The following is a 96,504-nucleotide window of genomic DNA, read 5'->3' as shown; positions in this document are numbered from 1 at the left end:
CCCCCCCCCCCCCCCCCCCCCCCCCCCCCCCCCCCCCCGCCCCCCCCCCCCCCCCCCCCCCCCCCCCCCGGGGAGTCCGGGCCGCCGCCGTCGTCGTCGCCCTTGCCGGACGGGGGAGGCGGGGGAGCGCCGCCGTCGCCGGGGCCGTCCGGGGGAGGGGGCGGGTCGTCGTCGGGGCGGCTGTCCTCGAGCGCCTGCTCGAGGGTGTCGTCGTCGAGGCCGGGAGCGTCGAACGGGTTGCGGCGCCGGCGGTGGGGGAGGGCCAGCCGGGCGGCGACGCGGACGTCGTCCTCGGTGACGGCGTCGCGGCCGGACCAGGCGGCGTGCGCGATTGCGGTGCGCGCGGTGACCAGGTCGGCGCGCAGCCCGTCGACGTCGAAGGCGGCGCACACCGCGGTCACCTGGCGCAGCGCGTCGTCGGAGAGGACGACGTGCGGCAGGCGGGCGCGGGCGCCGGCGATCCGCGCGGCCAGCTCGGCCTCCTCCACCTCCCACGCGGCCGCGAACCCGGCCGGGTCGGCGTCGTACGCGAACCGGCGGCGGACCACCTCGGCGCGCTCGGCCGGGTCCCGCGGGGCGGCGACCTCCACGGTGAGCCCGAACCGGTCGAGCAGCTGCGGGCGGAGCTCGCCCTCCTCGGGGTTCATGGTCCCGACCAGCAGGAACCGCGCCGCGTGCCGCACCGAGACACCCTCGCGCTCGACGTAGGCGGTGCCCAGGGCGGCGGCGTCGAGCAACAGGTCGACGAGGTGGTCGTGCAGCAGGTTGACCTCGTCGACGTAGAGCACGCCCCGGTGCGCGGCGGCCAGCAGGCCGGGCTCGAAGGCCTTCACGCCCTCGGTGAGCGCCCGCTCGAGGTCCAGCGACCCGACGACGCGGTCCTCCGACGCGCCCACCGGCAGCTCCACAAGCCGGGCCGGGCGGGTGGCGCCGGGCACGCCGAGGTCGTGCGGCCCGTCGGGGCAGGCCGGGTCGGGGGCGGCGGGGTCGCAGGCGAAGCGGCAGCCGGGCACGACGGCGACCGGCGGGAGGACGGCGGCCAGCGCGCGCACCGTCGTCGACTTGGCCGTGCCCTTCTCGCCGCGCACGAGCACGCCGCCGATGGCGGGGGAGACGGCGTTGAGCAGCAGGGCCAGCCGCATGTTGTCCATGCCGACGACGGCACCGAAGGGATACGTCATGCGGGTGCACGGGTCCTCTCCCCGGGTGTCCACGCCCGGAGGTGGCAGGAGGCGACGGCGGGAGTTCCTGACTCCCCGGCACCTCGCGGTCGAGGTCTCCGGGTCACAGTGGCGGGACCGCGCCGGAGTCGCACCGGGCTTCCTCCACTGCCGTCGCTGTGGCCCGGTCATGGAACCACGCGATCCGGCGGACCGGGAGGCCGGGCGGTGACTTGACGGATCGGAAAGAGACCGTCCACACTTTCCGACGTGGAAAACGACGCGATCGACCGCGACACCGCCGCCGCACAGCTCGCCGCGCTGCAGGCCGACCGGGAGGCGCTGGCCGACCGGGTCCTGCAGCCGTGGTGGTACGACGTCGCGCTCGGCCTGCTGCTGTTCGCCTTCCTGGCCAGCTACGCCCTCGACTCGCTGTGGGTGACCTTCCCGGCGCTCGTCCTGTTCGCCGCCGGCCTGGGCGCGCTGGTGGCGGCCTACCGGCGGACCACCGGGGTGTGGGTGAGCACGCCGCCGCGGGTGGCGGCGGCCTGGGGCGCGTTCGTCCTGGTGGTCCTCGTGCCGGCGTTCGTCCTGGCGGAGGGGTACGGCCGGCACTGGGTGATGGTGGTGGCCGGCGCGGTGCTCGGCGTCGCGGCCGGCGTGCTCAGCCGGGTGTGGGGCCGCCGGTGGGTGGCCGCGCTCCGGAGCGGGCTGTGACCGCGGTCGCGCCGCACTTCGACGCCGTCATCCACCCGCCGCCGCGGCTGCAGATCTGCGGGCTGCTGGCCGCCGTCGACACGATGGAGTTCGCCACCGTGCGCGACCGGGTCGGCGTGAGCGACTCGGTGCTGTCCAAGCACGTCAAGCAGCTGGAGGAGGCCGGGTACGTGGGGGTCAGCAAGGCGACCGTCGCGTCCCGCCAGCGCACCAGCCTGTCGCTGACCCGGGACGGGCGCCGGGCCTTCGAGGCGCACGTCGCCGAGCTGCGCCGCATCGCCGGTCTGTGAGGGCGCCCCGCCCCGACCCGCGCGGACTCGCCGACGCCGCCCTCGTCCTCGCCGGAGCCGCGGTCGCCGGGTGGCTGCTCGGCCGCGTCGGCGTCCCCTCGGCCGCGCTGTTCGGCGGGCTGCTCGCCGGCCTGGTGCGCGGCCTGGCCGGGCGCGTGCCGCTCGACGTGCCGCGGCCCGCGGCGGCCGCGGCGCAGGCCGTCGTCGGCGTCTCGATCGGCGCGCTGGTCGACCCCGACACCCTGGCCGCGATCGGCGAGGAGTGGGCGCCGGTCCTCCTGGTCACCGTCGCCACGCTGCTGCTCACCGTCGGCGCCGGGCTGCTGCTGCGCCGCCAGCCCGGGATCAGCCCGGTGACCGGGGCGTTCGCGATGATCGCCGGCGGCGCGTCGGGCATCACCGCCATGGCCCGCGACCTCGGCGCCGACGACCGCATGGTCGCCGTCCTGCAGTACCTGCGGGTGCTGCTCATCGTCGTCGCGATGCCGGTCGTGGCGACGACGGTCTACGGCGCGGACCCCGGCGCCGGGGGCGCGGTCGCGGTGGAGGCCGGGCCCGGCTGGCCCGCCGGCCTGCTGTTCACCGCCGCCTGCGGCGTGGCGGGCGCGGTGCTGGCCCGGCTGGTGCACCTGCCGGTGCCGGCGCTGCTCGGGCCGCTGCTGGTGGCCGCCGCGGCCGACCTCGGCGGGCTCTCCGGCGGCGCCACCGTGCCCGGCCCGGTCGAGGCGGCGGCGTTCGTGCTCATCGGCCTGCAGGTGGGGCTGCGGTTCACCGTCGCGAGCCTGCGCACCGTGGGCCGGGCGCTGCTGCCGGCGCTGGCGGTGATCGTCGGCCTCGTCGTCGCGTGCGCCGGGCTGGGTGTCGTCCTCTCGGCGGCCACCGGCGTCAGCGAGCTCGACGCCTACCTCGCGACGACGCCCGGCGGCCTCTACGCCGTCCTCGCCACGGCCACCGGCACCGGCGCGGACGCGACCTTCGTGCTCGCCGTCCAGGTGCTGCGGCTGTTCGTGATGCTGCTCGCGGCGCCGCTCATCGCCCGCAGGCTGCGCCGCCGGCCGTCCTGACCGGTGGCACCGGGCGCCTACCCTCGACCGGGTGAGCCGTGCGCCGGAGGAGGAGACCGAGCTGTCCGACGTGGAGACTGCGGTCGTGGACGCCACCGCCGACGAGCAGGACGCCGTCCTGCTGTTCGTGGGCGGCCCGCTCGACGGGCGGGTGGAGATCCGCGCCGCCCGGCACGGCGCACCGCTGCCCACGGTCACCCACGTGCACCTGCACGGCGGGCCGAAGGTGGTCTCGCGCTACGACCTGCAGCCGCTGCCCGGCCAGGCCGGCGTCTACCACCTGCGGCAGCCACGGCCCCAGCCGCGCCACAGCGACTGAGCCGCGCTCACCAGCCCTGCGTGCGCCGGGCGGCGTCGACCACCCGGTCGAACAGCGCCCGGTCCAGCGCCGCGCCCTCCCGCCGCACCCGCGCGGGGTCCAGGGTCAGCAGCCGGTCCAGCCGCACCTCGCTCGGCCGGCCCCGGCCGTCCCAGGCGCCGGTGCCGACGTCCATCCAGCTGCGCCCGTACCGGGCCTCGTCGGCGGCGTCGCGGTCGTGGTCCTTGCTCGTCAGCATGAGGCCGAGCAGGTCCTCGCCGCGGCGGCCGACGACCAGCACCGGGCGGTCCTTGCCCCGGCCGTCGCCCTCGTCGAAGGGCACCCAGGCCCAGACGACCTCGCCCGGGTCGGGCCGGCCGTCGGCCCGCGGCCGGTAGCCGACGTCGATCCCCGCCGGCCGGGCGGCGGGCGGCGGCGCCGGGGCCGGGCGGCGCGCGGCGCGGCGGGCGGACGGCGTGGCGACGGTGCGCACGAGCGAGCGGACGGCGGCCACGAGGCGGCGCGGGCGGTCCATGGACAGGAACCGTACGGAGGCGCCAGCGGACACGCCGTCCCGTCTGCCTCGTTCGTCACACCGGTACCAATCCGCCCCGGTTCCGGTTACAGCGGGTCGATCGCGGGCACCATTGCGTCACGGGACGCCAGCACCGCGTCCCGGGAGAGGGGGCTCCCATGACCTCGGCCCAGCCTGTGATCCCCGCAGTCCCGCTGTCGCGGGAACCGCGCGCCAGCGTGCTCGCCGCGTTCCAGCTCGTCGAGGACGCCCGGTACCTCGGCACCGAGCGCCGGCCCCGGCGCAACCGGGTCCGCCGCGTGGCCCGGCGCGCCGTCGCCAGCCGGCGCCTGGCGCGGGACCTGCCCGTCTAGGCCCTCAGGCGACGCAGAACTCGTTGCCCTCCGGGTCGGCCATGGTCACCCAGGAGAACGGGCCCTGCGACGCCCGCCAGAGCTCGGTGGCGCCCATCCCGAGCAGTCGCGCCACCTCGGCCTCGCGCCGCTCGTCACCCACCCGCAGGTCCAGGTGCACGCGGTTCTTGGCCGACTTCGCCTCCGGCACGGCCTGGAACAGCACCCGCGGCCGGCCGGGGTCCGGCGAGGTGACGGCCGCGCCGGCGGCCCACACCAGGGCGCCGCGGTGCGTCGTCGTCTGGTCCTCGCGCGCGTGCCCGGCCTCGACCGTGCGCCGGATGAACGCCTCGTCCTGCGGCTCCACCTGCCAGCCCAGCGCCTCGGCCCACCAGTCGGCGAGCACGTGCGGCTCGGCGGCGTCGATCGTCACCTGGAAGTCGGTCGCCATGGCCGCAGCCTGGCAGGACGCGGTGACAGGACGGTCAGAGCTCCTGCGCCAGCCCCGCGCGGATGGTGGCGTCGTCGGGCAGCGGGGTCTCCAGCCCGCAGTGGTCGCGGATCATCGTGCCGAACGGCGGCAGGGCGCCGCGGTCGACCCGGCGGGCCGGGTCCCACAGGCCCGAGCGCATGACCGCCTTGGCGCAGTGCAGGTAGGCCCGCTGCACGGTCACCACCATCACCGAGCGCGGCTCCCGGCCGAACTCGGTGAGCTCGAGGTCGAGCGCGTCGGCGGGCAGCAGCTCGGCGGTGCCGAACACCTTGAGCGTCTCCTCGACGCCGGGGACGAAGAACAGCAGCGCCACCCGCGGGTTGACCGCCACCTTGCGCAGGCTGTCGAGCCGGTTGTTGCCCGGCCGGTCGGGCAGCACCAGCCGGTGCTCGTCGAGCACCTTGACGAAGCCCGGGTCGCCGCCGCGCGGGGAGACCTCCGGCCAGCCGTCGGCGTCGGCGGTCGAGAGGGTGAGGAACGGCGACAGACCGATCAGGGCCTGGCAGTGCACGTCGAGGTGGTCGATCTCCTTGTCCCGCACCAGCTGCGAGGGCGGGCGGTAGGAGGCGAGGACCGGGTCGGGCTGCACCCGTCGACGGTAGCCCCCGCTAGCGTCGCGCCGTGCCGGTCACGTGGAGCTCCCCGGTCCGTTTCGTCGAGTGCGACCAGCAGGGCGTCGTCTTCAACGCGCACTACCTCGTCTGGGCCGACGAGGCGTCGACCGCGTGGTGGGCGTCGGTCGGGCTGCCGTGGGAGGAGATCGCCCCGCGGGTGGACCCGGTGGTCAAGGCCAGCGCGCTGGAGTGGTCGTCGTCGGCCCGCTGGGGCGACACGGTCGAGGTCGACGCGCAGGCCGAGCGGCTCGGGCGCACCAGCGTGACGGTGCGGTTCACCGTCCGCGTGGGGGAGCGGGTGTGCTGCGTCGTCCGCAACACCTACGTCGGCACCGCCGGCGGGGCGTCGACGCCGTGGCCCGACGACGTCCGCGAGCGCCTCGAGGCGGCGCTCGCCGGGGGCTGAGCCCACCGCCGGCCCGGGGCGTCGGTCAGCCGAGCTCCTCGACCAGCCCGACGACGACGCCGGCGGGCCCGCGGACGTAGCAGTACCGGTAGGCGTCCCCGAACCGCGCCACCTCGCCGACGAGCTCGGCGCCGTGGGGGCGCAGGCGGTCGAGCACGTCGTCGACGGCGTCGACGGCGGAGGTCAGGCGGGGGATGCCCGGGGTGTTGACCGGCTCCCTCGGCGCGGTGCCGGTCGCCACCGGCGTGTGGAACGCCGACAGCTCGAGCCGGCCGTGCCCGTCGGGGGTCCGCAGGACGACCATGTCCGCCCGCACGCCGTCGAGCCCGACGAGCCGGTCACCGACTCACCCTCGACCGTCGCGTCGCCCTCGCGCTCCGGGCCCAACTCGGCGAAGGACGCGACGGCGGCCGCGAGGTCCTCGACCACGAAGCCCACGTGGTCCATCCGGCGGATCGTGATGCGCCGGAACGCAGGGGACCGGGGGTCGTCCTGCCGGGGTCAGCGCGGGGTGAGCGCGTCCCCCGGCGGGAGCAGCGGCAGGCCGGCCGGTGGGCCCTCCTCCAGCAGCCGCCACAGCGCCCCGGTGTCGGCGTGCTCGGCCACCAGGTCGCCGAGGGCGTCGAGGCGCCGCTCTCGCACCGCGGCGAACGAGGTCTCCGGGGCCGGGACGAACCGACGGCCCGCCGCCCGCGCCACCTCGGTGAGGAACGCGCGGCGGAACCCGTCGTTCTCCAGCGCCCCGTGCCAGGTGGTGCCCCACACCGACCCGGCCCGGCCGCCGTCGAGGAACGGCTCGGCGTCGCCGGAGTAGGTCACGACGCCGTGGTGGATCTCGTAGCCGCGCACCGGGTGGCCCAGGGCCTCCCCGGACGGGCGGCCGAGCGTCTTCTCGCGCGCGAACCGGACGTCGGCCGGCAGCAGCCCCAGCCCGGGGACGGTGCCCGCCCGCGACTCGACGTCGTCGGTGATGGTGCGGGCGAGCATCTGGTGCCCGCCGCAGATGCCGAGCACCGGCCGGCCCTCGGCGGCGCGGCGGGCCACCGCGTCGGCCAGCCCGGTCGCGCGCAGCCAGCCGAGGTCGGACACCGTCGCGCGGCTGCCGGGCAGCACCAGCAGGTCGGCGTCGGCGGCCTCCTCGGGGCGGGTGACGAACCGGACGAGCACGCCGGGCTCGGTGGCCAGCGCGTCGACGTCGGTGGAGTTGGACAGCCGGGGCAGCCGGGCCACGGCCACCCGCAGCACCTCCTCGCCGTGCGGCGGGCCGGCGGTGAGGACGCCGGTGGGGATGCCGAGGGAGTCCTCGACGTCGAGCGCCGCGCCGGGCAGCCAGGGCAGGACGCCGAGCGTCGGCCGGCCGGTGAGCGCGGTGAGCTGCTCGAGGCCGGGCCGCAGCAGCCGGACGTCGCCGCGGAACTTGTTGACCAGGAACCCGGCCACCAGCCGCTGGTCGGCCGGCGGCATGAGCGCGACGGTGCCGTAGAGGGAGGGGAAGACCCCGCCGCGGTCGATGTCGCCGACGACGACCACCGGCAACCCCGCGGCGGTGGCCAGGCCCATGTTGGCGATGTCGTCGGCGCGCAGGTTGATCTCGGTGGGGGAGCCGGCGCCCTCGCAGACGACGACGTCGAAGCGGTCGCGCAGGTCGGCCAGGCAGGCCAGCGCCTGCTCCAGCAGCGCCGCCTTCATCAGCCGGTAGGACAGCGCCGTGACGTCGGCGACCGGCCGGCCGAGCACCACCACCTGGCTGGCGTCCTCGCCGCCGGGCTTGAGCAGCACCGGGTTCATCGCCGCCTCGGGCTCGACCCGCGCCGCCGCGGCCTGCATGACCTGCGCCCGCCCGATCTCGGCGCCGTCGGCGGTGACCACCGAGTTGTTGCTCATGTTCTGCGCCTTGAACGGCGCGACCCGCACGTCCTGGCGGGCCAGCCAGCGGCAGATGCCCGCCGTGACGACGGACTTGCCGGCGTCCGACGTCGTCCCGGCGACCAGCAGCGCCCCGCTCACGCGGCCGGGCGCGGGCTGCCCCAGCCCGCCTTCTCCTGCCCGGACATCCCGGCGATCGTCTCCATGATCCGATCGGTGACCTCGCGGCGGGCCCGGCCGTTGCGCGCCTGGCCGGCGTACTCGGGGAAGGTCATCGGCTCGCCGAACTCGATCGAGAAGCGGTGCGGCCGCGGCCAGCGGGCGCCGACCGGCTGGACCCGGTCGGTGCCGACGACGGCGACGGGCACCACCGGGCAGTCGGCGGTGAGGGCGAGCCACGCGACGCCGGTCTTGCCGCGCGCGAGCCGGCCGTCGCGGGAGCGGGTGCCCTCGGGGTAGATGCCGAAGCCCTCGCCGGCACGCAGCACGCCGAGGGCGGTGTCGAGCGCCTCCTGCGCCGCGCGGGAGGCCTTGCGCTCCACGGGCATCGCGCCCAGCGCCGTGAACAGGGTGCGGGTGAACCAGCCACCCGGACCGCGGCCGGTGAAGTACTCGTCCTTGGCCAGGTAGCGGACCCGGCGCGGTGCGGACAGCGGGATGACCATGCTGTCGATGAACGACAGGTGGTTGCTGGCGATGATGAACGCGCCGGTGGCCGGCACGTGCTGCCGCCCGGTGACCCGCGGCCGGAACACGACCCGGAACAGCGGCCGCAGCAGGAACCGCGCGAGCAGGTAGAACACGCCGTCCGCCCCCTCCCAGGACCGGGGCCGGCGTCTGCCCGCCGGCCCGGACCCCGGGCATCCTCCCCTGTCGCCCGCGCGGTCCGGGAGGCAGGGCCGCGCGGGCGGGGGTCAGCGCTCGACGTGTCCCGGGGGCGGGCAGGCGTCGCGCAGGATCGCGCGCACCTCGGGCGCCAGGGGGCGTGCTCCCGAGGCGGAGGCGACGAGGTCGAGGGCGACGTCGCGGACCTTGCGGTGGACGTGGCTGGAGATGTGCGCCAGCAGGTCGAAGGCCACCTGGTCGCCGCACCCGGTGAGGAGCATGAGCACGCCCTTGGCCTGCTCGATCGGCGCCCGGCTGGCCATCGCGGTGCGCAGCTGGGCCACCTCGGTCTCCAGCGCCGCGACGCGTTCCTCGGCCGACGGCACCGCCGGCTGCGGGGCCTCGACCATCAGGCCCTCGACCGCGATCACCCGGCCGTCGTCGTCCGTCCGCGGCTCGCCGAGGAAGACCACGGGCCGGTGGCTGTCGCCGGACCGCAGCCGCACCTGCAGGCAGAAGGCCTGCGCCCCGGTGACCGCCGCGGAGAGCGCGTCGATGGTCCGCGCCCGGTCGTCGGGGTGCTGGGCGGCGACGAGCACCTCGGTGGAGGGGCCGGGGCCGCCGTCGGCGAGGCCGTGCAGGGCGGCCATCTCCGCCGACCACCACCAGTCCCCGCTGGCGCGCTCGTAGCGCCACCGGCCGGCGACGGCGGGGCGCCGCCGGGGGAGCGGCGGCGGGGGGGCCGGCCGGGCGGCCGGTGGGTGGTGTCTGGGGGCGACACGCGACTGGGTCGACGTCATGGCGGGCTCCGGGGGAGACACGCGCCGGGCGTGGCCCGGCAAGAGCGCCGCGCAGCCGGCTGTTCGACCATCTGCGGAACGCCGGGGGACATCCCGGCCGCTCGGGGACCTCCATGACGGTAGTCCCCCGGAGCCGGGGGCGCACGGTCACCGGACGGCCGGGATCTGGTATGTGTCACACCACCGTGAGGGGCCGCGCCGGATGGCGCACCACCGGATCGCTGCGCAGCGCGCCGTCCACGGCGGCGAGGGTGGCGACGGCGCTGCGCAGGTCCGCGGCGGGCAGGGTGAACGGCACCCGCAGGCGGTCGTCGAAGGCGGTGCCGGTGCCGAACGCGCGGCCCTCGGCGAGCAGCAGCCCGAGCGGGGCGGCGGCCGCCGCCAGCGCGGCGGAGCTGCTGCCCGGCGGCAGCGCGCACCAGACCGACAGGCCGCCGCGCGGGGGCGTCGCGGTCCAGGCCGGGAGGCGGCCCGCCAGCTCGGCCAGCAGCACCTGCCGGCGCTCGCGCAGCAGCGCCCGCCGCTGCTCGAGGACGGCGTCGAGGTCGCGCACCAGGGCCGCCGCGGCCAGCTGGTCGAGCAGGCCCACCGAGAGCTGGCGGCGGCCCAGCGCGGCGCCGAGCGACGCGGCGAGGGCGGCGTCGGTCCGCAGCCAGCCGACCCGCAGGCCGCCCCACACCGCCTTGGACAGCCCGCCGACGGTGATCGTCGCGGCGTCGGGCAGGCCTGCGGCGTACGGGGGCAGCGGCCCGTCGTCGAGGTGCAGCTCCGCGGTGACCTCGTCGACGACGGTCAGCACGCACTGCTGCCACAGCGTCGCGGCCAGGCGGCGGCGCCCGGCGGCGGACAGGCGGGCGCCGCTGGGGTTGGAGAAGTCGGGCATGAGGAAGGCCATCCGCGGGCTGCTCTGCCGGACGGCGATGTGCGCGGCGCCGACGACCGCGTCGGGGTCGGCGGCGTCCACGGCCACCGGGACGCACCGGCCGCCGGCGGTGGTGACCAGGCCCAGGGCCCCCGGGTAGGTGGGGTGCTCGACCAGCACCCGGTCGCCGGGCTGCAGCAGCGTCTCGAACACCAGCGCGGTCGCGTCGCCGGTGCCCGCGGTGACCACCACCTGGTCGGGGTCGGTGGGCAGGCCGCGGGCGGTGTACCGGTCGGCGACCGCCGCCCGCAGCTCCAGGAGCCCGCCCGGCGCGTAGCCGTGACCGGCGGCGACGGCGGGCAGCCGCTCGAGCGCCTGCCGGTAGGCGGGCAGCAGCTGGGGTGCCGCCTCGGGCGCGGCGTGGGCGAGGTCGAGCAGGGCCGGATCGGTGGTCGGGGCGGTCCACACCGGGTCGGCCGGGGGTGCCTCGACGACGGTGCCCGCGCCGTGCCGGGTGCTCGCGTGCCCCTCCTCGCGCAGCAGCCGGTAGGCCGAGGCGACGGTCACCCGGCTGACCGCCAGCGCCGCCGCGAGGTCGCGCTCGGCCGGCAGGCGGGTACCCGGCGCGAGCTGCCCGAGCGCGGCCAGCTCGCGGATGCGACGGGCCAGCGCGGCGTACCGCGGGCCCGCCAGGTCGCCGAGTGGCCCGACCAGTCCGGCCAGCTCGGGAGCGGTGGACTGCTCGATGCTCGGTGGCATGCAGGCCACCATGCCGGATTGGACCGCTTCCGTCCAGGCCGGATGGTGCCACTGTCCTGTGCATGACTCCTGGTGCCGTCCTCGTCCTGCTGTTCCTGCTGGCCCTGGCCGCCCTGGCGGTGGCCACGCTGGTGGTCGCCGTCCGCGGCGGCCGCGGCCCGGCCGACCCGCCGGCCAGCCACCCCCGGGTGGACCCGTCCGGCTTCCCCGTGCCGTCGGCGCCGCGCGGTGCGCTCCACGGGCGCGGGCCGCGGACCCGGGCCCCTCAGCGGCCGCGGGCCGTCCTGCTCAGCGCCGCGAGGGCCGCGGCGGCCAGCCACACCGCGCGCGACAGGCGCACCGCCCGGGTGACGTCCCTGCCGGCCGGCGCCGTCCCGTCGCCGAGCACCGGCCGGTCCTCCACCCGGCTGCCGTAGACGTTGCGCCCGCCCAGCCGCAGTCCCAGGGCGCCGGCCGCCGCGGCCTCGCAGCGGCCGGCGTTGGGGCTCGGGTGGGCGGCGCCGTCGCGGCGCCACACCCGCAGCGCCCCGCGCGCCGACCCGCCGGCCGACCGGGCGCAGGCCACGGTCAGCGCCGCGGTGAGCCGGGCGGGCAGCCAGTTGGCGGCGTCGTCGGCGCGGGCGGCGGCCCAGCCGAACCGGGCGTACCGCGGGGAGCGGTGGCCGACCATCGCGTCGAGGGTGTTGACCGCGCGGTAGCCGAGCAGCCCGGGCAGCCCGGCCAGCGCGCCCCACACCAGCGGCGCGACGGCGGCGTCGGAGGTGTTCTCCGCGACCGACTCGACCGTGGCCCGGGCCAGCTCCGCCTCGTCGAGGGCCGAGGGGTCCCGCCCGGCGAGCGTGGGCAGCAGCGCCCGGGCCGCGGGCAGGTCGCCCGCCTCCAGCGCGCCGGCCATCGCCGTCGCCGCCCGGCCCAGCGAGGTGCCGCCCAGCACCGCCCACGTGGCGGCGGCGACGGCGGCCGTGCGCACCGCCGGCCGGCCGCGGGTGGCGTGGTCGACGGCCGCCCCCAGCCCCGCCGCGCCCGCGACGAGGACCGCCGCGTACCCCGCACCCGCCGCGCGGGAGTCCCGCCAGGCCCGCCGCTCCAGCGCCGCGGCGACCGTGCCGAACCCGGCCACCGGGTGACGTCGCGCGGGATCGGCCAGCAGCAGGTCGGCGGCCGCGCCGAGCGCCAGGCCGACGGCGGTGGGGAGGTCTCGGCGGCTGCGGCCTCGGCGGTGGAGCACGGCGCCCATCCTGCCGAGGGCGCTTCCTAGGATCGCGGCCATGCGCCTGCCCGGCCGTTACGACGGCGTCGCCCGGCCGATCGTCACCTACGGCAGCAACGAGGTGCTGCACCGCCCGACCGCCCCGGTCACCGAGTTCGACGAGCGGCTGCGCCGGCTGGTCCTCGACATGTTCGCCTCGATGCGCGAGGCCGACGGGGTGGGGCTGGCGGCCAACCAGATCGGCGTCGACGCGCGGGTGTTCGTCATCGACTGCCCCGACGCCGACGGGGAGGACGTCGTCGGCTACGCGGTGAACCCGCGGCTCACGCTGCTCGAGCCGGTCGGCGACGAGCCGGCCGAGGAGGTCACCGAGGAGGGCTGCCTGTCGGTGCCCGGCCCCTACGCCGAGCTCGCCCGCGCCTTCCGCGCCCGGGTGGACGGCGTCGACGTGAAGGGGGCGCCGGTCTCCATCGAGGCCACCGGCATGGCCGCGCGCTGCCTGCAGCACGAGGTGGACCACCTCGACGGCGTCGTCTACGTGGACCGGCTGCCCGAGGAGCTGCGCGAGCGGCTGCTCGCCGAGGCCGCCGGCCCCGAGGGCGAGCTGCCGGCGTGAGCGGGGTCGCGGAGGCGGTGGAGGAGGCCGGGACGACCCCGATCGTCGTCGTGGGGATCGGCGCGGACGGCTGGGACGGGCTGGCCCCGACCTCGCGGGCGGAGGTCGAGCGGGCCGAGGTGCTGCTCGGCAGCTCCCGCCAGCTCGACCTGGTCCCGCCGGAGGTGGCCGCCCAACGGGTGCCCTGGCCCTCGCCGCTCACCGAGGCGCTGCCCGGGCTGGTCGAGGCGCATGCCGGCCGCGCACTGGTGGTCCTGGCCAGCGGTGACCCGATGCTGTCGGGCATCGGCACCACGCTGACCCGCCTGCTGGGCGCCGGGCGGGTGCGGGTGCTGCCGGCGCCGTCGTCGGTGTCGCTGGCCTGCGCCCGGCTGGGCTGGGCGGTCGAGGACACCGAGGTGGTCACGCTGGTCGGCCGGCCGATCGAGCTGCTGCACCCGCACGTGCAGCCCGGCCGGCGGCTGCTGGTGCTCGGGTCCGACGGCGAGACGCCGGCGCAGGTGGCGCGGCTGCTGTCCGATCGCGGCTACGGGCAGAGCCTGGTCACCGTGCTCGGCGGGCTGGGCGGCCCGGACGAGGAGGTGCGCACGGGTACCGCGGCCACCTGGTCGCAGCCGGCGCCGGCGCTGGTCGTCACCGCCGTCGAGTGCCGGGCCGACCGCGGCACCGCGCCGCTGCCGACCACCCCCGGCCTGCCCGACGGCGCCTACGAGTCCGACGGGCAGCTGACCAGGTCCGAGGTCCGGGCGGTCACCCTCGCCCGGCTGGCCGCCGTCCCCGGTCAGCTGCTGTGGGACGTCGGGGCCGGCGCCGGGTCGATCGGCATCGAGTGGATGCGCGCCCACCCGACCTGCCGCGCCGTCGCGGTGGAGGCCTCGGCCGAGCGGGCCGAGCGGATCGCCCGCAACGCCGGCCGCCTCGGCGTCCCGTACCTCCGGGTGGTGCACGGGCACGCGCCGGACGTCCTCTCCCGGCTGGGCGCCCCCGACGCGGTGTTCATCGGCGGCGGCCTCACCACGCCGCTGCTGGTGGAGACCTGCTGGGACGCGCTGCCGGTCGGCGGCCGCCTGGTGGCCAACGCGGTCACGGTGGAGAGCGAGGCGGTGCTCGCCCAGTGGCACGCGCGGGTCGGCGGGGAGCTGGTGCGGGTGGAGGTGCAGCGCGCCGAGCCGGTCGGGTCGTTCACCGGCTGGAAGCCCGCGATGCCCGTGACGATCTGGTCGGTGACCCGGTGGTGAGCAGCCATTAGCGCTACGAAGGACCTCCCGTGACGGTGCACTTCATCGGGGCCGGGCCCGGGGCCGCGGACCTCGTCACCCTCCGGGCGGCGCGGATCATCGCCAGCGCCCCGGTCTGCCTGTACGCCGGCGCGCTGGTGCCCCGCGAGCTGCTCGACACCGCCCCGCCCGGCGCCCGGCTGGTCGACACCGCCGACCTCGACCTCGACCGGATCACCGCCGAGCTGGTCGCCGCCCACGAGGCCGGCCACGACGTCGCCCGGCTGCACTCCGGTGACCCGTCGGTCTACAGCGCCGTGGCCGAGCAGATGCGCCGGCTCGACGCCGCGGGGGTGCCCTACGACGTCGTCCCGGGGGTGCCCGCCTTCGCCGCCGCGGCGGCCGCGCTCAAGCGGGAGCTGACCGTGCCCGGCGTCGGGCAGACCGTCGTGCTGACCCGCACCAGCGCCCGGTCCACGCCGATGCCGCCGGGGGAGGAGCTCGCCGCCTACGCCGCCACCGGCGCCACGCTCGTGCTGCACCTGGCCGTGCAGCGGATGGCCGAGCTCGCGCCGCAGCTGGCCGAGCACTACGGCCCCGACGGCCCGGTCGCCGTCGTCGCCCGGGCCAGCCGCGACGACGAGCTGGTGCTGCGCGGCACGCTCGCCGACATCGCCGGGCAGGTCGAGGCCGCGGGCGTGAAGCGGACGGCGGTCGTCGTCGTGGGCCCGGTGCTCACCGCGGAGCAGTTCCCCGACAGCCACCTCTACTCGACGACGAGATGTCGCTCCTAGGTGCGCCCGACGATCGCCCCCGCCCGGTCGATCACCACGACGTCGACCTCGACCGGGGCTCCCCGCAGCACGCCGAGCGCGGTCTCCCGGGCGCCGGCGGCCACCAGGTCGCCCAGCGGGAGCCCGGCCGCCTGGCACTGCCGCAGCGCGTCGAGCGCGGTGTTGGCGCCGCGCACGCCCTCGACGAGCGCCGGGGAGCCCCCCGCGGACGCCACCCGGGCGGCGAGGGAGTCGAAGGACACCTGGGAGCGGCCCGAGTGCAGGTCGAGGTGACCGTCGGCGAGCTTGGCCAGCTTGCCGATGCCGCCGGCCACGGTCAGCCGCGGCACCGGGTGGCGGCGCAGGTACTTGAGCACCGCGCCGGCGAAGTCGCCCATGTCGAGCAGGGCGTCCTCGGGCAGGCCGTGGAGCTCCTGGACCGTCTTCTCGCTGGTCGACCCGGTGCACCCGGCCACGTGGGTGTGCCCGGCCGCGCGGGCGACGTCGATGCCGCGGCGGATCGAGTCGATCCACGACGAGCACGAGTACGGGACGACGACGCCGGTCGTGCCGAGCACCGACAGCCCGCCGAGGATGCCCAACCGCGGGTTCCACGTCCTCCGCGCGAGCTCCGCGCCGTTCTCGATGGACACCTCGACGACGACGTCGCCGCTGCCGCCGTGCCGTGCCGCCACCGCCGCGACGTGCTCGCGGATGAACTGCCGCGGCATCGGGTTGATCGCCGGCTCGCCGACCGCCAGCGGCAAGCCCGGCTTGGTCACGGTGCCCACGCCCTCGCCGGCGCGGAAGACGACGCCGCTGCCCGGCTCGCCGTGCGTCACCCGCACGCCGACCAGCGCGCCGTGGGTGACGTCGGGGTCGTCGCCGGCGTCCTTCACGATCGCGGCGCTGGCCGCCTCGGGCTCCAGCGACTCGCGGGCCAGCGCGAACGACGGGTGCCGGTCGTTGGGCAGGTCGATGGTCACCGGGTCGGGGAACTCGCCGGTGAGCAGCGCCGTGTAGGCCGCGGTGGTGGCCGCCGTCGCGCACGCGCCGGTGGTCCAGCCGTGCCGCAGCCCGGAGGCGCCGTCCCTGCTCACCGGCCCATGATCCCCGGGCGGGCACCGTGAGCGGGCAGGTGCTGGTCCTCGGCGGCACCGGGGAGGCGCGGCGGCTGGCCGCGGCGCTGGTCGCCCGCGGGGTGGACGTGCTCTCCAGCCTCGCCGGGCGGGTGACCGACCCGGTGCTGCCCGAGGGCGGCGTGCGGGTCGGCGGGTTCGGCGGCGCCGACGGGCTGGCCGGCTGGCTGGCCACCCACCGGCCGCGGGCCGTCGTCGACGCGACCCACCCGTTCGCCGCCCGGATCACCGCGAACGCGGCGGCCGCGGCGCGGCGGCAGGGCGTGCCGCTGCTGCGGCTGCAGCGGCCGGGCTGGACGCCGGGGCCGGGGGACCGGTGGACGTACGTGGACTCGCTGGCCGAGGCGGCCGCGGCGGTCCGGGACGCCGGCACGGTCTTCCTCACCACCGGCCGGCAGGGCGTCGGCGCGTTCGCGGCGCTGCCCGGGCGGGTGCTGGTGCGCTCGGTCGACCCGCCGGACGAGCCGCTGCCCGCGGGCGCGGTGCTGCTGCTCGCGCGGGGACCGTTCACGGTCGAGGAGGAGGTCGCGCTGCTGCGGGAGCACGGCGTCGACGTCGTCGTGACCAAGGACTCCGGCGGGCACATGACCGAGGCCAAGCTGGTCGCCGCCCGGCAGCTCCGGCTGCCCGTGGTGCTGGTCCGCAGGCCGCCGCTGCCGGCGGGCGTCGACGTGGTGCGCACGGTGGACGAGGCGGTGGCCTGGATAACCCGTTGAGACGCGACGGTGCCGGAACGCAGGATGGCCCCTCGTGGAACCGATGACCGAGCAGCAGGTGCGGCGCTCCTTCGTCAACTGCTCGAAGGGCGAGGCGAACTCCGCCACGCTGCCGCGCGACCTCGCCGACCTGCCGTGGGACGAGCTCGAGGTGCTCGGCTGGCGCGACCCGAAGGCGCCGCTGCGCGGCTACCTCGTCGTCCAGCGGGAGGGGGAGCCGGTCGGGATCGCGCTGCGGGCGGCCGACACCCGGATGTCGGTGCGCCGCACCGTCATGTGCCTGCTGTGCCGGTCGACGCACTCCGGCGACGCCGTCTCGCTGTTCACCGCGCGCCGCGCCGGGGAGGCCGGCCGCAACGGCAACACGGTCGGCACCTACGTCTGCGCCGACCTCGGCTGCGCCGCCCGCGCGCGCGCCGAGATCCCGCCGTGGCTGCGCGACCGCGACCCGGTGGAGGTGGGCGAGGAGCGGGCCGCCGAGCTGCGGGGGCGCGTGGAGGAGTTCCTCGACGCCGTGCTGCGGTGACCCCGCCGGTCCCGGCAGCGGGAGGACACTGCCTGCCCTGACCGCTCGTGAGGGGAGGACGCCGCCCCGTGCCGCCCGGACGCCCTCCCGGCCTCGTGGCGCTCGCCGTCGCCGCCCTCCTGAGCGGAACGGCCTGCGACGGGTCGCCGCCGGACGGCCCGGCGGCCGGGACGGTGACGATCTCGATCGGTGAGCCGGTCGCCCCGTTGGTGCCCGGGGCGACCACCGAGGAGTCCGGCGGGCAGGTCCTCGAGTCGCTGTGGACGGGGCTGGTCGAGTACGGCCCGGACGGCGGGATCCGGTGGACCGGCGTCGCCGAGTCGGTCGAGTCCGCGGACGACACCACCTGGACGATCCGGCTGCACGACGGCTGGACCTTCCACGACGGCTCGCCGGTCACCGCGTCGTCGTTCGTCGACGCCTGGAACGCCACCGCCTGGGCGCCGAACGCGATGGGCGGGTCCTACGCCCTGGCCGACGTCGTCGGCTACACGGACCTGCAGGGCACCGACGGCGGGGAACCGGCCGCGCGGGAGATGAGCGGGCTGCGCGTCGTCGACGACCGGACGTTCACCGTGACGCTGACCGCGCCCTTCGCCTCCTTCCCCGTCACCCTCGGGCAGCGGGTGCTGTTCCCGCTCCCGGAGGCCTGGTTCGAGGACCCGGCCGGCTTCGGCCGCCGGCCGGTCGGCAACGGGCCGTTCCGGGCGGAGGGGGAGTTCGTCCCCGGCCGGGGCATCACGCTGCGGCGGTACGAGGACTACGCGGGCCCGCGCCCGGCCGCGGCCGAGGCGGTCGAGTACCGGGTCCACGTCGGCGAGGACACCGGGTACACCGAGCCGCTGGCGGGGGACCTCGACGTCCTGCCGGGCGCCTCGCCCGACGTGGCCGCCCGGGTGCGGAGCGACGACGGCGTCCGCGTCGTCGGCACCCCGACCGCGGGCCTCACCCACCTGGCGCTGCCGCTGTACGACGAGCGCTGGGCCGACCCCCGGGTCCGCCGGGCGCTGTCGCTGGCGATCGACCGCGCGGCCATCGCCGAGGCGCTGTTCGCGGGCACCCGGCGCCCGGCGGACGCGCTGGTCGCACCGGGGGTGCCCGGGCACCGGGACGGCGCCTGCGGGTACTGCGTCCTGGACGTCGACCGCGCGAACGCGCTGCTGGACGAGGCGGGCTTCGACCGCGGGCGGCCGGTGGAGCTGTGGTTCAACGCGGGCGCGGGCAACGACGCCTGGATCGAGGCCGTGGGCAACCAGCTGCGCAGCCACCTCGGGGTCGAGTTCCTCCTGCACGGGACGCTCGCCCCCGCGGAGTACCTCGGTCTGGTCGCCGAGCGGGGGATGACCGGCCCCTTCCGCCACGGCTGGGCCGCGGACTACCCGAGCCCGCGGAGCTTCCTCGAGCCGCTGTTCGCGTCCCGGGCGCACCCGCCGGCCGGGGCGAACCTGGCGTTCTACGCCGACCCGGCCTTCGACGCGCTGCTCGCCGAGGCCAACGCCGCCCCCACCGAGGAGGAGGCGCTCGCCGCCTACGACCGGGCGGAGGACGTCGTGCTGGAGGCCATGCCGGTCGTCCCGCTGTTCGTCGACGTGACGCAGACGCTGTACTCCGAGGACGTCGAGGACGTCGTGGTGGAGCCGTTCGGAGGGGTGGACACCAGCGCGATCAGACTGGCGCGGTGACCCCGCTCGTCCTGTTCGACCTCGACGGCACGCTGGTCGACTCGACGCCGGGCATCGCCGCCTCGGTGCGGGTCGCCGCGGCCGAGCTCGGCCTGCCCGAGCCGACGCCCGCGCAGCTGCGCGACATGGTCGGCCCGCCGCTGCAGGACGGCTTCGCCACGGTGCTCGGGGTCCCGCCGGCCGACGTCGGCCGGGCGGTGGCCGCCTACCGGGCGCACTACGCGGCCGGCGCGCTGCTCGACGTCGCCGTGTACGAGGGCATCCCCGGGCTGCTGGCCACCCTCCGCGACGGCGGGACGACGCTGGCCGTGGCGACCAGCAAGCCCGAGGTGTTCGCCGTCCGGGTGCTCGAGGCCACCGGCCTGCGGGCCGCGTTCAGCAGCGTGCACGGCGCCACCCTCGACGGCGCGGTGCGGCACAAGGACCAGGTCGTGGCCGCCGCGCTCGCCGCGCACCCCGCCCACCGGCCGGCCGCGCTCGTCGGCGACCGCGCGCAGGACGTGCTCGGCGCGGCGGCGCACGGGCTGGCGTGCGTGGGCGCGGGCTGGGGACCGGGCGGCCCGGGCGAGCTGGAGGGGGCCGGCGCGGCGGTCGTCGTCGCGACGCCGGGGGAGGTGCCGGCCGCGCTCGCGGCGCTCGACGGGTAGCGGACCGCCGTCCTGGCTAGTTACCCCATGTGACCGGGCCCGTTCCGCTGACCGATGCGCTGCAGGAGCTGCGCGACGCCGTCGCCGCGGCGCCGCTCGGCCTGGCCACCCCCGCGCGGGACGCGACCGCGCGGACCGCCCGGGCGGTGGTCGACCAGGTCGACGACTACCTGCTGCCCCGCCTGCGCGACCTCGACGCCCCGCTGCTCGCCGTCGTCGGCGGCTCGACCGGCGCGGGCAAGTCCACGCTGGTCAACAGCGTGCTGGGGGCGCGGGTGACCACGCCCGGGGTGCTCCGGCCGACCACCCGCGCCCCCGTGCTCGTCTGCTCGCCGGCCGACCTGCCGGCGTTCTCCGGCGACCGCGTGCTGCCCGGGCTGCCGCGCACGACCGGCGAGGGCGACGTCACCGGCGGCCTGCGGCTGGTGCCCAGCGGGGCGCTGCCGGCCGGGCTCGCGCTCGTCGACGCCCCCGACGTCGACTCGGTGGTCGAGGCCAACCGCGACCTCGCCGGACAGCTGCTGTCGGCGGCGGACCTGTGGGTCTTCGTGACGACGGCGGCCCGCTACGCCGACGCCGTCCCGTGGGACCTGCTGCGCACGGCGCAGGAGCGGGGCACCGCGCTGGCCGTCGTGCTGGACCGGGTGCCGCCCGAGGCGGTGACCGAGGTGGCCGCCGACCTCGCCGGGATGCTGCAGCGCGGCGGGCTGGCGTCGGCGCGGCTGTTCGTGGTCGAGGAGCGGCCGCTGCGCGACGGCTTCCTGCCCGAGGAGCAGGTGGCGCCGCTGCGCGACTGGCTGCGCGGGCTGGCCGCCGACCAGGAGCAGCGCGCCGCCGTCGTCCGGCAGACGCTGGCCGGGGCGCTGGAGAGCCTGGACGGGCGGGTGGCCGCGGTCGCGGACGGGGTGGACGAGCAGGCCGCGGCGGCGACCGCCCTCGGGAACGCCGCCGACGCCGCCTACGACGCGGCGCGGGACGCGGTCGGCGAGGGCGTGGGCAACGGCAGCCTGCTGCGCGGCGAGGTGCTGGCCCGCTGGCAGGACTTCGTGGGCACCGGCGAGTGGATGCGCTCGCTGCAGAACCGGGTGGGCCGGCTGCGCGACCGGCTGGGCGCCGCGCTCACCGGCCGCCCGACGTCGGCGGACTCGCTGCACGGCGCGCTGGAGTCGGGGGTGGAGACGCTGCTGCACGCCGAGGCCGGCCGCGCCGCCGACCGCACGGTGACGGCGTGGCGCGCCCTGCCCGGCGGTCCGGCTCTGGTCGCCGGGCGCGAGGAGGACCTCGGGTCGGTGTCGCCGGACTTCGCGCCCGCGGCCGCCGACGAGGTGCGCGACTGGCAGGGCCACGTGCTCGACCTGGTGCGCGAGGAGGGCGCGGGCAAGCGCTCGCAGGCGCGACTGCTGTCGTGGGGCGTCAACGGGGCCGGCGCGGTGGTGATGGTGGCCGTCTTCGCGTCCACCGCGGGCCTGTCGGGTGCCGAGCTCGCCGTCGCCGGCGGGACGACGGCGCTCGGGCAGCGGGTGCTCGAGGCGGTGTTCGGTGACGCCGCGGTGCGCTCGCTGGCCGCCCGGGCCCGCGCCGACCTCGACGCCCGCGCCGACCGGCTGCTGGCCGCCGAGCAGGACCGCTTCGACGAGCTGCTCGCCGTCGCCGCGGACGCCCCCGCCGCGGCGGAGGGGCTGCGCTCCGCCGTCGCCACGCTGGCGGCGGCCCGGGGGGCCGCCGCGTGAGGGGCCGCGGGCTGTCGCTGGCCGACCGGCTGGCCGCGCTGCGCGAGGCGGTCGAGGTCGCCGACGGGCGGCTGGAGGTGCCCGAGGTGGGCACCGCGCGGTCGCTGTTGGCCAAGGCCGGGGCCCGGGAGGCGCTGGGCGACGCGACCGTCGTCGCGCTGGCGGGGGCCACCGGCAGCGGCAAGTCCACGCTGTTCAACGCGCTGTCGGGGGCGGAGGTGAGCACGCCCGGCGTGCGGCGGCCGACCACCGGTGTCGCGCACGCGAGCGTGTGGGGCGACCCCTCCGCCGGAGCGCACGGCGCCGACCGGCTGCTCGACTGGCTGGAGGTGCCGCGGCGGCACCGGGTCGCCGACCCCGACCCCGCGCTCGACGGCCTGGTGCTGCTGGACCTGCCCGACCACGACAGCGTGCGGCTGGAGAACCGGCTGGAGGTCGACCGGCTGGTGCAGCTGGTCGACGTCCTGGTCTGGGTGCTGGACCCGCAGAAGTACGCCGACGACGCCGTCCACTCCCGCTACCTCGCGCCGCTGGCCGGGCACTCGGGCGTGCTGCTGGTGGTGCTCAACCAGGTCGACCGGCTCGACGAGGCGGCGGTCGCCGCGTGCCTGGCCGACCTGCGCCGGCTGCTCGACGAGGAGGGCCTGTCCGGGGTGCCGGTGCTGCCGACCGCGGCGTCCAGCGGCCTGGGCCTGCCGCAGCTGCGCGCCGAGCTGGGCCGCCGGGTGGGCGCGCGGAAGGCCGCCACCGACCGGCTGACCGCGGACGCCCGGGGCGCCGCCGCGGCCCTGGCCGCCCACTGCGCTCCCGACGCCGGCCGCGACCGCGGGCCGGACCGGGCGGCGCGGGAGGAGCTCGCCGGGGCGCTCGCCGACGCCGCGGGGGTGCCGGCCGTGGTCGGCGCGGTCGAGCGCTCGGCGGTCCGCAGCGGCGTGGCGCACACCGGCTGGCCGGTGCTGCGGTGGACGTCGAAGCTGCGAGCCGACCCGCTGGGCCGGCTCAACCTGGGCGACGAGCGCTCCCGGACCTCGCTGCCGCCGGCCGGGGCGGTGCAGCGGGCCGGGATGGACGCCGCGCTGCGCCGGGCCCGCGACGACGCCGGCCGCGGGCTGCCGCCGGCCTGGCGCGACGAGCTGCGCCGCACGTCGGAGGACACCGAGGATCGGCTGCCCGACCGGCTCGACCGCGCCGTCGCCGGCACCGACCTCGGCCGCGACCGGACGCCGCTGTGGCAGCGCGCGGTCGGGGGCCTGCAGTGGCTCCTGGCGCTGACCGCGCTGGTCGGCGCGCTCTGGCTGCTCGCGCTGGCCGGGCTCGGGCTGCTGCAGCTCGACGACGTCCTCCCGCTGCCGCGGGTCCAGGGCATCCCGCTGCCCACGCTGCTGCTGGCCGGCGGCCTGCTCGCCGGGCTGCTGCTGGCGCTGCTGTGCCGGCCGCTGGTGGCCGCGGGCGCCCGGCGCAAGGCGCGGACGGCGCGGCGCCGGCTCACCGCCCGGGTGGCGGAGGTGGCCGACGAGGAGGTGCTGGCGCCGCTGTCGGAGGCGCGCGCCGACCACGACCGGTTCTGCGCCGCGGTGGGTCGCGCACGATCCTGACGTGGCGGGCGCGTGCTCCGCGTCGTCGCCGAGCGGTCCGACGTGGCGACGTCGCCTGTCACGGCCGTCGCCTGTCACGGCCGTCGGGTGTCACGGCCGTCGGTTGTCGGAAGCGGCCTGTCTCGAGACACCTGCCCGTCGGAGCCGGGCGCCATCAGGCCCGGACGTGGCGACGGCCCGGCCCGCGGGTGCGGGCCGGGCCGGGAGTCCGAGGATCAGCCGTTCGGGTCGATTCGTGCCTCGCACTCGGCGCCACCGGTCAGCGGGTTCGCACAGAGCGGGTCCCGGGAGTTGATCCACACTCCGCCGGCCTGTGCAGCCACCCGCATCAGCGGGGCGACGCGATCCTGCCGAGAGGTGAACATCAGCCACTGCTGCTCCGCGTCCGCGGCGCTGCCGTAAGCGTGACCGTAGATCCCGAAGTAGTCGTCCACGACCGGCGCGGCAGCCTCGAACTGGGCCCGGTCCTCGAACTCGAGCACCAGGGTGTCCCAGTGATCGTCGCCGAACTCGTCGGCGCACCACAGGAGATCCGTGTGCGCGGGCATCAGGACCTGCTCGTAGCTGTGGATGTACGTGAGATCGTCGCCGCCCTTCGTGGTGGCCAAGGCCTCGTCGAACGGCTCCTCGCAGAACCCCTCCGCAGCCAGCCCGCCCTGGAGCACCAGCAGGGCGTCCGGCTGCACGACCGGCGCGGACGACGGGGCGGTGGTCTGCTGGGCCGCTCCACCTGTCACGGACTCCGAGGCGGGCTCCTGCTGCGGGGAGCTGCACGCAGTGAGGAGCAGGCCCGCGGCGACAGGGAGGAGAACGGTGGATCTGATGCGGCTCAATGCACTCTCCTGGTGTTACAGACGCGACCGGGGATCAACGGGTTCACCAGCTGCATGCGCAGGCGATCCTCGAACCGACTACGCGAGATGGTGAGGACTCCGCGGGCGCGCTACTGAACGTAGCCGAAAGATAACTTGCTGCTATGCAACTCACTGCGTCGGAGCTCTGCGCCTCACCCCATGGGGTTCTGCTTCGGGACTGCAGCACCCCCGTCCACGCGGTGGTGGATGAACACGCTGCTGATTCGCGTCCTCATGACGCGGCCGTGGTGGTCGGAACCCTCAGGGCAACAGGGGACGGGCTGTGGTGCGGCGGTGCCGGACGTCGGCTCGCCGTAGGTGTGACGAGCCGACGTCGGGACGATCACCGTCAGAACGGTGGCGGGTCGTCGTCCGGGTCAGTCGAGGTGTCCGGTTCGGCTGACGGTCGTGGCTCCGGTGTCGCCGGAGGTGGCCTCATGCCCGGCAGCCACGTGGTGCGGGTGATCCCGGAGGGCGTGGTGACGGTCAGCGTGCCGTCGGCGCTCATCTGGAAGCGCCAGCCGCGGGCGAAGGTCTTGAGCCGGTGGTGGGAGCGGCACAGGCAGCACAGGTTCCCGCAGTCGGTCTGGCCGCCGCAGGCGTGGGGGATGACGTGGTCGGCGTCGGCCCACCCGACGCGCTGGCCGCAGGTGGGGAAGCGGCAGGTGCGGTCGCGGGTGTTCACGAACCGCTGCTGCGCCGCAGACGGCGCGTAGGCGTCGGTCGGTTCGGGCCGGTCCAGGACCGCGCACTCGCAGTCCTCGGCGCGGCCTTCGTCAGCTAGGGCGGCCGCGTCGGCGAGGTGGTCGGCCTCGGCGGGGTGGTCGGGGCAACCTCGCCGGGCGAGGCGGCGGAACTGGTCGAGGGTGGTGGTGGCCCGCAGCGTGCCGTCGTCCTCGACCAGGGCCAGGGTGACCGAGCCGCCTTCGGGAGCCCGGATGCCGAGCCCGTCCAGTTGCTGCAGCAGTTCGCGCAGGTGGGCGGCGGTGATCGGAAACCCGTTGACCTGGCCGGCCTCGGTGCTGCGGCCGGCGAGGGCGCTGAGGGGGGCGATGACCTGCAGGTGCGCGGTGACCGGCGGGCGGCCGATCTCCCACGGCCGCTGCAGCAGGTCGGCGTACACCAGGGTGCGCAGCTGCCCGATGGGGCGGGGATCGCCGTCGGCCTTGCGCATCCGGGCGAGTGCGTCGACGACGGCGTGGCAGGCGGCGGCGACGTCGGCGGGGAGGTCGGCGGCGAGGGTGGCCGTGCCGTCGAACGGGCAGTCGTGGAGCCGCACGTCGGCGTGCCGCTGCGCGGTCTCCCGGCGCTGGTCGATGGCGTTGGCGTCGGCCTCCTGCAGCAGCGCCAGGGCGCGGTGCTTGAGCTTGCGCACCGTCAGCGACGTGGCCTCCGGCAGCAGCGCCGCCTCGATGCTGCGGGCGGTGACTGCGCTGGTGTGTTCGAGGACGTCGACCAGGGCCTTGGCGCGGGCTTCGTCCAGGGTGCCGGTGGCCAGTGCGGCCCAGGTGGCGGGCAGCTTCTCCCGGTAGGTCCACGCCCGGTGCGCCAGGTGGGCGGCGGTACCGCGGCCGACGTCGAGCACCACCGCGAGTTCGGCGGTGAAGAACTCCGACACCCCGGGCAGCTCGGTGTCCGGCGCCCACGACCCCCGCCTCGCCCCGGGGGTGCCCGGCGCCGGATCGAGATCGGCGGGGGAGTCGTCGGCCAGGCCGAGGACCAGTTCGGCCTCGTAGGCGGCGTCCGTCGCCTTGCGCAACTGGACCCGCTGCAGCTCGGCCGCCTTCTGCTCCCGCGAGAGGAGGGAGACCGGCAGCCGGGGGATCGTGACCGGCCGCTCGAGCAGCCAGCCGGCGAGCGTCCGCTCCACCGGCGAGACATGGTCGTCGACCTCCTGCACACCCCGAACCTACGGCCGGGGTACGACAGTTCCCGCAGGTCAGCGGCCTGAGAACCCGACCGCAGGGCGCGAAGGCGGTGCTGATCCCCGGGGACACCGGAGGGGCAGCCGGCCTGGGGCCTCAGGCGGCGAGCGGCTCCGACGGCTCGTCGGCGGGCACGGTGGCGGGAGCGCTCCGGTGCGACAGCCGCAGGCCCGCCGCCGCGCCCAACGCGAGCAGGATCACCACGGCGCCGTAGACCTCCGCGGTCAGCCGCAGCCCGACCGCGCCCGAGGCGATGCCCGCGGCGATCGCCGGGATGCTGAAGGCCAGGTAGCCGACGACGAAGACGCTCGACAGCAGGCCCGCGCGGTGGCCGGGCGCGACGCCCGCCGTCACCGTGGCCACCGTGCCGAGGAAGGCGGCCCCGAAGCCCAGGCCGGCCAGCCCGGAGGTCGCGAAGAACAGCCACAGCGTCCCGGTGGCCAGCGCGACCAGCAGGCCCGCGACGGCGACCGCGAAGACGACGCAGCCCCCGCCCATCGCCCGGCGGGGCGGCAGGTCACGGGCCAGCAGGCCGCCGAGGGCGGCCGCGCCCTGCATGCAGAGGATGAGCAGGCTGCCGACGAGGTGGTCCTGCACGCCGAAGACGCCGGCGGTCAGCGACGGCCCCAGGGACAGCACCAGCCCGCCCATCGCCCAGAGTGCGACCAGACACGGGACCCCGACGGCGAAGGCACGCCGCTGCGGCCGCGGCACCTCGACCCGTGGGCGCAGCGAGGCCAGCGCCCCGGGCACCCGCGGGGAGGTCTCCGGCAGCAGCAGCGCCAGTCCGGCGCCCAGAACGAAGGCCACGGTCAGCACCCCGAACACCCACGGCGTGGGCTCCGCGACGCCCTCGATCGCCAGGCCCGCGCCCACCGCGCCCAGGGAGAGCCCCAGGCCCGGCGACACGCTGTTGAGCAGCGCGCCCAGCGGGCGCGCCGAGGGGCGCTGCAGGTCGAGCAGCGCCGCGCCGAGCGACCCGGTCAGCGCGCCGGTCGACAGCCCCTGCAGCGTGCGCGCGGCCAGCAGCCAGCCCACGCCGTCGGCGGCGAGGAAGACCGCCATCGCGACCGCCTGCAGCAGCAGCCCGGCGACGAGCACCGGCCGCCGGCCGACGTGGTCGGACAGGCTGCCGACCACCAGCAGCGCGGCGAGCAGCGCGAAGGCGTAGATGCCGAACACCAGCGTCAGGACGCCGGCGCCGAAGCCGAACTGCTCCTGGTAGACGCGGTACAGCGGGGACGGGACGCCGGAGGCGGCCAGCACCAGCACGAGGAGTCCGGCCACCGACCAGAACGCGACCGGGCGGGGGAGGCGGGGCACGACAGTTGCCAAGGCCACCGACCCGGCCGGCATTCCCGTCAGGACGGGTAGCGGCGCGGCGTGTAGACCTGCCCGGCCGGCGTCACCCGCGTCTGCGAGGACCCGACCAGCAGCAGGCAGCGCATGTCGACCGTCTCCGGGTCGAGGTCGCGCAGCGTCGTCACCCGGACCTCCTCCTCCGGCCCGCCGACGTCCCGGCCGACGACGACCACCGTCTCCGGCTCGCGCACCTCGCGCAGGGCGTCGAGCGCCTTGGCCAGCTGGTGCGGGCGCGCCCGCGACCGCGGGTTGTACAGCGCGAGCACCAGGTCGGCGGCCGCCGCGGAGCGCAACCGGTCCAGGACGACGTCGAGCGGCTTGAGCACGTCGGAGAGGCTGATGACGGCGAAGTCGTGGCCGAGCGGTGCGCCGACCCGCGACGCCACCGCCTGCGCGGCGGTCAGCCCGGGCAGCACCCGCACGCGGACGCCGGCGTGCTCCGGCTGTGCGGCCACCTCGAGCACCGCCGCGGCCATGGCGAACACGCCCGGGTCGCCGCTGGAGACCACCGCGACCCGCCGTCCGGACCGGGCCAGCTCCAGCGCGTGCGCGGCCCGCTCGGCCTCCACCCGGTTGTCACTGGGGTGGCGGGTCTGCCGCGGGTTGGCCGGCACCCGGTCCAGGTAGGGGCCGTAGCCGACCAGGTCGTCCGCGGCGGCGAGCGCGTCGGCGACCTCGGGGGTGGTCCAGCCGCGGGCGCCGGGGCCGAGGCCGATGACGACGACCTCGCCGGTGCGCGGCGCGTCGTCCGGACGCTCCGGCGCGTTCCCCGGCCCGGTGAGCGGCGAGGGCAGCAGCGCCAGGGAGAAGTAGGGGACGGTCGCGGGGTCGACGTCGGCCAGCGGCAGCGTGCGCTGGCGGTCGGTGGTGGCCCGCTCGACGTAGAGCGCGCGGTCGAGCACGCCGGCGGCCTCGAACGCCTCGCGGACCTGCGGGAACGTGCGGCCGAGCTTCACCACCGCGGCGGAGTCGGTGGTGGCCAGCCACTCGGCGAGCTCGTCGGCGGGCAGCGTGCCGGGCAGCACGGTGAGCACCTCGTCCCGCTCCACCAGCGGCCGCCCGACGACCGCCGCGGCGCCGCTGACGCTGGTCACGCCGGGCACCACCTCGGTCGGGTACCGGTGCGCGAGCCGCTTGTGCATGTGCATATAGGACCCGTAGAAGAACGGGTCCCCCTCGGCGAGCACGACGACGTCGCGGCCGGCGTCCAGGTGCGCGGCCAGCCGGGCGGCGGCGGCCTCGTAGAACTCGTCGATCGCGCCCTGGTAGCCGCCGGGGTGGTCGGTGCCCTCGGTGGTGACCGGGTAGACCAGCAGCTCCTCGACCTGCCCCTCGCGCAGGTAGGGCGCGGCCAGCGCGCGGGCGACCGAGCGGCCGTGCCGCGCGGCGTGGAAGGCGACGACGTCGGCGGCGGCGATCAGCCGGGCGGCCTTGACGGTGACCAGCTCGGGGTCGCCGGGCCCCAGCCCGACGCCGTACAGGCGCCCGGTCACCCGGCGCTCCCGGCGGCAGGAACGGCCGTCTCCGACATCCCGGCGCTCACTCGACGTCGCTCGCGATCGCGTTCACCGCGGCCGCGGTCATGGCGCTGCCGCCCCGCCGGCCGCGGACCACGAGGAACGGCAGGTCGGAGGCGGCCAGGGCCTCCTTGGACTCGGCCGCGCCGATGAAGCCGACCGGGATGCCGACGACGGCGGCCGGGCGCGGCGCGCCCGCGGCGACCATCTCCAGCAGGTGGAACAGCGCGGTGGGCGCGTTGCCCACGGCGACGACCGCGCCGTCGAGCCGGTCGCCCCACAGCTCCAGCGCGGCGGCGGTGCGGGTGGTGCCGAGCGCGGCGGCCAGCGCCGGCACGCGCGGGTCGCCCAGGGCGCAGACGACGTCGTTGTCCTTCGGCAGCCGCCGGCGGGTGACGCCGGAGGCGACCATCTGCGCGTCGCACAGGACGGGCGCGCCGGCGTCGAGGGCCTCGCGGGCGAGCCGGACGACGTCGGGGCTCGCGGCGACGTCGCCGACCAGGTCGACCTGGCCGCAGGCGTGGATCATCCGGACGACGACCCGCGCGAGGTCCTCGGGCAGCCCGGCCAGGTCCGCCTCGGCGCGGATGGTCGCGAACGACTGCCGGTAGATCTCGGCGCCGTCCTTCTCGTACTCGTACATCGCCGAGGAGGCTACGGGGCCGGTCCGCGGGGGTAGCGCGGGCGCATCGGCGGGTAGCCGGACGGCATGGCCCTTCCCCGCCTGCTCGTCCTCGTCCTCGCCGGTGGTGCCGGTGGGCGCCTGCAGCTGCTCACCGAGCACCGCGCCAAGCCCGCCGTGCCGTTCGCCGGGGTCTACCGGTTGATCGACTTCCCGCTGAGCAACTGCCAGCACTCGGGGATCCCCGACGTGTGGGTGTCGATCCAGCAGCACCCGGCGTCGCTGGCCGACCACCTGGCCAACGGCCGGCCCTGGGACCTCGACCGCACCACCGGCGGGCTGATGACCCTCCCGCCGTTCCAGGGCACCGAGCGCGGCGGGTGGAACACCGGGACGGCCAACTCGCTGTGGCGGCAGGCCGAGCTCATCCGCCAGTTCGGACCGGAGGCGCTGGTCGTGGTCAGCGCGGACGCCGTCTACGAGCTCGACTACCGCGAGGTCGCCGAGGCGCACCTGCAGGCGGGCGCGGAGGTGACGATGGTGACCACCGAGGTCGCCGCCGACGACGCCTCGCGCTACGGCATCGTCGAGGTCGACGGCGACCGGGTGACCGGCTACGCCTACAAGCCCGACGAGCCGGCCACGACCACCGCCACCAACGAGGTGTTCGTCTTCGACCCGGGGCCGACGCTGGACCGGCTGGAGCAGCTGCGGTCGGAGGTGGGCGAGGAGGGGCTGGAGGACCTGGGCACCCACCTGCTCCCGGCGCAGACCCGCGACGGCGGCGCGCGGGCGTACCCGCTCAAGGGCTACTGGCGGGACGTCGGCACGGTCCCGGCGTACTGGGAGGCGCACCAGGAGTTCCTGTCGGAGGAGCCGCCGATCGACCTCGACGCCCCCGGCTGGCCGATCCACACCCGCGGCGGCCGGCACAGCGCGGCGCGGGTGCTCGACGACGGCCAGATCGAGAACAGCCTGCTGTCCGGCGGCACCCGGGTCTCCGGGAACGTCCGCGGCTCGGTGCTGTCCCCGGGCGTGGTGGTGGAGGCCGGTGCGACCGTCGTCGACTCGGTGCTGCTGCCCGGCGTGCGGGTGCGCTCCGGTGCGACGGTGACCCGCGCGGTGGTCGACGACGGGGTGGACGTCGGCCGCGGCGCCACGATCGGCGGCGACGGCGACGTCACGCTGGTCGGCCGTGCGGTGTCCGTCCCCGAGGGCACGGAGGTCGCCGCCGGCGCCCGCTACCCGGACCCCGACGAGAGCCGTTAGCGCTACGAAGGCGCGGACTCAGCCGACCCGGTACCCCGCGGGCGTCGCGACGACGTCGAGGACCTCGCCGCGGGGGCGGCCGCAGCGGCGCTCGCAGCCGGCCCAGTGCACGCGGACGCCATCCGGCACGGTCCCGGAGGCGACGGCCGCGGCGGCGTCGGCCCGGACGTCGGCCAGCGACCTCGCGCACCCCGGCCGGCCGGCGCACGCGGTGACCCGCGCCCACGGGCTCTCGGCGTCGAACACCACGCCGGTCCGGTACAGGTCGACGGCGGCGTCGTCCACGCGGTCCTCGGCCAGGTCGGGCACCACGACGCTGCGCCACGGGGTCAGCTGTACCTCGCCGGCCAGGGAGGCCAGCAGGTCGGCCTGGTCGGCGGAGAGCCGGCCCAGGGGGACGACCCCGATGAGCGCCGTGCGCCCGTCGGCCTGGGTCTCCGCGCCCACGGGGCCGGTCTCCGGTGCGGCGGGGACGGCGACCGGCGCGACCGGGGTGCCGCCCAGCCGCGCCGCCACCCGGGCCGGCCCGTCGTCGAGCTCGGTCAGCCGCCAGGCGGTGCCGCCCTGGGCGGCGCGCTCGGCGAGGAAGGCGCGGGTGGCGGTGAGCAGCAGGCCGACGGCGTCCTCCGGTGCGGCGCGCAGCCCGCTGTCCGCCCCGCCCAGCAGCAGCGCCACCGAGGACGACGACAGCGCGAGCAGGCCGACGTCGCCGCCGAGCCCGGACACGTCCCCGCGGCCGTCGTCCAGCGTGGCCAGGTAGCGGCCCGGCAGCGCGGCGAGGGCGGGGTCGGCGCACAGGCCGGCGTCGAGCGCGGCCACCCACGGCCGGGCGTCGAGCAGCCCGCCGGCGCGGCCGGTCAGCGCGCTGGCCAGCACGTTGCGCACCCGCTCGTGCGTCTCGCTGGGCAGCAGGCCGGCGCCGGCGAGCCGGTCGCCGAGCTCCCGGGCGGCGCCGGCGGCCAGCCCGCGCAGCTGCAGGTTGCCCCGGCTGGTCATCTCGAGGACGCCGTCGCCGAGGTCGCGCGCGGCGGCGGCGAGCACCCGCAGCTGGGCGGCGGTGAGCAGGCCGCCGGGCACCCGCACGCGGGCGAGCTCGCCGTCGGCGGCGGGGTGCGTCTGCAGCGCGCCGGGGCAGGCGTCGGCGCGGGGTCGGGGCGTCGTCATCGCGCCCGCGAGGCTACGTCGCTCCCGGGTCAGGACACCCCGAGCACCTCACCGGCCAGCTCGGCGGCCACCGGGTGCCCGAACAGCCCCGGCAGCCCGCCGGTGTGCACGAACACGGTCCGCTCGCCGGGCCGGACCGAGCCGTCGGCCACCGCGGCGGCCGGCCCGGCCAGCGCCTTGGCCGTGTAGACGGGGTCGAGCAGCAGCCCCTCCGTGCGGGCCGCCGTCCGCAGCGCGGTGACCGCCGCGTCGGTGCGGGCGCCGTAGCCGTCGCCCACCTGGTCGCGGCGCAGCCGCAGCCCCGCGGCCGCGCCGCCGAGCGCCGTCACCAGGGCCGCCACCCACTCCGCCGGGTCGGGCACCGCCCCGGTGTCGACGCCGAGCACCCGCTCGGCGCCGAGCCCGGCCACCAGGCCGGCCATCGTGCCGCCCGAGCCGCCCGCGACGACGACGTGCCGGGCGTCGGGCGCCTGCTCCCGCAGCTCGTCCGCGCAGGCCAGGTAGCCCCGCGCGCCGGTGGGCGAGGAGCCGCCCAGCGGCAGCACCGCCGGCACCTCGCCGGCGTCCCGCAGCTCCGCGGCCACCTCCGCCACCCGGGCGTCGACGTCGTCCGGGTCGCCGACCACCACGAGCCGGGCGCCGAGCGCGCCCTCCAGCGCCAGGTTCCCGGGACAGGCAGCCGACGGCGTCCCGTGCAGCACCAGCACGGCGCGCAGCCCCAGCCGCGCGGCGGCCGCGGCGGTCGTCCGCGCGTGGTTGCTCTGCACGCCGCCGCTGGTGACCAGGACGGTCGCGCCGTCCCCGGCCGCCTCGGCGACGAGGTGCTCGAGCTTGCGCACCTCGTTGCCGCCACCGAGGTCGGTCAGGTCGTCCCGCTTCACCGCCAGGTCCCCCGGCCCCAGGCCGAGGGCGGCGGCGAGCCGCGGTGCCGGGTCGAGCGGGGTGGGCCAGTGCGCCAGGCGGACGGTCACCCCGCATCGTGCCGGGGTCAGGCGTCGCGGCGGGCCCGGTCGAAGGACATCCACACCTCGCGGCGCTCCTTGCGGCTGGTCACCTGCGCCATGGCGGCGACCCGGCGGCACTGGTCGAAGGAGGCCACGTGCTGCACGACGGCGACCTCGGCGTCCCGCATGGCCCGCTCGGCGGCGAACTCGGCCGGCGTCGACGGGTACTCGTCGGCCGGGACCGGCGGCACCTCGTCCCGCTCGCGGGCGTACGGGCTGTCGGGCGGCAGGTTGCCGCTGACCCGGCCGTAGGCGCCGAGCAGGAGCAGCACCAGGCCCGCGGCGACGGAGAAGCCGACGTTGCTCAGCCGGAACGCCAGGAAGTTCAGCCCGGTGTTGAGCACCGCGAGGTTGGCCAGCGCCGACACCAGGAACAGCACCCCGATGACGATCATGACCGTCGAGGCGGTGCGGGGGCTGCGGAAGGCGGCGACGACCAGCACGGCGGCGGTGACCAGCGAGATCACCGACAGCAGGCCGTTGGACGACATGCCGAGGACGCGCTGGCCCTCGGTGGAGAAGAAGGCCAGGCCGTTGGCCAGGCCCAGGACGCCGAAGACGGCGATGATCCCGGCGACGACGAACGCGCCGGTGCGCTGGACGGCGTAGACGCGGTTGCCGTGCGCGGTGCCGGCAGAGGTGGACTCGGCGGGGGCGCTCTCGGTGGCAGCGGTCCCGGCTGGGGCCGGCGCGGCGCCGGTGGGTGCGGTGTCAGCGGCGGGCGGGGCCGCGGCGGTGCGTGTGCGGTCGGCCGTCCGGTGGCGGTGCAGCGACAGGGCCATGGTCGTGCTCCTCGGGTCGGTGGTGCTGACATCCGTTGTTCCCAATCCGGTCGTGTCCGGATGCAGTTGGTTCCGGACCTTCTCGTCCCGGGCGTGTCGCGATCTCGGGAAGAGCGGGCGCCGCGCCGCCGTTCCGTCGGCGTGACCCAGCCGTTCAGCCCCGACCTGCACTCGGAGTTCCTCCGCGCCGACCTCTACCTCTCCATGGGGCAGCCCATCGAGGCCGCCCGCCTGCTCGAGCCGCTGGTCGAGGCCGAGCCCGGCAACGAGGCCGCCCTCGAGCTGCTGGCCCGCAGCTACTTCGGCTCGGCCCAGCTGCAGCGCGCGGAGACGGCGCTGCGCCGGCTGGTCGACCTCGCGCCGGCCAACGGGTGGGCCCGCCGCGCGCTGGCCCGCACGCTGGAGCGGCAGAGCCGCCGCGACGAGGCCGTCGCCCACCACCGCGTCGCCGACGCCCTGGGCGCCGCCTGACCGTTCCTGCTCGATCGCCGGCGGACGCTTGACCTCCAGTCGACTGGAGGTCCTAGCGTCCGCCGCGTGAGCATGGAGATGACGGCGTGGTCGGCGCTGTCCCGCGCGACGCACGCCCGGCCCGACCGCCGTGCCGTCACCCGGGCGACGCTGCGGCGGGTGCTCGCCTTCGCCCGCCCGCACCGGGCGCGGATCACCGGCTACGTCGCCGTCGGCGTCGTCGAGGCGGTGCTGACGGTGGCCTCGCCGCTGCTGGCCGGCCGGGTCGTCGACGCGATCGTCGACGGCGCCGCCACCTCGGTCGTCGTCGGCTTCGCGGTCACGATCGCCGCGCTCGCCGTCCTCGCCACCGCGCTCGGGCTGGTCGGCCGGTACCTGTCGGCGAGCCTCGGCGAGGGGCTGATCCTCGACCTGCGCACCGCCGTGTTCGACCACGTGCAGCGGATGCCGGTCGCCTTCTTCACCCGGACCCGCACCGGCGCGCTGGTGTCCCGCCTGGACAACGACGTCCTCGGCGCGCAGCGGGCGTTCAGCGACACCCTCTCCGGGATCGTCAGCAACACCGTCACGCTCGTCCTCGCGCTCGTGGCGATGCTGACCCTGTCCTGGCAGGTGACCGTGCTGGCGCTGCTCCTGCTGCCGGTGTTCCTGCTCCCGGCCCGCCGGATCGGCCGCCGCCTGGCCGCGCTGAGCCGGACCGCCGCCGTGGCCAACGCGGCGATGACCGGCCAGACGACCGAGCGGTTCTCCGCCCCCGGCGCGACGCTGGTCAAGCTGCTCGGCGACCCCGGCCGCGAGTCGGCCCGCTTCGCCGGCCGGGCACGGGCGGTCCGCGACGTCGGGGTGCGCACGGCGATGGTGCAGTGGGCGTTCATCAGCGCGCTCACCCTGGTCTCGGCGCTGGCGCTCGCCCTGGTCTACGGCCTCGGCGGCACGTACGCGCTGGCCGGCGCGCTCGACCCGGGCTCGGTGGTGGCGCTGGCGCTGCTGCTCACCCGGCTCTACGCGCCGCTGACCGCGCTGGCGAGCGCCCGGGTCGACGTCTCCTCGGCGCTGGTCAGCTTCGAGCGGGTCTTCGAGGTGCTCGACCTGGTGCCGCTGGTCCGCGAGCGCCCCGGCGCCGTCGACGTCCCCGACGGGCCGGTGTCGGTGGAGCTGGACGGCGTCACCTTCGCCTACCCGGCGGCCGACCGGGTGTCGCTCGCCTCGCTGGAGGACGTCGCCCCGGCTCGACGGCCGCGGCGGCGTCGACGTGCTGCACGACGTCTCGTTCACCGTGCGGCCGGGGCAGGTGGTCGCGCTGGTCGGGTCCTCGGGCGCGGGCAAGTCGACGATCGCCTCGCTGGTGCCGCGCCTGTACGACGTCGACGCCGGCGCCGTCCGGCTGGGCGGCGTCGACGTCCGTGACCTGACCGCCGCCTCGATCCGGCGCACGGTCGGGGTGGTGACCCAGGACGGGCACCTGTTCCACGAGTCGCTGCGGGACAACCTGCTGCTGGCCGCGCCGGACGCCGGCGACGACGACCTGTGGGACGCCCTCGCCCGCGCCCGGCTGGCCGACCTGGTCCGCGCGCTGCCCGACGGCCTGGACACCGTCGTCGGCGAGCGCGGCTACCGGTTCTCCGGCGGCGAGCGTCAGCGGCTGACCATCGCCCGGCTGCTGCTCGCCCGCCCGCGCGTGGTGCTGCTCGACGAGGCGACCGCCCACCTCGACGCCACGTCGGAGGCCGCGGTGCAGGCGGCCCTCGACGAGGCGCTCGAGGGGCGGACGGCGATCGTCATCGCGCACCGGCTGTCCACCGTGCGCGCGGCCGACTGCATCCTCGTGCTGGAGGGCGGCCGGGTCGTCGAGCGCGGCCGGCACGAGGACCTGCTCGCCCTCGGCGGCCGCTACGCCGAGCTGTACCGCACCCAGTTCGGCCGGCCACTGGCCGCCTGAGGCTCAGCCCGCCGGGGACAGGCGCACCAGCGCGATCCGGCGGGACACCCTCGCCTGGTAGGCGTCGTAGGTGCCGCAGTTCGCCATGAGCGCGGCCCACAGCTGCGGCCGGTCGGCGTCGCCGACCTCGCTCGCGGTCACCGCCCACCGCCGGCCGCGCACCTCCACCTCGCCGCGCGGGTCGGCCTGCAGGTTCAGCCACCACTGCGGCTCGGCGTCGATGCCGCCGTTGGACGCCGCCACCACGAGGTCCCGGCCGTCGCGCACGTGCAGCAGCGGCGTCGTGCGCGGCTGCCCGGTGCGCCGGCCCCGGCAGGTCACCAGGACGACGTCGCCGCCGCGGAAGCGGTTGCCGACCCGGCCGCCGGTGCGGCGCAGCAGCGCGGTGTGCAGGGCCGCCACGTGCCGGGACAGCACCGTGGCGGCGCGGTCGGCGCGGGACAGGGCGGTGCTCGTCGTCGCGGTCACCGGGCGGTCCCGAACAACCGCGCGTCCCGCAGGGCGGCGCGCCGGCCGAGGAACCGGGCGACGGCGAGCAGCGCCGGGTGCGGCACCGGCAGGCGGTCGACCGCCTCGTCCGGGATGGCCGACACCGTCCAGCCCAGCGCGCCGACGATCTCGGTCGGGCGGTACTCCTTCGCGAAGACCTCGCGGTCCAGGCGGTCCCAGTCGGCCGGCGTCAGGTGCCGCTGCACCCGGGTCATCCCGTCGCTCTCCTCGTGGGCGAGGTGCGCGCCCAGCCCGTCGCGCAGCGCCACCGTCCGCCGGGCGAGCTCGTCCCGGGTGGCGGCGTCGCCGCGGCCGGCGGCCAGGGCCTGCAGCCCCGCGGTGACCGCGGCCAGCGCCGGGTCGATGCCCGCGTGCTCGGCCTCCAGGGCGTCGAGGACGGCGCGGTCGGCGCCGCGCTCGGCCAGCAGCGGCCACAGCCCCACGTCCTCGCCGGAGTGGTGCCTGTGCAGGTAGGAGCCGAACTGCGCGAAGCGGCGGGCCAGCCGCCGCCACCGCCGCCGGTCGGCGACGGCCACCGTGGGGACGACGGCGGCGAACGCGTCGAGGTCCCGGCGGAAGGCGCGGTGCACGACGTACATGGCGGCCAGGTCGACCGGGCCGTCGAGCGCGGCTACGCGGCGACGACGATGCGCGACGTCGCCGCGGCCGCCAGGGTCTCGGTGCCGACCGTGTTCGCGCAGGGCGGGAAGGCGGCGGTGCTGCTCGCGTGCGTCGACCGGGCGCTCGTCGGCTCCGACGACGAGCGCCCCGTCCGCGAGCTGGGCCCGTTCGCCGAGCTGCTCGCCGCGCCCGACCGGGCCGGCTGGCTGGCGGCGCTGCACCGGCTGGCGCTGCGGACGACCGCCGCCACGCTCCCGATGCAGGACGTCTTCGCCGCCGCGGCCGCGGTCGACCCGGAGGTCGGGGCGGCGTACGCCGACTACGAGCGCCGGCGGCGCGCGGACACGACCGCGCTGGTCGAGGCGTTCGCCGGCGACCTGCGGGCCGACCTCGACGTCGAGGCCGCCGTCGACGTCGCCTGGTCGGTGTTCTCCCCATAGACGCAGTCCCGGCTGGTCCGCGGCTGCGGCTGGCCACCGGAGCGCTACGCCGACTGGGTGCCCGGCGCGCTGGAGCGGCTGCTGCTGCGCTGACGGTGTCGGTGCTCCGTGCCAGGGTGCCGCCCGTGCCCACGCTCGACGAGGTGACCGCCGCCGTGCGCGCGGCCTGGTGCCGGGAGACCTGCGACGACAGCGACCTCGCCGACTGGACGCCGGGCAACCCCGCGCGCGGCCAGTGCGGCGCCACCGCGCTCACCGTGCACGACCTGCTCGGCGGCGAGCTGCTGCTGGCCGAGGTGCGCCGGACCGACGGCTCCCGGCAGGGCGTGCACTGGTGGAACCGGCTGCCCGGCGGCCGCGAGGTCGACCTCACCCGCGGGCAGTTCGCCCCGCACGAGGTCGTGGGTGAGCCGCGGGTCGTCGTCCGCCCGCCCGGCCTGCCCGGCTACAACCGGGCGCAGTACCTCCGGCTGCGCGGGGCGGTGCTCGACGCCCTCGGTCGGACGACCGGCGACCAGCAGCCCCCCGACCGGGCCGACGATGCAGGCGGCCGCCGACCGGCACCGGACGCGACCGGACGGGAACCGGGCTCCGGGATGGAGTAAGGGCAGGCTAACCTGACCACGAGTTGATCACCGAGGTCAGGAGCCGACCGTGCTGCCCCACCCCCTCCGGAACCGCGTGCGGCGTGTGTCGCTGACCGCGGCCGCCGCCCTCCTCGTCACCGGGCTCGCCGCCTGCGGCGGGACCGCCGGCGACGAGCCCGCGGCCCCGGCCGCCGACGGCGGCGACGGCGCCTGGCCGGTCACCATCGAGAACAGGTTCGGCACCACCGAGATCCCCGCCGAGCCGCAGCGCGTGGTCACCGTCGGCTTCAACGACCAGGACTTCGTGCTGGCCCTGGGCGTCACCCCGGTCGGCGAGCGCGAGCTCCTGGGCGACTACGACGCCACGACCCGTCCCTGGGCGCAGGAGCAGCTGCCGGACGAGGAGATCCCGACCGTGGGCGGCGAGGAGATCGACCTCGAGGCCGTCGCCGCGCTCGAGCCCGACCTGATCGTCGGCGTGTACTCCTTCATGGACGAGGCGGACTACGAGCAGCTGTCGGGCATCGCGCCGACGCTCGCGCAGACCGGCGAGTACGCCGACGGCGCCACCCCGTGGCAGGAGCAGACCCTCCTCGTCGGTCGGGCGCTCGGCCGCGAGGACGAGGCGCAGCAGCTCGTCGACGACGTCGAGGGCCGGTTCCGGCAGGCGGTCGAGGAGAACCCGGACTTCGCCGGCAGCTCGCTCGCCGTGGACCTGACCGGCGTCGGCTCGGGCCACTACCTCCTCGGCGCTGACGACCTGCGCACCCAGTTCTTCACCGACCTCGGCTTCACCGTCCCGGAGACCAGCACCGACGTCAGCCAGGAGCGGCTGGACCTGCTCGACGCCGACGTGCTCGCGGTGAACGGCTACGACCAGGCCGCCGCCGACGGGGACGCGCTGTTCTCCGCCCTCGACGTGGTGACCCAGGGCCGCACGGTCCTGCTCGGCGGCTACTCCGGTGACGTGTCCGCCGCGCTCGGCTTCGGCAGCCCGCTCTCGCTGCCCTTCCTGCTGGACGAGGTGGTGCCGGCCCTGGCTGCCGCCGCGGACGGCGACCCGTCCACCACGGTCCCGGTCCTCGGCTGAGGTCCCCGCCCCGCCCCGGCCACGCGGCCGGGGCGGGCCGGCCCGGGCGGTACCGTCTCCCCATCACGGCAGTGCGCGCAGGAAGCCGGTGGGAGCCCGGCGCGGTCCCGCCACTGTGACCCCGGGCGACCGGGGGAGCCAGACACTCCGGCTGCCGTGCCCGACGGCCCGGGGCGCGGACCCCGAGTGAGGACGCTGCGTGTTCGCCCTGCTCTCCACCAGTGACACCGACCTGCTCTCCGCCCGCGCCAGCGGGGCCGACTGGCGGCTGGGCAACCCGGTCCGGCTCGGTGCCGACGGCATCGCGGCGCTGACCGAGGGCGCGCAGCTCGTCGTCGTCCGGATCCTCGGCGTGCGGCGGCAGTACGAGGAGGTGCTCGCGCCGCTGCTGGCCGGGCCGGCGCCGGTCGTCGTCCTCGGCGGGGAGCAGGTGCCCGACGCCGAGCTGATGGAGCTGTCCACCGTCCCGATGGGCGTGGCCACCGAGGCGCACGCCTACCTGGCGCAGGGCGGCCCGGACAACCTGGTGCAGCTGCACCGGTTCCTCTCCGACACCGTGCTGCTCACCGGCGAGGGCTTCGAGCCGCCGTCGGTGGCCCCGGACTGGGGCGTGCTGGAGCGCGCGGGCCGGGGCAGCGGCCCGCGGATCGCCGTCCTCTACTACCGGGCGCACCACCTGGCTGGGAACACCGCGTTCGTCGACGAGCTCTGTGGCGCTGTCGAGTCCGCCGGCGGGCAGGCGCTGCCGGTGTTCGTGAGCTCGCTGCGCAGCGTCCCCGCCGACCTGCTCGACGTGCTGCGCACCGCCGACGCGCTCGTCGTCACGGTGCTCGCCGCCGGGGGCTCCCGCCCGGCCACCGCGTCCGCCGGCGGGGACGACGGCGCCTGGGACGTCGGCCAGCTCGCCGCGCTCGACGTGCCCGTCGTCCAGGGGCTGTGCCTGACCCGCTCGCGGGCGGAGTGGCTGGCCGACGACGACGGCCTCTCGCCGCTCGACGTCGGCAACCAGGTGGCCATCCCCGAGTTCGACGGCCGGCTGATCAGCGTGCCGTTTTCCTTCAAGGAGACCGACGCCGACGGCCTGACGCACTACGTCGCCGACCCCGAGCGGGCGGCGCGGGTGGCCGGCACCGCGGTGGCGCACGCCCGGCTCCGGCACACCCCGCCCGCGGAGCGCCGGGTGGTGCTGATGCTGTCGGCCTACCCGACCAAGCACGCCCGGATCGGCAACGCCGTCGGCCTGGACACCCCGGCGTCGGTGGTGCGGCTGCTGGCCGCGATGCAGGGGCAGGGCTACGACATCGGCCCGTTCGACGGGCCCGACGCGCTGCCCGGCGTCGCCGACCTCGACGGCGACGCGCTGTTCCACGCGCTCATCGCCGCCGGCGGGCAGGACGCCGACTGGCTGACCGAGGAGCAGCTGTCGGGCAACCCGGTGCGCATCCCGGCCGTGGAGTACCGGCGGTTCTTCGACACGCTGCCGCAGGACCTCCGCGACGCGATGGTCGAGCACTGGGGCGAGGCGCCCGGCTCGCTGTTCGTGGACGGCGACGACGTCGTCTTCGCGGCGCTGCGCGCGGGCAACGTCGTCGTGATGGTGCAGCCGCCGCGCGGCTTCGGCGAGAACCCGATCGCGATCTACCACGACCCCGACCTGCCGCCCTCGCACCACTACCTGGCCGCCTACTGGTGGCTGCGGTCCGTGTTCGGGGCGCACGCGCTGGTGCACGTCGGCAAGCACGGCAACCTGGAGTGGCTGCCGGGCAAGACGGTCGGGCTGTCGGCCTCGTGCGGGCCCGACGCCGCGATCGGCGACCTGCCGCTGGTCTACCCGTTCCTCGTCAACGACCCGGGCGAGGGCAGCCAGGCCAAGCGCCGCGCGCACGCCACCCTGGTCGACCACATGGTGCCGCCGATGGCCCGCGCCGACTCCTACGGCGACATCGCCCGGCTGGAGCAACTGCTCGACGAGCACGCCAACGTGGCCGCGATGGACCCGGCGAAGCTGCCCGCGGTGCGCGCGCAGATCTGGACGCTGCTGCAGGCCGCCAAGCTCGACCACGACCTGGGGCTGGCCGAGCGGCCGGAGGACGACCGGTTCGACGAGATGATCCTGCACGTCGACGGCTGGCTCTGCGAGATCAAGGACTCGCAGATCCGCGACGGCCTGCACGTGCTCGGCGTCCCGCCGTCCGGCCAGGACCGGGTGGACCTGGTGCTGGCGGTGCTGCGGGCGCGGCAGATCTGGGGCGGCGCGGTGGCGCTGCCCGGCCTGCGGGAGGCGCTGGGGCTGACCGAGGACGGGTCGGCCGGGCGCGCGGCCACCGATCTCGTCGAGGCGCAGGCGCACGCGCTCGTCTCGGGCATGGAGCAGGCCGGCTGGACGATCGGCGCCGTCGGCCCGGTCGTGCGGGAGGTGCTCGGGCACGAGGACTCCGCCGTGGCCGACGTCCTGCGGTTCGCCGTCGACGAGGTGGTGCCGCGGCTGGAGCGGACCACCGACGAGCTCGACGCCACGCTGCACGCCCTCGACGGCGGCTACGTGCCGGCCGGGCCGTCGGGCTCGCCGCTGCGCGGGCTGGTCAACGTGCTGCCGACCGGGCGGAACTTCTACTCGGTGGACCCGCGCGCGGTGCCCTCGCGGCTGGCGTGGGAGACCGGCCAGGCGATGGCCGACTCGCTGCTGGAGCGCTACCGGGCCGACACGGGGGAGTGGCCGCGCTCGGTCGGGCTGTCGGTGTGGGGGACCTCGGCGATGCGGACCTCCGGCGACGACGTCGCGGAGGTGCTCGCGCTGCTCGGCGTCCGCCCGGTGTGGGACGACGCGTCGCGGCGGGTGACCTCGCTGGAGCCGGTGCCGCTGCAGGAACTCGGCCGGCCGCGGATCGACGTCACGGTGCGGATCTCGGGCTTCTTCCGGGACGCCTTCCCGCACGTGGTGACCATGCTCGACGACGCGGTGACGCTGGTCGCCGGGCTCGACGAATCCCCCGAGCAGAACTTCGTGCGGGCGCACGTCGACGCCGACGTCGCGGAGCACGGCGACCGGCGGCGGGCCACGGCCCGGGTGTTCGGCTCCAAGCCCGGCGCGTACGGGGCGGGGCTGCTGTCGCTCATCGACTCCCGCGACTGGCGCGGCGACGCCGACCTCGCCGAGGTGTACGCGGTGTGGGGCGGCTACGCCTACGGCCGCGATCTCGACGGCGTGCAGGCGCGGCCGGACATGGAGGCGGCGTACCGGCGGATCGCGGTGGCGGCGAAGAACGTCGACACCCGCGAGCACGACATCGCCGACTCCGACGACTACTTCCAGTACCACGGCGGGATGGTGGCGACGGTCCGCGCGCTGACCGGGCGCGCGCCGGCCGCCTACATCGGCGACTCGACCCGGCCCGAGCAGGTGCGCACCCGGTCGCTGACCGAGGAGACCTCGCGGGTGTTCCGCGCCCGGGTGGTCAACCCGAAGTGGCTGTCGGCGATGCGCCGGCACGGCTACAAGGGCGCGTTCGAGCTGGCCGCGACCGTGGACTACCTGTTCGGCTACGACGCCACGACCGGCGTGGTGGCCGACTGGATGTACGAGAAGCTCACCGAGACCTACGTGCTCGACCCGGAGAACCGCGAGTTCATGGAGCGGTCCAACCCGTGGGCGCTGCACGGCATCGCCGAGCGGCTGCTCGAGGCGGTCGACCGGGGCATGTGGACCGAGCCGGACCCGGCGCTGCTGGCCGGGCTGCGGCAGGCCTACCTCGACACCGAGGGCGACCTGGAGGGTGGCGAGGCGCCGGCGCAGTCGGGGGCGTCGGCCTGAGCTGGGATGATCACGGATCGTGACGACGCGCGGTACCGATCCGGAAACGGGACGGGTCGTCCGTGCGGCCGGGTAGTCGATCACCATGGGCATCCTCAACCGACTCCTGGGCACTGCTGAGACCACGGCTCGTCGCGGAGCCGCCGGGGGCCGCGCCGCCGCCGGCCGCGCCGCCGGGCGCGGAACGGGCGGCCGGGGCGCCGCCGGGCGCCGGGTGCCGTCCGGCCGCGGCATGGGCCGCTCCAAGATGGCGACCCCGACGCCGACCCGGCGCTTCGGCCGCGGCAAGCCGACGACCGCCGCCTCCGGCGGGCTGAGCCGCCTGCTCGGCTCGCTGACCGGCCGGCGCTGAACGGCGGGCTGACCTCCTAGGCCACCGAGGCGGCGGCGACCAGCAGGACGACGGTCGCCGCCGCCTCGCCCATCGCGCCCATCACGTCCCCGGTGACGCCGCCGAGGTGGGCGGTCGCGCGGGCGCGGACGAGCTCGGCCGCGAGCAGGCCGGCCACCGCGGCCCCCGCCAGCGCCGCCGCGGTCCCCGCGCCGCCGGCCGCCCACCCTGCCGCGGCCGCGCCCCCGACCACGAGCAGCACCCACCCCGCGAGCCAGGGCGCCGACACGGTGCCGGCCACCGCCCGCCCCAGCGACGAGCCCTCGGCCGTCGGCGTGCCGGGCAGCCCGGTGCGGGCCATCGCCAGCCGCGCCACGACCACCGCCGTCCACAGCGCGAGCCAGCCGCCGCCGGCCGCCAGCAGCGCCGCGCCCGCCGCCGCCTGCAGCAGCAGCGCGAGGACCAGCGTCACCACCCCGAACGGGCCGACGTCCCCCTGGTGCATGACCCGCAGCGCCCGCTCCCGGCCGCGCAGTGGACCCAGGCCGTCGGCGGTGTCGGCCAGGCCGTCCAGGTGCAGCGCCCGGGTGAGCGCCGCCAGCAGCGCCAGCGCCGCCACGGCCCCGGTCAGCGGGGACACCAGGTGCGCGCCGAGCACGCCGACCCCGGCCGCGGCACCGCCCAGCACCAGGCCCACCAGCGGCGCCCACGGCAGCACCCCGCGGGTGGACGTCGTCCCCGCGGCGGGGACGCGGACCACGGTCAGCAGCGCGACCGACTCCAGCGGGCCGGCCCACCTCGGCCGGTGCGTCACCGCAGCCGCTGCGGCAGCCCGGCGACGACGAACCACACCTCGTCGGCGGTGCCGGCCAGCCGCTGGTTGACCTCCCCCAGGGTGTCGCGGAACAGCCGGCCCGCGCGGGTCTCCGGCACCACGCCCAGGCCCACCTCGTCGCTGACCGCCACCACGTGCGCCGGGGTCATCGCCCAGGCGTTGACCAGCGCGTCGACCCGGCCGGCCAGCCGGTCGAGGGCACTGGGGTCGTCGGTCCAGACGCCGGTCTCGTCCATGAGCGCGGCGACCCACGTGGTCACGCTGTCGACCAGCACCGTCCCGCCGCGCAGCAGGTCGCTCGGCGCCGTCGTCTCCAGCGTCGTCCAGCCGGCCGGCCGGCGGGCGCGGTGCGCGGCGACCCGCCGGGCCCACTCGGCGTCGTCCGGGACCGGCGTCGAGGTGGCCAGGTAGACGACGTCGGTCCGGTCGGCGACCAGCGACTCGGCGTGCGCCGACTTGCCCGACCGCGACCCGCCCAGCACCAGCACCCGGGCCATCAGGCGGCCGCCGCCGCGAGCTCCAGCCGGGTGACCGTGCCGTTGTGCGGCGTCACCGCCGGCAGCTCCGCGGGACCCAGCCCGGCGGCGACCGCCTGCGCGGCCCGGATGGTGTCGCCGTGGGTGACCAGCGCGACGACGTCGGCCGGCGGGTCCGCCCGCAGCCGGTCGAGGAGGGCCGCGACCCGGGCGTGCAGGTCGGCCAGGCTCTCGCCGCCCTCGGCCGCCCAGTGCGGGTCGGTCCAGTCGACGACGTCCCACAGCTCCCGCGACGGCCGGCCCTCGAGCACGCCGTAGCCCTGCTCGCGCAGCGCCGGCGTGGTGGTGAACGCCAGCCGGGTCGCGGCCGCGCAGTGCTCGGCGGTCTGCACCGCCCGCAGCAGGTCGCTGGACAGCATCGCGCCCGGCCCGAGCGCCGCGAGCGCGCGGGCCGCCGCCCGCGCCTGGTCGTGCCCCTGGTCGGTGAGCGGGACGTGCGCCGTCTGGCCCTGCATGAGCCCGGCGGCGTTCCAGGTGCTCTGGCCGTGCCGGACGAGGAGGAGGGTGAGGGGGCGGGCCATGGTGGTCGCCGAGCGTAGGGCAGGCGGGCGCGGGCCCCGGTGCCGGTGCTCGTACCGTCGGGACGTGACCATCCCCGTCCGTCCCGGCGCCGGCCGTCCCGGCGCCGGCCGTCCCGCCGCCGCGCCGACCGGCCCCGACCCGCTGGCCCCGCTGCTCGACCTCCCCGGGGTCCGGGAGGCCGCCGACGCCGCCCGCGCCGGCATCGACCGGCTGCTGGCCCACCGGCTCATGCGCAACCGGTCGGCCGAGGTCAGCACCGAGTCGGCGCTGCGCGGGGCCCGCGCGTCGGCGGCGCTCGACGGCGTCGACGTCCCGCTGGCCGACCTGCGCGCGGGCTCGGTCGACGACCCCGTCGTACAGGGCTCGCTGCGGGTGTCCGTGGGGCTGGGCTCGCTGGTCGACACGTGGGCGAGGGCCCCCGGGCAGGTGCTCGCCCGGCTGCACGTGCTGGCCGCCGCCGACCTCACCGACCCGGCCGGCCTCGGCCGCCCCGGCCCGCACGCCGGCCCGCGGCTGTCCGGCCTGTTCCAGGTGGTGACCGGGACCTCGACCGTGCCCGCGGTGCTGGTGGCCGGGCTGGTGCACGGCGAGCTCGCCGCCCTGGCGCCCTTCGGCACCGCCGACGGCGTCGTCGCCCGGGCGGCGGCCCGGCTCACCACCATCGGCCGCGGCCTGGACCCCAAGGCCGTGTCGGTGCCCGAGGTCGGCTTCGTCGAGCTGGGCGCGGACGCCTACCGCGAGCGGCTGGCCGGCTACGCCGCGGGCGGTCCGGACGGCGTCGCCGCCTGGCTGGTCCACTGCTGCCGCGCCACCGAGCTCGGCGCCCGCGAGGGGCTGGCCATCGCCGAGGCGATCCTGCGCGGCTGAGCGGCCCGCCCTGCGCCCGGTCCGGGCGCGGCGCAGAGTGGGGGGATGCGCCACCTCGACGTCGACGGGCTCGGCCGGGTCAGCCGGATCGGGCTGGGCACCTGGCAGTTCGGCTCCCGCGAGTGGGGATACGGCGAGGGGTACGCCCAGGGAGCCGCGCGCGACATCGTCCGCCGGGCGCGGGACCTCGGCGTCACCCTGTTCGACACCGCGGAGATCTACGGCTTCGGCCGCAGCGAGCGCATCCTCGGCGAGGCACTCGGGGAGGACCGCGGCGAGGTCGTCGTCGCCTCGAAGGTCTTCCCCGTGGCGCCGTTCCCGCCGGTGGTCCGGTCCCGGTTCGAGGGCAGCGCCCGGCGGCTCGGCCTGCGGCGGATCCCGCTGTACCAGGTGCACCAGCCCAACCCGGTCGTCCCTGACAGCGTGGTCATGCCCGGCCTTCGGCAGCTGCTCGACGAGGACCGCATCGGCGCCGCCGGCGTCTCCAACTACTCGCTGGCCCGCTGGCGGGCGGCCGACGCGGCGCTGGGCCGGCCGGTGCTCAGTAACCAGGTGCAGTTCTCCCTCGTCCGGCCCGGCCCGCTCGAGGACCTGGTGCCCTTCGCCGAGCGCGAGGGGCGGGTCGTCATCGCCTACAGCCCGCTGGCGCAGGGCCTGCTCGGCGGCCGGTACGGCACGGAGAACCGGCCCGGCGGGGTGCGCGCGGCCAACCCGCTGTTCGGCACCGAGAACCTCCGGCGCGCGGAGCCGCTGCTCGACGTCCTGCGCGAGATCGCCGGCGCGCACGGGGTCCGGCCCGGGACGATCGCGCTGGCCTGGCTGGTCTCGCTGCCGCGGGTGGTGGTCATCCCCGGCGCCTCGAGCGTGGAGCAGGTGGAGGCCAACGCCGCGGCCGCCGACGTCGACCTGCGGCCCGACGAGCAGGCGGCGCTCACCGCGGCGGCGCGGGCGTTCGCGCCGGTGTCGGCGGTGCGCACGCTGGTGGACGGCGTCCGGGAGCGGGTGGACGGGCTCCGCGGGCGGCTGGGAGTCTGAGCGGGCGGCGCTCAGGCCCCCCGGCGCCGCCACCGGCCGGCGGCCGGGACGGCCACCGTCGCGGCGGCCGCCGCGGCGGGCACCGCGCGCAGCGACCGCCGCCGCGCGTACCAGGCCAGCCCGGCGACCGCCGCGCCCACGCCCATCGCGGCGCCGGTGACCACCGGGGCCGGCGGCACGGCGAAGCGCGAGCGCATCGACACCGGCCGGGTGAACTCCAGCACCGGCCAGCCGCGCTCGGCGGCCACCTTGCGCAGCGCCCGGTCGGGGTTGACCGCCGTCGGGTGCCCGACCGCGGTGAGCATCGGCAGGTCGGTGACCGAGTCGCTGTAGGCGTGGCAGTCGGCGAGGTCGTAGCCGCTCTCGGCGGCCACCTGCCGCATCGCCTCGGCCTTGTTCTCCCCGTAGGCGTAGAACTCGATCTCGCCGGTGTAGTGGCCGTCGACGGTCACCATCCGGGTGGCCACCACCCGGTCGGCGCCGAGCATCTCGCCGATCGGCTCCACCATCTCCGCGCCGCTGCTGGAGACGATGACGATCTCCCGCCCCGCCGCCCGGTGGCACTCGATGAGGTCGGCCGCCTCGGCGTAGACCAGCGGGTCCACGACCTCGTGCAGCGTCTCGCGGACGATCTCGTGCACCGTCGCGACGTCCCAGCCGGTCGCCATGTCGGTGATCTGCGCCCGCAACCGCTCCATCTGCTGCGCGTCGGCGCCGGAGAGGGAGAAGACGAACTGGGCGTAGGCGCCCTTGAGCACGGCGCGGCGGTTGATCAGCCCCCCCGCGAAGAAGGGGCGGCCGAAGGCCAGGGTGCTGGACTTGGCGATGACCGTCTTGTCCAGGTCGAAGAACGCCGCGGCGTGCGTCACGGTCCACGACTGTAAGCGGACCCCCCGGGTGTGACGGGTCTCGCATCCCCGTCCACACCCCTTCGGGTCGTCCACAGGTGCCCCACCCGGCACGCGTGCACCGGCCGTCCGCGGTGCACTGCAGCGCGTGCCCCCGCGTCCGCTGTCCCCGCCGTCCCGCCCGCTGGTCGTCTGCGCCGACGAGGACCTCCTCGACGAGGTGCTGCGGGTCCTCGCCGCCGCCGGCACCGAGCCCGAGGTGGCCACCGGCGGGACGGCGCTGCGCCGCGCCCACCGGGACGCCGCGCTGGTGCTGCTCGGTGCCGACGTCCTCGACAGCCCGGCGGTGCGCGCCCTGCCCCGCCGCCCGGGGGTGGTCGTCGTCGCGCCCGAGGCCCTGCCGGCGCCGGCCTGGGCGGCCGCGGTGGAGCGCGGTGCCGAGCGGGTCGCCGTGCTGCCCGACGACGAGGCGTGGCTGGCCGCCCGGGCGGGGGAGGCCGGACGGTCGCCGGTGGCACGGGGCTGGCTGGCCGTGGTCGGCGGCAGCTGCGGCGGGGCGGGCGCCAGCACGCTGGCCACCGCGCTCGCCGTCGCCGTGGCCGGCCGGGGCGGCGGCGCCCTGCTGGTCGACGCCGACCCGTGGGGCGGCGGGCTGGACCTGCTGCTCGGCGCCGAGGACGTCGAGGGGCTGCGCTGGCCGGCGCTGACGGGGGTGCGCGGCCGGGTGGCCGGGGACGCGCTGCTCGCGGCGCTGCCGACGGCCGCCGGGGTGCACGTCCTCGCCGCGGCGCGCGACGACCCGGCGCCGGTGCCCGCCGAGGCGCTCACCGCCGTCGTCGACGCCGCGCGGGACCGCGGGCTGCCGGTGGTGGTGGACCTGCCGCGCGCGGCGGTGCCCGACCCCGCGGCGGAGGCGGTGCTGGCCGAGGCAGACCTGGCCCTGCTGGTCGTGCCCGCGCGGCTGCGCGCCGCGTCGGCCGCCCGGGCGCTGGGGGCCGGCGCGCCCTGGTCGGCGGCCCGGCTGGTGGTGCGCACCGTCCCGGGCGGCCTGTCCGCCGCGGAGGTGGCCGCCGTGGCCGGGCGGCCGGTGCTCGCCGAGCTGGGGCACGACCGCGGCGCGCTGCCCCGGGGCGAGCGGGGCGAGCCGCCGTCGGTGGCGCCGCGCAGCCCGCTGGGCGCGCTCGCCCGCCGGCTGCTCGGGGAGCTGTCCCGGCCGGAGCGGGCGGCGTGAGCGGCCTGCCGCTGGTCGAGCGTGTGCGGGCCCGGCTGGCGCTGGAGCCGGGGCCGCCGAGCCGGGCCGCGGTGGCGGCGCTCGTGCGGGAGGAGGCCGGACTGCTCGGCGAGACCGACGTCCTCGAAGCGGTGCGCGACGCGGTCGCCGAGCTGGCCGGCGCCGGGCCGCTGGAGCCGCTGCTGCGGGCGCCCGGGGTCACCGACGTGCTGGTCAACGGCCCCGACGAGGTGTGGGTGGACCGGGGGAGCGGCCTGGAGCCCGCGGACGTGCGGTTCCCCGGCGAGGACGCCGTCCGCCGGCTCGCGGTCCGGCTGGCCGCCAGCGCCGGGCGCCGCCTCGACGACGCCGCGCCGTGGGTGGACGCGGGCCTGCCCGACGGCACCCGGCTGCACGCGGTGCTGCCGCCGGTGTCGGCCGGGGGCACCTGCCTGTCGCTGCGGGTGCTGCGGCGGGTCTCCCTCGGCCTGGCCGACCTCGCCGGGCGCGGGACGCTGCCGGGGGAGTCGGAGGCGCTGCTGCGGGCGGTGGTGCGGCGGCGGCTGGCCTTCCTCGTCACCGGCGGCACCGGGTCGGGCAAGACGACGCTGCTCTCGGCGCTGCTCGGCGAGGTGCCGCCCGACGAGCGCGTGGTGCTCTGCGAGGACGCGCCGGAGCTCACCCCGGCGCACCCGCACGTGGTCCGGCTCCTCACCCGCCCGCCGAACGTGGAGGGCGCCGGGCAGGTGACCCTGCGCGACCTCGTGCGCCAGGCGCTGCGCATGCGGCCCGACCGGCTGGTGGTCGGCGAGGTCCGCGGTGCGGAGGTCACCGACCTGCTGGCCGCGCTCAACACCGGGCACGACGGCGGCTGCGGCACCCTGCACGCCAACCGGCCGGGGGAGGTGCCCGCGCGGCTGGAGGCGCTGGGCGTGGCGGCCGGCCTGGACCGGCGGGCGGTGCACAGCCAGGCGGCGGCCGCGCTCGCGGTCGTCGTGCACCTGCGGCGCACCCCGGCGGGCCGCCGGGTGGCGGAGGTCGGGGTGGTGCGCCGCGACGGCGACCTGGTGGCCGTCGACGCCGGCTGGCGGGCCGACGGCGGTCCGTGCCCGGGCGCGGACCGGCTGGCCGCCCTCCTCGACGGCGGGGCGACGTGACCGCGGCGCTGGCGACCGGCGCGCTGGCGCTGCTGCTGTGGCCCGGCGGGGCGGCGCGCCGGCGGGCGCGGCTGCGCCGGCTCACCGGGGCGGGGCGCCCGGCACGGGGACCGCTGGCCGCGGCGCCGCGGTCCTGGCCGGTCCTCGCCGCGGCCGCGGGCGCCGCCGCCGGGGCGCTGGCCGGCCCGCCGCTGGTGGCCGTCCTGGCCGGCGCGGCCGCCGCCGGGGCCGCCCGGGCCGCGGTGCGGCAGCGCGCGCTGCGCCGGGACGAGCAGGCCCTCGACGTCCTCGCCGACGCCCTGGCCGCGCTGGCGGCGGAGCTGCGCAGCGGCCGGCCGCTCGACGCGGCGACCGCGGCCGCGGTGGCGGGAGTCCCCGACCCCGACGACGCCCGGGCGCTCGCCCGGGCCCTCCGCGCGCCGGGGACGGTGCCGGCGGAGGCGGCGTCGGAGCTCGGCCGGGCGCACGGGCGGCTCGCGGCGGCGGTCGAGCTCAGCGGCCGGACGGGGTGCTCGCTGGCCGCCGTCGCCGGGGCGGTCGAGGACGACCTGCGGGCCCGCCGGCGCCAGCGGGAGGAGCTGCGCTCGGTGACCGCCGGCCCGCGGGCCAGCGCCGCGCTGCTGGCCGGCCTGCCGCTGCTGGCGCTCGCCATGGGCAGCGGCATCGGCGCCGACCCGTGGGCCGTGCTCACCACGACGGTCCCCGGGCAGGCGCTGCTCGTCGCCGGGGTGGCCCTGGAGGCGGCGGGGCTGGCCTGGTCGGCGCGGCTGGTCCGGCGGGCGCTGCGGTGAGCGCCGCAGGAGCCACGGCGCTGGCCCTGCTGGCGGTCGCCGGCGCGCTGGCGGCCTGGCCGACGCCGGCGGTGCGCCGCACGGCCCGGCTGCGTGCCCTGGGCGCGCCCGCCGCGCCGGAGCGGCCACGGGAGGGGAGCCCCGGCCCGGTCCGGCGGCTGGTCCTCCCCGTCCTGACCGGTGCCGCCGCGGCGCTGCTGGTGGGTGGTGCGGCCGGGCTGGCAGTGGGAGCGGTCGGGGCGGTCCTCGCCGACCGGTGGCTGCGGCGGGCGCCCGGCGAGGGGCCGGCGTCCGCGCTGCTGACGCCCGACCTGCCGGTGGCCTGCGACCTGCTGGCCGTCTGCCTGGGCGCCGGGCTGCCGGTCGGCGCGGCGCTGGCCGCGGTCGCGGCGGCCGTGCCGGGACCGCTGGGTCCGGCGCTGGCGGACGTCGCCGGCCGGCTGCGCCTCGGGGCCGCGCCCCGCACGGCGTGGCACGACGCACCGCCCGAGCTGGCCGGGCTGGGCCGGGTCCTGGTGCGCGCGGGGGAGTCGGGGACGGCGGCGGTGCCGGCCCTGCGCGTGCTGGCGGCGGAGGCGCGGGCGGCGGCGCGCAGCCGGGCCGAGGCGGGCGTGCGCCGGGCCGGGGTGTGGGTGCTCGCGCCGCTGGGGCTGTGCTTCCTGCCGGCGTTCGTGTGCCTGGGCATCGCGCCGATGGTCATCGGCATCGCGGGCCAGGTGCTCGGGTGAGCCCCCGGGACGGCCGTCAGCGGCGGCCGGCGACCATCGCGGAGGTGTGGGCCGGCACCAGCGACCAGGCCGCGGGGACGGCCGCGGGGACCGCCGGCGCGACGGGGGCCAGGTCGAGCACCATCCGCGTCGGCTGGAAGGCCTCGGCGTAGCCGATGCGCGCCTGCGCGCCCCAGTGGCGGGCGGAGGCCACGACCGCGTCCGGCTCGACCATCGCCGAGCGCTCCACCTGGGAGGCGTGCGCGGCGAGGGCGTCGAGCTTGCCGGCGAGGTGGGCGGTGACGTCGACGTACACGCTCGGCGCGAAGGCCAGCGTCGAGGGGCTCTGGTAGTGCAGGACCCGCGGCAGGCGCCGGGCGGCACCCAGGGTGGCGGCAGCGATGGCGCGGTGGTCCTGGTGGCTGTCGTCGGGGGCGTGCACGTAGACGAGGTCGGCGGCGGTCTCCTGCAGCACCTGCTCGATGCGGCGGACGGTGGCCGAGTCGGCCACGACCTCGCAGTCGCGCAGCCCGCCCCAGGCCAGCCGCGCGCCGATGAGCTCGGCCGCGCGCTGCTGCTCGGCACGCCGGCCGGCGATCTGGCTGTCGTCGCCGGGGCCGTTCTCGCCCCCGGTCATCACGAGCAGCGTCACCGTGTCGCCGGCCGCGACGTGCGCCATCAGCGCGCCGCCGCAACCGAGCTCGACGTCGTCGGGGTGGGCGCCGATGGCCAGGACGCTGCGTCCCGGACCCCGCGTGGTCGTGCCGTCCACGGCCGCCGTCCTCTGCTCGCCAGGGGCGGCCTCCCCGCCCGACACCTCTCCATCGGCGCCGCCGGCGGCACCCTCCAGCGCGGCGACCGGACCTCCCCCCTCGGGGGGAGGTCCGGTCGTGCGCAATCCGTCAGCCCGCGACGGGCTCGGGCGTCCCGCGGTCGCGGCGCCGCCGGGAGACGACCACCGAGGTGCCACCCACCGCGCCGGCGGCCGCGAGGGCGATGACGATGCCCATGCCGTTGCCGTCGGCCGGCAGCGGCGTCGACGAGGGGCACCGGGTGCCGGAGTCCCGGCCGGCCGTGGCCGTCGTGCCGAGGACCTGCCAGCGCACGCTGCTCACGGACGCGGGCACCCGCACTGAGAACGCGCCGGGGTGCAGACCCGGGGTGAACCGGGTGGGCTGCGCGCCGTCGAACCGGTCGGGGCTCACGTCGTTGTACTGGCCCCGCTGGACCGTCGCCGTCGTCCCGGTGGTGTTGGTGTAGCCGAAGACCACGTTCCAGTAGCCGTCCTGCACCGGCGTGACGCAGGTGACCGACACCGAGCCGTAGTGGGCGCTCGCCATCCCGGGGGTGGCGAGCACCGCCGCGGCACCGACGCCGGCGGTCACCGCCAGCCGCGCCCCGAGCGGTGCCCTGCGCCGCCGCGTCCTGCCTGCCACGTGGCCCCCTTCCGGACCAGGGCGCACCCGGCCCCACCGGAGGCCCATCGGACGGCCGGGGCGCTGCGTGCAGGCGGCCGCGGGGTGGGTCACCCCCGGGAGGGAGCGGCCGTCCTCAGACGGGGACGGCCCCGGCGACGACCGCCAGCGCGAGCTCCGCGGCCTCGGGGAACGTGCCGGTCCCCGCCCACGGCGCGGGGACGTCCGGCGCCGCCGCGTACTCGCCCTGCCGGACGCGGATGGCCCGCGCGCCCACGGCCGCGGCGACGGCGACGTCCTTGCCGGGGCGGTCGCCGATCACCAGCACCCGGTCGGCGGGGACGCCCAGGCGCGCGGCGAGGACGAGCAGCCCCTGCGGGGCGGGCTTGCGCGCGGCCCGGCCGCCGAGGGTGTCGGTGACCAGCACCGCGGTCAGCAGCGGCCCGAGCCCGGTCGCGTCGAGCTTGGCCGCCTGGATGACCGGGTTGCCGTCGGTGAGGCAGCCGACCGGCACGGCGCGGGCCAGTGCCGCGAGGGCCTCCCGGGCGCCGGGGTAGGGGTCCAGCCGCTCCGGCGCACAGGCGGTGAACGCGGCGACCAGCGGCGGCACGTACCGGGCCAGGCCGCCGGCGGGCACCCCGGCGGCCAGCAGCGCTCGGTCGATCGTGCCGCCGGCGTCGGAACCGGCCGCCTGCTCCGCGACGAGCGCCGCGTGCACCGCGTCGCCGTCCAGCCCGGCGGCGTCGGCGGCGGTCCCGACGGCCGCCGCGGCCGCGGCCAGGTAGGCGGCCTGCGGGTAGAGCGTGTCGTCGAGGTCGACGACGACGGCCAGCGGCGGCGGGCCGGACCAATCCGGTGCGGTGCTCACCAGGGCAGCCGGCCGTCGGTGAAGTCGGGCTCGTCCAGGGCCAGGAGCGCATCGGTGGCCTCGTCGGCGAGGACGGCGGCCACCTGCGGCCCGGTCGTGCCGTCGCCGTAGGGGCAGGGGAGGCCGGCCGCGCGGGCCTGCCCCGCGGGGCCGGTGTGGGCCGCGGCCGCGGCCAGGACGGCGTCGGCGGCGGAGTCGTCGGCCAGGCCGGCCAGCGTGGTGGTGCCGGCCTCGACGCCCTCCCACCGCGGCGTCGAGCCGCGCAGCACCACCACCGGGACGCCGAGGTAGGCGGCCTCCTCCTGGACGCCGCCGGAGTCGGTGACCGCCAGCCGGGCCGAGGCCAGCGCGGCCAGCAGGGTGTCGTAGTCCACCGGGCCGCTGCGGGTGACCGCCGGGTGGTCGAGCTCGGTGTCCAGGCCGGTGGCCGCCAGGCGGGCCGCGGTCCGCGGGTGCACCGGGAAGGTCACCGGCCCGACCTGGTCGGCCAGCGCGCGGACGATCCCGACCAGCCGCTTGAGCCGCACCGGGTCGTCGACGTTCGTGGGCCGGTGCGCGGTCACCAGCACGCCGGACCGCTGCGCCACCGGCACCGGGCGGACGCCGCGGGCGACGAGCGTGTCCACGACCGGGTTGCCGACCACGAACACCCGCTCGGCGGGCACGCCCTCGGCGGCGAGGAACGCCGCGGCCCGCCGGGTCGGGGCCAGGTGCAGGGCGGCCACCGCCGCGGCCACCCGCCGGTTGACCTCCTCGACGCTGCGCGGGTTGAGGCTGCGCAGCCCGGCCTCCAGGTGCGCGAACGGCACCCCGGCGCCCCGGGCGGCCAGCGCGTAGGCGGGCACGGTGTTCGTGTCCCCCAGCGCCAGGACGACGTCGGGCCGGAACCGGGCCAGCGCGCGGGCGGCGTCGGCGTGCAGCGCGCCGTACCGGGCGGCGGGGTCGTCCGTCGGCAGCGCGAAGCGGCAGGTCGGCGCGAGGCCCAGGGCCTCCTGCAGCCGGGTGGAGAGCGCCGGGTCGGTGTGCTGCCCGGTGTCGACGACGTCGACCCGGTGGCCGGCGGCGGTCAGGGCCGCCACCACGGGGGCGAGCTTGACCACCTCGGGCCGGGTCCCGAAGGGCACGAGCACGTGCCGGCGGCGGCTCACGCGGACACCGCCTGCGCGGCACAGGGGTCGGTCACCGGGGTGCCGTCGTCGGCGGTGTAGGTCTCGGCGAAGTAGCGACTCATCCGCACGCCCGGGGTGAACCACAGGTGCGGGAGCGGGGCCTGCGGGTCGCGGATGCCGGTGAGGTGGGCGCTGACGACGTCGGCCCCCGCGGCCAGCGTCAGCGGCAGCCCGCCCGAGAACCGCGGGTTGATCTCGACCACGGTGGCCCGGCCGTCGTCGCCGACGAAGCCCTGCACGTTCGCCGGGCCGGTCAGCCGCACCGCCTCCAGCGCGGCGGCGACCACGTCGGTCACGGCGGGGGAGTCGAAGGTGGTGCCCTTGACCGAGATGCCCGCGCGGGTGTCGTCGCGCCAGCGCGGCACCACGGTGAGCAGCCCGCCGTCGCGGCCGACGAGGGCGTCGGCGGTGAACTCGCGCCCCTCGAGCCGGGTCTGCGCGATGAGCGCGGCGTCCTCGGCGAGGGCGTCGGCCACCGCGGCGCGGGCGTCGAGCAGCCGCACGCCGCGGCTGCCGCGCCCGGCGCGCGGCTTGACCACCCACGGGCCCGGGACCCGCACCAGCCCGGCGGGGGTGTCGGTGGTCGCCGGGTGGGGGACGCCGGCGTCGCGCAGCGTGCGGGCGAAGGCGGCCTTGTCGCAGCACCGCTCCACGCTCTCCGCCGACGGCAGCCAGGTGGCCACCCCGGCCGCGGCCAGCTGCCCGGCGCCGGCGATGAGGGCGGGAAGCTCCTCGGCGACCGTGCCGATCAGCGCGTCCGCGCCGTGCGTCGTCGCGACGGACACGAGGGCGTCGACGAAGCGCACGTGGTCCGCCCGCGGGACGACCGCGCCGACCGTGGCGAGCGCCGCGCCTGCGGCGGTCCAGTCGGCGTCCACGCCGACCACCCGGTGCCCGAGGGCGACCAGGCGGCGGACGACCGCGACGCCGGCCGGGCCGCCCGCACCCGTGACGAGGACGGCGGGGGGCGCCGCGTCCGGGTCCGCGTGCCGGCCCTGGGCCGGGGGCGTGGGCGCGGGGTGCAGGGTCGAGGTCACCGGGGCGTCTCCGAGTCGTGCGGGCGGGCGAAGCTGGCGGGGTGCGGGACGGCGGGACCGGCCGCCGGCGGGGCGGGAACGGGCAGCGGCGGGTCGGCCGGGCGACCGGCGGGCGGCACCGCGATCCGTGCGACCGGGACCGTCGGCTGCGCCGCGGCCGGCCGGACGGGCACCCCGTCGTCGACGGACGGCCGGGCCAGGAGCCAGCCCCGGGCCCACAGCCGCAGAGCAGCCACCCGCGTGTCGGTGACCGGCTCCCACTGCCGCGCGGCGACGCACTCGGCCAGGCAGTCCAGGACCGCGAGGTCGGTCTCGTAGGTGGCCACGGCCACGAGCGAGGCGCCGTGCGCGCCGAGGCCGTCGGCGGCCAGCTCGCGGATGCGCTCGGCCCGGTGGTCCGGGGGCAGGTGGCCGAGCCGGTAGTCCACGCGCCCGGACTCGCGGCGCGCGGCCAGCCAGGCCGAGAGCCGGCGGGGGTAGACGTGGCGGTGCAGCAGCCCGGTGACCGTGGTCCGCCGCCGCCGGGCGCGCCGCTCGTCGCCCTCCGGGTCGCGGTAGCCCAGGCCCGGGCGGGCCCAGCTGTCGGGGCGGCGGGCGGTGTGCCGGCCCGCGACGTCCTGCTCGGCGCGCTCGAGGGCCGGCAGGGTGATCCACACCATCAGGAGGAAGCCGCCGAGGGTGGCGACGAGGTTCCACACCGTGCCGACCCAGTCGTGGAAGAGGACCAGCGCGCCCTCGCCCCACAGCAGGCCCGCGCCCGCGGACAGCAGCAGCCGGCCGTGGTTGAGCAGCAGCAGCGCCGCGACGGCGACCAGCAGGCCCCCGACCGCGTGCAGCTTGCGGCTGCGCAGCACGACGGCGGTCAGCGCGGTGAGGCCCAGCACCGACAGCACCGACGAGCACGACGCCGTCACGACCGCGTCGATGATCCCGCCGTCGCCGGGGAAGAGCAGCACGTGCTGCGGCAGCACGCCCGAGACCCGGCCGGGCGCGATCCAGCCGAGCACCGCCGCCACGCCGGCCGCCTCGAGCACCTGCAGCGGGCCGGACAGGTAGCGGAAGCCGAGCACGCAGATCGCCGCGGCGAGCCCCAGGTCGAGTAGCACGGGGAGCAGCCGGCGGTTCGTGCCGCGCCACGGCCGGCGGCGGACGGGCGGGACCGCGAGGCCGGCGGCGCTCACCGCTCCTCCCCGGGGGCGGCGGCGAACGACCGCGGCCGGCCGGCGGGCTCGACCGCGGCGCGGGCGGCGGCCGCCGGGACGGGGGGCGCCGCCGGCAGGACGGTCGAGGTGGCGCCGGACCGGCTGGTCTTCACCCAGCTGTAGGGCCGCCCGAGCATCCCGTCGACGTAGGCGCGGGAGGTGATCCAGATCGACAGCGCGAACGCGGGGAGGAAGCCCAGCAGCCGCCAGGCCGACCGCCGCTCCACCCGGCCGACCAGCAGCCCGACGCACAGCTCGGCGAGCGGGCCGATGAACAGCAGCATCGACAGCGGCAGCAACCCGACGACCGGCAGGTCCCCGATGCCGAAGGCGCGCAGGACGGTGAGCAGCAGGCCCAGCCCCGACAGCATCGGCACGTGGTAGACGCCGAGGAACAGCGACGTCTCCACCTTCTCCAGCGGGGAGAGGTGCGGCGTGCGCATCAGCGGCCGCCAGTAGTCGCGCAGGCACTTCTGGTGGCCGCGGGCCCAGCGGTAGCGCTGCTTCCAGAACCGCTGGGCGCTGACCACCGCCTCCTCGAAGTCGATGGCCGAGACGTCGTAGCGCACCCGCTGCCCGGCCATGAGGACGCGCAGCGTGAGGTCGGTGTCCTCGGTGACCGTCTCGGGGTTCCAGCCGCCGAGCGCGCGCAGCGTGCTCATCCGCACCGCGCAGTTGGCGCCGCCGTAGGCGGGCAGCTCGAACAGCGCCTGCCGGCCGTACTCGTTGACCAGGTAGCCGGACAGGTAGTCGACGAAGACGACGCCGGCCATGGAGGAGTCCTTGCCGTTGCGGATCACGCACCGGCCCATGACCGCGCCGACCACCGGGTCCCGGAAGTGCCGCACCAGGCGGCGCAGCGAGGAGGGCTCGGGCTCGTGGTCGGCGTCGAAGACCAGCACGATCTCGGCGTCGACCAGGTCGAGGGCCTCGTTGAGCGCGCCGGACTTGCCCCCGCCCGCACCGGGCGGCCGGTGCAGCACGCGCAGCCGCGGCTCGCGCGCGGCCCAGGCGTCGAGCTTCGGGCCGGTCGCGTCGTCGGACCCGTCGTCGACGACGACGAGCGTGAGCCGGTCGGCCGGGTAGTCCAGCGCCAGCAGCGCGGAGACCATCCCGTCGACGACGAGCTCCTCGTTCTTGCAGCCGACGAGCACCGCGACCGGCGGGGTGTAGGTGTCCAGCCCGACGTCGGCGGCGAGCAGGTCGCGCTCGGCCCAGCGGGCGGCGGCGACGGCGAAGGCGAGGTGCCGGCAGAAGTAGACGCCGAACACCACGTTGAGCGCGCCGGCGAGCACGCCGAGCGTCGGGTCGAGCCCGAACGCGGCCACGGCGGCGGCGAGGGCGACGACGTAGCCGGCCAGGACGAGGGGGCGGCCCTCGGGGCGGTCGGTGCCGTGTGCCACGGGTCCTCCTCCCGGCCGCCGGTGACGCGTCCGCGCCACCTCCTCGCAGGTTCGGCACCTGCCGGGACCACCTGAAGCGGAAGCACCGACACCCCGCCGGATCGCCGTCCACAGGCGGCCCGCCGTCCACAGCCTGCGGGCGGGCGCCGGCGGAGGCCCCCGGCGCGGCGAGGGTCGGGGCGCGCCCCGCGACCGGGGCCACCCGACCCGAGGAGGAGCCGTGACCACCGACCACCCGCCCGCCGAGGACCCGACCGAGCCGACTCCCGCGGGACCCGGGCGGCGGGCGCTCGCCCGCCGCTGGGCCCGGGTCCGCGCGACCGCCGAGGCGGGCATGAGCACCGCCGAGTACGCCGTCGGCACGGTCGCGGCCTGCGCCTTCGCCGCGGTCCTCTACCGCGTGGTGACCGGGGGCTCGGTCGTCAGCGCGCTCGGCGACCTGGTCGAGTCCGCGCTCGGCGCCCTCTCCTGACCGTGCGCCGCCGCGCGGTGCCCCCGGACCGGCGGGAGGCCGGGATGGTGACCGCCGAGACCGCCGTCGTGCTGCCCGTGCTGGTGCTCGTCCTCGCCGCCGTCGTCTCCGCCGTCGTGGTGGTCGGCGCGCACCTGCGCTGCGTCGACGCCGCGCGGGAGGGTGCCCGGGCCGCCGCCCGCGGGGAGGACGCGGCGCAGGTCCGCGCGCTGGCCGCCCGGGTGGCGCCGGACGGGGCGGTGACCGCGGTGGTCGTCGCGGGGGAGGAGGTCCGGGTCACCGTCGCCGCGTCGGTGGCGCCGCTGGGCGTCGGCCCGGCCGTCGGGGTCGCGGCCGGCGCGGTCGCCCGGCTGGAGCCCGGGGTGGCCGAAGGGTGAGCGGGCGCGAGCGGGGCTCGGCGACGGTGTGGACGGTGGCCCTGGCGGGCGTGCTGGCGCTGGTCGGGCTGGCCGCGGTCCTCGTCGGCGCGGCGGTGGTCGCCCGCCACCGCGCCGGGTCCGCGGCCGATCTCGCCGCGCTCGCCGCCGCCGCGCGGGCGGTCACCGGGGACCCGGCCGCCTGCACGGCCGCCGCCGAGGTGGCGCGGGCCAACGGCGCGGACCCGGTGGCCTGCACGGTCGGGGACGGTGCGATCGTCGACGTGCGGGTGGCGGTCACCGTCCCGCTGGGGCCGCTGGGCGCCCGCCGCGCCGAGGCGGTCGCCCGCGCCGGGCCGGCGCCGCCGGGCTCAGAAGACCAGGCCGTCCTCGACGTGGCCGGCGCCGGCGTCCGCGGCGGGCTCACCGCCGTCCGGCTCCGGGGCGGCCTCGGACCGCGGAGCGGCCCGCCCGGTGCCCGGCCGCCGCAGCAGCCCCCGGACCGGGCCGGTCGGCATCACGTGGGCGGTGCCGTCGGCCTCGGGCTCCTCGGCGTCGTCGCCGTCGGCGGTCTCCTCGGCCGCGGCGAGCTCGTCGAGCACGACGTCGAGCACGCGCACCGCGCCGGCCTTGTCCAGCGGGTCGTTGCCGTTGCCGCACTTGGGCGACTGCACGCAGGAGGGACAGCCGCTCTCGCACTCGCAGCTGGCGACGGTGGCGCGGGTGGCCCGCAGCCAGCGCCGCAGCGCCGCGAAGCCGCGCTCGGCGAACCCGGCCCCGCCGGGGTGCCCGTCGTAGACGAACACCGTCGCGGTCCCCGTGTCCGGGTGCAGCGCGGTGGACAGCCCGCCGAGGTCCCAGCGGTCGCAGGTGGCCAGCAGCGGCAGGATGCCGATCGCCGCGTGCTCGGCGGCGTGCAGCGACCCGGGCAGCGCCAGGTCGTCGACCTCGGCGCGGGCGACCGCGTCGGCGTCGAGGGTCAGCCACACCGCGCGGGTGCGCAGCTGGCGCGGCGGCAGGTCCAGCGGGAACTCGGCGAGCACCTCGCCGGTGCCGGCCCGCCGGCGCTGGTAGGCCACGACCTGGTTGGTCACGTCGACGACGCCGGTGTGCGCGGTGACCGTGCCCAGCCGGCGGGTGCGCTCGACGTCCACGACCGAGAGGTCGGTGACGTCGCGGGCCACGGTGGTCCACTCCGGGCTCTCGGCGTGCACGACGGCGCAGGCGTCCTCGGGGTCGAACTCGTCGACGACGAAGGTCTCGCCGCGGTGCACGTACAGCGCGCCGGTGTGCACGGTGGAGTGCGCCGCCCCGCCGTCCACGGTGCCCAGCAGCCGGCCGGTGTCGCCCTCGATGATCGCCACCGGCTCGCCGCCGCTGCCCCGGATGTCGACCTCGGGTCGCCCGCGGCCGGCCCAGTACCAGCCGGCCGGCCGCCGCCGCAGGTCCCCGGCCGCGACGAGCTCGTCCAGGCGCGCCTCGGCCACCGGGCCGCCGAAGTCCGGCAGGTCCGCGGGGGTCAGCGGCAGCTCGGCCGCCGCGGAGCACAGCTGCGGCCCGAGCACGTAGGGGTTGGCGGGGTCGGTGACGGTGGCCTCGACCGGGCGGCCGAAGACCGCCCGGGGGTGGTGGGCCAGGTAGTGGTCCAGCGGGTCGTCGCGGGCGACGAACACGACCAGCGACTCGCGCTGCGCCCGCCCGGCGCGGCCGGCCTGCTGCCACAGGGAGGCCAGGGTGCCGGGGTAGCCGGCGAGCACCACGGCGTCGAGCCCGGCGATGTCGATGCCGAGCTCGAGGGCGTTGGTGGTGGCCACGCCGAGCAGCTCGCCCGCGGACAGCGCCCGCTCCAGCTCGCGCCGCTCCTCGGGGAGGTAGCCGCCGCGGTAGGAGTCCACGCGCCGCACCAGGTCGCCGCGGCCCCGGTCGGCCAGCAGCCGGCGGGCCTGCTCGGCCACCGACTCGGCACTGCGCCGGGACCGGACGAACGCCAGCGTCCGCGCGCCGCGCTCGACCAGGTCGGCCAGCAGCCCGGCGGTGTCCGCGGCGGCCGACCGGCGCAGCGGCGCCCCGTGCTCGCCGGTCTGCTCGGTGAGCGGGGGTTCCCACAGCGCGAAGGTCGCGCCCGGGCGCGGGGAGCCGTCGTCGGTCACGGCCACGACCGGCGCCCCGACCAGCCGGCCGGCCGCCGCGGCCGGCTCGGCGACGGTCGCCGAGGCCAGCACGAACACCGGGTCGGCGCCGTACCGGCGGCAGATGCGGCGCAGCCGGCGCAGCACGTGCCCGACGTGCGAGCCGAAGACCCCGCGGTAGGCGTGGCACTCGTCGATGACGACGTAGGCCAGCCGGCGCAGGGTCGAGGACCAGCGCTGGTGGGCGGGCAGCACGCCGCGGTGCAGCATGTCCGGGTTGGTGACGATCCACCGTGAGTGCCGGCGCACCCAGTCGCGCTCCTCGGCGGGGGTGTCGCCGTCGTAGGCGGCCGGCCGCACCGACGGGTCGGCGAGCGCGGCGACCGAGGCCAGCTGGTCGCGGGCCAGCGCCTTGGTCGGCGCGAGGTAGAGGACGCAGGCGCGCGGGTCCTCGGCCAGGCGGGTGAGCGCGGGCAGCTGGTAGGCCAGCGACTTGCCCGACGCGGTGCCGGTGGCCACGACCACCGAGGTGCCGTCGTGGGCCAGCTGCGCGGCCTCGACCTGGTGCCGCCACGGCTCGCGGACGCCCTGCTGCTCGAGCCGCTCCCGCAGGCCGGGCTCGACCCACTCCGGCCAGGGCAGGGTCCGGCTCTCCCGCACCGCCAGCCGGTGCACGTGGGTGACCGGGGACTCCTCCTCCGGGGTGCTGGCCAGCAGGCCCTCGAGCAGCTCGGCGCCCGGCGGCACGCTGCCTGGATCGGCGCTCCCGGGGGCTGCCGACCCGTGCGCGGCGGCCGAGCCGTGGACCGGCGTCCCCTCCACGGCGGTGCCCTCTCCCGCGGTGCCCGGCGCCTCGCCCCCCGAGGACCCTCCGCGGCCGGGTGGGGGAGCAACCGACCGGACCGGGTGGAGCGTGGTCACCCCTCCACTGTCACACCCGGGGGCAAGCCGCTCCTCGTCCCACCAGGGGAGCGACCCGCCGCCCGCCTGCGGTCCCGCACCCCGGGCCCCCCGGTCCCGGGGAGGGGGCAGACCGCGGAGTGTGATTCCGCTTACACTCGCGCCTCGTCTCCGGGCGGTCCGCCCGCCGACGTGCTGTCCGCCGACCGGGGACGCCAGCCGCCCGTCGGCAGCCGACCGCTGGGAGGTACCGATGCCGGACAATGATCTCTCCGGCGGGGACGTCGTCCTCGTGACGGCAGCCCTCGTCGTCTCGCTGGCTGCACTGGTGTTCGCGTGGTCCCTCGTGCGCGCCGTCCTGGCCGCCGAGCAGGGCACCACGCGCATGCGGGACATCGCCCGGGCCGTGCAGGAGGGCGCCGGGGCCTACCTGCGGCGGCAGTTCCGCACGCTCGGTGTCTTCGCGGTGATCGTCTTCCTGCTCCTGCTCGTCCTACCGGTCTCCGACGGCGGCTGGGGCACCCGCACCGGCCGCGCGGTGTTCTTCCTCGTCGGCGCCCTGTTCTCCGCGACGGTCGGCTTCATCGGGATGACGCTGGCCACGCGCGGCAACGTCCGAGTCGCGGCCGCCGCCCGCACCGGGGGCTACCGGCCGGCCTTCCGCATCGCGTACCGCACCGGCGGGGTCTGCGGGATGATCACCGTCGGCCTCGGCCTGTTCGGCGCGTCGCTGGCGCTGCTGCTGTTCGACGAGACCGCCCCCGTCGTCCTCGAGGGCTTCGGGTTCGGCGGCGCCCTCCTGGCGATGTTCATGCGCGTCGGCGGCGGCATCTTCACCAAGGCCGCCGACGTCGGCGCCGACCTGGTCGGCAAGGTCGAGGCCGGCATCCCCGAGGACGACCCGCGCAACGCCGCCACCATCGCCGACAACGTGGGCGACAACGTCGGCGACTGCGCCGGCATGGCCGCCGACCTCTTCGAGTCCTACGCGGTGACCCTCGTGGCCGCGCTGATCCTCGGGCAGGTCTTCTTCGGCGCGGTCGGCATGGTCTTCCCGCTCGTCGTCGCCGCGATCGGCGTGCTCGCCTCCGTCGTCGGCATCCTCGCCAGCAACCCGGGCAAGAGCGACGCCAGCGGCCTGGCCCCGATCAACCGCGGCTTCTTCACCTCCGCGGTCGTGTCGCTCGTCCTCGTCGCCGCCGCGGCCTTCACCGTGCTGCCGAGCGTCGCCGACGTCCCCGACTCGGTGGTCAACCCGCAGGTGCTCGGCTTCGTGGCCGTCCTGGTCGGGATCGTGCTCGCCGCCGCCATCCAGCAGCTCACCGGCTACTTCACCGAGACCAGCCGCAAGCCCGTCCGCGACGTCGGCCGCAGCTCGCTCACCGGCCCGGCGACCGTGGTGCTGTCCGGCATCTCGCTGGGCCTGGAGTCGGCCGTCTACGCCGCCCTGCTCATCGGCGCCGCCGTCTACGGCGCCTTCCTCATCGGCGGCGGCGCGGCGCTCTACGCCGTCGCCCTGGCCGGGTGCGGGCTGCTCACCACCGCCGGCGTGATCGTGTCGATGGACACCTTCGGCCCGGTCAGCGACAACGCGCAGGGCATCGCCGAGATGTCCGGCGACATCGACGACGACGGCGCCCGCGTGCTCACCGACCTCGACGCCGTCGGCAACACCACCAAGGCCATCACCAAGGGCATCGCGATCGCGACCGCCGTGCTGGCCGCCACGGCCCTGTTCGGCTCCTACAACGAGCAGGTCCGCGCCGCCCTCGACGGCGTCGACCTCGGGCAGGCGTTCAGCCTGGTCGAGCCGGACAACGTCGTCGGCGCGGTCATCGGCGCGGCGGTGGTGTTCCTCTTCTCCGGGCTGGCGATCAACGCGGTGTCCCGGGCCGCCGGGCGGGTCGTGTTCGAGGTCCGCGAGCAGTTCCGCACCCGCCCCGGGATCATGGACTTCTCCGAGCGGCCGGACTACTCCGCCGTCGTCGACATCTGCACCAAGGACTCGCTGCGCGAGCTGGCCACCCCCGGGCTGCTGGCCGTGCTGGCGCCGGTGGCGGTCGGCTTCGGCCTCGGCTTCGGCCCGCTGGCCGCCTACCTGGTCGGCGCGATCGCCGCGGGCACGCTGATGGCGGTCTTCCTCGCCAACTCCGGCGGCGCCTGGGACAACGCCAAGAAGATGGTCGAGGACGGCGCGTACGGCGGGAAGGGCAGCGAGGCGCACGCGGCCACCGTCATCGGCGACACGGTGGGCGACCCGTTCAAGGACACCGCGGGCCCGGCGATCAACCCGCTCATCAAGGTGATGAACCTGGTGGCGCTGCTCATCGCGCCGGCGGTCGTCGGCCTGCAGGTCGGGGAGGACGCCAACACCACGGTGCGGCTGCTCATCGCCGGCGCCGCGACGCTGGTGGTCATCGCCGCCGTGGTGGTGTCCAAGCGCCGCTCGGTCGTCGTCGGCGGCACCGCCGGGGAGCCGGCCGGCACGCTCACCACGTCCGCTTCCTGAGCCCACCCCGCGAGCCTCCGCCCGGCCCGGCCGGGCGGGGGCCCGCGGCGGCGGTCTGTGGACGGGGAGCCGGCTGTGGACGACGCGGCCGGTCCCGGCGCGGGGCCGTCCTAGCGTCCGCGGCGCCGGACCCACCCGGGGTCCGGCGCCGACGCCGGGAGGGCCGTTGTCCGCCACCATCGCCGTCCAGCTCGAGGCCGTCCAGGCGCTCGGTGAGGAACTCGCCGCCCTGGCCGCCGAGCTGTCCTCCGACGCCGACCTGTGCACCTCGACCGCGGTGTCGCTGGCGACGGCGGCGGCGGGGGAGGTGTCCGAGCAGGCCGGGACGACCGGGCGGCTGTGGGCCGTGCTCGTCGCCGACCTCGCCACGGGGGCCGACGCCGCGGCCACCGCGCTGCTCGGCGCGGTGCGGTCCTACCGGCTGGCCGACGCCACGGTCTCCGACCGGCTGCTGGCGGCGCGGGCGGCGCTGCCCGCGGGCGCCCGGTGAGCGCCCCGGGCCTCACGGCCGTCGCCGCGTGGGACGTCCCGCTGCTCGACGGCGCCGTCTGGACGCTCGAGGCGGTGACCGAGCGGCTGCCGCGGTGGCGCGCCCGGACGGAGGCGGTCGCCCGCGCCCTGGCCGCCGCCGAGTGCTGGTCCGGGGACGCGGGGCAGGCCGCGGCGGGAGCGCTGGGGGAGGTGTCCGCCGTCGTCACGGCGGTGACCGCTGCCCTGGGCGCGTCGCTGGACCGGCTCCAGGACACCGCCCGGGAGGCGCGCACCGCGCAGGACCTGGCGGAGCAGGCGCTGGCCGAGGCCGCCGCCCGCGGCGTCACGGTGGACGAGGCCGGCGGCGTCGTCGTCCCGGCGCCGGCCGCACCGCCGGCCGGCGCGACACCGGAGGCGCTGGCCGGCCACTACGACGCGATCGCCGAGCAGGCCGCCGCGGCCGAGCGGGTCGCCGGGCTGGCGGCCGACGCCCTCCGCGCCGCGGCCCGGGCCGCCGCCTGCGCGGCCGACTCGGCCGCGCCGCTGGGCACGGTCGGGACGGCCGGGGGCGTCGTGCCCCCGGACTACGCCGGCCTCGCGGCGGCCGTGGCCGCGGACGGGGTCTGGGTGCCGTCCTGCCTGCCGGTGCGGGGGACGTCGCCGGAGTCGGTGGCGGCCTGGTGGGCGGGGCTGTCCACCCGGGCGCGCGAGCTGGTCACCCTCGTCGATCCCCGGCTCGTCGGGAACCTGGACGGCCTGCCGGCGTGGGCGCGGGACCGGGCGAACCGGCTGGTGCTCGAGAGAGCCCTGGCCGACCCGTCCGAGGACACCGAGGAGACCGCGCGGGCGGTGGCGGCCGAGCTCGAGCGCGAGGAGGCGGCCGGCCGCCCGGTGCAGCTGTGGTCCCTCGACCTCAACGACCACCTGGCGGCCGTCGTCCACGGCGACCTCGACACCGCCGACGACGTCGGGGTGTACGTGCCGGGCGTGGGCAACGACGTCGAGGACCTCGGCGGTCTGGGCGCCGACGCCCGGGCGGTCGCCGACGCGGCCCGCGCCGCAGCCCCCGCCGCCTCGGTGGCCACGGTCGCCTGGCTGGGCTACCGCCCGCCGGGCGGCGTCGTGTTCCCGACGGCGTGGGTGGAGGGGCGGGCGGGGACCGGTGGGAGGGCCCTGGCCGGCGACCTGGCCGGGCTGGCGGCGGCGCGGGCGGCCGACCCCCTCCGGGGCGGGGAGCCGCCCCGGGTCACCGTCGTCGCACACAGCTACGGGACCGTCGTGGTCGACCGGGCCGCGGAGGAGCCCGGTCGGCTCGCGGCCGACGCGGTGGTCCTCCTCGGCAGTCCCGGGATGGACGGCCCGGCGTCGGACCTGGAGGTGGAGGAGGTCCACGAAGCCTCGCCGGCCCTGGACCTCGTCACCTGGCCGCTGGACGTCCACGGCACGAACACCGGCGACGACGACTTCGGGGCGACCCCGCTGCCGGCCGACTGGGACACCTGGCACACCTGGTACCTCGACCCCGGCCGGCCGACCCTCGCGGGGATCGGGGAGGTGGTCTCGGGTGCGCAGCAGGGTGACTGACCGGCCGGGACCCGGGCGGGGGAGGCGGGGAACAGCCGCGCCGCTGCACCGTTGGAGGCGGTGACGGCGCGCCCGCGCGCAGTCGCCGACCGGTCGTGTTCCGGCGTCGTGGCCTACCGTGGCCCGCCGAGGGGGCGCACCGCGTGACGACGAGACCGCGTACCGCGCTGCCGCGACCAGCACCACCCGACAGGAGCACCGTGCCCACGAAGACCGCGAAGAACGGCCAGACCGCCGCCACGACCGCCGGCGGCACGAGCACGCCCGCCCGCCGCCGGACCGCTGCTGCCGGGGGCGGCCGCCCGCTGGTCATCGTGGAGTCCCCGACCAAGGCCGGGAAGATCGCCGGCTACCTCGGCAACGGCTACGTCGTGGAGGCCAGCGTCGGGCACATCCGCGACCTCCCGCGCAACGCCGCCGACGTCCCGGCCGAGCACAAGGGCGCCCCGTGGGCCCGCCTCGGCGTCGACGTCGACAACGCCTTCGAGCCGCTCTACGTCATCAGCCCCGACCGGAAGCAGCAGGTCAGCCGGCTCAAGCAGCTGGTCAAGGACGCCAGCGAGGTCTATCTCGCGACAGACGAGGACCGCGAGGGCGAGGCCATCGCCTGGCACCTGGTCGACACCCTCAAGCCGCGGGTCCCGGTCCGCCGCATGGTGTTCCACGAGATCACCCCCGAGGCCATCGCCCGCGCCGTGGCCAACCCCCGCGAGCTGGACACCGCGCTGGTGGACGCGCAGGAGACCCGCCGCATCCTCGACCGGCTCTACGGCTACGAGGTCAGCCCGGTCCTGTGGAAGAAGGTCCTGCCCCGGCTGTCGGCCGGCCGCGTCCAGTCGGTGGCCACCCGCATCGTCGTCGAGCGGGAGCGCGAGCGGATGGCGTTCACCGCCGCCGACTACTGGTCCCTCGACGGCGTCTTCGCCGTCCCCGGCCGCACCGGCGCGGACGCGGGCGAGCCGACGACGCTGCGCGCCCGCCTGGTCAGCGTCGACGACAGCCGCGTGGCCACCGGCCGCGACTTCGACCCCGCCACCGGGCAGGTGACCGGCGACGTCGTCCACCTCGACGAGGCCGGCGCCCGGGGCCTGGCCGCCCGGCTCGAGGGCCGCCAGGTCACGGTCAGCCGGGTCGACGAGAAGCCCTACCGGCGCCGTCCCTACGCGCCGTTCACCACCTCCACGCTGCAGATGGAGGCCGGCCGCAAGCTCGGCTGGTCCTCGGCGCAGGTCATGCGGGTGGCCCAGCGGCTGTACGAGAACGGCCACATCACCTACATGCGGACCGACTCGACCAACCTCTCCACCGAGGCGATCAACGCCGCCCGCACCCAGGCCCGCGAGCTCTACGGCGACGCCTACGTCCCCGCCGAGGCCCGCCGCTACAGCAAGAAGGCCAAGGGCGCACAGGAGGCGCACGAGGCGATCCGCCCCGCCGGCGACTCCTTCCGCACGCCCGGCCAGCTCGCCGGCCAGCTCGCCCGCGACGAGTTCCGCCTCTACGAGCTGATCTGGCAGCGCACCGTCGCCTCGCAGATGGCCGACGCCGTCGGGCAGACCGTGAGCATCCGGCTGGCCGGGCGCAGCAGCACCGACGAGCGGGTCGAGTTCACCGCCAGCGGCCGGACGATCACCTTCCCCGGCTTCCTGCGGGCCTACGTCGAGTCCCGCGACGAGGGCGCCGGCAACGGCGACGACGAGCACGGCAGCGACGACGCCGAGCGGCGGCTGCCCCGGGTCGAGCGCGGCCAGCAGCTCGACACGCGGTCGCTGGAGCCGAAGGGGCACACGACGACCCCTCCGTCGCGCTACACCGAGCCCAGCCTGGTCGCCCGGCTCGAGGAGCTGGGCATCGGCCGCCCCTCGACCTACGCGTCGATCATGCAGACCATCCAGGACCGCGGGTACGTGTGGAAGAAGGGCGCCGCGCTGGTGCCCTCCTTCACCGCCTTCGCGGTGGTGAACCTGCTCGAGCAGCACTTCGCCGCGCTGGTCGACTACGACTTCACCGCGTCGCTGGAGAACGAGCTCGACGAGATCGCCGCCGGCGAGCTCGGTCGGGTCGACTGGCTGACCGAGTTCTACTTCGGCGGCGAGGGCCGGCATGCCGGCGGCATCGCGGCCTCCGGCGGGCTCAAGCAGGTCATCGGCCAGCAGCTGGAGGAGATCGACGCCCGCGGGGTCAACTCGATCCCGCTGCGGGCGACCGGGCCGGCCGGCGAGCCGGTCGTGGTCCGCGTCGGCCGCTACGGCCCCTATCTGCAGGCCGGCGGCGAGGAGGGTCCCCGGGTCAGCCTCCCCGAGGACCTCCCGCCCGACGAGCTCACCAGTGAGAAGGTCGCCGAGCTGCTCGCCGCCCCCTCCGGCGACCGGCAGCTGGGCACCGACCCCGAGTCCGGGCACCCCGTCGTGGTCAAGGCCGGCCGCTACGGCCCCTACGTCACCACCGTGGTCCCCGAGGGCAGCAAGGACAGCCCGCGGACGGCGAGCCTGTTCGCGTCCATGTCCCCGGAGACGGTGACCCTGGAGCAGGCGCTGCAGCTGCTGACCCTGCCGCGCACCGTGGGCACCGCCCCCGACGGCGAGGAGATCCAGGCGCTCAACGGCCGGTACGGGCCCTACCTCAAGAAGGGCAGCGACTCGCGGTCGCTGGAGGACGAGCAGCGGCTGTTCACCGTCACCCTCGACGAGGCGCTGGCCGTGTTCGCCCAGCCCAAGCAGCGGGGACGGCGGGCCGCGGCCGCGCCGCTCAAGGAGCTCGGCGCCGACCCGGTCAGCCAGGGCCAGATCACCGTCCGCGAGGGCCGGTTCGGTCCCTACGTCACCGACGGCGAGACCAACGCCAGCCTGCGCAAGGGCGACGACGTCGAGACCATCTCGCTCGACCGCGCCGCCGAGCTGCTCGCCGACCGCCGCAGCCGGCCCGCCGCCACGAAGAAGAAGGCCGCCAGGAAGGCGACCAAGACGGCGGCGGCCAAGACGGCGGCCAAGACGGCGGCGACCAAGACCACGGCGACCAAGACCACGGCGGCCAAGAAGACGGCGGCCACCAAGGCCACCGCCAAGAAGACCGCGGCCAAGAAGACGGCGGCCAAGGGGGCCACGGCGGAGAAGGCGGCCCCGTCCGACGCCGTCCCCGCCGGCTGACCGTGACGGCGACCGGCTCGCTCGACGCCGCCGACTGGCAGCAGCGGCGGACGTCGTTCGGGTCGGTCGCCGCCGACTACGCCGCGCTGCGCCCGGGCTACCCGGCCGACGCGGTGGCGTTCCTGCTCGGCAGGCGGCCGCGGCGGGTGCTCGACCTGGGCGCCGGCACCGGGCTGCTCACCGACGTCCTCGTCGCCGCCGGGCACGAGGTGCTCGCCGTCGACCCGTCGGCGGAGATGCTCGCCCAGCTGCGGACCCGGCACCCCGGCGTCCCGGCGCGGGTCGGCGGCGCGGAGGCGATCCCGCTGGCCGACGCGAGCGTCGACGCCGTCGTCGCGGGTCAGGCCGCGCACTGGTTCGACCCGGAGCCGGCCGCGGCGGAGCTGCGCCGGGTGCTGCGGCCCGGCGGCGTGGCCGGGTTCGTGTGGAACACCCGCGACGAGACCGTGCCCTGGGTCGCCGCGCTCGGCGCCGCACTCGCCACCGAGGCCCGCGGCCACGAGGCCGACCAGGGCGTCGTGGCGGCCTTCGCCGCAGCGCTGCCCGCCGACGTCGCCACCGCGCGGTCGCGGGTCGTCCAGCGGGTCACCCCCGAGCAGGTCGTCGGCGGCATCGGCACCCGCAGCTACGTCGCGACGATGACCCCGGACGCCCGCGCCGCGTTCCTCGGCGGCCTCCGCGACCTGCTGGCCGGCCACCCCGACACGGCCGGGTGCGACGTCCTCGAGCTGCCCTACCGCACCGACGCCTACCGGCTCAGCCCGCGTTGAGCGCCCGGCCCTCCGCGATCGCCCGCAGCGCCGCCACGTGGGCGGCGAACGCCTCGCGGCCGCGCGCGGACAGCCGCAGCCAGGTCCGCGGCCGCTTGCCGACGTAGCCTTTGCGCACCTCGACGTAGCCCGCCCGCTCCAGCACGGCCACCGTCTTCGACAGCACCGAGTCGCTGACCTGCACGCCGTCGCGGACGAAGCCGAACTCCGCCTCCTCCGCCGCGGCCAGCGTGGCCACCACCGAGAACCGCACCGGCGCGTGGATCACCTCGTCGAGCGCGTGCCGCGGGTGCCCGGTCACCGCGGCCGCTCCCGCCAGGCACCCACCAGGCACGGCGCCGCGACGGCGACCGCCAGCGGCGCCCACCACGCCCAGCCGGAGGCCAGCCCGGGCACGGTGAGCCCGACCGCGAGCCCGAGGCCCAGCACCGCGCCCCAGACGCCCATGGCCACGCCGAAGCGGGTGGAGAAGCCGGCGCGCACCGAGCCGCGGCCGGCCAGCAGCGCCGCCGCCGCGCCCAGCACGGCCAGCGCGTAGACCACCGCCGCCGCCCCGACCCCGCGCTCGGACCCGGCCACCGGCTGGGCGAGGAAGAACCCGGCGCTCGCGCAGCCGAGGGTGAGCAGGAACGCCGACGCCGCAGGGCTCGCCTCCCGCCGCACCCGGGCGGCCGCGGCGTCGGCCTCGGCCAGCAGGGCGGTGGCGGACTCGGGCGTGGGAGCGGGCACGGCTGCCTCCTCGGTCGGGGTGCGCGACAGGGTGGCAACTACTTTCCACCCGGTCAAGTAGTTGCCGACCGGGAGCCCACCGCGAACACCCGGCGGAAGGGCAGCACGGTCGTCCCGTCCGGCCGCGCCGGGTAGGCCGCCCGCAGCGCCGCGGCGTACTCGGCGGTGAACGCGGCGGCGTCGGCGTCGTCGAGCAGCGCCAGCACCGGCCGCAGCACCGTGCTGCGCACCCAGCTCAGCACCGGGTCGGCGCCGCTCAGGACGTGCAGGTAGGTGGTCTCCCAGACGTCGGCGGACAGACCCGCCGTCGTGAGGACGTCGAGGTAGCCCGCCGGGTCGAGCACCGGGTCGGGCGGGGGAGCGGCCGCGGCCAGGCGGGGCGCCCACCGCGGCCCGGTGCACAGGTCGGCCAGCAGCCGGTGCGTCGGCGCCCGGTGGTTGCCGGGCACCTGCAGCGCCAGCCACCCGCCCGGCGCGAGGTCGCCGGCCCACCGCGCGAGCAGGTCCGCGTGCCCGGGCACCCAGTGCAGGACGGCGTTCGTGACGAGGACGTCGACCGGGCCGTCCGGCCGCCAGTCGCGGACGTCGCCCGGCACGAACCGCACCCGCCCGGGGACGGCGTGCGCGGCCGCGGCGGCGAGCATCTCCGGGGAGGAGTCGACGCCGGTCACCCGCGCGCCGGGCCAGCGCCGCGCGAGCGAGGCGGCCGGCTCCCCGGTGCCGCAGCCCAGGTCGACGACCTCGCGCGGTCCGCGCGCGTCCACCCGGGCCAGGAGGTCGGCGAACGGCCGCGCCCGCTCGCCGGCGTGGCGGAGGTAGGCGGCGGGGTCCCAGGCGGCGCTCACCCGCCGACCGTAGGACCCCGGGAGCGTCGTCCCCGGCCGGTACCGTGGACCGGCCGACGCCCACCCTCCACGAGCCCGGGAGCCCCCGATCGACGCCTCTGGTCGCCTGCCCGGCCGCGGCCTGTTCGTCGCCTTCGAGGGTGGGGAGGGCGCCGGGAAGTCCACCCAGGTCCGGCGGCTGTTCGACTGGCTCGGGCTGGTCGAGGTGCCGGCGCGGGTGACCCACGAACCCGGCGGCACGCCGCCCGGCGCCCGCATCCGCGCGCTGCTGCTCGACCCGGCCAGCGCCGGGCTGTCCCCGCGGGCCGAGGCGCTGCTCTACGCCGCCGACCGCGCGCACCACGTCGACACCGTGGTCCGCCCCGCGCTCGAGGCCGGCGAGGTGGTGGTCACCGACCGTTACGTGGACAGCTCGCTGGCCTACCAGGGCGCCGGCCGGGCGCTCGCCCTCGACGAGGTCCGGCGGCTGTCGGCCTGGGCCACCGGCGGCCTGGTGCCCGACCTCACCGTGCTCCTGGACCTCCCGCCCGAGGCGGGCCTGGCGCGCGCCCGCGGCCGCGCCGCCGCCGACCGGCTGGAGTCGGAGTCGGTGGAGTTCCACGAGCGGGTCCGCGCCACCTTCCTCGACCTCGCCGCCGCCGAGCCCGGGCGCTACCTCGTGCTCGACGCGCAGCGCCCCGCCGACGAGCTGTCCACGGCCGTCCGCGAGCGGGTCGCCGCGCTCATGCCGGGGAGGGTGGCGTGACCGCGGCCGACGGCGTCTGGGCGGAGGTCGTCGGCCAGCCGGCGGTGGTCGCGGAGCTGAAGGCCGCCGTCGCGCAGCCCGCCGCGATGACCCACGCCTGGCTGTTCACCGGGCCGCCCGGGTCGGGCCGCTCGGTGGCCGCGCGCGCCTTCGCCGCGGCGCTGCAGTGCCCCGCGGGCGGCGACGGCACCTGTCACGAGTGTCGGACGGTCCTCGCCGGGACACACGCGGACCTCACCGTGATCAACCCGGAGGGCGTGGTCATCACCGTCAAGGAGGCGCGTGAACTCGTCCGGGTGGCCGGTCGGGCGCCGTCCCAGGGGCGCTGGCAGACGATCATCATCGAGGACGCCGACCGCATGAACGAGAGCGCCGCCAACGCGGTGCTCAAGATGATCGAGGAGCCACCGCCGCGGACGGTGGTCATGCTCTGCGCGCCCAGCCTGCACCCGGAGGACGTCAAGGTCACCATCCGGTCCCGGTGCCGCGTACTGGGACTGCGCACCCCGCCCGTGGACGCCGTCGCTGACGTCCTGGTGCGCCGCGACGGGATCGACCCGGCGCTGGCCGCGTGGGCTGCAGCCGCGTCCGGTGGGCACGTCGGGCGGGCACGGAGCCTCGCCCGGGACGAGGGCGCCCGCCTGTCCCGCAAGGCCGTCCTCGACATCCCGCTCTCGCTCGTCTCCCTGGCTGCCTGCCTCAACGCGGCGGACGACCTGCTCGCTGCGGCGAAGGAGGAGACGTCGGCTGCGACCGGCGCCCTGAACGAGGCGGAGACGGAGGCGCTCAAGGCGAGCCTCGGGGTCGGGGCGCGCGGCCCGGGCGTCGCCGCGGCCAACCGTGGTGTCGCCACGCAGCTGAAGGAGCTGGAGCAGCGGCAGAAGGTGCGGGAGAGGCGCATCAGCCTGGACTCGTTCGACCGCGCCCTGGTGGACCTCGCCGCGCTCTACCGCGACGCACTGGTACTGGCAGCTGCGCCCGGAGAGCCGCTGCCGCTGGACCACCCCGACCGGCGGGCCGACGCCGAGGAGCTGGCCCGGCGGATCGGCGCCGAGGGTGCGCTGCGCCGGATCGACGCCGTCCTGGCCTGCCGCACCGCATTGGAGCAGAACGTGAAGCCGCAGGTCGCCGTCGAGGCGCTCACCGTGGCGCTGCGCCTGCCCACGGGGTGACCGCCGGGCCTGCGCGGGTGCGGCGGACCGGTGTCGTACTCTGGACGCCGCACGTCCGCCGCCTTAGCTCAGTCGGTAGAGCATCTCACTCGTAATGAGAAGGTCGTCGGTTCGATTCCGACAGGCGGCTCCCTCCAGCGGCCCTCCCCCTCGGGGAGGGCCGCTGCGTCGTCCCTGGGGATCGGCGGTCCGCTCTGGCACGATCCCGCCCGTGGCCAGCGCACCCGCCGACGCACAGAGGTTGCGCGACCTCGCGCGGCTGCGTCGCGTCCGCGACCGGATCGACCGGGAGTACGCCCAGCCGCTCGACGTCGAGGCGCTCGCCCGGGGCGTGCACGTGTCGGCCGGGCACCTCAGCCGCGAGTTCCGCCGCGCCTACGGCGAGTCGCCGTACTCGTACCTGATGACCCGCCGCATCGAGCGGGCGATGGCACTGCTGCGCCGCGGGGACCTGAGCGTCACCGAGGTCTGCTTCGCCGTCGGCTGCTCGTCGCTGGGCACGTTCAGCACCCGCTTCACCGAGCTGGTCGGCATGCCGCCGAGCACCTACCGGCGCCTCGCGGCGGAGTCCACCGCGGGCATCCCGGCGTGCGTCGCCAAGCAGGTCACCCGACCGGTCAGGAATCGAGAAGCCCCGGTGGGGACGCCGTCCCTAGCGTGACCGCCATGGACCTGACCATCCACTACACCTTCCTCCCGCACGACGACCCGGAGGCCTCGCTGGCCTTCTACCGCGACACCCTCGGCTTCGAGCTCCGCAACGACGTCGGGTACGGCGGGATGCGCTGGCTGACCGTGGGCCCGCCCGGCCAGCCCGCGACCTCGATCGTCCTGCACCCGCCGGCGGCCGACCCCGGCGTCACCGACGACGAGCGCCGCACGATCACCGAGATGATGGCCAAGGGCACCTACGCCTCCATCGTCCTGGCCACCAAGGACCTCGACGGCGCCTTCGAGCGGCTGCAGGCCGGCGACGCCGAGGTCGTCCAGGAGCCGGCCCAGCAGCCCTACGGCGTCCGCGACTTCGCCGTCCGGGACCCCGCGGGCAACCTCGTCCGCGTCCAGGAGGCCGGCTGAGCCGCCCGCCGTCCCGAGTCCACGACGCCCGCCCGGTGTCCGCCGGACGGGCGTCGTCCCGTGCTGGCCGTCACCCCCACCAGGTAGACACCGACAGCGCCGCCGACGCAGGCGCCCACCGGATGGAGAGACGATGAGCACCGCCACCAGCACCGACCGGCAGGCGTCCGGGTCGCCCGCGGCCGACGCCCACGACCTGATCCGCGTGCACGGCGCACGGGAGAACAACCTCAAGGACGTGAGCGTCGAGCTCCCGAAGCGCCGGCTGACGGTGTTCACCGGCGTCTCCGGCTCGGGCAAGAGCTCGCTGGTGTTCGGCACGATCGCCGCGGAGTCCCAGCGGCTGATCAACGAGACCTACAGCGCCTTCGTGCAGGGCTTCATGCCCACGCTGGCCCGGCCCGACGTGGACGTCCTCGACGGCCTGACGACGGCGATCATCGTCGACCAGGAGCGGATGGGCGCCAACCCGCGCTCCACGGTCGGCACCGCCACCGACGCCAACGCGATGCTGCGCATCCTGTTCAGCCGGCTCGGGCGGCCGCACGTCGGCGGGCCCCAGGCGTTCTCCTTCAACGTCGCCTCGATCAGCGGCGCCGGCGCGGTGAGGACCGAGCGGGGCGGGCGCGAGGTCAAGGAGCGCCGCGAGTTCAGCATCACCGGCGGCATGTGCCCGCGCTGCGAGGGCATGGGCCGGGTCAACGACATCGACCTGTCCGCCCTCTACGACGAGCGCAAGTCGCTCAACGAGGGCGCGCTGACCGTCCCCGGCTACAGCATGGACGGCTGGTACGGCCGCATCTTCACCGGCGCCGGGCTGCCCATGGACAAGCCGATCGCACAGTTCACGAAGCGGGAGCTGGACACGCTCCTCCACAGCGAGCCGACGAAGATCAAGGTCGAGGGGATCAACCTCACCTACGAGGGCGTCATCCCCAAGATCCAGAAGTCGATGCTGTCCAAGGACGTCGACGCGATGCAGCCGCACGTCCGCGCCTTCGTGGAGCGGGCGATCACCTTCACGACCTGCCCCGAGTGCGGCGGCTCCCGGCTCAGCGAGGCCGCCCGGTCCTCGAGGATCCGCGGGGCGAGCATCGCCGACCTCTGCGCGATGCAGATCAGCGACCTCGCCGCGTGGGTCCGCGACCTCGACGAGCCCTCGGTGGCCCCGCTGCTCACGGCGCTGCGCGAGACGCTCGACTCCTTCGTCGAGATCGGGCTGGGCTACCTCTCCCTCGACCGCCCCGCGGGCACGCTGTCCGGCGGAGAGGCCCAGCGCACCAAGATGATCCGCCACCTCGGCTCCGCCCTCACCGATGTCACCTACGTCTTCGACGAGCCGACCGTCGGCCTGCACCCGCACGACATCCAGCGGATGAACGACCTGCTGCTGCAGCTGCGGGACAAGGGCAACACCGTGCTCGTCGTCGAGCACAAGCCGGAGGCCATCGCGATCGCCGACCACGTGGTCGACCTCGGGCCCGGGGCCGGCACCGCGGGCGGTGAGGTGGTGTTCGAGGGCACCGTCGAGGGCCTGCGGGCCAGCGGCACGCTGACCGGGCGGCACCTCGACGACCGGGCCGCGCTCAAGACCTCCGTGCGCACGCCGACCGGCGCGCTCGAGGTCCGTGGCGCCCGTACGCACAACCTGCAGGGCGTCGACGTCGACATCCCGCTCGGCGTGCTCGTCGTCGTCACCGGGGTGGCCGGGTCGGGGAAGAGCTCGCTGGTCCACGGCTCGGTGGCGGGCCGGGAGGGCGTGGTGACCGTCGACCAGACCGCGATCCGCGGCTCGCGGCGGAGCAACCCGGCCACCTACACCGGGCTGCTGGAGCCGATCCGCAAGGCGTTCGCCAAGGCCAACGGCGTCAAGCCCGCGCTGTTCAGCGCCAACTCCGCGGGCGCCTGCCCCACCTGCAACGGCGCGGGCGTCGTCTACACCGACCTCGGGATGATGGCCGGCGTCGCCACCCCCTGCGAGCAGTGCGAGGGCCGGCGGTTCGACGCCTCGGTGCTCGAGTACCACCTGGGCGGCAGGGACATCAGCGAGGTCCTCGCGATGCCGGTCGCCGAGGCGCGGGAGTTCTTCGGCTCCGGCGAGGCCCGCACCCCCGCCGCGGCGAAGGTGCTCGACCGGCTCGCCGACGTCGGGCTCGGCTACCTCACCCTCGGCCAGCCGCTCACCACGCTGTCCGGCGGCGAGCGGCAGCGGCTGAAGCTGGCCGCGCAGATGGCCGACGAGGGGGCCGTCTACGTCCTCGACGAGCCGACCACCGGCCTGCACCTCGCCGACGTCGAGAACCTGCTCGCCCTCCTCGACCGGCTCGTCGACTCCGGCCGGTCGGTGGTCGTCATCGAGCACCACCAGGCGGTCATGGCGCACGCCGACTGGATCGTCGACCTCGGTCCCGGGGCCGGCCACGACGGGGGCCGGGTCGTCTTCGAGGGCACGCCCGCCGACCTCGTCGCCTCCCGGTCCACCCTCACCGGCGAGCACCTCGCGGCCTACGTCAGCGCCTGACGCGGGCTGGCCGAACCCCTCTCCTTCGAGGGGGGACCGGGAGCCGCGGGCTCAAAGAGGAACAGGAGCGGCCGATACCTCTCCCGTCGGCGCCCGGTACCACGCGGCGCCGGAGGAGGGGACCCATGCACCACGACGCCGGTACGTCCACGCTCACCACCCGACTGGTCCTGCGGCTGGCCGCCGACCTCGGAGGTGACGGCTCGGTCGACCGGGTGCTGGCGCGGGCCGGGCTCGGCGACCGGCGGGCGGAGCTCGAGGGCCTGCACGGCCGGGTGCCCTACGGGGTCAAGGCGGCGCTCCTGGACGCGGTGGCCGCCGAGCTCGGGGACCCGGGGATCGGCCTGCGCCTCGGGGAGGCCGCCCTGCAGGACCCGGCCCTCGCGCCGTTCCGGGCGGTGGTCCGGGCCCTCGGCTCGCCGGAGGCCGTGCTGCGCTCGGTGTCGCGGGTGTCCACCCGGCTGGACACCGCTGCGGTCTTCCGCTGCCTCGGCGCGGACCCCGGCGCCGCTCGCGTGGGGTGGCGGGTCCTGCCGCCGGACGTCCCGAACCGGGTCGACTGCGACTACAACACCGGGATGCTCCGGCAGGTGACCGTGGTGTTCGGGCTCCCCGCGGCGGAGGTGCGGCACGAGGCCTGCCAGGTCGACGGCGCCCCGGAGTGCGTCTACGAGGTCAGCTGGGTGCCGCGGCGCAGGACCTCCCGGCGGCCGTGGCGCCGGCGTCCCGCGGCCCGGCCCGACCTGGACGCGGCGCTCCTGTCCGACGAGCGGCTGGCGATCCTGCAGGACGCCATCGGTGACCTGGTCTGCGGTGCCGACGTCGAGCAGACCCTGGACCGCGTCACGTCCCGCGCGGACCGGGCGCTGCACGCCCCCGGCCACCTGCTCGACGTCCGCCTGCCGGACGGGGCACGGCACGTCCGGACCCGTGGTCTGGGCACGGAGGTCGTGGACCGTCTCGGCGACACCGTCCTCGAGCCGGGTCTGCAGCGGGTGGGGGACGCCGAGGTGCTGGCCGTGCCGGTGGCCGCGGCGGACCGCGCCTACGGCGTCCTCGCCGCCGTCCTGTGGCCCGGGCAGGCGTTCTTCCCCGAGGACGAGGCGGTGCTGGCGGCCTTCGCCCGGCACGCGGCGGTGGGCCTGCAGACGTCGGCCCTGCTCGCCGAGGCCCGGGAGCACGAGGAGACCGCCCGCCTGCTGCTGACCGTCGCGCGGTCCCTGGCCGGCCAGGGGTCCGTGCACCGGATCGCCCAGGTGGTCGCGGAGGCCGTGCCGGTGCTCTGCTCGGCCGAGCGCTCGGCGGTCGCCCTGTGGGAGTCCGGCCGTGAGTCGGTCCGGATCGCGGGGGCGAGCGGCTGGAGCGGCGAGCTGGCCGACCGCGTCGCCCGCTACGCGACCGACACCTCGCAGAGCCCGGAGCTGTGCGAGATCGTCCGCCACGGCCGGCCGCTCCTCGTCGACGCCTCGGGCTCGCCCTGGGCGCGCGGCGTCCTGGAGGAGTTCGGGGTCCGCGCGATGGCCGGTGTGCCGATCGCCGTCGGCGAGCGGTTCGTCGGGATCGTGCTGGCGCACTGGGTGCACCGGGAGCCGCCCACCACGCTGGGCGAGACGCTCGTCGAACGTCTCTGGGGCCTCGCCGGCATCGCCGGCGTCGCGCTGGAGAACAGCCGGCTCGCCGGTGAGGTCGAGTGGCAGGCCGCGCACGACGCCCTCACCGGGCTGCCGAACCGCGAGACGTTCGAGGCCCGCCTGCAGCAGCTCGTGGCGCCCGGCGACCGGTCCGCCGGCTGCGCGGTGCTGTTCTGCGACGTCAGCCGGCTGAGCAGGGTCAACGAGAGCCTCGGGCACGAGGCCGGCGACGAGGTGCTGCGGCAGGTCGCCGACCGGCTCCGGTCGGTGCTGCGCGAGGGCGACGTGCTGGCCCGCTACAGCGGTGACCAGTTCGCCGTCGCCCTCCCGGGCGTCGGGGCGACGGGGCTCGCGGCACTCGGCGACCGGGTCGCCGCGGCCGTCACGACCCCGGTGACGGTGGCGGGCGAGGACGTGTTCGTCGACCTCGTGACCGGCACGGCGGCGACGGACCCCGCGGACGCGCCCGCGGAGTCGGCCCGCGAGCTGGTCGCCCGGGCCGCCGAGGACCTGCAGCGGGCCAAGGCCCGGCTGCGCGGCGGCCGCACCACGCGGATCGCCTCCGCGCACGAGCTGCGGCTGGAGACCGACCTGCACGGCGCCCTGGCGCGCGCGGAGATCGAGGTCCACTACCAGCCGCAGGTCGACCTGGTCAGCGGGCGGGTGGCGGCCGTGGAGGCGCTGGTCCGGTGGCGGCACCCCGAGCTCGGCTCCGTCCCGCCGGACGTGTTCGTCCCCCTCGCCGAGGCCGGCGGCCTGATCGGGGACATCGGCGCGCACGTGCTCCGCGAGGCCTGCGCCACCGTCGCGCGGTGGCGGTGCGAGGGGCTCGACCTCGACGTGGCCGTCAACGTGTCCCCGCTCCAGCTCGCCGACCCCGGCTTCGCCGACCTGGTCGAGGCGGTCCTGCGGGAGACCGGGCTGCCGAGCCGGGCGCTGACGGTGGAGGTCACCGAGAGCCAGGTGCTGTCGGAGGCTGCGGTGCGCAACGGGCACCTCGCGCGCCTGCGCGGGCTCGGTGTCGGCGTGTCCGTCGACGACTTCGGCACCGGGTGGTCCTCCCTGGCCCAGCTGCGCCGGCTCCCGGTCACCGAGGTCAAGATCGACCGCTCCTTCACGGCGGGGATGACCGACGGCGACGGCCCGGTCGTGGCCGGGGTCGTCGGCCTCGGCCGTGGTCTCGGACTGCGCGTGGTCGCCGAGGGGGTCGAGACCGCCGAGCAGGTCCGCCGGCTCGCCGCCCTCGGGTGCGACCGGGTGCAGGGGTACCTCGTCGGCCGGCCCGCCCCGGCCGGGGAGCTGGCGGAGCGGCTGCACACCGGACCGGTCCTGCCGGCCGACGTGCCGCGGCCGCGGGTGCCCGTCCCCGGCTGAGGCCGGTGGCGTGCCCGCCGGCACCTCCCCCGACGGGGGGAGGGTGACCTCCCGGGGTGCGCCCGACTGGAGATCCGCGTCCCCGCTGCCGATGCAGCTGGGGAACGTGACCGCGAGGACCTGCCGCGGACCGGGTGGTCCCCCGTCGTCACGTGCGTGACCGGGCGAGCGAGGAGGACGACGATGGGGACGCCGGGAGTCGACTACCCCGAGGACAGGGCCGTGCTCGACGTGAAGGCGGTCAGCCGGGACGACGTGCTGACCAGCTTCGTCGAGGAGGCGACGGGCGGCGAGCTCGTCGTCAGCGTCGGGGAGGACGCCTCGCGGCGCCGCGTCCGCCTCGACGTGGGCGAGCGCATGGAGCTCATCTGGCGGGGGCCCGAGGAGCTGCGCTCCCTGCCGGTCGAGCTCGCCGAGGTCCGCACCGGCGACGCGCCGACCTGGCGGCTCCGCGTCGTCGGCCCCGCCTCGCGGGGGCAGCGGCGGTCCGCGGTCCGCACCCCGCTGTCGCTGCCCGTCGAGCTCGGCGCCGGCGAGACCCTGCTGTCGGGGACCACCGTCGACCTCAGCGAGGGCGGCACGCGCTGCATCCTCGGTGGCAAGCGGGAGGTGGGAGCGGCCCTGGAGGTCGGCGCGGTCCTGCCGGTCACCGTGGACCTGGACGGCACCCGGGTGTCGGCCAAGGCCGAGATCGTCCGGCGCCACCCGCGCGAGGACGAGCGCACGGAGCTGTCGCTGCGCTTCGTGGGCCTGGGCGAGAAGCGCGAGGACCTCATCCGCCGGCGGGTGTTCGCCGAGCTGCGCGACCTGCGCTCCCGCGGCCTCATCTGACCCCGGCGGCTGCGCCAGACTGCCGGCGTGGACAGAGCCCTCCTCAGCGCCGTCGCCCACCGCTGGCACCCGGTCGCGGCCCCCGTCTCCGACGACGCCCTCGCCCGGCTGGTCGCCCGGATGGCCCCGCCCGAGGACGGCCGGGTGCTCGACCTCGGCTGTGGCTCCGGCGCCTGGCTGCTGCCGCTGGTCGCCGCCCACCCCGGCGTGGTCGGCGTCGGCGTCGACACCTCCGCCCCCGCCCTGGACGCCGCCCGGGACCGGGCCGCACTCGGTGGCCTGGTCGGCCGGGTCGAGTTCGTGCAGGCCGACGCCGCGGCCTGGCGCGGCGGGCAGTTCGACGTCGTCGTCTGCATCGGCGCCACGCACGCCTTCGGCGGGCCCGCCGGGACCCTCGCCGCGGTGCGCGGCCACCTGCGCCCCGGCGGCCGGGTGCTGTTCGGCGACGGCTTCTGGGAGGCCGGGCCCGGCGAGGCGGCGCTGGCCGGCCTCGGCGCCGAGCCCGGCGAGCTGCCGGACCTGCCCGGGCTGCTGGCCGAGGTCACCCGCGCCGGCTTCGAGCCCGGCTACGGCCACCTGTCCACGCTCGCCGAGTGGGACGAGTACGAGTGGTGCTGGACCGGCGCGGTCACCGAGTGGGCGCTGACCGAGGCGACCGGGGAGGACCGCGCCGCCGCCCTGGAGGCCGCCCGCGCGCACCGGCGGCAGTGGCTGGAGGGCTACCGCGGTGAGCTGGGGTTCCTGACCCTCGTCCTGCACGACACGAGGCGCTGACACGACGACGGCGGTGCACCCCGTGGAGGGGTGCACCGCCGTGCGTCGTCCGTCGTGCGCTCGGAGGGCCGGTGGATCGCCCGGGGCGGCGGTCAGTGGCCGCCGGCCTCCTGGGCCCGCTTGATGGAGGCGTCGATCTCGGCCTGGGCCTCGGCCCGGCCGACCCACTCGGCGCCCTCGACCGACTTGCCCGGCTCGAGGTCCTTGTAGGTCTCGAAGAAGTGCTGGATCTCCAGCCGGTCGAACTCCGAGACGTCGGTGATGTCCTGGAGGTGGGCCATGCGGGGGTCGGTGGCCGGGACGGTGAGGACCTTGTCGTCCCCGCCCTTCTCGTCGGTCATCCGGAACATGCCGATGGCCCGGCAGGTGATGAGGCACCCGGGGAAGGTCGGCTCCTCGAGCAGCACGAGGGCGTCGAGCGGGTCGCCGTCCTGACCCAGGGTGTGCTCGATGTACCCGTAGTCGGCCGGGTACCGCGTGGAGGTGAACAGCATCCGGTCGAGCCGGATGCGTCCGGTGGCGTGGTCCAGCTCGTACTTGTTGCGCTGGCCCTTGGGGATCTCGATCGTCACGTCGAACTGCACGGCACGTAGTGTGGCCCACCGGTATCAGGCCCACCGGCGCAGGTCCGCCCCGGGGTCTCGTACGGGGGGTGGGCAGCATCGCGCCGAACGGTCCGACGACGGTCACGCCGAGCTACCGGCGGCTGCGCCGGCGCCTGCTGATCGGCGCCCTGGCGCTCCTGCTGGTGGCCGCGCTGGTCGTCGGCGGGGTCCTGTTCCTGACCCGGGACGACGCCGCCCCGGACGCCGCCGGGCCCGCCGCGGTGCTGCCCGACGTCGGCGACCCCGCGCCCGTGCTCGCCGCGCTGTCCTCCGACGCCCCGGCGCCCGACCCCGACGCGCTCGCCGCGGAGCTGGGCCCGCTGCTGTCGGTCCCGGCGCTGGCCCGGGGGGTGAACGCCGAGGTGGTCGACGTCGCCACGGGGGAGACCCTGTTCGACCAGGGCGCCGCTGACCAGGTGACCCCGGCCTCGACGGCCAAGCTGCTGACCTCCGTCGCGGCGCTGACCACCCTGGACCCCGACGACACGCTCGGGACGACGGTCGTCGCCGGGTCCGCCCCGGGCGAGGTCGTCCTCGTCGGCGGCGGTGACCCGACCCTGTCCACGACCGCCCCCTCGCTCACCTACCCGGGCGCGGCCACCGTCGCGGACCTCGCGGCCCAGGTGCTGGCCGCGCTGCCGCCGGGCACGACGGTGAGCCGGGTCGTCGTCGACACCTCGCTGTTCGAGGGGCCGCTGACCGCGGAGGGCTGGGGGCCCGAGGACGCCCCCTCGAGCTACGCCGCCCCGGTCACCGCGGCCGCCGTGGACGGCGCGCGGGTGGTCCCGGGGGAGAACGCCCGCAGCGGCCAGCCCGGCACCGACGCCGGGCGGGCGCTGGCCGAGGCGCTCGGCGCCCCCGGCGCGGCGGTCGAGCTCGGCGAGGCCCCCGACGGCGCCACCACCCTGGGCAGCGTCCGCTCGGCACCGGTCGCGCGGCTGGTCGAGCAGGCGCTGTCGCAGTCGGACAACCTGCTGGCCGACTCCCTGGCCCGCCACGTCGCCCTGGCCCGCGGCCTGCCGCCCACCTTCGAGGGCGCGGCGGAGGCGGTCACCGGGGCGCTGGCCGACGCCGGCCTCGACACCCCCGACGTCGAGCTGTACGACGGCAGCGGCCTGTCCCGGCTGGACCTGGTCACCCCCGACCTGCTCGCCGACGTGGTCACCGGCGCCGCCGACGGCTCCCTGCCCGGCGCGTCGGCGGTCGTCTCCGGGCTGGCCGTGGCCGGCTACGACGGCACGCTCGCCGACCGCGGCGACGCCGACCCGGCCACCGCGCCCGGCGCGGTGCGCGGCAAGACCGGCACGCTGCTCGGCGTGCACGGCCTCGCCGGCACGGTGGTCACCGCCGACGGCCGGCTGCTGGCCTACGCGCTGGTGGCCAACGGCACCACCGGCGGCGGCGGGCCCGAGGAGGCGGCGCTCGACGCGGTGGCCGCGGCCCTGGCCGCCTGCGGGTGCCGCTGAACGGGGCCGACGCCCGGCCTCCGCGCGTACGGTGAGGCGATGACGAGCAGCGCACTGGTCGACTGGGAGCTCGCCGGGCGCACCGCCCGCCGCCTGGCCGGGCCCGGGCCCGCCACCACGCGGGAGGAGGCCGCCGCCGTCGTCCGCGAGCTGCACGAGGCCGCAGCGGCCGCCGTCGCCCACGTCGAGGGCCTGACCGGGCTGCACCCGGTCGCGGGCGGCCCCGTGCCGGAGGTCGCCGTCGTCGACCGGCCCGGCTGGATCGACGCCAACACCACCGGCATGGCCGCCCTGCTGGACCCGCTGGTCACCGCGCTCACCGAGCGCTCGGAGAACCGGCCCGGGCCGCTCGCCACCGCGATCGGCTCGCGCGCCACCGGCGTCCAGGCCGGCGGGCTGCTGGCCTTCCTGTCCTCCCGCGTCCTCGGCCAGTACGAGGTGTTCGGCACCGGCGGGCGGCTGCTGCTGGTGGCGCCGAACGTCGTCGACGCCGAGCGCAAGCTGGGCGTGGACCCGACCGACTTCCGCATGTGGGTGTGCCTGCACGAGGTCACCCACCAGCTGCAGTTCACCGCCTTCCCGTGGCTGCGCGACCACCTCGAGGCGCAGATCGCCGAGTTCGTCGAGGCCACCGACCTCAGCCCCGACGCGCTGCGCGACCGGATGTCCGACCTGGTCCGCGGGATCGCCGACGCCGTCCGCGGCGGGGACGGCGACGAGGGCTCCCAGGGGCTGATGGCGCTGGTGCGCGACCCCGAGCAGCGCGCCGTCCTCGACCGGGTCACCGCCGTGATGAGCCTGGTCGAGGGGCACGCCGAGTTCGTGATGGACGGCGTCGGTCCCGACGTCGTGCCCTCGGTCCGCACGCTGCGCAAGCGCTTCGCGCAGCGCCGCAAGGGCCGCGGCCCGCTCGACCGCGTGCTGCGCCGGCTGCTGGGCCTGGAGCAGAAGATGAAGCAGTACGCCGACGGGCGGACCTTCGTCGGCGGTGTCGTGGACCTCGTCGGCATGGAGGGTTTCAACCGGGTGTGGACCGGGCCCGAGACCCTGCCGCTGGTCGAGGAGCTCACCGACCCCGCCCGGTGGGTCGAGCGGGTGCACGGCCGCCCGGCCGTGACCGCCTGACCGCCGGGGCGCGGTGAGCGGCCCGCCGGTCCCGGTCGCGCAGGTCCGCGGCGCCGTCCGGCCGGGCCTGCGGGCGTCCGGGCAGCCGGTGCTGGTCGCCGTCAGCGGGGGAGCGGACTCCCTCGCGCTGGCCGCCGCGGTCGCCTTCGAGGCGCCGCGCGCCGGGGTGCCCGCGGGCGCGGTGACCGTCGACCACGGCCTGCAGCCGGGCTCGGCGCAGCGGGCGCGGGACACCGCCGGCCTGCTGCGCGGGACGGGGCTGGACCCGGTCCTGGTCGTCCCGGTCGAGGTGGGGACCGACGGCGGCCCCGAGGCCGCGGCCCGCGCCGCCCGCTACGCGGCCCTGGCCCGGTGCGCGCGGGAGCGCGGCGCGCGGATCGCCCTCGGCCACACCCTCGACGACCAGGCCGAGACCGTGCTGCTCGGGCTGGGCCGCGGCTCGGGCCCGCGCTCGGTGGCCGGGATGGTGGCCGAGCGCCCGCCGTTCTGGCGGCCCCTGCTCGGCGTCCGCCGGGCCACCACCCGCGCCGCCTGCGCCGCCCTGGGCCTGCCGGTCTGGGACGACCCGTGGAACACCGACCCGGCCTACCGCCGCGCCCGGCTGCGCGCCGAGGTGCTGCCGCTGCTGGAGGAGGTCCTCGGCGGCGGCGTCGCCCCGGCCCTCGCCCGGACGGCGGACCTGCTGCGCGAGGACCTCGACGCCCTCGACGCGCTGGCCGGCGACCACCTCGCCCGGCTCGCCGGGCCGGACGGCCTGCCGGTGCCGGACCTGGCGCGGCTGCCGGCCGCGCTGCGCCGCCGGGTGCTGCGCGGCTGGCTGCGCGGGGCGGGGGTCGGCGACCTGCAGGCGGTGCACCTGGCCGCCGTCGACGCGCTGCTCACCGGCTGGCGCGGGCAGGGGCCGGTGGCCCTCCCGGGCGGTGCGGAGGCGCTCCGGGCGTCTGGCAGGCTGGTGCTGCGGCCCGCCGGCTCCCGGGGCGGGAGGGCCGGAACCGCCCCCGACCCCGAGGAGCAGGCCCCGTGAGCGAGACCGCGTCGACCCCTGTCGAACTGGGGCCCGACCACGGCTACGGCCCCGACATCGACCACGTGCTGCTGTCCGAGCAGCAGATCCAGGACAAGATCACCGAGCTGGCCGATCAGATCGCGCGGGACTACGAGGGCCGGGAGGTCCTGCTCGTCGGCGTCCTCAAGGGCGCGGTGCTGTTCATGAGCGACTTCGCCCGGGCGTTGCGGCTGCCCACCCAGATGGAGTTCATGGCCGTCTCCTCCTACGGCAGCTCCACCAGCTCCTCGGGGGTCGTGCGCATCCTCAAGGACCTCGACCGGGACATCTCCGGCATGGACGTGCTCGTGCTCGAGGACATCATCGACTCCGGGTTGACCCTGTCCTGGCTGCTCAAGAACCTGGGCAGCCGCCGGCCCGCCTCGCTGGAGGTGTGCGCACTGCTGCGCAAGCCCGACGCGATCAAGGTCGAGGTGCCGGTGCGCTACGTCGGCTTCGACATCCCCAACGAGTTCGTCGTCGGCTACGGCCTCGACTACGCCGAGCGCTACCGCGACCTCCCCTACATCGGGACGCTCAAGCCCGAGGTCTACGCGTCGTAACTGCGGTCCTACCGGACCGCACCGCGGCCAGGAGCCGTCCCCGGCCTGCGCCGAGCCCACCCGTCGCACCCCTCGCGGAGCCCTCCGGGCCCCACTCGGGCACGACACCGCGGCCAGGAGCCGTCCCGGCCTGCGCCGAGCCCACCCGTCGCACCCCTCGCGGAGCCCTCCGGGCCCCACTCGGGCACGACACCGCGGCCAGGAGCCGTCCCGGCCTGCGCCGAGCCCACCCGTCGCACCCCTCGCGGAGCCCTCCGGGCCCCACTCGGGCACGACACCGCCCCGGCGGGCGGGGTCCCCTGGACGGGGGAGGGCACAGCAGCCGGGCAGCTCGCACACAGGGGACGTGCAGCCTCCCCGGTGTACCGTCGACCGCAACGACGCTGGACCGAGCGCCAGGGTGCCCGCCCGGGTCGCGCGGAGCGTCACCGGACGCGATCAGGAGGGTCGACGGGCCAGGTCGGAGCCCCCCGGCCGCCCGGCATCGGTGTATGGAACGCAAGAAGATCTTCCGCTCCGTGTGGTTCTGGGTCGTCCTCGTCGTCCTGGTGGCCCTCGGACTCTCCACCTTCCTCGGCGGCGGCTCCAGCTACGAGCAGGTGAAGACCTCGGTCGCGCTGGAGCAGATCGAGCAGGGCAACGTCGAGTCGGTCACGATCAACGACAAGGAACAGACCCTCGACCTCGACCTGACCCGCGCCGTCGACGGCAACGACCAGATCAGCGCGTCGTACCCGATCGGGGCCTCCGACGACGTCTTCGCCCTGGTCTCCGGGATCGACGCGAACGGCCAGAGCACCGGTGACGGCGTCGACTTCACCACGAACGTCACGCAGGACAACGTCTTCGTCAGCGTCCTGATCAGCTTCCTGCCCTTCCTCATCCTCCTGCTGCTGCTGTTCTGGCTGTTCAACTCCATGCAGGGCGGCGGCCGCGGCGTCATGGCCTTCGGCAAGTCCAAGGCCAAGACGGTCAGCAAGGACATGCCGAAGACGACGTTCGCCGACGTCGCCGGCGCCGACGAGGCCATCGAGGAACTGCAGGAGATCAAGGACTTCCTCGCCAACCCGGTCAAGTTCCAGGCCGTCGGCGCCAAGATCCCCAAGGGCGTGCTGCTGTTCGGCCCGCCCGGCACCGGCAAGACGCTGCTGGCGCGCGCGGTGGCCGGTGAGGCCGGCGTGCCGTTCTTCTCGATCTCCGGGTCGGACTTCGTCGAGATGTTCGTCGGCGTCGGCGCCAGCCGGGTCCGCGACCTGTTCGAGCAGGCCAAGCAGAACGCGCCGGCGATCATCTTCGTCGACGAGATCGACGCCGTCGGCCGCCACCGCGGCGCCGGCATGGGCGGCGGCCACGACGAGCGCGAGCAGACGCTCAACCAGATGCTCGTCGAGATGGACGGCTTCGACGTCAAGGGCGGCGTCATCATGATCGCCGCCACCAACCGGCCGGACATCCTCGACCCCGCGCTGCTGCGCCCGGGCCGCTTCGACCGGCAGATCGCCGTCGACCGGCCCGACCTGGAGGGCCGCAAGCGGATCCTCGAGGTGCACGCCAAGGGCAAGCCGCTCGCCCCCGACGTCGACCTCGCGACCGTCGCCCGCCGCACCCCCGGCTTCACCGGCGCGGACCTGGCCAACGTGCTCAACGAGGCCGCGCTGCTCACCGCCCGCCAGGGCAACTCGGTCGTCACCGACGCCACCGTCGAGGAGGCGATCGACCGCGTCATCGCCGGCCCCGAGCGCAAGACGCGGGCGATGAGCGACAAGGAGAAGAAGGTCACCGCCTACCACGAGGGCGGGCACGCCCTCGTGGCGCACGCGCTGCCCAACCTGGACCCGGTGCACAAGGTGACGATCCTGCCGCGCGGCCGCTCGCTCGGGCACACGCTCGTGCTGCCGACCGAGGACAAGTACACCCAGACCCGGTCGGAGATGATCGACACCCTGGCCTACGCCCTGGGCGGGCGCGCGGCGGAGGAACTGGTCTTCCACGAGCCGACCACCGGCGCCGGCAACGACATCGAGAAGGCCACCTCGATGGCCCGCGCGATGGTCACCCAGTACGGCATGAGCGCCAAGCTCGGCGCGGTGAAGTACGGCAGCACCGACTCCGAGCCGTTCCTCGGCCGGGACATGGGCTCGCGGCCGGACTACTCCGAGGCCGTCGCCGCCGACATCGACGCCGAGGTCCGCGCCCTCATCGAGGCCGCGCACGACGAGGCGTGGGAGATCCTCGTGGAGTACCGGGCGGTGCTCGACCAGCTCGTCCTCGAGCTGATCGAGAAGGAGACGCTGTCCCGCGAGGACATGGACCGCATCTGCGCGCCGGTCACCAAGCGCCCGGCGCTGGCGCCCTACAACGGCTTCGGCAAGCGCACGCCGTCGGACCAGCCGCCGGTGCTGACCCCGGCCGAGCAGGCCGCCCAGGCGAACGGGGCCAACGGCCACGGGGCCACCGCGGCCGGCCAGAACGGCCACGGGCTGGTCAAGGGGGGCACCAACCCGGTCGGTGACGTCGGCGCACCCGTGCAGCGATGAGCGAGCTCGCGAGCTCGTCAGGGGGCGCAGCAGCCCCGCGAGCGCCGATGCCGAGCGCCGGTGAGGCAGCGGCGTGAGCGAGATCCCGGAAGAGGCCGAGGACGAGGTCCGTCCGGACTTCTCGCGGATCGACTCGGCACGGGCGGAGGCCGCCGTCCGTGAGCTGCTGCTCGCGGTGGGGGAGGACCCGGACCGGCCCGGGCTGCGGGACACCCCCGCCCGGGTCGCCCGGGCCTACGCCGAGACCTTCGCCGGGCTCTGGCAGGACCCGGGCCAGGTGCTCGCGACGGTCTTCGACGAGGACCACGACGAGATGGTCCTGGTCAAGGACATCCCGATGTACTCCACCTGCGAGCACCACCTGGTGCCCTTCCACGGCGCCGCGCACGTCGGCTACATCCCCGGCGACGACGGCCGGGTGACCGGGCTGTCCAAGCTGGCCCGCCTGGTCGACGTCTACGCCCGCCGCCCGCAGGTCCAGGAGCGGATGACCCGGCAGATCGCCGACGCGCTCGCCGAGCACCTCAAGCCGCGCGGCGTGATCGTCGTCGTCGAGGCCGAGCACCTGTGCATGGGGATGCGCGGCATCCGCAAGCCCGGGTCGACGACGGTCACCTCGGCCGTCCGCGGCATGTTCCGGGAGAACGCGGCCACCCGTGCCGAGGCGATGAGCCTCGTCCTGGGCCGGTGACCGGCCGCCGCGCCGAGCTCCTGCACCCGGGCCGGTGCGTGGTGATGGGTGTCCTCAACGTCACGCCCGACTCCTTCTCCGACGGCGGCTGCTTCGCCGACACGGCGTCCGCGGTCGGGCACGGCCTGGCGATGGCCGCGGCGGGCGCCGACTACGTCGACGTCGGCGGTGAGTCCACCCGGCCCGGCGCCGACCGCGTGGACGCCGCCGAGGAACGCCGCCGCGTCGTCCCGGTGGTCCGCGAGCTCACCGACGCCGGCGTGCGGGTCAGCGTCGACACCACCCGCACCGAGGTCGCCGAGGCGGCGCTGGAGGCGGGGGCGGTGCTGGTCAACGACATCAGCGGCGGCCTGGCCGACGACGGCATGGCCGCGCTCGTCGCCGACGCCGGCGTCCCGTGGGTGCTCATGCACTGGCGCGGCCACAGCCGGGAGATGTACGCCCAGGCCACCTACGGCGACGTCGTCGCCGAGGTCTGCGCGGAGCTCACCGCCCGGGTCGACGCCGCGCTGTCGGCGGGCGTGGACGCCGCCCAGCTCGTGCTCGACCCCGGCCTGGGCTTCGCCAAGCAGGCGGCGCACAACTGGGCGCTGCTGGCCGCGCTGCCCCGGGTGGTGTCCCTCGGCCTGCCGGTGCTGGTCGGTGCCTCCCGCAAGTCCTTCCTCGGCCGCCTGCTCGCCGGTCCCGACGGCGCACTGCGCCCGGCGCCGGGACGCGACGCCGCCACCCTGGCCACCACCGTCCTGGCCGCGGAGGCCGGCGCGTGGGGCGTGCGGGTGCACGACGCCGCGGGCTCGGCCGACGCCGTCGCCACGGTGGCCGCCGTCCAGCGCGCCCGCGAGGAGGCCCGCCGTGACTGACCGCCGCGTCCCCGACCGGATCGCCGTCCGCGGGCTCACCGCGCACGCCCACCACGGCGTCTACGGCTTCGAGCGGGAGAACGGACAGACCTTCTCCGTCGACGCCGTCCTGGAACTGGACACCGCGCCCGCCGCGGCCGGCGACGACCTGACGAAGACGGTCAACTACGCGGAGCTCGCCCAGCGGCTGCACGCCGTCCTCACCGGGGAGCCGGTGGACCTGCTCGAGACCCTCTGCCAGCGGCTGGCCGACGTCTGCCTCGCCGACCCGCTGGTCGAGGCCGCCGAGATCACCGTGCACAAGCCGCAGGCCGACCTCGGCGTCCCCTTCGACGACGTCACCGTGACGATCCGAAGGGAACGGGCGGTATGAGCCGCGCGGTGCTCTCGCTCGGCGCCAACCTCGGCGACCGGGCCAAGGCGCTGCGCACCGCCATCGAGGCCCTCCGGGTCGACGGCCTGGTCGCCCGCTCCACGCTGTACGAGACGCCGCCGTGGGGACCGGTCGAGCAGCCGCCCTACCTCAACGCGGTGGTGTTCGTCCGCGGCGACCGCGACGCCGCCGGTTGGCTGGCCCGCGCGCACGAGCTGGAGCAGGCCGCCGGGCGCACCCGTGAGGTGCGGTGGGGCGCGCGCACCCTCGACGTCGACGTCGTCACGGTGACCGCCGACGACGGCACCCCGGTCCTCTCCGACGACCCGGCCCTCACGCTGCCGCACCCGCGGGCGCACGAGCGGGCGTTCGTGCTGGTCCCGTGGCTGTCGCTGGACCCGACCGCGGTGCTGCCGGGGCACGGGCGGGTGGCCGACCTCGTCGCCGCGCTGCCGCCGGAGGACGTGGCCGCGGTCGTGCGGTGGGAGCACCTTCGGTGAGCGAGCTCGCGAGCTCACGCGGAGCTGCAGAGTGACGCCGGTGAACCGCCGCGACCTGGTGGTCGTCGCCGTCGGGCTGGCCCTGGCCGCCTGGCTGCTGGTCCGCGCGACCTACGGCAGCCTGCCGCCGCTGCGCTGGTGGCTGCCGGTCCCGCTGGCGCTGCTCGCCGTCGCCGAGGCCCTGGGCGCCCGCACGCTGCGCGCCCGCCTGGCGGCCGAGCGCGCCGCCCGGCGCAGTGCCCGCGGGGGGGAGGCCGCGCCGCCCGCCGATCCCGGCGCGCCGCTGGTGCGCCGGGTCGAGCCGCTGCTGGTGGCGCGGCTGGCGGTGCTGGCGCAGGCCAGCGCCTTCGTCGGCGCGGCGTTCGTCGGCATCTGGGCCGGGGTGCTGCTGCACGTGGCCCCGGCGGTCACCCGGCTGCAGGCGGCCGGCAGCGACACGGTCACCGCGGTCGTCGGCGTCCTGTGCGCCGTCGCGCTGACCGTTGCCGCGCTGTGGCTGGAGTCGGTCTGCCGCATCCCGCCGGAGGAGCGCGGCGACCGGCGGCCGGGGGACGGCGTCCGGGCCTAGTCGCTCAGCCCCGGGCGGGCACCGTGCCGGCGGTCTCCGGGGCCGTCCCGTCCACCGAGCGGCGCAGCGCCGCGTGCAGCGACTCGGGGGTGAGCACGCCGAGGAAGAGGTCGCCGTCGAGCACCGCGACCCAGCCGGCCTCGTGCTGGAGCATCGTCGCGAACGCGGTCTTCAGCGTGGCGTCGGCGGGCACCCAGGCCTCCATCCGGTGCGCCGCCGGGCCCACCGTGCCGGCGCCCGTGGCCCGCTCGGCCGACAGCCAGCCGTGCAGCCGGCCGTCGTCGTCGAGGACGACCGCCCAGCGGGCGCCCCCGGCCTCCAGCGAGGCCCGGGCGTCGGCGAGCCCGTCGGCCACGTGCACGACCGGCGGCCGCTCCAGGTCGTCGGGGGCGATGCCGGTGACCGCCAGCCGCTTGAGCCCGCGGTCGGCACCCACGAAGTCGGCGACGAAGGCGTTGGCCGGCCGGCCGAGCAGCTCCGCGGGCGGGGCGAACTGCTCGACGTGCCCGCGGGTGCTCATCACCGCGATCCGGTCACCGAGGCGGACGGCCTCCTCGATGTCGTGGGTGACGAAGACGATCGTCTTGCGCACCGTCTCCTGCAGCCGCAGGAACTCCGCCTGCAGCCGCTCGCGGACCACCGGGTCCACCGCGGAGAACGGCTCGTCCATCAGCAGGACGGCGGGGTCGGCCGCCAGCGCCCGCGCCACGCCGGCCCGCTGCCGCTGGCCGCCGGACAGCTGGGCCGGGTAGCGCCCGCCGTGGACGGCGGGGTCGAGGCCCACGGTGGCCAGCAGCTCGTCGACGCGGGCGCGGGTGCGCCGCTTGTCCCAGCCCAGCAGCCGCGGCACGGTGGCGACGTTGTCCCGCACCGTCTGGTGCGGGAAGAGCCCGACGTTCTGGATCACGTAGCCGATCCGGCGGCGCAGCCGGTCGGCGTCGACGCGGGTGACGTCCTCGCCGCCGAGCAGGATCCGCCCCGTCGTCGGCTCGATGACCCGGTTGATCATCTTCATCGTCGTGGTCTTGCCGCAGCCGGACGGGCCGACCAGGACCGACAGCTCGCCCGCGGCGAAGGTGAGGTCCAGCCGCTCCACCCCGACGGTGCCGTCGGGGTAGGTCTTGCTGACCCCCTCGAGCCGGATCTCCTCCGCCGTGCTCTCCCGGCCGGCATCGGCAGTAGCGTCCACGGGGTGACCTCCCTGGGTGCGCGCCCCCTGCTGGACGCGGTGAGCGACCCCGCGGTGGGGCTGCTCGCGGTGGACGAGGCGCCGAACCCGTGGTTCGACCCGTCCTACGTGACGGAGAACTGGGACTCCATCCTGTCCTACACCGCCGAGCACGTCCGGCTGACCGTGCTGGCGGTGGTCATCGGCGCGGCCATCGCGCTGCCGCTGGCGGTGCTGGCCCGGCGCAGCCGGTTCCTGTCGGCGCCGGTGCTGGGCCTGTCCACCGTCGTCTACACGATCCCGTCGCTGGCGATGTTCGCGCTGCTGGTGCCCTTCACCGGGCTGTCGTCGAACACCGTGCTGATCGGCCTGGTCGCCTACTCGCTGGTCATCCTCGTGCGGAACTTCCTGGCCGGCCTGCAGGGCGTCCCGGCGGACGTCCGCGAGGCGGCCCGGGGGATGGGGCTCTCGGCCGCCCAGACGTTCTGGCGGGTGGACCTGCCGCTGGCGCTGCCGGCGTTCATGGCCGGGCTGCGGATCGCCACGGTGTCCACGGTCGCGCTGACGACGGTCGGCGTGCTGGTCGGCCACGGCGGGCTCGGGCAGCTGATCACCGGCGGGTTCGCGGCGAACTTCTACCGCGCCGAGATCGTCACCGGTGCGGTCGGGTGCGTGCTGCTCGCGCTGCTCGCCGACGTCCTGCTGGCCGGCGCCGAGCGGGCGCTCACCCCGTGGACGCGGGCGGTGCGCGCGTGAACGACTTCTCGCGGGCGCTGGTGTACCTCAACGACCCGTTCAACTGGACCCGCCCCAACGGCATCGTCGACCTGACGCTGGAGCACCTGGGCATCTCCGTCGTCGCGGTCCTGGCGGCGATGGCGGTGGCGCTGCCGGTCGGCGTCGCCCTGGGGACGGCGCGCCGCGGCTCGGGGCTGGTCGTCGTCCTGTCCAACGTCAGCCGGGCGGTGCCGACCCTCGCGCTGCTCACCCTCTTCGCCGTCAGCCCCATCGGCTTCGGCAACCGTGCGACGACGATCGCGCTGGCGGTGTTCGCCGTCCCGCCGATCCTCACCAACACCTTCGTCGGCTTCCGCGGCGTCGACCCCGAGGTGAAGGAGGCCGCGCGCGGGATGGGGATGAGCCGGGCGCAGGTGCTCGGCCGGGTCGAGCTGCCGCTGGCCCTCCCCCTGGTGACCACCGGCATCCGCACCGCGGCGGTCCAGGTGGTGGCGACGGCGGGGCTGGCCGCGCTGGTCGGCGGGGGAGGGCTCGGCCGGCTGATCAACCTCGGGTTCGGCCAGCAGGACTACGGCGTGATGATCGCCGGCGCCGTCCTCGTGGCGGGCCTGGCGCTGCTCACCGAGCTCGTCCTCGCGGTGCTGTCCTGGGCGGTCACCCCGGGGCCGCGCCGGCTGCCGTTCCTGCACGTCCGCGCGACCGCCGCGCGGGACGGCGCCGTGCCGGAACCCACCGCCAGCGGGGTCCCGCTGTGACCTGCGTCTCCGTCTGATCCCGGGCAGGTAACGAGAGCGCAACACATCGGCGGTGCCGGTGTCGGTGCGCGGGGAGCCGCGGGTTGCATGTGTCGCGCGGGGGACCCCCGCCAGACACGCGTCGCGGCCGCCCGCCGCACGGGACACAGAAGGCGGACACCATGCGCAAGCGCGCTCTCGCGCCTCTCCTGCTCACCGGCCTGCTCCTGACCGCCGCCTGCGGCGAGTCGGGCTCCTCGGGCACCGGCGGCTCGACCGCGAGCGGCTCGGCCGCCAGCGGCGACGCCTGCGCCCCCGTGGCCGGTGACCAGCTCGTCGTCCTCGAGGACGACCAGGAGCTGCAGAACGCCGACAACATCGTGCCGGCGGTGACCTCGGCCACCGCCGCGGCCAACCCCGCGCTGGTGCCGGCCCTCGACGCGGTCTCGGCCGCCCTCACCACCGACCAGCTCATCGACATGAACGCCGCCGTCGACCTCGAGCGGCAGAGCGCCGAGGACGTCGCGGCCCAGTGGGTCGAGGACAGCGGCGTGACCGACGGCCTCGAGCAGGGCAGCGGGCCGGTCGTCGTGGGCGCCGGCAACTTCACCGAGTCGACGATCCTGGCCAACGTCTACGCCAGGGTCCTGCAGGCGGCGGGCTTCGACGCCACCGTGCGCGAGGTGGGCAACCGCGACCTCTACCTGCCGGCGCTGATCTCCGGCACCGACCTGCAGGTCTTC

The 96,504-nt window shown here is 77.1% G+C and carries 95 protein-coding genes, 1 tRNA gene, 1 pseudogene and 2 riboswitches (1 of these 99 cut by a window edge); of the genes and pseudogenes, 59 read left to right on the top strand and 38 right to left on the bottom strand.

Annotated features, from left to right (window positions below; translation table 11 throughout):
* Positions 1–1,181: ATP-binding protein (locus ACI798_RS14540; RefSeq protein WP_457048234.1), on the bottom strand; the 1,181-nt coding region annotated here is incomplete at its 3' end.
* 61 nt (positions 1,182–1,242) lie between these two features.
* Positions 1,243–1,326, bottom strand: a riboswitch (cobalamin riboswitch).
* A gap of 104 nt (positions 1,327–1,430) precedes the next feature.
* Here ACI798_RS14540 and ACI798_RS14535 point away from each other — a divergent pair.
* Genes ACI798_RS14535 through ACI798_RS14520 form a run of 4 tightly spaced genes read left to right on the top strand, consistent with a single transcriptional unit; the run spans position 1,431 to position 3,550 of the window.
* The gene (locus ACI798_RS14535; RefSeq protein ID WP_457048233.1) at positions 1,431–1,877 is read left to right on the top strand and encodes a hypothetical protein; all 447 of its coding nucleotides are present in this window, start codon (positions 1,431–1,433) and stop codon (positions 1,875–1,877) included.
* Positions 1,874–2,167, top strand: a complete 294-nt coding sequence (locus ACI798_RS14530; protein WP_456942157.1) for a transcriptional regulator — start codon at positions 1,874–1,876, stop codon at positions 2,165–2,167. Before ACI798_RS14535 ends, ACI798_RS14530 begins: the two co-directional genes overlap by 4 nt.
* Complete coding sequence (locus ACI798_RS14525; protein WP_457048232.1) at positions 2,164–3,231, top strand: AbrB family transcriptional regulator; 1,068 nt, start codon at positions 2,164–2,166, stop codon at positions 3,229–3,231. The genes ACI798_RS14530 and ACI798_RS14525 overlap by 4 nt, the downstream gene beginning before the upstream one ends.
* A 31-nt stretch (positions 3,232–3,262) precedes the next feature.
* On the top strand, positions 3,263–3,550 hold the full coding sequence (locus tag ACI798_RS14520) for a hypothetical protein (RefSeq protein ID WP_456942155.1): 288 nt from the start codon (positions 3,263–3,265) through the stop codon (positions 3,548–3,550).
* Between the two features lie 7 nt (positions 3,551–3,557).
* Here the strand turns inward: ACI798_RS14520 and ACI798_RS14515 are convergent, their stop codons facing one another.
* Positions 3,558–4,064, bottom strand: a complete 507-nt coding sequence (locus tag ACI798_RS14515; protein ID WP_456942154.1) for a type II toxin-antitoxin system PemK/MazF family toxin — start codon at positions 4,062–4,064, stop codon at positions 3,558–3,560.
* Positions 4,065–4,222: 158 nt separating this feature from the next.
* Between ACI798_RS14515 and ACI798_RS14510 the strand changes: the two genes are divergently transcribed.
* On the top strand, positions 4,223–4,417 hold the full coding sequence (locus ACI798_RS14510; RefSeq protein WP_456942153.1) for a hypothetical protein: 195 nt from the start codon (positions 4,223–4,225) through the stop codon (positions 4,415–4,417).
* 4 nt (positions 4,418–4,421) lie between these two features.
* On the opposite strand, the gene ACI798_RS14505 is transcribed toward ACI798_RS14510, so the two are convergent.
* Together ACI798_RS14505 and ACI798_RS14500 are read right to left on the bottom strand one after the other, a co-directional pair.
* Positions 4,422–4,847 carry a VOC family protein gene (locus tag ACI798_RS14505; protein WP_456942152.1) on the bottom strand — a complete coding sequence of 142 codons (426 nt, stop codon included), beginning with the start codon at positions 4,845–4,847 and terminating at the stop codon, positions 4,422–4,424.
* 34 nt (positions 4,848–4,881) lie between these two features.
* Positions 4,882–5,478 (bottom strand): MSMEG_1061 family FMN-dependent PPOX-type flavoprotein, encoded by a 597-nt coding sequence (locus ACI798_RS14500; RefSeq protein WP_456942151.1) that lies wholly within the window; start codon positions 5,476–5,478, stop codon positions 4,882–4,884.
* 32 nt (positions 5,479–5,510) lie between these two features.
* Here ACI798_RS14500 and ACI798_RS14495 point away from each other — a divergent pair, with 32 nt between their 5' ends.
* The gene (locus ACI798_RS14495; protein ID WP_457048231.1) at positions 5,511–5,909 is read left to right on the top strand and encodes an acyl-CoA thioesterase; all 399 of its coding nucleotides are present in this window, start codon (positions 5,511–5,513) and stop codon (positions 5,907–5,909) included.
* Between the two features lie 25 nt (positions 5,910–5,934).
* Here ACI798_RS14495 and ACI798_RS14490 read toward each other — a convergent pair whose 3' ends face one another.
* From ACI798_RS14490 to ACI798_RS14465, 6 genes are all read right to left on the bottom strand, one after another.
* A complete protein-coding gene (locus ACI798_RS14490; RefSeq protein WP_457048230.1) occupies positions 5,935–6,225 on the bottom strand; it encodes a VOC family protein in 291 nt (96 codons plus the stop codon).
* A 185-nt stretch (positions 6,226–6,410) separates the two neighbouring features.
* The gene (locus ACI798_RS14485; protein ID WP_457048229.1) at positions 6,411–7,916 is read right to left on the bottom strand and encodes a cobyric acid synthase; all 1,506 of its coding nucleotides are present in this window, start codon (positions 7,914–7,916) and stop codon (positions 6,411–6,413) included.
* Complete coding sequence (locus tag ACI798_RS14480; protein ID WP_456942148.1) at positions 7,913–8,578, bottom strand: lysophospholipid acyltransferase family protein; 666 nt, start codon at positions 8,576–8,578, stop codon at positions 7,913–7,915. The genes ACI798_RS14485 and ACI798_RS14480 overlap by 4 nt, the downstream gene beginning before the upstream one ends.
* A gap of 111 nt (positions 8,579–8,689) precedes the next feature.
* Positions 8,690–9,400: an ANTAR domain-containing protein gene (locus ACI798_RS14475; protein ID WP_457048228.1), complete on the bottom strand. Its 711-nt coding sequence runs from the start codon at positions 9,398–9,400 to the stop codon at positions 8,690–8,692.
* Positions 9,401–9,575: 175 nt separating this feature from the next.
* On the bottom strand, positions 9,576–11,021 hold the full coding sequence (locus ACI798_RS14470) for an aminotransferase-like domain-containing protein (RefSeq protein WP_457048227.1): 1,446 nt from the start codon (positions 11,019–11,021) through the stop codon (positions 9,576–9,578).
* 265 nt (positions 11,022–11,286) lie between these two features.
* Positions 11,287–12,249, bottom strand: a complete 963-nt coding sequence (locus ACI798_RS14465) for a cobalamin biosynthesis protein (RefSeq protein WP_457048226.1) — start codon at positions 12,247–12,249, stop codon at positions 11,287–11,289.
* A gap of 40 nt (positions 12,250–12,289) precedes the next feature.
* On the opposite strand from ACI798_RS14465, the gene def reads away from it, so the two are divergent.
* Genes def through cobM form a run of 3 tightly spaced genes read left to right on the top strand, consistent with a single transcriptional unit; the run spans position 12,290 to position 14,858 of the window.
* Positions 12,290–12,847, top strand: coding sequence for a peptide deformylase (gene def / locus ACI798_RS14460; RefSeq protein WP_456942144.1), 558 nt, complete (start codon positions 12,290–12,292; stop codon positions 12,845–12,847).
* Positions 12,844–14,085, top strand: coding sequence for a precorrin-6y C5,15-methyltransferase (decarboxylating) subunit CbiE (cbiE, locus tag ACI798_RS14455; RefSeq protein WP_456942143.1), 1,242 nt, complete (start codon positions 12,844–12,846; stop codon positions 14,083–14,085). The genes def and cbiE overlap by 4 nt, the downstream gene beginning before the upstream one ends.
* A gap of 29 nt (positions 14,086–14,114) precedes the next feature.
* Complete coding sequence (gene cobM, locus ACI798_RS14450; RefSeq protein WP_456942142.1) at positions 14,115–14,858, top strand: precorrin-4 C(11)-methyltransferase; 744 nt, start codon at positions 14,115–14,117, stop codon at positions 14,856–14,858.
* Here the strand turns inward: cobM and ACI798_RS14445 are convergent.
* Positions 14,855–15,937: a cobalt-precorrin-5B (C(1))-methyltransferase gene (locus ACI798_RS14445; RefSeq protein WP_456942141.1), complete on the bottom strand. Its 1,083-nt coding sequence runs from the start codon at positions 15,935–15,937 to the stop codon at positions 14,855–14,857. The genes cobM and ACI798_RS14445 overlap by 4 nt on opposite strands.
* Positions 15,938–15,963: 26 nt before the next feature.
* Here ACI798_RS14445 and ACI798_RS14440 point away from each other — a divergent pair, with 26 nt between their 5' ends.
* The 6 genes from ACI798_RS14440 (at position 15,964) to ACI798_RS14415 (ending at position 22,872) form a co-directional block, all read left to right on the top strand.
* The gene (locus tag ACI798_RS14440; protein WP_456942140.1) at positions 15,964–16,692 is read left to right on the top strand and encodes a cobalt-precorrin-6A reductase; all 729 of its coding nucleotides are present in this window, start codon (positions 15,964–15,966) and stop codon (positions 16,690–16,692) included.
* Between the two features lie 43 nt (positions 16,693–16,735).
* Complete coding sequence (locus ACI798_RS14435; protein ID WP_457048237.1) at positions 16,736–17,218, top strand: FBP domain-containing protein; 483 nt, start codon at positions 16,736–16,738, stop codon at positions 17,216–17,218.
* Between the two features lie 68 nt (positions 17,219–17,286).
* Complete coding sequence (locus ACI798_RS14430; RefSeq protein ID WP_457048225.1) at positions 17,287–18,900, top strand: peptide ABC transporter substrate-binding protein; 1,614 nt, start codon at positions 17,287–17,289, stop codon at positions 18,898–18,900.
* Positions 18,897–19,547, top strand: coding sequence for an HAD hydrolase-like protein (locus ACI798_RS14425; protein ID WP_456942138.1), 651 nt, complete (start codon positions 18,897–18,899; stop codon positions 19,545–19,547). Before ACI798_RS14430 ends, ACI798_RS14425 begins: the two co-directional genes overlap by 4 nt.
* Positions 19,548–19,576: 29 nt before the next feature.
* Complete coding sequence (locus ACI798_RS14420; RefSeq protein ID WP_457048224.1) at positions 19,577–21,277, top strand: ABC transporter; 1,701 nt, start codon at positions 19,577–19,579, stop codon at positions 21,275–21,277.
* Positions 21,274–22,872 (top strand): GTPase, encoded by a 1,599-nt coding sequence (locus tag ACI798_RS14415; protein ID WP_456942136.1) that lies wholly within the window; start codon positions 21,274–21,276, stop codon positions 22,870–22,872. Before ACI798_RS14420 ends, ACI798_RS14415 begins: the two co-directional genes overlap by 4 nt.
* A 215-nt stretch (positions 22,873–23,087) precedes the next feature.
* On the opposite strand, the gene ACI798_RS14410 is transcribed toward ACI798_RS14415, so the two are convergent.
* From ACI798_RS14410 to ACI798_RS14390, 5 genes are all read right to left on the bottom strand, one after another.
* Complete coding sequence (locus ACI798_RS14410) at positions 23,088–23,705, bottom strand: hypothetical protein (RefSeq protein ID WP_457048223.1); 618 nt, start codon at positions 23,703–23,705, stop codon at positions 23,088–23,090.
* A gap of 370 nt (positions 23,706–24,075) precedes the next feature.
* Positions 24,076–25,626, bottom strand: coding sequence for a DUF222 domain-containing protein (locus tag ACI798_RS14405; RefSeq protein WP_457048222.1), 1,551 nt, complete (start codon positions 25,624–25,626; stop codon positions 24,076–24,078).
* A gap of 121 nt (positions 25,627–25,747) precedes the next feature.
* On the bottom strand, positions 25,748–26,974 hold the full coding sequence (locus ACI798_RS14400; RefSeq protein WP_457048221.1) for an MFS transporter: 1,227 nt from the start codon (positions 26,972–26,974) through the stop codon (positions 25,748–25,750).
* 38 nt (positions 26,975–27,012) lie between these two features.
* Positions 27,013–28,506, bottom strand: a complete 1,494-nt coding sequence (locus ACI798_RS14395) for a precorrin-2 C(20)-methyltransferase (protein WP_457048220.1) — start codon at positions 28,504–28,506, stop codon at positions 27,013–27,015.
* 46 nt (positions 28,507–28,552) lie between these two features.
* The gene (locus tag ACI798_RS14390; RefSeq protein ID WP_456942133.1) at positions 28,553–29,173 is read right to left on the bottom strand and encodes a precorrin-8X methylmutase; all 621 of its coding nucleotides are present in this window, start codon (positions 29,171–29,173) and stop codon (positions 28,553–28,555) included.
* A gap of 66 nt (positions 29,174–29,239) precedes the next feature.
* On the opposite strand from ACI798_RS14390, the gene ACI798_RS14385 reads away from it, so the two are divergent.
* The gene (locus tag ACI798_RS14385) at positions 29,240–30,421 is read left to right on the top strand and encodes a glucose-1-phosphate adenylyltransferase family protein (RefSeq protein ID WP_456942132.1); all 1,182 of its coding nucleotides are present in this window, start codon (positions 29,240–29,242) and stop codon (positions 30,419–30,421) included.
* An 18-nt stretch (positions 30,422–30,439) separates the two neighbouring features.
* Here ACI798_RS14385 and cobG read toward each other — a convergent pair whose 3' ends face one another.
* The 3 genes from cobG to ACI798_RS14370 are packed head-to-tail and all read right to left on the bottom strand — an operon-like array spanning position 30,440 to position 33,371.
* Positions 30,440–31,585, bottom strand: a complete 1,146-nt coding sequence (gene cobG / locus ACI798_RS14380) for a precorrin-3B synthase (RefSeq protein ID WP_457048219.1) — start codon at positions 31,583–31,585, stop codon at positions 30,440–30,442.
* Between the two features lie 29 nt (positions 31,586–31,614).
* The gene (locus ACI798_RS14375; protein ID WP_457048218.1) at positions 31,615–32,556 is read right to left on the bottom strand and encodes a pyridoxal-phosphate dependent enzyme; all 942 of its coding nucleotides are present in this window, start codon (positions 32,554–32,556) and stop codon (positions 31,615–31,617) included.
* Between the two features lie 17 nt (positions 32,557–32,573).
* A complete protein-coding gene (locus ACI798_RS14370) occupies positions 32,574–33,371 on the bottom strand; it encodes a DUF4383 domain-containing protein (RefSeq protein WP_457048217.1) in 798 nt (265 codons plus the stop codon).
* 141 nt (positions 33,372–33,512) lie between these two features.
* Between ACI798_RS14370 and ACI798_RS14365 the strand changes: the two genes are divergently transcribed.
* From ACI798_RS14365 to ACI798_RS14355, 3 genes are all read left to right on the top strand, one after another.
* Positions 33,513–33,842 (top strand): tetratricopeptide repeat protein, encoded by a 330-nt coding sequence (locus ACI798_RS14365; RefSeq protein ID WP_456942128.1) that lies wholly within the window; start codon positions 33,513–33,515, stop codon positions 33,840–33,842.
* 72 nt (positions 33,843–33,914) lie between these two features.
* Complete coding sequence (locus tag ACI798_RS14360; protein WP_457048236.1) at positions 33,915–35,249, top strand: ABC transporter transmembrane domain-containing protein; 1,335 nt, start codon at positions 33,915–33,917, stop codon at positions 35,247–35,249.
* Complete coding sequence (locus tag ACI798_RS14355) at positions 35,134–35,781, top strand: ABC transporter ATP-binding protein (protein WP_457048216.1); 648 nt, start codon at positions 35,134–35,136, stop codon at positions 35,779–35,781. Before ACI798_RS14360 ends, ACI798_RS14355 begins: the two co-directional genes overlap by 116 nt.
* A gap of 3 nt (positions 35,782–35,784) precedes the next feature.
* Here ACI798_RS14355 and ACI798_RS14350 read toward each other — a convergent pair whose 3' ends face one another.
* Positions 35,785–36,249 (bottom strand): nitroreductase family deazaflavin-dependent oxidoreductase, encoded by a 465-nt coding sequence (locus ACI798_RS14350; protein WP_457048215.1) that lies wholly within the window; start codon positions 36,247–36,249, stop codon positions 35,785–35,787.
* On the bottom strand, positions 36,246–36,869 hold the full coding sequence (locus ACI798_RS14345) for a hemerythrin domain-containing protein (RefSeq protein WP_457048214.1): 624 nt from the start codon (positions 36,867–36,869) through the stop codon (positions 36,246–36,248). The genes ACI798_RS14350 and ACI798_RS14345 overlap by 4 nt, the downstream gene beginning before the upstream one ends.
* Here ACI798_RS14345 and ACI798_RS14340 point away from each other — a divergent pair.
* The 4 genes from ACI798_RS14340 to cobN all read left to right on the top strand — a co-directional run bounded on the left by ACI798_RS14340 (position 36,855) and on the right by cobN (position 42,819).
* A complete protein-coding gene (locus ACI798_RS14340; protein ID WP_457048213.1) occupies positions 36,855–37,331 on the top strand; it encodes a TetR/AcrR family transcriptional regulator in 477 nt (158 codons plus the stop codon). The genes ACI798_RS14345 and ACI798_RS14340 overlap by 15 nt on opposite strands.
* A 125-nt stretch (positions 37,332–37,456) precedes the next feature.
* Positions 37,457–37,936, top strand: coding sequence for a YunG family protein (locus ACI798_RS14335; protein WP_457048212.1), 480 nt, complete (start codon positions 37,457–37,459; stop codon positions 37,934–37,936).
* A gap of 49 nt (positions 37,937–37,985) precedes the next feature.
* Positions 37,986–39,008, top strand: a complete 1,023-nt coding sequence (locus ACI798_RS14330) for an ABC transporter substrate-binding protein (RefSeq protein ID WP_457048211.1) — start codon at positions 37,986–37,988, stop codon at positions 39,006–39,008.
* 79 nt (positions 39,009–39,087) lie between these two features.
* Positions 39,088–39,155, top strand: a riboswitch (cobalamin riboswitch).
* A gap of 52 nt (positions 39,156–39,207) precedes the next feature.
* Complete coding sequence (gene cobN, locus ACI798_RS14325) at positions 39,208–42,819, top strand: cobaltochelatase subunit CobN (protein WP_457048210.1); 3,612 nt, start codon at positions 39,208–39,210, stop codon at positions 42,817–42,819.
* 368 nt (positions 42,820–43,187) lie between these two features.
* On the opposite strand, the gene ACI798_RS14320 is transcribed toward cobN, so the two are convergent.
* Genes ACI798_RS14320 through ACI798_RS14310 form a run of 3 tightly spaced genes read right to left on the bottom strand, consistent with a single transcriptional unit; the run spans position 43,188 to position 45,042 of the window.
* Positions 43,188–43,964: an adenosylcobinamide-GDP ribazoletransferase gene (locus tag ACI798_RS14320; protein WP_457048209.1), complete on the bottom strand. Its 777-nt coding sequence runs from the start codon at positions 43,962–43,964 to the stop codon at positions 43,188–43,190.
* Entirely contained in the window at positions 43,961–44,482 is a 522-nt protein-coding gene (gene cobU, locus ACI798_RS14315) for a bifunctional adenosylcobinamide kinase/adenosylcobinamide-phosphate guanylyltransferase (RefSeq protein ID WP_457048208.1), read from the bottom strand. The genes ACI798_RS14320 and cobU overlap by 4 nt, the downstream gene beginning before the upstream one ends.
* The gene (locus ACI798_RS14310) at positions 44,482–45,042 is read right to left on the bottom strand and encodes a histidine phosphatase family protein (protein ID WP_457048207.1); all 561 of its coding nucleotides are present in this window, start codon (positions 45,040–45,042) and stop codon (positions 44,482–44,484) included. The genes cobU and ACI798_RS14310 overlap by 1 nt, the downstream gene beginning before the upstream one ends.
* 64 nt (positions 45,043–45,106) lie before the next feature.
* Between ACI798_RS14310 and ACI798_RS14305 the strand changes: the two genes are divergently transcribed.
* Positions 45,107–45,910: an oxidoreductase gene (locus tag ACI798_RS14305; protein ID WP_457048206.1), complete on the top strand. Its 804-nt coding sequence runs from the start codon at positions 45,107–45,109 to the stop codon at positions 45,908–45,910.
* Positions 45,911–45,955: 45 nt separating this feature from the next.
* Positions 45,956–46,945: an aldo/keto reductase gene (locus ACI798_RS14300; protein ID WP_456942115.1), complete on the top strand. Its 990-nt coding sequence runs from the start codon at positions 45,956–45,958 to the stop codon at positions 46,943–46,945.
* 11 nt (positions 46,946–46,956) lie between these two features.
* Here the strand turns inward: ACI798_RS14300 and ACI798_RS14295 are convergent, their stop codons facing one another.
* Positions 46,957–47,814: an HAD family hydrolase gene (locus ACI798_RS14295; protein ID WP_457048205.1), complete on the bottom strand. Its 858-nt coding sequence runs from the start codon at positions 47,812–47,814 to the stop codon at positions 46,957–46,959.
* Between the two features lie 127 nt (positions 47,815–47,941).
* On the opposite strand from ACI798_RS14295, the gene ssd reads away from it, so the two are divergent.
* The 4 genes from ssd to ACI798_RS14275 are packed head-to-tail and all read left to right on the top strand — an operon-like array spanning position 47,942 to position 51,679.
* Positions 47,942–49,024 (top strand): septum site-determining protein Ssd, encoded by a 1,083-nt coding sequence (gene ssd, locus ACI798_RS14290; RefSeq protein WP_457048204.1) that lies wholly within the window; start codon positions 47,942–47,944, stop codon positions 49,022–49,024.
* Positions 49,021–50,160 (top strand): TadA family conjugal transfer-associated ATPase, encoded by a 1,140-nt coding sequence (locus tag ACI798_RS14285; protein ID WP_456942112.1) that lies wholly within the window; start codon positions 49,021–49,023, stop codon positions 50,158–50,160. The genes ssd and ACI798_RS14285 overlap by 4 nt, the downstream gene beginning before the upstream one ends.
* On the top strand, positions 50,157–50,951 hold the full coding sequence (locus ACI798_RS14280) for a type II secretion system F family protein (RefSeq protein ID WP_457048203.1): 795 nt from the start codon (positions 50,157–50,159) through the stop codon (positions 50,949–50,951). The genes ACI798_RS14285 and ACI798_RS14280 overlap by 4 nt, the downstream gene beginning before the upstream one ends.
* Positions 50,948–51,679, top strand: a complete 732-nt coding sequence (locus ACI798_RS14275; RefSeq protein ID WP_457048202.1) for a type II secretion system F family protein — start codon at positions 50,948–50,950, stop codon at positions 51,677–51,679. The genes ACI798_RS14280 and ACI798_RS14275 overlap by 4 nt, the downstream gene beginning before the upstream one ends.
* A gap of 16 nt (positions 51,680–51,695) precedes the next feature.
* Here the strand turns inward: ACI798_RS14275 and ACI798_RS14270 are convergent, their stop codons facing one another.
* From ACI798_RS14270 to ACI798_RS14240, 7 genes are all read right to left on the bottom strand, one after another.
* Positions 51,696–52,430 (bottom strand): PIG-L deacetylase family protein, encoded by a 735-nt coding sequence (locus ACI798_RS14270; protein ID WP_456942109.1) that lies wholly within the window; start codon positions 52,428–52,430, stop codon positions 51,696–51,698.
* 130 nt (positions 52,431–52,560) lie between these two features.
* Positions 52,561–53,094, bottom strand: a complete 534-nt coding sequence (locus ACI798_RS14265; RefSeq protein WP_457048201.1) for a hypothetical protein — start codon at positions 53,092–53,094, stop codon at positions 52,561–52,563.
* Between the two features lie 115 nt (positions 53,095–53,209).
* The gene (locus ACI798_RS14260; protein ID WP_457048200.1) at positions 53,210–53,941 is read right to left on the bottom strand and encodes an HAD family hydrolase; all 732 of its coding nucleotides are present in this window, start codon (positions 53,939–53,941) and stop codon (positions 53,210–53,212) included.
* Complete coding sequence (gene wecB, locus ACI798_RS14255) at positions 53,938–55,089, bottom strand: non-hydrolyzing UDP-N-acetylglucosamine 2-epimerase (RefSeq protein ID WP_457048199.1); 1,152 nt, start codon at positions 55,087–55,089, stop codon at positions 53,938–53,940. Before wecB ends, ACI798_RS14260 begins: the two co-directional genes overlap by 4 nt.
* On the bottom strand, positions 55,086–56,147 hold the full coding sequence (locus ACI798_RS14250) for an ATP-grasp domain-containing protein (protein WP_457048198.1): 1,062 nt from the start codon (positions 56,145–56,147) through the stop codon (positions 55,086–55,088). The genes wecB and ACI798_RS14250 overlap by 4 nt, the downstream gene beginning before the upstream one ends.
* Positions 56,144–57,328 carry a hypothetical protein gene (locus ACI798_RS14245; protein ID WP_456942104.1) on the bottom strand — a complete coding sequence of 395 codons (1,185 nt, stop codon included), beginning with the start codon at positions 57,326–57,328 and terminating at the stop codon, positions 56,144–56,146. Before ACI798_RS14245 ends, ACI798_RS14250 begins: the two co-directional genes overlap by 4 nt.
* Positions 57,325–58,752, bottom strand: coding sequence for a glycosyltransferase (locus ACI798_RS14240; protein ID WP_457048197.1), 1,428 nt, complete (start codon positions 58,750–58,752; stop codon positions 57,325–57,327). Before ACI798_RS14240 ends, ACI798_RS14245 begins: the two co-directional genes overlap by 4 nt.
* Before the next feature lie 220 nt (positions 58,753–58,972).
* Here ACI798_RS14240 and ACI798_RS14235 point away from each other — a divergent pair, with 220 nt between their 5' ends.
* From ACI798_RS14235 to ACI798_RS14225, 3 genes and pseudogenes are all read left to right on the top strand, one after another.
* Positions 58,973–59,224, top strand: a complete 252-nt coding sequence (locus ACI798_RS14235) for a DUF4244 domain-containing protein (protein ID WP_456942102.1) — start codon at positions 58,973–58,975, stop codon at positions 59,222–59,224.
* A gap of 44 nt (positions 59,225–59,268) precedes the next feature.
* Complete coding sequence (locus tag ACI798_RS14230; protein ID WP_456942101.1) at positions 59,269–59,601, top strand: TadE family type IV pilus minor pilin; 333 nt, start codon at positions 59,269–59,271, stop codon at positions 59,599–59,601.
* Positions 59,598–59,927: pseudogene (locus ACI798_RS14225) on the top strand (Rv3654c family TadE-like protein); the annotation flags it as partial. The gene ACI798_RS14230 and the pseudogene ACI798_RS14225, both read left to right, overlap by 4 nt.
* Positions 59,928–59,951: 24 nt before the next feature.
* On the opposite strand, the gene ACI798_RS14220 reads toward ACI798_RS14225, so the two are convergent.
* Complete coding sequence (locus ACI798_RS14220; RefSeq protein ID WP_457048196.1) at positions 59,952–62,456, bottom strand: DEAD/DEAH box helicase; 2,505 nt, start codon at positions 62,454–62,456, stop codon at positions 59,952–59,954.
* 406 nt (positions 62,457–62,862) lie between these two features.
* Here ACI798_RS14220 and ACI798_RS14215 point away from each other — a divergent pair, with 406 nt between their 5' ends.
* From ACI798_RS14215 to ACI798_RS14195, 5 genes are all read left to right on the top strand, one after another.
* Positions 62,863–65,118: a sodium-translocating pyrophosphatase gene (locus ACI798_RS14215; protein WP_456942099.1), complete on the top strand. Its 2,256-nt coding sequence runs from the start codon at positions 62,863–62,865 to the stop codon at positions 65,116–65,118.
* A 166-nt stretch (positions 65,119–65,284) separates the two neighbouring features.
* Complete coding sequence (locus ACI798_RS14210) at positions 65,285–65,608, top strand: hypothetical protein (RefSeq protein ID WP_457048195.1); 324 nt, start codon at positions 65,285–65,287, stop codon at positions 65,606–65,608.
* A complete protein-coding gene (locus tag ACI798_RS14205; protein WP_457048194.1) occupies positions 65,605–67,173 on the top strand; it encodes an alpha/beta hydrolase in 1,569 nt (522 codons plus the stop codon). The genes ACI798_RS14210 and ACI798_RS14205 overlap by 4 nt, the downstream gene beginning before the upstream one ends.
* A gap of 200 nt (positions 67,174–67,373) precedes the next feature.
* Complete coding sequence (gene topA / locus ACI798_RS14200; protein ID WP_457048193.1) at positions 67,374–70,319, top strand: type I DNA topoisomerase; 2,946 nt, start codon at positions 67,374–67,376, stop codon at positions 70,317–70,319.
* A 2-nt stretch (positions 70,320–70,321) separates the two neighbouring features.
* Positions 70,322–71,089: a class I SAM-dependent methyltransferase gene (locus ACI798_RS14195; protein WP_457048192.1), complete on the top strand. Its 768-nt coding sequence runs from the start codon at positions 70,322–70,324 to the stop codon at positions 71,087–71,089.
* Here the strand turns inward: ACI798_RS14195 and ACI798_RS14190 are convergent.
* Genes ACI798_RS14190 through ACI798_RS14180 form a run of 3 tightly spaced genes read right to left on the bottom strand, consistent with a single transcriptional unit; the run spans position 71,076 to position 72,663 of the window.
* A complete protein-coding gene (locus ACI798_RS14190; RefSeq protein WP_457048191.1) occupies positions 71,076–71,390 on the bottom strand; it encodes a winged helix-turn-helix domain-containing protein in 315 nt (104 codons plus the stop codon). The genes ACI798_RS14195 and ACI798_RS14190 overlap by 14 nt on opposite strands.
* Positions 71,387–71,818 (bottom strand): hypothetical protein, encoded by a 432-nt coding sequence (locus ACI798_RS14185; protein WP_457048190.1) that lies wholly within the window; start codon positions 71,816–71,818, stop codon positions 71,387–71,389. Before ACI798_RS14185 ends, ACI798_RS14190 begins: the two co-directional genes overlap by 4 nt.
* Positions 71,819–71,871: 53 nt before the next feature.
* Complete coding sequence (locus tag ACI798_RS14180; RefSeq protein WP_457048189.1) at positions 71,872–72,663, bottom strand: trans-aconitate 2-methyltransferase; 792 nt, start codon at positions 72,661–72,663, stop codon at positions 71,872–71,874.
* Between the two features lie 88 nt (positions 72,664–72,751).
* Between ACI798_RS14180 and tmk the strand changes: the two genes are divergently transcribed.
* The 9 genes from tmk to ACI798_RS14135 all read left to right on the top strand — a co-directional run bounded on the left by tmk (position 72,752) and on the right by ACI798_RS14135 (position 82,788).
* Positions 72,752–73,408, top strand: a complete 657-nt coding sequence (gene tmk / locus ACI798_RS14175; protein ID WP_457048235.1) for a dTMP kinase — start codon at positions 72,752–72,754, stop codon at positions 73,406–73,408.
* On the top strand, positions 73,405–74,580 hold the full coding sequence (locus ACI798_RS14170; RefSeq protein ID WP_456942091.1) for a DNA polymerase III subunit delta': 1,176 nt from the start codon (positions 73,405–73,407) through the stop codon (positions 74,578–74,580). The genes tmk and ACI798_RS14170 overlap by 4 nt, the downstream gene beginning before the upstream one ends.
* A 57-nt stretch (positions 74,581–74,637) precedes the next feature.
* Positions 74,638–74,710, top strand: a tRNA-Thr gene (locus ACI798_RS14165).
* An 81-nt stretch (positions 74,711–74,791) separates the two neighbouring features.
* Complete coding sequence (locus ACI798_RS14160; RefSeq protein WP_456942090.1) at positions 74,792–75,241, top strand: helix-turn-helix transcriptional regulator; 450 nt, start codon at positions 74,792–74,794, stop codon at positions 75,239–75,241.
* Positions 75,242–75,246: 5 nt separating this feature from the next.
* A complete protein-coding gene (locus ACI798_RS14155) occupies positions 75,247–75,657 on the top strand; it encodes a VOC family protein (RefSeq protein WP_456942089.1) in 411 nt (136 codons plus the stop codon).
* Between the two features lie 133 nt (positions 75,658–75,790).
* The gene (locus tag ACI798_RS14150; protein ID WP_457048188.1) at positions 75,791–78,178 is read left to right on the top strand and encodes an ATP-binding cassette domain-containing protein; all 2,388 of its coding nucleotides are present in this window, start codon (positions 75,791–75,793) and stop codon (positions 78,176–78,178) included.
* 125 nt (positions 78,179–78,303) lie between these two features.
* Complete coding sequence (locus tag ACI798_RS14145; RefSeq protein WP_457048187.1) at positions 78,304–81,183, top strand: EAL domain-containing protein; 2,880 nt, start codon at positions 78,304–78,306, stop codon at positions 81,181–81,183.
* Positions 81,184–81,366: 183 nt separating this feature from the next.
* Complete coding sequence (locus tag ACI798_RS14140; RefSeq protein WP_456942086.1) at positions 81,367–82,014, top strand: flagellar brake protein; 648 nt, start codon at positions 81,367–81,369, stop codon at positions 82,012–82,014.
* A 27-nt stretch (positions 82,015–82,041) separates the two neighbouring features.
* The gene (locus ACI798_RS14135; protein ID WP_456942085.1) at positions 82,042–82,788 is read left to right on the top strand and encodes an SAM-dependent methyltransferase; all 747 of its coding nucleotides are present in this window, start codon (positions 82,042–82,044) and stop codon (positions 82,786–82,788) included.
* A gap of 92 nt (positions 82,789–82,880) precedes the next feature.
* On the opposite strand, the gene ACI798_RS14130 is transcribed toward ACI798_RS14135, so the two are convergent.
* Entirely contained in the window at positions 82,881–83,372 is a 492-nt protein-coding gene (locus tag ACI798_RS14130) for an inorganic diphosphatase (RefSeq protein WP_456942084.1), read from the bottom strand.
* 68 nt (positions 83,373–83,440) lie between these two features.
* On the opposite strand from ACI798_RS14130, the gene dacB reads away from it, so the two are divergent.
* The 10 genes from dacB (at position 83,441) to ACI798_RS14080 (ending at position 93,121) form a co-directional block, all read left to right on the top strand.
* Positions 83,441–84,859: a D-alanyl-D-alanine carboxypeptidase/D-alanyl-D-alanine endopeptidase gene (gene dacB, locus ACI798_RS14125; protein ID WP_456942083.1), complete on the top strand. Its 1,419-nt coding sequence runs from the start codon at positions 83,441–83,443 to the stop codon at positions 84,857–84,859.
* A 39-nt stretch (positions 84,860–84,898) separates the two neighbouring features.
* On the top strand, positions 84,899–85,984 hold the full coding sequence (locus ACI798_RS14120) for a zinc-dependent metalloprotease (RefSeq protein WP_456942082.1): 1,086 nt from the start codon (positions 84,899–84,901) through the stop codon (positions 85,982–85,984).
* 13 nt (positions 85,985–85,997) lie between these two features.
* Positions 85,998–87,008 carry a tRNA lysidine(34) synthetase TilS gene (gene tilS, locus ACI798_RS14115; protein ID WP_456942081.1) on the top strand — a complete coding sequence of 337 codons (1,011 nt, stop codon included), beginning with the start codon at positions 85,998–86,000 and terminating at the stop codon, positions 87,006–87,008.
* Positions 87,005–87,592, top strand: a complete 588-nt coding sequence (gene hpt, locus ACI798_RS14110; RefSeq protein ID WP_456942080.1) for a hypoxanthine phosphoribosyltransferase — start codon at positions 87,005–87,007, stop codon at positions 87,590–87,592. Before tilS ends, hpt begins: the two co-directional genes overlap by 4 nt.
* A gap of 491 nt (positions 87,593–88,083) precedes the next feature.
* A complete protein-coding gene (gene ftsH / locus ACI798_RS14105; RefSeq protein ID WP_456942678.1) occupies positions 88,084–90,129 on the top strand; it encodes an ATP-dependent zinc metalloprotease FtsH in 2,046 nt (681 codons plus the stop codon).
* 73 nt (positions 90,130–90,202) lie between these two features.
* Positions 90,203–90,820: a GTP cyclohydrolase I FolE gene (gene folE, locus ACI798_RS14100; RefSeq protein ID WP_456942677.1), complete on the top strand. Its 618-nt coding sequence runs from the start codon at positions 90,203–90,205 to the stop codon at positions 90,818–90,820.
* Positions 90,817–91,680 (top strand): dihydropteroate synthase, encoded by an 864-nt coding sequence (gene folP, locus ACI798_RS14095; RefSeq protein ID WP_456942676.1) that lies wholly within the window; start codon positions 90,817–90,819, stop codon positions 91,678–91,680. Before folE ends, folP begins: the two co-directional genes overlap by 4 nt.
* On the top strand, positions 91,673–92,053 hold the full coding sequence (gene folB / locus ACI798_RS14090) for a dihydroneopterin aldolase (RefSeq protein ID WP_456942675.1): 381 nt from the start codon (positions 91,673–91,675) through the stop codon (positions 92,051–92,053). Before folP ends, folB begins: the two co-directional genes overlap by 8 nt.
* The gene (gene folK / locus ACI798_RS14085; protein WP_456942674.1) at positions 92,050–92,553 is read left to right on the top strand and encodes a 2-amino-4-hydroxy-6-hydroxymethyldihydropteridine diphosphokinase; all 504 of its coding nucleotides are present in this window, start codon (positions 92,050–92,052) and stop codon (positions 92,551–92,553) included. The genes folB and folK overlap by 4 nt, the downstream gene beginning before the upstream one ends.
* A gap of 40 nt (positions 92,554–92,593) precedes the next feature.
* Positions 92,594–93,121: a DUF3180 domain-containing protein gene (locus ACI798_RS14080; RefSeq protein WP_456942673.1), complete on the top strand. Its 528-nt coding sequence runs from the start codon at positions 92,594–92,596 to the stop codon at positions 93,119–93,121.
* Between the two features lie 4 nt (positions 93,122–93,125).
* Here the strand turns inward: ACI798_RS14080 and ACI798_RS14075 are convergent, their stop codons facing one another.
* A complete protein-coding gene (locus tag ACI798_RS14075) occupies positions 93,126–94,310 on the bottom strand; it encodes an ABC transporter ATP-binding protein (RefSeq protein ID WP_456942672.1) in 1,185 nt (394 codons plus the stop codon).
* Between the two features lie 3 nt (positions 94,311–94,313).
* Between ACI798_RS14075 and ACI798_RS14070 the strand changes: the two genes are divergently transcribed.
* The 3 genes from ACI798_RS14070 to ACI798_RS14060 form a co-directional block, all read left to right on the top strand.
* The gene (locus ACI798_RS14070) at positions 94,314–95,045 is read left to right on the top strand and encodes an ABC transporter permease (RefSeq protein ID WP_456942671.1); all 732 of its coding nucleotides are present in this window, start codon (positions 94,314–94,316) and stop codon (positions 95,043–95,045) included.
* Complete coding sequence (locus tag ACI798_RS14065; protein ID WP_456942670.1) at positions 95,042–95,782, top strand: ABC transporter permease; 741 nt, start codon at positions 95,042–95,044, stop codon at positions 95,780–95,782. The genes ACI798_RS14070 and ACI798_RS14065 overlap by 4 nt, the downstream gene beginning before the upstream one ends.
* Before the next feature lie 161 nt (positions 95,783–95,943).
* Positions 95,944–96,504 carry the 5' portion of a glycine betaine ABC transporter substrate-binding protein gene (locus ACI798_RS14060; RefSeq protein ID WP_456942669.1) on the top strand. Its footprint extends 447 nt past the window's final position, so 561 of the gene's 1,008 nt are visible here — the first part of the coding sequence; its start codon is at positions 95,944–95,946; its stop codon lies off the right edge, out of view.

This window comes from Geodermatophilus sp. SYSU D01045, assembly GCF_054050295.1.
This window is presented reverse-complemented; position numbering and strand designations above follow the sequence as displayed.

Coding starts and splice junctions, on each gene's coding strand:
- ACI798_RS14515 (WP_456942154.1), bottom strand. CDS start 4,064: ATGGACCGCCCGCGCCGCCTCGTGGCCGCCGTCCGCTCGCTCGTGCGC.
- ACI798_RS14510 (WP_456942153.1), top strand. CDS start 4,223: ATGACCTCGGCCCAGCCTGTGATCCCCGCAGTCCCGCTGTCGCGGGAA.
- ACI798_RS14505 (WP_456942152.1), bottom strand. CDS start 4,847: ATGGCGACCGACTTCCAGGTGACGATCGACGCCGCCGAGCCGCACGTG.
- ACI798_RS14475 (WP_457048228.1), bottom strand. CDS start 9,400: ATGACGTCGACCCAGTCGCGTGTCGCCCCCAGACACCACCCACCGGCC.
- ACI798_RS14470 (WP_457048227.1), bottom strand. CDS start 11,021: ATGCCACCGAGCATCGAGCAGTCCACCGCTCCCGAGCTGGCCGGACTG.
- def (WP_456942144.1), top strand. CDS start 12,290: ATGCGCCTGCCCGGCCGTTACGACGGCGTCGCCCGGCCGATCGTCACC.
- ACI798_RS14435 (WP_457048237.1), top strand. CDS start 16,736: ATGACCGAGCAGCAGGTGCGGCGCTCCTTCGTCAACTGCTCGAAGGGC.
- ACI798_RS14390 (WP_456942133.1), bottom strand. CDS start 29,173: ATGTACGAGTACGAGAAGGACGGCGCCGAGATCTACCGGCAGTCGTTC.
- ACI798_RS14385 (WP_456942132.1), top strand. CDS start 29,240: ATGGCCCTTCCCCGCCTGCTCGTCCTCGTCCTCGCCGGTGGTGCCGGT.
- cobG (WP_457048219.1), bottom strand. CDS start 31,585: ATGACGACGCCCCGACCCCGCGCCGACGCCTGCCCCGGCGCGCTGCAG.
- ACI798_RS14370 (WP_457048217.1), bottom strand. CDS start 33,371: ATGGCCCTGTCGCTGCACCGCCACCGGACGGCCGACCGCACACGCACC.
- ACI798_RS14360 (WP_457048236.1), top strand. CDS start 33,915: ATGGAGATGACGGCGTGGTCGGCGCTGTCCCGCGCGACGCACGCCCGG.
- ACI798_RS14345 (WP_457048214.1), bottom strand. CDS start 36,869: ATGTACGTCGTGCACCGCGCCTTCCGCCGGGACCTCGACGCGTTCGCC.
- cobU (WP_457048208.1), bottom strand. CDS start 44,482: ATGGCCCGGGTGCTGGTGCTGGGCGGGTCGCGGTCGGGCAAGTCGGCG.
- ACI798_RS14310 (WP_457048207.1), bottom strand. CDS start 45,042: ATGGCCCGCCCCCTCACCCTCCTCCTCGTCCGGCACGGCCAGAGCACC.
- ACI798_RS14300 (WP_456942115.1), top strand. CDS start 45,956: ATGCGCCACCTCGACGTCGACGGGCTCGGCCGGGTCAGCCGGATCGGG.
- ACI798_RS14230 (WP_456942101.1), top strand. CDS start 59,269: ATGGTGACCGCCGAGACCGCCGTCGTGCTGCCCGTGCTGGTGCTCGTC.
- ACI798_RS14215 (WP_456942099.1), top strand. CDS start 62,863: ATGCCGGACAATGATCTCTCCGGCGGGGACGTCGTCCTCGTGACGGCA.
- ACI798_RS14155 (WP_456942089.1), top strand. CDS start 75,247: ATGGACCTGACCATCCACTACACCTTCCTCCCGCACGACGACCCGGAG.
- ACI798_RS14150 (WP_457048188.1), top strand. CDS start 75,791: ATGAGCACCGCCACCAGCACCGACCGGCAGGCGTCCGGGTCGCCCGCG.
- ACI798_RS14145 (WP_457048187.1), top strand. CDS start 78,304: ATGCACCACGACGCCGGTACGTCCACGCTCACCACCCGACTGGTCCTG.
- ACI798_RS14140 (WP_456942086.1), top strand. CDS start 81,367: ATGGGGACGCCGGGAGTCGACTACCCCGAGGACAGGGCCGTGCTCGAC.
- ACI798_RS14120 (WP_456942082.1), top strand. CDS start 84,899: ATGACGAGCAGCGCACTGGTCGACTGGGAGCTCGCCGGGCGCACCGCC.
- ftsH (WP_456942678.1), top strand. CDS start 88,084: ATGGAACGCAAGAAGATCTTCCGCTCCGTGTGGTTCTGGGTCGTCCTC.
- folK (WP_456942674.1), top strand. CDS start 92,050: ATGAGCCGCGCGGTGCTCTCGCTCGGCGCCAACCTCGGCGACCGGGCC.